The sequence below is a fragment of the Bradyrhizobium sp. CCBAU 53421 genome (genome assembly GCF_015291625.1).
GTDB lineage: Bacteria > Pseudomonadota > Alphaproteobacteria > Rhizobiales > Xanthobacteraceae > Bradyrhizobium.
On record NZ_CP030047.1, the window covers coordinates 8,816,214 to 8,929,682 of the forward strand.

Consider the following 113,469-nt stretch of genomic DNA (forward strand, 5'->3'; position numbering starts at 1 on the left):
GGCATCAGGAATGCGGCGCGATTGGCCTCATAGACCTTCTGCAAATCGTCTTCGCTCGGAAAGTTCGCCGGCGGCGTCGACACCGATTGCAGATAGAGCTCGACCACCGCGCCCTCGCGCGCCCGCTCGAGCTGCGCGGCGACGGCGGGTTGCTGATCCCACTTCTTCGCCACCGCCTCCTGCAGCACGAGGCGGTTGGCGAGCAACAGGCGGACCGCCTGGCTGAGCATGGCCGGATCCTTGGCCAGCGCGGCCTGCTCGCGCGGCGCGAGGGCTGCGACATAGCTGCGGAGATCATCGGCCGAGATGTTGGTGTCGCCGACGCGCGCGATGACGTTCTCGGGCGCGGTGACGGGCTTCGGCGCGGCTGCGACGGGAGCCGGCGCCGGCGTGGCGGCGGCTTGCGCCTGCGTCGCGGGCTGCGGCGCCGGCTTCCTGACCGGAGCCTGCACCGTCCGCGGCGCGGGAGCCTGCGCCTGGGCGGGCGCTTGTGCCGACGCATCGATCGGTGCAACGAAAGTTGCCAAGGCAGCGGTCATTCCGGCGGCGAGACCGATCGACCGGAGCGGCTTTGCGATGAGGGCGGTCGTCATGGGTTCACCTTCTGATCGAGGAATTTGTCCTGGCTTTCCTGCAGCTGATTCTGGATTTCGACCCGGCGCTGCTGGATCATCGGCTCGCGCGACACCACGATCTCGCCGATGGTCAGGTCCTTGTAGCGCTGCACCATCTCCTTGCCGGCCTTGATCAGCTGGGTGTTCTTGGCGACGCAGCTCTTGGTGCTTGCCTTGTACGCCGTCGCCTCACCTTCGAACTTGGCGCGCTCGGCGTCCTTGGTGCGGGCAACGGTGGCCGCCTCCTCATAGGCCGACTTCCACTTCTCCAGCGTCTCGTCGCGTTCGGCGAGCCGTTGATTGAACTCGTCGACGGCGTCGCGATGTTCCTTGTCGGCCTTCTTCAGCTGCGCTTTGAGGTCGTCGACCTCCTTCTTGGCCGCCGCTTTTTCGCGATCGGCGTCGGCGATCTTGGCCTGCATGGCCGTGCGCTGGTCTTCCAGCGCACGGGTCTGCGCCGTCGCGCTGCGTAGCGCTTCGCGCAGACGATCGGTCTCGGACTGGGCGGATGCGGTGCCGGAGCTCAATGCTCCGATCACCATCATCAGGACGAAGAGTGCGATGCGCATGATCAGAACTTCGCGTTGAGGTCGACTTGCAGGACGTCGACGGCATAGGGATTGCCGGCGATGCTGTTGGCGCTCATCCAGCGCAAGGTCGCCCAGACATTGTCGCCGAGACCGATGTTGCCGCCGACGAAATAGCCTTTGAGGTTGGTGCCGCCGAGACCGAAGTCGGAGTCTGCGAATGCATCGATGGTGGCATCCGATTCCAGGTATTTGTAGCCGGCGTGGACGTTCCAATCCCAGAGATGCTTGATCTCCCTGTCGCCGACGGTGACACGGCCGAGCCAGCCCTGATTGCCGCCGTTGAACGCGCCGGGCGTGGTGCCGCCATCCGGGCTCGGCCCGCGGTTGTTCACCGCCGCGGCGTTCATGAGGGAACGGCTGAACGCGGTGTTGTTGACGTATTCGCCATCGAGAACGATGTGGGTCGGATGGAAGTGTCCGAGATCGAGCTGTCCGCTGACCACCACCGGGCGATACTGGCTGACCAGTCCGAAATACTGGTACTTGAAGCTGGTGCCGCCATTGTTGCCCGTGCCAGGGGGATCGGGGATGATGTTACGCAGCGCGAAATAGCTGTTTCCCTTCTGCGCAAAGGACGGCCGGGTCAGATCGGTATCGCAAACGTCGGATGCAACCTCGACGATGCAGGGACTGGAGAGCTGGCCCTGCACATTGTCGAAGTCGTAGTAGGCGACGCCGAACCGGAACGCATATTCCGGACTGAAGCGCGCATTGAAACCGACCTGGCCTCCGAACAGCCACTTGTTGTGGCTCGCGAACTTGGTTGGCGGCGTCGTCAGGTTGATTCCGGCGTTGAAATCGGTGTTGTAGATCGGGAATGCGCCGGCCACCGCGAATGGCGTGAAGCCTTCCCACACCTCGTGCTTGGCCTGAACGGCAAAGCCGTCGAATCCAAGTTCGCGGTACCAGACCAGATCGGTCGGCGACCAGAACGGATTGTCGAAACGGCCCGCGGAGATTCTCAGGTCGTCGCCCCAGGTCTGCCAGTTGATGTAACCGCGATCCAGCCAGACGCCATATTTCGAGAAGTTGCCCCCGCTGCTACCAAGCGTCTGGTTGGTCGACACCGGCGAGTTGTTCTCGCCAGACGCAATGCGCAGGCCGGCCGTGAACCCGTATAGCAAGTCCGCTTCCATGCCGAGGCGGCCGCGGAACCGGAACTGGTTGCGGTCCTGCAGGGCATCATAAGTCGGCGCGGAATAAGGGTTCGAGATGGACGAAAGGTCGTAGGGCGAACCGGTATTGATGGCGTTGAAATTGATGGCGCCGGCCTGGTCGTTGCCGGTCGGGAAATAGTTGCCCTGATAGCGCACGCGCGCATCGCCGTAGAAGCGGATGCGCTGCGCCCATTCCGGGTAGGTTCCGGGCGACGCCCAGTTTTCTTTCTGCGCCTTGGCCATCACCTCCTGCTTAATCTCTTCCCGTAACTGTCTTTTGACGACTTCGGGAACGTAGGTGACGTGCCGCGTGCCGGGCGGCTGCGCCGCCGCAGCGGCGGCGGTTGCCGCCTTGGTGGCGTCGTCGGCCTTGGTCGTGGCGTCCTTGGCGGCCTGGCGGGAGACATAGGCCTCGTCCTCGGCCTGCTTGATCAGCGCCTGGGCCTGCTCCTCCTTGAGGACACCCTGCTGCACCAGAAGATTGACGAGGTTGACGGTGGCATTCGACGATGTCGGCTTGGCGCTCGACACCTTCGGCTTCTTGGCATCGGTCCGCTTCGCCGCGGCGGCGGGACCTTGCTCGGCGGCCTGGTCCGCGGTCTGGCCCACGGCCGGCGTTGCGCAGGCCAGCGCGCTCAGCGACACCGCAAGCGGCAACGCGCGCCATTCTGCGTGAGCTCGTTTCTTAAACATCAGTCCCCCAGTTCTCACTCGCACATTGAATTTCGAAGTTGGTCGTTCGTCAGTTGGTCTCGTCAGCTCGGCCGGCGTGCGGTGACCCGCGTGACCACCGGCATCGGCATGTCCTTGGGCGGCGGCTCGCGCAGCGTCAGGCTGCCGATCACCTCGTTGCGAAGCGCCGCATCAATCTCCGGATTGCCTGACGACGGCGTCAGGACGACGCGGGTGACGTGGCCGGAGCCATCCACCCACAGCCGCACCTGGATCTGCGCCGCCATGTTGCGGGTCTTCGAATTGGCGCGGATCGCCGCCTCGACCTGCGAGGTGATGATCGTGGTGTACCAACCCCAGCGGCTGCCACCGCCGCCGCCTCCGCCATACGGGTTGCCGCCGGGCTTGCCGCCGAGATTGAACAGATCGCCGGGTCCGGTCGGCTTGGCATCGAGCGACAGCGGGCCGGGCGGCTCGTCGTTCTTGGCATCCTTGGCCGGCTCGTCCTTCGGCTTGTCGACCGGCTTCTCTTCCTTGAACTCGGGCTCCGCCATCTTGGGCTGCTCGATCATCTTCTGCTCGGGCTGCGGCTGTGGCGGCGGAGGCGGAGGTGGCGGCGGCAGCGTCACATTGACGATGGTGAGATCGCGCACCTGTCGCGGCGGCGGCAGATCGTCGTGACCGAGGAAGAAGTAGACGATGCCGCCAAGGAACAGCGCGACGACCGCCACCACCGCGCCGTAACGCAGCAGCGCGCTGCGATCGCCCTTCCGGGCGGCCGTGTTGCGGGCAGCCGTCGGCGGCGCCGCAGCTGTTGCGGGCGCGACGGCGACATCGTGATCGTCGGCCGGCGGCGCGGCACGCGCGTTCTGGTCACGCATCGGCGCGTTCATGGCGCGGCCTCCACCGAGGTGCGGTCGAGCAACCGGTCGTTGACATATTGCGTGACGAAGCTCGCGAGCGCGTCGAAGTCGGTGGTCTTCAGGATGACCTCGGTGTCGGGGCCCGCTTCGATCGCAGCCTGAAAGGTGTCAATCTCGCTCAGATAATCCACATAGGCCGCGGCATCGATCGAAAGCCGGGTCCACTGACTTCGCGAGATCGTGAGCCGCAGCGGATTATGAGCGAGCTCGCGGCCCGCGACGTAGCGGCGCAGCACATCCGCGAGCTTGACCAGCAGCGCCTCGCCATGAACCGGAAATGCCAACACCTCGCCGCGCTGTTCCGCGCGCATGTCCGCGGCGACCGTTACCACACGTAACTCGGCGGCAATCTCGTTGCGGATCGGTACCCGAGAGGCGGGCTCGGTAGGCGTGACATCCACGGCACCGCAGCCATGATCGAATGACCGCATCATGCCGCTCAGCCACGACCGCAGCGTCCTGCGCTCGGTCAGCGGGAAAGGTGATGGCTGCGTGATCATGGCGTCGCCTCCCGGCCGGCTCACTTCACGAGCGGCTTGGTGGCGAGCCCGACCTGGCTCAGCCCGATGCGGCTGAGCAGATCGAACACGTCCATCACGCTCTGGTACTGCGCCTGCGCGTCGCCGCGCAGCACCACGGGAAACTCCGGCGTCAGCGCCTTCTGCTGAATCAGCCGCTGCTCGAGCTCGGGCAGCGTGACCGGTATGGTGTCGAGGAAGATCTTGCCGTCATTGGCGACCGTGATCGCCTTGGTGGTTTGGGTCGCAAGGCTCGGCGCCGCCGAGGCCTTCGGCAGATTGACCTTCTGGCCCTGCACGGTCGCCGTCGTCATGATGATGAAGATCACCAGCAGCACGTAGGCGAGATCGAGCATCGGCGTGATGTTGATGTCGTCATAGGGCTTGGAGTCGGCCTGGATCTGCATCGCAATTACTCCGCGGCGATGCGGTGTTCGATCGGGTCCGGCCGGTCGGCGGAATAGAATTCCGCCATCTTGGTCACGAACTCGTCGACGAAGACCTGAATGTCGTTGGTCAGGTCCTTGATCCGGGAGATCAAGTAGTTGTAGCCGAACAGCGCCGGGATCGCGACGCCGAGGCCGGCGACGGTCGCCACCAGCGCCGCGGCGATGCCGGGCGCGATCGCATTGACGTTGACGTCGCCGCTCGCCGCGATCGCAGCGAAGGTGATCATGACGCCGACCACGGTGCCGAGCAGGCCGAGGAACGGTCCACCGGAGATCGCGATGGTCAGCACCACCATCATGCGGTTGAGCCGCTGCATCTCCTTGACCACGCCGCTATCGAGCGCCGCACGGATCGCCGCGATCGAGACCGCCGACAGCACCGGCGCGCGCTGCGAGTTGTTGAAGCGATGGCGGATTTCCGCGGCGCCGATGTGATAGATGCGGTAGAGCGAGGACGAGCGCATCATCTTGGCGTCGGCCTCGGTGAGCCGTCCGCCCAGCGTCGAGACGTCGTCGGCATCGCCGCGATCCAGCATGGTGAGATCGGCGGCGATCTCGCGGAAGCCCTTCATGAACTGGGCGTTCGCCCTGGCCTGCTTGTTGAGATACGAGGCCTTGTCGATCATCACCACCCAGCTGATCGCGGCCATGATCAGCAGAATGCCGATCACCACCCAGCCGTCGAGCGTCACCGACTTCAGGATCACCGCGAAGTAGCCGGACAGCCAGCTTGCGGTCTCCTCGTCGACGCTGAAGGCCATCAGCTTGGCCTGGTCAGGGCCCTGCCCGATCGCCATCACCTTGATGAGACCGGCGGGGCGCGCGACCTTGCTGATCTGCAATTCGTCGATGTCGCCGACGAAGCCGGCCATAGCGGCAGCGGGCGCAGGTGCCGGCGTTGCCGCCGCATCCGGCGTCGCCGCGGGCGTGGCGCCACCGTCCGCAGCCGACGCATCAGGGGGCACTGATGGTGTCGCTGCGGACGGGGCCGTCGCAGGCGCGATCGGAGAGGCACTGGAGGTCGACGAGTCTCCTCCGATCAGGCCAACGGTATTGAGAGCCGGCAGGCTTGCACTGAGCGCGGCGTAGGATACGCCGTCGAGATACAGCGTGACCTGGCCGTTTCCGGCAACGACGGCGACATGGTGCCAGCTACCGGCCGCCAGCGGTGCTCCGGCGCCCGAGCGTTGTACGGAGCCTGCATTGCTGACTTCGACAAACGGACTGCCGTTGTCGATACCGACCACCAGCGCGTTGGCGCCGTCACGCCGGCTGAACAGCGCAGCGTTCGGCTGCAAGGCAGCCGGCTTGATCCAGGCCGACCAGGTCAGCGCGGCACCATCCGGCGACGCGAGCGACGGCGAGGCCGGCACGGTCACCGGCGCGCGGCCGTCGAGCCGCAAGCCGGTCCCGATCAGCGAGCCGTCCGCCGGCTGGCCGACGCTTTGGGCGTTGTTCGCCCATACCGAGGAATCGATCGCCGGCGTGCCACGCTCGTTGAAGTGATAAACCGTCAGCGTATCCGGATCGTAGGTTCCCTTGGGATCGCTGGTCGCGAGCGCTTTCTTGTTGCCGTAATAGAGCCAGATATCGGTCCGCGCGCCCGGCGCGAGGTTCGGCACCGCGACCCAGACCAGGCCCTCGCCCAGCAGTGAGTCGAACTTCTCGATGTGATGCTTCAGCGGCGTCTTGTCGTCACCGGCGACGAACCGCAGATCGCTGCCGTCGTCCTTCGCCGCGCTGAAGCGGAAATTCCCGACATGCAGTCGCACCAACACCGCGGCCGCCCCGATCGGATCGGTAACATTGGCACCTGATGCGCTGACGTCGACCGTGATCTTCTTGCGCAACGACCATTCGTCGTTCCACCACGCATTCGCCGGCGCGAGCGACGCCACCAGGGCGACGAGCCCGAACAACAATGCCGTCGCGGCGTTCGCGATGCCTCGGCGCAGCGCCGGCCGGCGCGTGCGCCGCTCGAGAGTAAGACCCATCCCCATCAGAATTCACCCCAGATTCGGAAATTCACGCGCGGACTGTTTGCGTGCGTGTATGCTTGAGTAACCCCCGGCACCGAAAACGCGACCATGCCGTTGAAGTAGTCGAACGTCTTGAACCGCGTGCCGACGCCGTAGCTCCATGCGACGAATGACGACTCCTGGCCGGGCAGCGGCTGCTGGATCGCCGTGTACCCGCCATCGAAGAATGTGAAGAAGCGCCAATCGTTGAAGGTGACGAAGCGCGGCTTGCCGTCGCCGGTTTCGCTCTTGAGCTCGCCTTGCAGCATGCTGCCGACATTGGGCGTGCGCAGCTCGAAATTGGCGACCGCGCCGTTGTCGCCGAGCACCTCGGATTCGAGGTAACCGCGAACGGTATCGAGACCGCCGAGGCTGAACTGCTCGCTCGAGACCAGCGGCCCGTCGGCAATCTGCCCCTGCACCTTGCCGTAGAGCTGGAAGCCTTCCGGCAGCTCCTGGGTATGCGAGACGTCGAGATTGAGGTGGGTAAAGCTCGGCGACGCCTTGAAGCGCTTCGCGTCGAACTCGTCCCACGGGCTGCTCAGCGTCCGGATGTTGTAGCTGACGCCGGCATTGAACTGCGTCGTGAACTTCTCGTCCTGGAACGTCGCCCCGTAGGTCGCAACGACGGGATAATAAGTGACAGGCGACGAGAACCCGTCGGTGCCGAGCTTCACGGTCTGGTCGAAATGCTTGTAGTCCATGCCGACCGACAGCGTGTGGAACAAGCCTTCGCGCGTCGGCAGCGTGATCACGGCGCGCTCGCCGATGATCGTGCCGGGACCGACCACGTTGGTGCCGCCGATAGTCGCGACATTGCTGTTCGACTTCACGCTGTAGAACAGCAGGCTGAGCCAATCGGCGTTGGGCACGCGCGCCATATACGAGCCGGAGAACACCTCGGCATCGCTCGGGCGCTCCGGCGCGACCTGATAGGTGAAGCTCAGAGAGTGGCCGAGTTGCCACAGATTGTCATAGTGTACGGTGGCGGAGACACGGCTCGCCGTGGTGGACGGCGATTGCCGGTTGTTGGCTTCGAGGCTGGCGTGGAACGGCGCCTTGTCCTCGACATTGAGATCGACGTCGACGGTGCCCGGCGCCACGCCGGCGCGCAGCGCCGGAGTGACGCGGCGATCCGGCCACTGGTTGAGCGACACGATGTCCTTGGTGACATCGGTGAAATTGGGAACGCTGCCCTCCTTCAGCGAAGGCGCGCTGTCCTTGATCCGGTCGAGATCGAAATAGCGCGAGTTCTTCACTCGCAGCCGCCCGACCTTCAGCTCGGTCACCTTGAGGGTGACCACGCCGCCCGTCACGTTCTGCTGCGGGACCGCGACGCTGACGGTCTGAAAACCCTTGTCGTGATACGCCTTCTCCAGCGCGGCCCGCGCCTTCTCGACGTCTTCCGAGGTCTTGTGCGGACCGAGGAAGGGATAGATCGCTTCCTCGATTTCGACCTGCGGCAACTTCTCGGCGCCCTGCACCGCGAAGTCGTCGATGTCGAAGCGCTGCAGCGGCGCCGACGGCTTTTGCGCCGGCGCATTGGCCTGCGCCGGCTGTTTGCCCGCTGCCGGCACTGCCGCCGCAGCGGCGGAATCTTTCGCCGCCTCCTTCGCCGCGCGCGCCGGAACGATGGCCGCCAGGGAGCCAACCACAGTGAGTGCCGCAGCCGACACGCGCAACCCGATCCGGCATCGCAGGCGACGCCCCAAAACCCGATGATCTCTTCGACTACGCACAGACGTCCCACTTAGTTCGCGCAGACGCGCGCCATCGCGACTGGAAGGCCGCGATGACGACGCCTTACTCAGAAGACGTCCGGGCGAACGCAAACCCGCAAAAGAATCTGCGGCGTCGCAAAAGAAATTTTTGGTTTGTGAGGAAATCGAGCGGCGCGGCGTCGATTCGTTCGAATGGAGCTCCGTTCCGATTGAATTGGAGCAAGGCTCTGGATCTTCTTGACGCGTTTTCTTTGCGCGAGCCGGTATCCACTTCAGGCGAACCGGTATCCACTTCGCTCGAAAACGCTTGAGGTCAGCTCATCAGCACGACACCGCCCGGCAGCGATGTGATCCGCGCGCCGAACAGCTGCTCGACCTGGGCGACGAAATTGTCGAGCTTGTCGACCTGAAATGTGCCGTTGACGAGCCGGCGTCTCAGTTCCGCGTTGGTAATGATGATCTTTCCGGCGCGATACCGGTTCACTTCGTCGACGACGCTCGCGAGCGGCCGGTCGCGGAAGATCAACAGTCCGGTCTGCCAGGCAGCGACCTGTTTGGCATCGACCGGATGCGATGCCTGCAGGCCCGCGGGCGAGTAGGTGACCTGCTCTGCCTTGCGAAGCTGCACGGAGCGGCCGTCCTGCTCGACGGTGACGATGCCGTCGAGGCACGTCACCGAAACCACGCCATCGAGACAGCGTGCGTTGAAATCGGCCTGCAGCGCGCTGATGCGCCCGTCGCGCGCCAGCATCACCAGCGGCGTCGATGACGACCTTCGGGCCACCACCGAGGCCTCGCCGGAAATCAACTCGATCCGCGTTTCGTTCGGCGTGGGCCGCAGCGCGACGCTGGTCTGGGTGTTCAATTCAACCGAAACATCCGGCGCCAGCATCACCTTGCGCTGTTCGCCCTTTCCGGTCCGGTAGTCGGCCGAGAGCTCCTCGATCGATGGCCACATGTCGAGTGGCGGGCGGAGCATCATATAGCCGGCCGCAGCCGCGATCGCGCCGCCGAGCACGATGCGGCGCGTCAAGAGGCGTGATGACCGGGGCGGCAACGCCACCACGGAGGCTGCCGTGGCCTGTTCATCGGCAAGTTCCTTTGCCGCGGCGCTGGCGCTGCGGAGCAGCCGCGCAGCCGCTCTGAAGGCATCCTCGTGGGCGGGACTTTGCGCGCGCCAGCGCTGCAACGCATCGACGTCGGCGCGTGTCGGCGCACCGGCTTTCAGCCGAACAACCCAGTCAAGCGCCTCATCCAGCAATGGATCGGGCCCGGAAGTGCGGGTCGGCTCGGTCACGACGGATCGCTCATCACCCTGCTCGTCAAACCTCAACCTCCCGATCGCGTCGGGCACATAGCGAAGGTCGCTATATAGACGATTCCGACGGCAGCCGGGCACCGCAATCGGCCGTTGCGCACAACGCAGGCAGAAACATCCGGCAATCCCAGCACGCGCGGTATCGCGCGTCGGGAAGTTGCGCGGCGACCGCATGCGGGGCCGATCAGGTCTGAACGTGCCTTGAAACAGCTCAACACTTCCAGCGAACCTTTCCCATGGACCCAAACGGTCCTTATGAGATCGCTCTCTACCCTATAGACGACGGAAAACCCGCTATCCCGCAGAACAGAGGTTGAAAATCCTGCAGCCTGTGCCCCCTGATTTCAGGTCAAGCGCCTGCAGTTGTTGGAAATAGTTCCCGCAACAAATTTCCTCGGCGCGCCGCGCGTGACGGCGTGCGTCACAGCCACGGCAAATTCGATCAAGAACGGGGACGAGGACCGCCGAGACGACGGATCAGCGTATAGTCGAGGCAATCGGCACAATGGCTCAGGGCCAACTTCAAATCGCTTTCCACTGTTCGCACGCTGACGCCGAGGCGGGTTGCCACATCGTTCGGCGTCCGTCCCTCGATCGTAACACTGTAAAGAACATCGCGCGACCGCTCTGGCAGTTCGGCCAGCGCGCGCTTGAAGGCATCAATATCGGATCGCGCCTCGACGATTCTCGCCGGGCTCGGTCCGTCGTCGCTGACGTCGAGCAATGAGTCGATTTCGGCGGCGCTGACGCGCAGATTCTGCGCCTTCTGGCGATCCCGGGCGATGTTGATCGCGATCCGGAAGATATAGTCGGCGGGGCTGCGGATCGGCACGGCGTCAGTGACCCGCTCCAGCCGCAGGAACGTCTCGTGCAGGGCTTCGTACGCGAAGTCCGACGATCCCAGACGACGGGTCAATTTCTTGACGAGGCCGTCGTAGTTGTCTGCCAGCTGGCCCCGCAGCCGCACTCGATTGATTTCAGCCACGTTCCGCGGCCTCCCAGACACCAGCCCGATATCCAGATTGCATTGTTCTTGAAACTGCCAATCTCGTAACGGCCGCGCACAACACATTTATGACGGCAACAAGTCGACACCGAACGACACGCAAGCTAGTGCATCGCGGTCACATCCAAACAATGAACTGGCGTCCGCGATGACGAAGCCGAACGGTCCCGCGCAACCGGATCAGGCCGGGTCGAAGACCAGCGTGATCTGAATATTGAGCCGGTCGGGCAGCGCCGACGGGATCGACGGCAGCGGCTGCGCCCGCCGGATCGCATCGACCGCAGCCTTGTCGAGCACGGCCTGTCCGGAGCTGGTCTTGATCCAGACCTCAAGCAGGGTGCCGTCCCGCTGCATCGAAAACAGCGTCTCGACCGCCCCGTGCAGCCGCCCGAGCCGCGCAGCGTTCGGATAGCGCTGGTAGCGCGCGACGTGACGAAGCAGCGCCTGCTGGAACTTCACCGCGACACTGTTCGGCGGCGCATCGGCAGGCGACGGCGTCGGACGCAGGCTCGGCACGGCCGGCTCCGCCGGCATCGGCTCGCGCGCCGGGGCCGCCGTCAGATTATCGAGCGGCGGATCGGAACTCTCCGGCGACACCTCGGTCCGGCTCGCAAGGGTCGCGGTTTGCGGCTCCGACACCGGCGCAACCGGAATCGGCGCGGGCGACGGGCTCGGCAGCAACCGGACCTGGACGATCGAGCTCTGCTCCGGGCTGGCCGGTCCAGCCGGCGGCTGCAGCCGGATCCAGTAGATTCCCCCGACGAACAACAGGGCCGCGATGGCCGGCACCAGGAGCAGACGCAGCACCTCGCCCGAGGTCCAGGCGCTCGGATCCTCGGGGTGAAACAGCCGGGTCATCGGACTCAGGCCCCGCGCGCCATCCGCTCCGCTGCTGTCGTTGGCCCTCATTGGAACGATTTCACCCGGATCGCGATCCGCACCGGCTGTGACGCATTCGCGGGCGTGGTCCGGCTGACGGTCAAGCCTTGCAACGCCGCGGTCACCGCCGCATCGCGGTTCTGATCGCCGGTCGAGCGCAACAACTGGGTTCGCTGGATCGTGCGCGAGGGATCGATCCACAGGTCGACGACGAGCTGATAGCTGCCGCCGCGCGATCCGATATTCTTCTGCAATGCCCTTTGCAGGTCGAGCTGCAGGCTCTCGCTGTAGTCGCGCAGCGCGCCGGTGTCGTTGCCGTCGCTGGTCGCCCGCACCTGCAGCGTGCCGAGCGACAGATCCGCGGTCGCAAGCGGGCTCGCCGGCGGATGGTCGGCGCGCACGGCACGCGACGCAAGCGTGATCGCATCCGGGCGAATGTACTGCACCTTCAGGTCGGTTCCCGTCAGAAGCAGATTCAATGCATCCTCGGGCGTGAGACTGCCCTCGACCGGCGTCGACTTCCGGCCCGTCGCAGAATTGCTCTCGTAGAGCACCTGAACTCCGGTTCGCTCGCCGTAGGCCTGCAGCGCGCTTGCAAGCTGCTGGGCCGGGATGTTGAATTCGATTGCAGCCGATGCCGCGACGGAGTCGCGCTGCTGCGCGGCGACCGCGCAGATGCTGCCGATCAGCAGTGCAGCCCAAATCGCAAACAGATACCGCGACGTCGCGGAGGCTCCCGGAGCGTCAGCGCCCGCGCGTGCACCATGTGATCCAACTGCCGTCATAACCTTGCTTCGGACCAAAGTGACCGCGGGTGAAATTCGGCCAGCATGTCTGTGCGGGTTGGCCTTCCGGCCAGCGAGCCTGCGTTCTTTATATCCGGAATGTGACGGCCGTCTAACCGGCAATATGATCGGCCGAGCTGCCGGGAATTTGTGCTGACCTTTCAGCGCGAAAAGTTCCCGAACCCCACCGATGCGGCGCGGCGATCGAGGCACGCGACGCCTCGCGGGCCAAAAAACGAGCGAGCGCTCTCTCAGAAAATTCGATCATCCCCCTTTTCCGACCGCCGGTTGGTGGGCTAGGAATTGAGCAAGGGCGCAAAGCCCGGCCCGGACCGGCAATCAAATGAAATGGTCCGGGGACATAGCCAGGGAGGCAACGTGGGTCTCGCGCGTCAGCGGCCGGGGACGAATGCGTTCGCGATGGACGTGCTTTGCGCACGCATCCTCGAACGCCACAGGGATTCCATCCGGGTCCAGAAGCCGCATCTCGCCGTTCCGAACCTCACGCGCATCATCGGCGCCACGCTCACGCTTTCCAACAAGCACGGCTTTCACGCCACCACGCTGCGCCAGCTCGCAGAAGCCTCCGGCCTCAGCATGGGCGGCCTTTATACCTATTTCGACAGCAAGCCGACGCTGCTGTCGATGATCCTCGGCGAGGTCGCCGAGACGGTGGCGGAGGTCCTCACCGCACCGCCCGCCGGCGTGAAGCAGGATGCCCGCAAGCATCTGCACTGGATCATCGCCACCCACATTCGCATGAGCGAGGCGATGCAGCCCTGGTTCGTGTTCTCCTTCATGGAGGCGAAATCGTTTCCGCCCGCGGAACGGCAGCGCGCCATCGAGATGGAGGTGATGACCGAGAAGATCATCGCCGACGTCCTGAAGCACGGCGTCGCCAGCGGGGTGTTCGCGATCGACCAGGTCACGCTGACGGCATCGCTGATCAAGCCGCTGCTGCAGGACTGGTACGTCAAGCGCGCCAAGTACCGCAGACGCGGCACCTCGATCGAGGCCTACATCAACGCCGTCGGCGCCTTCGTCGACGCCGCAGTCGCCGGCCGGACGCGGCCGAGCCGTGTCGCGACCGGCTCCCGCACCAGATCCAGGCCGACGGCGCAGCCATAGCAGCAGGAAGGACGAGGCAATGAAGCGATTGCGGTTCAACCAACAGGAGATCGTCTTCGCCGTATTCGCCGTGCTGTTCCTGGCGTTCTCGATTTTCCTGCGCGGCTTCCTGACGCCGGAGAACATGCTGACGCTGCTGCAGAACGTCGCGGTGCTCGGCATCCTCGGGCTTGCGATGGCGCTGGTCGTGATCGGCCGCGGCATCGACATCTCGCTGATCGCAGCGCTCGCGGTCCCGCCGGGGCTGGTGCTGCAGATGGTGCAGAACGGCCACTCGCTGCCGGCCTCGCTGCTGACGGCCGTGCTGCTCACGATCGCGTTCGGCCTGATCAATGGCTGGCTGATTGCCTATGCCGAGGTCCCTTCGCTGTTTGCGACGCTGGCGACCGGCCTGCTGCTCGCCGGCCTCGGCCAGGCCGCGCTGTTTCAGCTCGACGTCGTGCAGTGGAGCGACGGCATGAAGGGATTCGAGCGGCTCGGACAAGGCACCATCGCTGGCATTCCGACCTCGATCGTGATGTTCGCGATCGCCTGCGTGGTGGTCGCCTTCCTGCTGCGCCAGACGCGCTGGGGCGCCTATATCTACGCGATCGGCGACAATCCCTACGCGGCCCGCGTCACCGGCATCCCCTCGCGGCCGATCATCGTGCTGCAATATGTCGTCGCGGCCCTGATCGGCTGCTTCGCGGGCCTGGTGATGGCGGCCTCGGTCAACTCGATGCCGACCCGCATCTTCAACTCGACCCTGATCTACGACGTCATTCTGGTCGTCGTGCTCGGCGGCATCGGGCTGTCGGGGGGGCGCGGCGGCGTGCTCAACGTCGTCATCGGAACGCTGCTGATCGGCACCATGCTCAACGGCATGACCATCATGGACATCTCCTATGCCGGACAAAACCTCGTCAAGGGTGTCGTCCTGCTGCTCGCCGTCATCACGGATTCATTCCTGAATCCGCGCAACGAAGAAACGGCACAGCAGGGCGACATCTGAACCAAGTCACAGAACGATCAATCACGACCAAGGAGGAAGCAATGAAGTACGCTGTCAGGACTGCCAAGGTGATCGCCGCAGCGCTCGGGCTTGCGGCCATCGCCGCCCCGGCTCTGGCCCAGCAGGGCCTCGACGAGCCGTTCCAGAAGCCGTTCAAGGAGTCGCTCGCCGGCAAGACGGTGGCCTACGTTCCGGTCGCCATGAATTTCGACCTCACCGAAGGCTGGTACGCCGGCATGAAGAAGGAGCTCGAGCCCTTCGGCGTCAAGTTCGAGATCCGCGATCCCAACTGGAACACCAATGCCGGCGCGCAGGCGGTGACCTCGCTGATCTCGGAGAAGCCGGCCGTGATGGTGATCCACAATCCGGACGTGCAGACCTACGCCAAGCTGCTGCAGCGCGCCGAGAACGAGGGCATCTACGTCATCCAGATCAACATGGGGTCGGCCTATCGCTCCTCGGCCTTTGTCGGCGCCAACTGGATCGAGATCGGCGAGAAGGACACTGAGGCGGTCGTGAAGGCTTGCCAGGGCAAGTCGAACAAGATCGCCGTCGTGCAGGGCGCGCTCTCGGCCGCCGCCAGCGCCTACACGCTCAAGGGTGTCGAGAACGTGCTCGCCAAGCATCCGGAGATCAAGGTGGTCTCGAGCCAGGCCGCCGACTGGGACGCGGCAAAGGCCAAGGCGATCACCCAGACCGTGCTGAAGCAGAATCCCGATCTCTGCGGCATCGTCGGCTTCTGGGACGGCATGGACATCGGTACCGCGGCCGCGGTGAAGGAAGCCGGCCTGACCGGCAAGGTGTTCGTCGCAACCTCCGGCGGCGGCGAGCGCAAGGGCGCCTGCGAGCTCGTGAAGTCCGGCGCCTTCGACCTCAATTTGAGCTACGACGTGCCGACCCAGGCCGCGCAGATGGCCGGCACCATCAAATGGCTGTTGTCGTCGGGCGCCAAGGCCGGCTCGATCAAGGGTTCGGAATACACCACCCTGATTCCGATCACCAAGGAGAACGCGGACAGCCAGACCGCGTGCTGGAATCTCGGTGACCTGAAGAAATAATCCGGCCATTCCCGCTGAATGTCCCGGGCGCATCCCGCCCGGGACGTTCACCTCCCATAATCGAACGCCTTGCTGGAATGCCGATGCGCGACACCTTGACGAGCCTGCGTTACCGCTATTGGCCGGATCATCTCCTCGGCGAGATCCTGTCCAAGCGCTGGACCGAGACTGCAATTCCGGTGATCCTGCTGTTGATCGTCGGCTTCGCGCTGAGCCGCTCCATCGATCACTTCCTGTCGCCGGCGAGCCTTGCCGACACCGCGCGGCAAGCCGGCGAGATCGGCTTCATCGGGCTCGGCATGGCGCTGGTGGTCATCGTCGGCGGCATCGATCTGTCGGTCGGCTCGATCTTCGCGCTGACGGATTTCTGCGCGCTCTATCTGCTCGACGTGCTGAACTGGCCGGTGCCCGCGGTGGTGGCCGGCACCCTCGCCTGCGGCGCACTGCTCGGCGCCGTCAATGGCGTGCTGATCGGCTATCTTCGGCTGCGCGCCTTCATCACCACGCTGATCACCCTGATCATCTACCGCTCTGCATTCGATCTCCTGATCCAGCGCTACTCCAATTCGATCGCCGCGGCCTTTCCCGACATCCCGTCGTGGAATTTCATCGGCGGCGGCGATTTGTTCGGCATTCCGAGCGTGGCGCTGGTCTACATCGCGATCGCGATCTTCGGCCATATCTTCATGACCCGGCTGCGCCCGGGCTGGCACATCACCGCGATCGGCGGCTCGCGCCGTTCGGCCTACAATTCCGGCATTCCGGTTCGCCGCACCATCGCGCTGTGCTACGTCGCGAGCGGCGTGCTGACCAGCATCGCCGCGCTGTTCTTCGCGGCAAGGCTCGGCACCGTCGGCGGCGATATCGGCGTCGGCCTCGAGGTGATCGTGCTGACCGCGACCGTGCTCGGCGGCATCACACTCGGCGGCGGCAAGGGCTCGGTCGCCAAGTCGCTGGTCGGCGTTCTGATCGTGCTGCTGATCACCAACGGCCTGACCACGCTCAATGCGCGCGGCGGCATCAACCGCATGGCGCTCGCCGGCATCCTGCTGGTTGCCGCAATGGTCGACATCCGCTGGCAGAAGAACCGCACCCGCATCATCAGCAAGGTGTATGTCGCGCCGACCTATCACGCCTTGCCGCCGCCGCCAGCCACCGAGATCGGCCAGGGCGGCCCGTTCGAGCAGAACGACAAGCTGCGCGACGTCGAACTGATCGGTCTCGGCCGCATCGAGGCGCCGGAGGACGTGATCCTCGATCGCAACAACAATCTCTACGCCGGCTCGCGCCATGGCGACATCATGCGCTTCTTCGCGCCCGACTATCAGCGCATGGAGGTGTTCGCCCATATCGGCGGCCAGCCGCTCGGCATGGCGTTCGACCGGCGGGACAATCTCTATGTCTGCATCGGCGGCATGGGCCTCTACCGGATCACGCCCAACGGCACCGTGGAGAAGGCGACCGACGAGACCAATCGCAGCATGCATTCGGTGAACGACGACAGCCGCCTGCGGCTCGCCGACGACCTCGACATCACCGACGACGGCCTGATCTTCTTCTCCGAAGCCACCGTGCGCTACGAGATGGACGAATGGCCGATCGACGGCCTCGAGGCGCGCGGCAACGGCCGCATCATCTGCTACGACACCAAGACCGGCGCCACGCATACCGCGCTGCGCGGCCTCAAATTCCCCAACGGCATCTGCGTCGCCAGCGACGGCCAGTCGATCCTGTTCGCCGAAACCTTCGGCTGCTCGATCAAGCGGCTGTGGTTCGCCGGGCCGAAGAAGGGCCAAGTCGAGGTGGTGATGGACAATCTGCCGGGCTATCCGGACAACATCAACCTCGCCTCCGACGGCAATTACTGGCTGGCGCTGGTCGGCATGCGCAGCCCCTCGCTTGACCTTGCCTGGAAGATGCCGGGCTTCCGCCGCCGCATGGCCAAGCGCGTCCCGGTCGACGAATGGCTGTTCCCGAACATCAACACCGGATGCGTCGTCAAGTTCAACGAACAGGGCAAGATCCTCGAATCGTTCTGGGACCTGCGCGGCGAGAACCATCCGATGATCACCTCGATGCGCGAGCATCGCGGCTATCTCTATCTCGGCGGCATCATGAACAACCGGATCGGCCGCTACAAGCTGGAGAACGCCGACCCGAACTTCGTACAGTATGACAAGCGCTGGGGGAAAGCGTCGTGATCGCGGCCGTCAGGGAATTCGCCAACCGCTTTCTCGGCCGCGGCGAGGCCACCATCACCGTGCCGTCGTTCGACGGCGCGCTCAAGCCGAACCAGAAGCTGGAGGCGGCAACCACCGTGCTGGAATGCGAGGCGCCCGAGGACCTCGCAACCGACGGCCGCAACCTCTATGTCGCCGACGGAAGGCGCCTGCTGCGCCTCGACGGCAGCGCTGCGACCGAGCTGCGCAGCTTCGAGCAGCCGATCTCGGCGCTTTGCGCGCTCGCCGACGGCGGCATCGCGGTCGCGCTCCGCGGCCGCGAGGTGCGCCTTTACGCCAATGCTTCATCGGGCGAGCCTGGTGTGACGTTCAGCGACGCCGCCTTCAACGCGATCAACGCGCTGACGCCGGCGGACGACGGGACCTTGATCGCGACCGACGGCTCGGCAAGCTGCGACGTTGACGATTGGGCACGCGACCTGATGGAGCTCAACCGCAGCGGCCGCGTGTTCCGGCTCGATCCCAAGACAAGGTCAGTGAAACCGCTGGCTTCAAAGCTAGGCTACGCCTTCGGCGCCTGCGCGCGCGGCGACGGCGTGCTGGTCAGCGAGAGCTGGCGGCATCGTCTCGTGCTCGTGTCGGACGGCAGGCCTCCGCAGACCGTGCTCGGCCACCTGCCCGTCTATCCGTCGCGGCTGTCGAAGGCTGCGGGCGGCGGCTACTGGCTGACCGCGTTCACCGCACGCACCCAGCTGATCGAATTCGTGCTGCGCGAGCCGGCCTACCGGCGCCGCATGATGGCCGAGATCGATCCGGCCTACTGGGTGGCGCCGCGGCTGCGCTCGGGCTTCTCGTTCAAGGAGCCGATGCAGGGCGCGCACATCAAGACGATGGGCGTCATCAAGCCGTGGGCGCCGCCGCGCTCCTACGGCCTCGTGATCCGGCTCGGCGAAGACGGCAAGCCGCTGTATTCGCTGCACAGCCGGGTCGACGGCGTCAATCACGGCGTCGTCGCCGCACTCGAGCTGGGCGGCGACCTTGTGCTGATCGCCAAGGGACCGGGCCGCGTGCTGAAACTGCGCCTCGCCGGGCTCGCCGAGGAGACAGGCTCATGAGCGACACCGTGCTTTCGCTGCGCAAGGCCACCAAGCTCTACGCCGGCGTGCCCGCCATCGAGGGCGTCGACTTCGACCTTCGTCGCGGCGAGATCCATGCGCTGGTCGGCGAGAACGGCGCCGGCAAGTCGACGCTGACCAAGGTGATGGCCGGCGTCGTGACGTTGACGTCGGGCAGCATGACGGTCGACGGCTCCGACGTCGCGCCGCGCACGCCGCTCGAGGCCCGCCATCTCGGCATCGCCATGGTGTTCCAGGAGAACAGCCTGGTGCCGACCATGACCGTGGCGCAGAACCTGTTTCTCGGACAGGAGAAATTCTACAACCGGCTGCGCGGCATCTACATCGCCGCCCAGCAGTTCCTGCAGTCGCTCAATTTCGACGTGACGCCGACCGCGACCGTGAGCGGGCTCGGCGCGGCCAAGAAGCAGATGGTGGAGATCGCGCGCGCGGTCCTGCACAAGGCCAAGGTCATCATCTTCGACGAGCCGACCGCATCGCTGACCCCGGAAGAGAAGAAGTATTTCTTCGACCTGGTCCGCGATCTCAAGAAGCGCGGCGTCTCGATCGTCTTCATCTCGCACGCGCTGGAAGAGGCGCTGCTGCTCGCCGACCGCATCACCGTGCTGCGCGACGGCAAGCACGTCGTCACCGACGACGCGGCGAAATTCGACCGCGCGGCGATCGTGCAGGCGATGGTCGGACGCGACCTCTCCAACACGCTGTACGGCGCCAGGAAGACCAGCGTCCGCCCGGCCGGGGCTCGCGTGCTCACGGTGCAGAATCTGAAGATGGCGCCGATGGTGAAGAACAATTCGCTGTCGGTGTTTGCCGGGCAGATCACCGGCGTGTTCGGCCTGGTCGGCGCGGGCCGCACCGAGACCTTCAAGATCGTATCCGGCGTGTTGAAGCGCGACTTCTTTCATGGCGGCGAGATCCTGCTGCATGACAAGCCGGTGCGCTACCGGGTCCCGGCGCCGGCGGTGAAGGCCGGCATCGCCTATGTTACCGAGGATCGCAAGGTCGAGGGGTTCTTCGAGACCGCCTCGATCGCCCGCAACATCTATCTCGGCCTGCTCTCGAAGTTTCCCGGTGGCCGGATGCTGCTGTCGCGGCGCGAGACCAACACGGTCGGCAAGGGCTGGATCCAGCGCCTCAAGGTTCGCGCCATCGGCGACGAGGCCAAGGTGGTCGAACTGTCGGGCGGCAACCAGCAGAAGGTGGTGATCGCCAAGTCGCTGGTGCAGGAGCCCGACCTGATCATCTTCGACGAGCCGACCCGCGGCGTCGACGTCGGCGCCATCGTCGAGATCCACGAGCTGATCAACCAGCTCGCCGACGAGGGCAAGGCGGTGGTGGTGATCTCATCCTATCTGCCCGAGATCATGGCGCTCTCCGACCGCATCCTGGTCTCGCGCCAAGGCAAGGTGGTCGAGGAATTCTCCGCGGTCGAGGCGACCGAGGAGAAGATCATGTATGCGGCGATCCATTGATGCCGCAACAGACATGCGTCGTGGCCTGCCGGCCACGCCATGGAAGCCGTGTCTGCGGCGATCCCGGTTCGCCCGCTACTGCTTTGGACCGACGGTCCCGGTCGCCTTCAATCTCGCCGACCTCACCCAACCCGAGACGTCGTTGCCGCCCCGCGGATTGAGGTACATCACCGACGACCAGCCATCATCGGTTTGCGCGTAGGCGACGAGCTCGTCGTTCGGAATGACGAACACGCCGCTGATCGGGCAATGAAGATTCGGCGCCGAGTAGAATTGCAGCCGTCCCTTGCCCGTCACCACGTTGGCGAGCGGCGGCGACAGCATCGGAACGCGATTGGTGCCCTCCCGCGGCTCCTTGCAGCTCGACGGCGTCTGCGCGTGCACGGATGCGCCGAGCGCACCAAGCATCACGGCAGTGCAGACCAAGCAGGCGAGTACAGACCTGTCCGACATCACTTCATTCTCCCGACCGCATCGATGGCGATCACCCGGTATTTGTCGCAGGACATGCCGAGCAGGTTCTATGGATGCGACTGCAGGCTCAAACAACCTGCACCGGCGGCCGGCTCAGCGGACGCGGCCAATGGCAAACGCCGCAACGGCGCCACGATTGGCCGTCGGAACGATTCAGAAGATGTCCCGGTATTCATCTTTTATGCCATTGAGATATCGGCATGATTTGCCGGCTGCCACACCTGTTCCCTTGGGCCTGCCCGGAACTCTTCGGGAAGCGCAGCACACGGCCGGGTCGTGCCGCATGTTGATTGGTTGAATTCACGACGCCGGAGTCTTATGCGTGATGGCCATGAGCACCCTTGCCAACGCCGAACCGTCCCTCATGTCGTTGCCGCGCCACCGGGCGCGCCCCGGCAAGCCGGCACCATTCCTGCCGATGAACCGCGCCGAGATGGCGGCGCTCGGCTGGGACCAATGCGATATCGTGCTGGTGACGGGCGATGCCTATGTCGACCATCCGAGCTTCGGCATGGCGATCATTGGCAGGTTGTTGGAGGCTCAGGGCTTCAGGGTCGGCATCATCGCGCAGCCCGACTGGCAGTCGGCCGAACCGTTCAAGGCGCTGGGAAAGCCCCGCGTGTTCTTCGGTGTCACCGGCGGCAACATGGATTCGATGGTCAACCGGTATACGGCGGACCGGCGGCTGCGCCACGATGACGCCTACACGCCGGACGGCGAGGGCGGCCGCCGGCCGGACCGCTGCACCATCGTCTATGCGCAACGCTGCCGCGAAGCGTTCAAGGACGTGCCGATCGTGCTCGGCGGCATCGAGGCGTCGCTGCGCCGCATCGCGCATTACGACTATTGGTCCGACAAGGTGCGCCGCTCGGTGCTGGCGGACGCCAAGGCGGACCTTCTGCTCTACGGCAACGCGGAACGCGCCGTCGTCGAGGTGGCGCACCGGCTCGCCAATGGTGAAGCGCCGTGCGATCTCGACTCGATCAGAGGCGTCGCGCTGTTCCGCCGCGTGCCCGAGGATTACGCCGAGCTGCATGCCGACGACCTCGACTCCGCCGACGAGGGCGCAACGCGCCAGTCCGGCAACGTGGTGATCCGCCTGCCGGCCTGCGAGCAGGTCGAACAGGACCGCGAGGCCTATGCCCGCGCCTCGCGCGTACTGCATCGGGAGAGCAATCCCGGCAATGCACGACCGCTCGTGCAGCGTCACGGTGACCGCGACCTGTGGCTGAATCCGCCGCCGATCCCGCTGACGACGGCCGAGATGGACGCCGTCTATGACCTGCCCTACGCGCGCGCGCCGCATCCCTCCTACAAGGACGCCAAGATCCCGGCCTGGGAGATGATCCGGTTCTCGGTGACGATCATGCGCGGCTGCTTCGGCGGTTGCACCTTCTGCTCGATCACCGAGCACGAGGGCCGCATCATCCAGAACCGCTCGGAGGTCTCGATCCTGCGCGAGATCGAGCGCATCAGGGACAAGACGCCGGGCTTCACCGGCGTGATATCAGACATCGGCGGGCCGACCGCCAACATGTACCGGATGGCGTGCAAGGATCCGAAGATCGAGGCGGCGTGCCGGCGGCCGTCCTGCGTCTTCCCCGAGATCTGTCCGAACCTCAACACCTCGCATGACGACCTGATCCGGCTCTATCGCAAGGTGCGCGAGGTGAAGGGCGTCAAGAAGGTGATGGTGGCGTCCGGCGTGCGCTACGACCTCGCGGTGGAGAGCCCCGAATACATCAAGGAGCTCGTCACCCATCACGTCGGCGGGTATTTGAAGATCGCGCCCGAGCACACCGAGCGCGGCCCGCTCGACAAGATGATGAAGCCGGGCATCGGCGCCTACAACCGCTTCAAGAAGATGTTCGACGCCGCCGCCGAGCAGGCCGGCAAGAAATACTTCCTGATCCCGTATTTCATCGCCGCGCATCCCGGCACGACCGACGAGGACATGATGAACCTCGCGCTGTGGCTCAAGAAGAACCGCTACCGCGCCGATCAGGTGCAGACGTTCCTGCCCTCGCCGATGGCGACCGCCACGGCGATGTACCACACCGGCGTCAATCCGCTGCGCGGCGTGCGCCGCGGGGCGAGCGACAAGGTCGAGGCGATCAAGGGCCTCAGGCAACGCCGGCTGCACAAGGCGTTCCTGCGCTATCACGACCCGGATAACTGGCCGCTGCTGCGCGAGGCGCTGAAGCAGATGGGCCGTGCCGATCTGATCGGCTCTCGGCCCGATCAGCTGGTACCCGCGCAGCAACCGCCCGGCACCGGCAAGGCCGCTGGCACGCAACGCCCCCTGCGCGAGGGCGGCAGGACGCAGCGCTTCACGACCAAAGGCTTGCGGATGCGCAAGTGAGAGGCCATGGCTGGCCGGAAGTCGGATCCGGCCGAGCATGGCGACGCGGGACCTTCAGCCCGGTTCATTCTTCGACTGCCCCTGCCGAAGATGCCGGATCGGCCAGATCACACTATTGATGATGTCCACCCGTTCAGCCGGCACCAGTCCTGTCGCGGGATACTCGTCCGGCTTCGGCACCCATGCCGTGCCGAACAGAATGTCCAGGAGCGGGAAGAAGGCAGCAAAATTCTTGTCCCGATGCTCGGGATGGATCGAATGATGGATCCGGTGCCATTGCGGGTTGTTGATCCACGTCACGAACCGGCCGAGCGGGATGCGGATGTTGAGATGCGCACACGCATCGGGGACAAAGAAGATGAATGCCGCGGCAATCGCCATCTCCGGCGGGATCCGAAACAGGATCGCCAGAACAGGAAGAAAGGCGTCGGACAGCACCCTCTCCAGCCAGAAGTGCCGGGCGCCGGTGATGAACGTGATGCCATTTGCGCTGTGGTGGAACGAGTGCATCGCCCAAAGAAAGGGGATCGCGTGTTGCAGGCGATGGAATGTGTACTTGTAGAGATCGAGCGCCACCACGACGATCGCGAGCGAGACGAACCACCAGTAGCCTTCGGTCGGCAGCGCAATCCAGCCAACCCCGGCATAGCTCATGATCGCACCAGCACTGATCGCCGCGATCGGAGCAAGCATGTGCTCCAGCCCGACGCTCACGATAACGGCCAGCCAATCATCCCGAAATTCGGCGCGCGACACATCGGCAATGGGCCACCTCTTTTCGAGGATGCGACTGCCGTAGATGACCCCCAGAAATATCGCCGCCAGCAAAACGGCCTTTGAGATCTCACTCGACATGACGGACGACCCGCCGGTTCAAAAAGGACAGCCAGAAGGAATAAAAACAATGTGCCGGCCTATAGCCTGAAACGGCTTATTTTTTCTCAACGACCGGACGGGCGCAAGCAGGGTTTTTGCGGGCTGGAGGCAGCCGTCGCACGCCTCACATATGAGAAAGCCCGCGACGTTGTCGCGAGCCTTCTGAAAGAGATCGGCAATGCCGGTCAGTGCAGCGAGCGGTTCGTCCGGACAGAAGCCCGCGCCGTTGTGATCTTGCTTCGCGGTGTCAGGACATTGAGCTGATGCGGAGTAGCCGACGTCGCGGCGACCGGCGCCTGCTCGCGGACATTCGCAGCGCCGAGCACAGCAGCCTGCACCGGCGAGATCGGCAGGCCCGCGGCTTCGAAAGTCGGACGCTCCGCGGCTGATGCAGCGGTCGCATTGGCGATCACAAAGGTCGCGGCGATGATGGAGAGGGAAATCTTGGTCACTTGAAGGCTCCTCGATGGAATCGAGAAGCGGACCTAAGCCTATTTTGTTGCAAAGCAATAAAACCAATGCCGCATCGCACAAATAGTTGAACGCTGCGACCGCCCGGCAACGGAAGCCGCAAAGCGCTGCGGGCGATCTCGCCCGGCAGGCGTCGCGAAAATCCAATGAAAACAAAGATGAATGGCGCGCCCGGAACGATTCGAACGTCCGACCCTCAGATTCGTAGTCTGATGCTCTATCCAGCTGAGCTACGGGCGCATTTTCGCGGGTGGGCCTGAAGCCCGGATGGCTCCGGGAGCCCCGGAACGTCGCGAAAGAGCGCTCTAGCTACAGGCTCCCGGTCCCGTTGGCAAGGTCTGGAAGTGCCCAATTTCGGGGGCGGCTCAAGCGGTCCCGGAATGCCGGGAGGCCGGTTTACGCCCGCGCCCGCTCGCTGCGGATCGACAGCAGTTCCACCGGGCGGTCCGGGATCGAGATCCGGAAGGTGGCGCCGATGGTGCCCTCGACCAGATGGATATGGCCACCATGGGCGCGGATCAGCTCAGCGGCGATCGCCAGGCCCAGCCCGCTGCCGCCGGGGCGGCCGGAGGTCTGGAACGCCTCGAACAGATGCTCGCGCGCCTTGGCCGGCACGCCGGGGCCGGTATCGGAGACCTCGATGATCGCAACCGTCCCCTCGCGGCGGCCGGTGATGCGGATCTGCTGGGCACCGCCATCGCTGTCCTGCCGGCTTTCCAGGGCCTGCGTCGCATTGCGCACCAGATTGAGCAGCACGCGGAACAGCTGATCCGGATCGGCGTCGATGGTGAGGCCACGCTCGATCGCGCTGATCCAGGTGATCGAGACATCGGTCGCCAGCCCGGCCGATTCCCGCACCTCGGCCACCGCAGGCTCCACCATGATCACGCGGCGATCGGGCGCCGCCTCCTGGGCGCGGCCATAGGACAATGTCGACTGGCAGAAGGCGATGGCGCGCTCCAGCGAGCGCAGCAGTTTCGGCGCGAAGCGCTGCACCCGCGGGTCGGGCACGCTGGCGAGCTGATCCGACAGCAATTGCGAAGACGCCAGCAGATTGCGCAGGTCGTGGTTGATCTTGGAGACGGCAAGCCCGAGCGCGGCCAGCCGGCTCTTCTGATGCAGCATCGAGACGAGGTCGCGCTGCATGTCGGACAGCTCGCGCTCGGCAACGCCGATCTCGTCGCCGCGCTGGCTCGGCACGATGATTCGCGCCGAGCTCTCCGGATTCTCGTGGAAGCCGACCAGGCTTGCGGTCAGCCGCCGCATCGGGCGGACGAACAGATAATGCAGAGCCAGATAGACGAGGCCGGCGGTCAGGCCGGCGATCAGCAGCGCGACCACCAGGACGTTGCGCGAGAAGCGGTACATCGCCTGCCGGAGCGGCTTCTCGTCGATCACGACCTCGATGAACTGCGCCTGGCCCGGCGCGGGCCCGACCACGCGGATGGTCTGGTCACCATGTTCGAGCATGATCTCGAAGGCATCGACGATCGCCGACCACACCGTCATGGCCCGCATGTCGACGTCATGATCGATCGCGGCCGGCAAATCGGCGCTGGCAAGCAGGCGGCGCTGCTGTCCGAGCTTGATGGCGACGGCGCGGGCGCCGATGCTGGTCAGGATCTGCCGGGCCAGCGAATCCGGCACCAGGCCGGACGGGGCGGCATCGAGCACCAGCGCCGCGGTATTGGCGGCGGCCAGGCGGTCATTGAGCCGGTTCATCCGGAAGTTGGCGATCGCCGGCACGTAGATCAGGAGCCCGGCGATCATCACCAGGGGGATCGTCAGCAGCAAAAGCTTGCCGGACAGCCCGAGCCGGAGGGACGGCTTGGACCGCTGCTTCTGCGCGGTCGCCTGATCGTCAGTTAGAGCCACAAGATAAGGCCTTGTTGGGCTGAGGGGTCGGAAGATGCGGTCCGGCCCCAAGCCGGTCAAATTACGGATCGCTAATGTCGGCGGTTCCCCGAACGCCTCAAAGCGTACCCTTACCGTCAAATACCCCGCGAAATCAGATATATTCGCCCCAATTGCGACGTTTCAAAGAACCCTCTTTGCGACGCCCTGTGACATTGACGAAAACAGGGCGCTCCCTTATAAGCCGCGCCAACTGTCCGCGATGGCCCGGTTCTTGACCGGGGGCGGCTCTTTGGGGCCGTAAATGGCTCGTTTGAGCCCGCCAGCATCACCGGATTCCATCTCAATATAACGGCAAATTGCCCGGTCAGCGGAGAATTACCCGTGAAGCGGACTTATCAACCCAGCAAACTGGTGCGCAAGCGCCGTCACGGCTTCCGCGCCCGTCTCGCCACGGCCGGCGGCCGCAAGGTTCTCGCTGCGCGTCGTGCGCGTGGCCGCAAGCGCCTGAGCGCCTGAGCCCGGACGTCTCCTCTCCGGAGATACCCATTATGGATCGGCTGAGGCAGCGGGCGGATTTCCTCGCCGTTGCCAATGGCGCACGGGCGAATACCGCAGCTTTTGTGCTGCAAGGCCGCCGTCGCGACGATCAGGGCCCGATCCGCGTCGGCTATACCGTCACCAAGAAGAATGGCACCGCGACCGAGCGCAACCGCATCCGCCGCCGGCTTCGCGAAGTGATGAGACGGGTCGATGCCGTATTCATGCGCCCGCACCATGATTATGTGCTAGTCGGCCGTCGTGACGCGCTGACCCGCGACTTTGCGACCATGATTGACGACCTGCGGTCGGCGCTGCGTCGCCTCGACCGGCCTGCGCCCAAGACGGGCAACGACAAGGCGGGTAACAAGAGCGCGCCCAATCCGAATGGAATGACGAGACCCTGAGAGATGTCCGACAACCGCAACACGATCATCGCCGTCATTTTGTCGGGCCTCGTCCTGATCGCCTGGCAATATTTCTACAACGTGCCGCAGATGGAGAAGCAGCGCGAGGCGCAGCGCCAGGCCGAGCTGCTGAAGCCGTCGCCGCAGGCCACGCCGGGGGCTGCTCCCGGCGCAGTTCCGGGTGCTTCGACCACGCCCTCGCCGGCACCGGGCAAGCCTGCTGCTGACGCTCCGGTGGCAAGCCGCGAGACCGTGCTCGCAGCCGGCCCGCGCATCAAGATCGACACCCCGCGCGTCATCGGCAGCATCGCCCTGAAGGGCGCCCGGATCGACGATCTGTCGCTGGTCCAGTTCCGCGAGACGGTCGACCCCAAGTCGCCGGCTATCGTGCTGCTGTCGCCGTCGGGCACGGCCGAGCCGTATTATGCCGAGTTCCTGTGGCTGACCGCCAACGGCGCGTCGGTGAAGACGCCGGACGCCGAAACCGTCTGGCAGCAGGAGGGGTCGAACAGCCTGACGCCGAGCACCCCGGTGATTCTGAAATACGAGAACGGCCAGGGCCTGACCTTCCGCCGCACCATCTCGATCGACGATCGCTACCTCTTCAGCATCAAGGACGAGGTCATCAATCAAGGCAGCGCGCCGGTGACGCTGTACCCGTTCGGGCTGATCTCGCGCGGCGGCAAGCCGCCGGTCTCGGGCTACGCGATCCTGCACGAAGGCCTGATCGGCTATCTCGGCGAACAGGGTCTGCAGGAATACACCTACAAGAACATCGACGACAGCAAGATCCCGACCGGCGAGGACTCGCGTGGCGTCAAGTTTGACAACGTGACCAACGCCTGGCTGGGCATTACCGACAAATACTGGGCGACAGCCCTTCTGCCGGACACCAACGCCACACTGCAAACGGCCCGTCTTACCAACGACCAGGCTTCCGATCCGCGCGCCAAGCGCTATCGGGCCGACTACATGCTCGGCGCCCAGACCATCCCGATCGGCGGCACCGGCGTCGCCAATGCGCGGCTGTTCGCCGGCGCGAAGGAGGCGGCGACCGTCGGCCTCAACTTCCCGCTGGTCGGCTTCGGCGGCTACAACAAGCAGCTCGGCCTCAACCATTTCGATCTCTTGATCGACTGGGGCCATTTCTACTTCATCACCAAGCCGATGTTCCTGGCGCTCGACTGGTTCTATCGCCTGGTCGGCAATTTCGGCATCGCGATCCTGCTCGTGACCGTGATCGTGAAGCTCTTGTTCTTCCCGCTCGCCAACAAGTCCTACGCCTCGATGGCGAAGATGAAGTCGGTGCAGCCGCAGCTGCAGGCGCTGAAGGAACGCTATCCTGACGACCGCGTGAAGCAGCAGCAGGAGATGATGGAGATCTACAAGAAGGAGAAGATCAACCCGATCGCCGGTTGTCTTCCCGTCGCCTTGCAGATCCCGGTGTTCTTCTCGCTCTACAAGGTGCTGTTCATCACCATCGAGATGCGGCACGCGCCGTTCTTCGGTTGGATCAAGGACCTCTCCGCACCCGATCCGACCAATCTGTTCACGCTGTTCGGGCTGATCCCGTTCGATCCGATCGCGCTGCTCGGACCGCACTTCGGCGCCTACCTGGTGATGGGCATCTGGCCGATCATCATGGGCATCACGATGTGGGTGCAGATGAAGCTCAACCCGGCGCCGCCGGATCCGACCCAGAAGATCATCTTCGACTGGATGCCGCTGATCTTCACCTTCATGCTGGCCGGCTTCCCGGCGGGTCTCGTGATCTACTGGGCCTGGAACAACACGCTCTCGGTGCTGCAGCAGAGCTTCATCATGCGCAAGAACGGCGTGAAGGTGGAGTTATTCGACAATCTGAAGTCGACCTTCGCCAAGAAGCCGACATAGGCAGCACCGCCATTGCGAGCGAAGCGAAGCAATCCATGCCTCGGCACGAGGAGAGATGGATTGCTTCGTCGCTTCGCTCCTCGCAATGACGGAACGAGAGTGGGCCAGCGCACATGACCGCCGAACCCGATGCGGAGCTGATCGAGCAGGGGCGAAAGCTGTTCGCCGGCGACTGGCGCTTCATCTGGGCCTCGCCCTCGATCGAGACCCTGCCGCCGATGGCCGGCCTCGAGGTCGCCTTTGCCGGCCGCTCCAATGTCGGCAAATCGAGCCTGATCAACGCACTGACCGGCCGCAGCAATCTGGCGCGCACCTCGCACACGCCCGGCCGCACCCAGGAACTGATCTTCTTCGAGGGACCGGAAAAGGCCGGTTTCCGCCTGGTCGACATGCCGGGGTACGGCTACGCCTCGGCGCCCAAGACCAAGGTGGCGTCGTGGACCGCGCTGATCCACAAATTCCTGCTCGGGCGCGCGACGCTGGCGCGGGTCTATGTGCTGATCGACGCCCGCCACGGCATCAAGGACGTCGATCTCGACGTGCTGAAGACGCTGGACAAGTCCGCGGTCAGCTACCAGGTCGTGCTGACCAAGGCCGATCAGGTCAAGGCCGGCGAGCTCAAGACCGTCACCGCCGACACCATTGCGAAGCTCGCAAAACATCCGGCCGCATTCCCCGAAGTGCTGGTGACCTCGTCGCGCACCGGCGACGGCATGCCGGAGCTGCGTGCCGCCATGGTGCGCCTGATCGAGGAGCGGCGCTGATGAACCGCGCATCCCGGCTCCTGATCGGCGTTGCCGCCGTGATGGGCGCCTGCGGCGTGATATTGGCGGCGGCCGCAGCCCATCTGCCGGATGCTACGCGGCTGGCGGCGGCGTCCTCGATGCTCCTGTTCCATGCACCCGCCGCCATCGCGACCCTCGCGGTCGCGGACCGCGCGATCATCCATGCCAAGCTCGGCATCGCAGCGGCGGCGGGCTTCGTCATCGCGGCGTCATTGTTCGCGGGCGACCTCGTGCTGCGCCAATATGCCGGCCATGGCTTGTTTCCGATGGCCGCGCCGACAGGCGGAACGCTGCTGATCCTGAGCTGGCTGGTGCTGGCGGTCTCGGCCATGTGGCCGAAGCGATGATGACTGCCTTCCTTCTCCCCTTGTGGGAGAAGGTGGCGCGGACGTAGTCCGCGACGGATGAGGGGTCTCTATCCGCGGAGACAGACCCCTCACCCGTCTCAATCGCGCGTTGCGCGATTGATCCAGCCTCTCCCACAGGGGGAGAGGGCTGAAGACCGCTTTGCGCCCTGCCCGGCAATCAGATAGAACCGCGCCCGTCCCTCCGCTGACGTGAGACCAGCCCCATGACCGACCAGCACATCAGCCCGCTCGATCAGGCCCGCATCCTGTCCGAGGCGCTGCCGCACATGCAGGAATATGACGAGGAAACCATCGTCATCAAATATGGCGGCCATGCCATGGGCGCCGAGGACACCGCCAAGGCGTTCGCGCGCGACATCGTGCTACTCGAGCAGACCGCGATCAATCCGGTGGTTGTGCATGGCGGCGGGCCGCAGATCGCGACCATGCTGAAGCGCCTCGGCATCCAGTCGGAATTCGCCGCGGGCCTGCGCATCACCGATGCCGCGACCATCGAGATCGTCGAGATGGTGCTGGCCGGCTCGGTCAACAAGCAGATCGTCGGCTACATCAACGAGGCCGGCGGCAAGGCTGTCGGCCTCTCCGGCAAGGACGGCAACATGGTGAAGGCGTCGAAGACGACGCGCACCATGGTCGATCCCGATTCCAACATCGAGAAGGCGGTCGATCTCGGCTTCGTCGGCGACCCCGAGAAGGTCGACCTCACGCTGCTCAATCAGCTGATCGGCTATGAGCTGATCCCGGTGCTGGCGCCGCTGGCGACCTCGCAGGACGGCCAGACCCTGAACATCAACGCCGACACCTTTGCCGGCGCAATCGCGGGCGCACTGAAGGCCAAGCGCCTGCTGCTGCTGACCGACGTGCCCGGTGTGCTCGACAAGTCCAAGAAACTGATTCCGGACCTGTCGATCAAGGAAGCCCGCAAGCTGATCGCCGACGGCACGATCTCCGGCGGCATGATCCCGAAGGTCGAGACCTGCATCTACGCGCTCGAACAGGGCGTGCAGGGCGTCGTCATCATCGATGGCAAGACCCAGCACGCGGTGCTGCTCGAGCTCTTCACCAACCAGGGCACCGGCACGCTGATCCACAAGTAATGGCAGACGCGGGACACACGGCGAGGATCCCTCGCCGGTCGCCGGCGGCACGGCTCGCGATGTCGCTGCCGGCCGCGCTGATGTCGTTCCTGTTCTCGTCGGCGCCGGCGCATGCCGACCTCAAGCTCTGCAACCGCATGAGCTATGTGATCGAGGCCGCGATCGGCATCGACGACAAGGCCGCTACCGCAACGCGCGGCTGGTTCCGGATCGATCCGGCGACCTGCCGGGTCGTGGTGCAGGGCGCGCTCACCGCCGACCGCGTGCTGCTCAATGCGCGGGCGCTCGGCGTCTACGGCGCCTCGCCGATCCCGCAGAACGGCACCGACACGCTCTGCGTCGCGCAGGACAATTTCGTGATCGCCGCCGCGCGGCAATGCCGCTCCGGCCAGACGCCGGCGCAGTTCACCCAGATCACACCAACGCAGACCGACGACGGCAATCTCGTCGCCTATCTCGCCGAGGATAGCGAGTATGACGACGAGCAAGCGCGGCTCGCCGGCATCCAGCGCCTGCTGGTGATCGCGGGCTACGACGCGGCGCCGATCGACGGCGTCGACGGGCCGAAGACCCAGAGCGCGCTGTCGGCGTTCCTCAGGAGTCGCGGGCTCGGCAGCGACATCGTGCAGTCGCCGAACTTCTTCGCCACCATGGTCGATGCCGTGCAGAAGCCGTCGCCGACCGGGCTGACCTGGTGCAACGACACGCCGCACAAGGTGATGGCGGCGGTTGCGACCGATGACGGCAAGGCGGTGACCAGCCGCGGCTGGTATCGTATCGACCCCGGCAAATGCCTGCATCCCGACGTGTCGGGCACGCCGAAGCAGATCTATTCCTTCGCCGAAGCGGTCGACGGCGACAACCGCGCCATCCGGATCAAGGACAAGCCGCTGAACTGGGGCGGTGGGGTGCAGCTTTGTACCCGCGAAAGCAAGTTCGAGGTCAACGAGCAGGGCGACTGCGCCACCCGCGGCCTCACCGCGCTCGGCTTCACCACCGTCGACATGACCAGCGGCGGCAGGACGCTGCGCTTTGCGATGCCGTGATGAAGATAATTGCGCCACAAAGACCACTCCTGGCGGAAGCCAGGACCCATTACCACAAGACTTCGTTTGGCGAAGACTGGTAGTGACCGACCGTTGCGCGGTAATAGCACCGCGCTTCATTTGATGGATCACGCGGTATGGGTCCTGGCTTTCGCAAGGACGACGACGGAAAGATAACATGAAAACTCCCCGCAGCTTCGGCCATGTCGAGACCTGGGTGTTCGACCTCGACAACACGCTGTATCCGCATCACGTCAACCTGTGGCAGCAGGTCGATGCGCGGATCGGCGAGTTCGTCGGCAACTGGCTGAAGATCTCGCCCGAGGAAGCACGGCGGCTGCAGAAGGACTATTACCTGCGCTACGGCACCACGATGCGCGGCATGATGACCGAGCACGGCGTGCAGGCAGACGACTATCTCGCCTATGTGCACAAGATCGATCACTCGCCGCTGCAGCCGAATCCGGCGATGGGGGCTGCCATCGAGAAGCTGCCGGGACGCAAGCTGATCCTGACCAACGGCTCGGTCGACCATGTCGACGCGGTGCTCGACCGGCTCGGCATCGGCAATCATTTCGACGGCGTGTTCGATATCATCGCCGCCGATCTCGAGCCGAAACCGGCGCCGCAGACCTATCAGAAGTTCCTCCGGCTGCACGACGTCGATCCGGCCAAGGCTGCGATGTTCGAGGACCTCGCGCGCAATCTGGTGGTGCCGCATGAGCTCGGCATGACCACCGTGCTGGTGGTGCCCGACGGCAGCCAGGAGGTGGTGCGCGAGACCTGGGAGCTCGAAGGCCGCGACGCCGCTCATGTCGACCACGTTACGGACGATCTCACCGGGTTCTTGCAGCGGCTGAAGCCCTGATCTCTCCCACCGTCGTCCCGGCGAAGGCCGGGACGACGGTGGGGTCAGCCTTGACTCCGCGGCCCCAAATCCCGAAAAAGCCCTGCAAAATTCCCGTCATATCCCCGATACGCCCAAGGATTGTCCCGATGTCGCTGTCCGCCCTCGAAACCACCGTCAACACCGCGTTCGACGCCCGCGAAGGCATTTCGACCTCGACCAAGGGTGAGGTCCGCGAGGCCGTCGACCACGCGCTGGAGCTGCTCGACAAGGGCGAGGCCCGCGTCGCCGAGCGCGAGGCCAGCGGCAAGTGGAAGGTCAATCAGTGGCTCAAGAAGGCGGTGCTGCTGTCGTTCCGCCTCAACGACATGGGCCAGATCGCCGGCGGCCCGGGCAAGGCATCATGGTGGGACAAGGTGCCCTCGAAGTTCGAGGGCTGGGGCGAGAACCGCTTCCGCGACGCCGGCTTCCGCGCCGTGCCGGGCGCGATCGTGCGCCGCTCGGCCTTCATCGCCAAGAACGTCGTGCTGATGCCCTCCTTCGTCAACCTCGGCGCCTATGTCGATGAGGCCACCATGATCGACACCTGGTCGACGGTCGGCTCCTGCGCCCAGATCGGCAAGCGCGTGCACATCTCCGGCGGCGTCGGCATCGGCGGCGTGCTCGAGCCGCTACAGGCCGAGCCTGTCATCGTCGAGGACGATTGCTTCATCGGCGCGCGCTCGGAGGTCGCCGAGGGCGTGATCGTGCGCAGGGGCGCGGTGCTGTCGATGGGCGTGTTCCTCGGCGCCTCGACCAAGATCGTCGACCGCGAGACCGGCGAGATCTTCGTCGGCGAGGTCCCGGAATATGCCGTCGTGGTGCCCGGCACGCTGCCGGCCAAGCCGCTGAAGAACGGCCAACCGGGCCCTGCCACCGCCTGCGCCGTGATCGTCAAGCGCGTCGACGAGCGCACCCGCGCCAAGACCAGCATCAACGAGCTGCTGCGGGACTGATCGGTCTTCCGCAGCAACAATCTACCACCGTCACCCTGAGGAGGCCGCGGAGCGGCCGTCTCGAAGGGTCGACGGCCCGGCTGGTGGCCGTGCATCCTTCGAGACGCGCTACGCGCTCCTCAGGATGACGGGTTCGAAACTGTTCGAACCAATTCCGATCCGACGCCGACATAACTCCGGGCTGCGAAGAATTGCCGCGGCCCGGAGTTTTTTTCATGGACTGGGCCAATTACCTGTTCGGCTTCAAGGGCCGCGTCAACCGGGCCAGATTCTGGCTCGCAACGCTGATCATCGTGTGCTGGATGATGTTCCTGGCCTTGCTGGTGGTCTCTTTCGGCCTTGGCGGCAAGGGCCGATCGTTCGGCTTCAATATCGACGACATCTTCCGGGCGTTCGACCCGGACAGCTACAAGTCGCTCACCCTCGCCGGCTTGCCGGCCCTGCTGGTCAAGGCCAGCGGAACGGTGCTGTTCGTCTGGGTCTATGTCGCGGTATCGATCAAGCGCCTGCACGACCGCGACAAGAGCGGCTGGTGGATGATCACCTACTTCGCGATCCCGGGCCTCATGAGCCAATTCTCGGACCGCCTTCCCGATGATTCCTATTGGGTGATGGCCGCGGGCGCGATCGTGTTCGTGCTCTACATCTGGGGCTTCATCGAGCTGGCGTTTCTGCGCGGCACCTCCTACCCCAATCGCTACGGTCCCAATCCGCTCGGAAAAACCCATGTGAGCCGAGGCGGCGGCCGCGGCGGCGGGTCGCGCTCCACACAGGGCTGGGATCAGCAGAGCGAGCTCGATATCGTGCCGCACAAAGCTGGTCCACCCGCGGTGTGACGTGTTATGCGAGGCGCATGAGTGATGCCGTCTCGATTACCCGCGATCTGGTTCGCTGCCCCTCCGTCACCCCGGCCGATGCCGGCGCGCTTGGCGTTCTCGAAAATTTGCTGAAAACCGCAGGCTTCGACGTCCACCGCGTGACGTTCTCGGAGCCCGGCACCGCCGATATCGACAACCTCTATGCCCGCATCGGCGCTTCGGCGCCGCATATCACCTTTGCCGGCCACACCGACGTGGTGCCGCCCGGCGATGAAGCGGCGTGGATGCTCGGCGCCTTCTCCGGCGAGGTGAAGGACGGCTATCTCTACGGCCGCGGCGCCGTCGACATGAAGGGCGGCATCGCCTGCAGCGTCGCCGCGGTGCTGCAATATCTGCAGGAGCACGACGGCAAACCAAAAGGCTCGATCTCCTTCCTGATCACCGGCGACGAGGAAGACGTCTCGATCAACGGCACCGTCAAGCTACTCAAGTGGTGCGCCGAGCGCGGCGAAAAGTTCGACCATTGCGTGCTCGGCGAGCCGTCAAATGTCGAAGTGCTCGGCGACATGATCAAGATCGGCCGGCGCGGCTCGCAATCCGGCACCCTGGTTGTCGACGGCGTACAGGGCCACGTCGCCTATCCGCACCGCGCCTCGAACCCGGTGCCTGATATCTCGCGACTGATCGTGGCGCTGAGCGACGAGCCGCTCGATCACGGCAGCGCGCAATTCCAGGCCAGCAACCTCGAATTCACCACGGTCGATGTCGGCAACACCGCAAGCAATGTGATCCCCGGCCAGGCGCGGGCGAAGTTCAACATCCGCTACAACGACAACCACAGCCAGGAGAGCCTGCGGCAGCTGGTCGACGAGCGGCTGGCGAAGGCCTGTGGCAACCGCATCCGCGCCCACATCGACTGGCAGCCGTCGAACTCGAACGTGTTCGTGACCCAGCCCGGGCCGTTCACCGACCTCGCGGTTGCCGCGATCGAGGAGATCACCGGCCGCAAGCCCGAGCTATCCACCTCCGGCGGCACCTCGGATGCGCGCTTCATCTCGAGCTACTGCCCGGTGATCGAATTCGGCCTGGTCGGCCAGACCATGCACCAGGTCGACGAGCGCACGCCGGTGGCGGATCTCGAGAAGCTGACGAAGATCTATCGCGGCGTGCTGGACCGGTATTTTGCTTAAGGCCAGCCGCCCGGCCGAACCAAAACATCGAAAACAACCCCATGCACAGTAGAGGTTGGGGTCGTTAGTCATCGACCCACACCAGATACAGTCTGTAGGATGGGTGGAGCGAAGCGACCCATCGCTTCGTGGTCAGATGTGGTGAGATGATGGGTTTCGCTTCGCTCTACCCATCCCGCGAGATCGCTCACACCGCCTAATAATCCACCCGCATCAGATAGAGACCGTCCGGCGGCGCGACGGGGCCGCAGGCGGCGCGGTTGCGGGCGGCAAGCGCGGCGAAAAGATCGTCCGCGCTCCAGCGGCCCTCGCCGACCCAGACCAGCGAGCCGACCATCGAGCGCACCTGGCTGTGCAGGAACGAGCGCGCCGAGGTCACGATGTTGATGGCATTGCCGTCGCGCGTGACGTCGAGCTGGTCGAGCGTCTTCTCCGGCGATTTGGCCTGGCACTCGGTATCGCGGAAGGTGGTGAAATCGTGCTTTCCGAGCAGCCGCTGCGCCGCGGCGTGCATCGCCTCGGCATCGAGCGCGCGCGGCACGCGCCAGACATGGCCGATGTCGAGCGCGAGGTTCGCGCGGGTGTTGGTGATGCGATAGAGATAGTGCCGCTTGATCGCCGAGAACCGCGCCTCGAAATCGTCGGGCACGATATCGGCCGCATGCACGGCGATCGGATCGGGTCGCAGATGCGCGTTCAGCCCGTCGCGAAAGCGGCCGGGCGGAAAATGCTTGGCGATGTCGCAATGCGCGACCTGGCCGCGCGCATGCACGCCGGCATCGGTACGCCCTGCGCCATGGACGCGCACGTCCTCGCCGCAGATCGCCTTGACCGCGGCCTCCAGCGCGCCCTGCACGGTCGGCGCGGTGTCCTGGATCTGCCAGCCGGAGAACGGCGTGCCGTCATATTCGATGGTGAGCTTGTAGCGGGGCATCAGAGGAGCCGCGCGGGCGGCTTCAAGGGCGTGCCGCGCAGGAAATCCGCTGCCTTCATCGGCGCCTTGCCGGCGCGCTGCAGTTCGAGAATCCGGACCGCGCCATCGCCGCAGGCGATCGCGAGATTATCGTCGAGCACGTCGCCCGGCTCGCCCGAGCCCTTCGCCAGCTCGCAGCGCAGGATCTTGAGCCGCACCGGCTCGCCTTCGCCTGTGAGCTCGCACCAGGCGCCGGGGAACGGCGACAGCCCGTGAATGTGGCGCAGCACCGCGTGCGCCGGCTGCGTCCAGTCGATCCGTGCCTCGGCCTTCTCGATCTTGGCGGCATAGGTGACGCCGTCCTCGCTCTGCTTCTTAAGCTGCAAGCCGCCGCGCCCGAGCGCCGCCATCGCGCGCACCATCAGATCGGCGCCGAGCGGCGCCAGCGCGTCGTGCAGATCGGATGCCGTCATGCTGTCGGTGATCGGCAGCCGCTCGGCCATCGCGACGTCGCCGGTGTCGAGGCCGACGTCCATCTTCATCACCATCACGCCGCTCTCGGCGTCGCCGGCCATGATGGCGCGGTTGATCGGCGCGGCGCCGCGCCAGCGCGGCAGCAGCGAAGCATGCAGGTTGAAGCAGCCGAGCTTCGGCGCGTCGAGGATTGCCTGCGGCAGGATCATGCCGTAGGCGACGACGACGGCGGCATCAGCTTCATGCGCGCGAAATTCCTCGAGCGCTTCGTCTGTCTTCAACGTCTTCGGCGTCAGCACGGGAATGCCGAGCCGCCGCGCCTCCTGCTCGACCGGCGTCGGCTGCAATTGCAGGCCGCGCCGCCCGCCCGGCTTCGGCGCGCGGGTATAGACGGCCACGACCTCGTGGCCATGGGCCACCAGCTCCAGCAGCGTCGGCACCGCGAAATCGGGCGTGCCCATGAAGATCAGACGAAGAGGCATGCGATCGATTTCTTCCGAGAGTGAGCGGCGCTACTCCGCCGCGCGCTTGGCGGCCTTCTCGAATTTCTTGAAGACGCGGTCGCGCTTCAGCTTCGACAGATAGTCGACGAACAGCACGCCGTTGAGATGATCGATCTCGTGCTGGATGCAGGTGGCATAGAGCCCCTCGGCATCCTCCTCATGCAGCTTGCCGTCGAGGTCGGTGAAGCGCAGGCGCACCCGCGCCGGGCGCTCGACCTCCTCGTAATATTCGGGGATCGACAGGCAGCCCTCTTCGTAGACCGACAGCTCTTCCGAATGCGAGATGATCTCCGGATTGATGAACACCCGCGGCTGCGGCGTGGTCTCGCCGTTCTCGTCGCGCTTGGCGAGGTCCATGGTGATCAGCCGCAGCGGCTGCGCGACCTGGATCGCGGCAAGGCCGATGCCGGGCGCGTCATACATGGTCTCGAGCATGTCGTCGGCGAGCTTGCGGATCTCCGGCGTCACCTTCTCGATCGGTTTCGACACCAGCCGCAACTGCTTGTCCGGCAGGATGATGATTTCTCTTAAAGCCATGGCGGCGATTTAAGCTGCGGGCCTGATGCGGTCAATGCGCTCAGGAACCCCTCCAGACAACCTTAACCACGTTTCTTCGCGGCGCATTAGCCGAGAAAATTAGGGAAGCCTTTACCATAAGTGTTCCCCCTTCGTTCGCCTCCAGCCGCGAATCGGGTACAAGGACTGGCATGAACGAGATTCTGCTCACGATTGGCGACCTCCCGGTCCGCGTCTCCGACGCGATGATCGGCCTTGGCGCGCTGGCGCTGATCCTGCTGCTGGCCATCGCTGTGGTGATCGCCCGCGCCAGCCGGCGCGGCGCGGAACTCGCGATGGCCCAGGCCATCCGGGCCGACGAGCTGGAGGAGCGGCTCGCCGACATGCTGCGGGCCCAGAGCGAATCCTCCGGGCGGGTCGATGCCAAGGTTGATGCCTTCGCGCAGGCGCTGGCCGGCCGCCAGGCCGAGATGGCCCGCGCCGTCAACGAGCGGCTGGATTCGGTGACCCACCGGGTCGGCCAGTCGATGGAACAATCGACCCGCAACACGATGGATTCGCTGCGCGTGCTGCACGAGCGGCTCGGCATCATCGACCACGCCCACAAGAACCTCAACGAGCTCACCACCCAGGTGACGACCCTGCGCGACGTGCTCGCCAACAAGCAATCGCGCGGCGCGTTCGGCCAGGCGCGGATGGAGGCGATCGTCCAGGACGGCATGCCGAAGGGCTCGTTCGAGTTCCAGTACACGCTGACGTCGGGCAAGCGGCCGGACTGCGTGGTGTTCCTGCCCGACCAGCGCCCGCTGTGCATCGACGCGAAATTCCCGCTGGAGGCAATGACCGCGCTGCACGACGCGCGCAGCGACGAGGAACGCAAATTCGCCAGCCAGCGGCTGCGCGCCGACGTGCTGAAGCATGTCAACGACATCGCGGAGAAGTACCTGATCCCGGGCGAGACCCAGGACACTGCGCTGATGTTCGTGCCGTCGGAATCGGTCTATGCCGAGATCCATGACGGCTTCGACGACGTGATCCAGAAGGCCTATCGCGCCCGCGTCGTGCTGGTATCGCCCTCGCTCTTGATGCTGGCGATCCAGGTGATGCAGCAGATCCTGAAGGACGCCCGGATCCGCGACGCCGCCGACCAGATCCGCAACGAGGTGATGCATCTCGGCGACGACCTCACCCGCCTGCGCGATCGCGTGCTCAAGCTGCAGACCCATTTCGGCCAAGTCAACGAGGACGTCAGGCAGATCCTGATCTCCGCCGACAAGATCGAAAAGCGCGCCGGCCGCATCGAGGAACTCGACTTCAGCAAGGCCGAGACCCCGATCGAGGTCCCGCGTTTCGTCAAGCCCAGCACGTCCGAGCTGTTCCCCGCGCCGCGCAAGCTGCAGGCGGGGGAGTAGGAGTTGGTTTGCCGGAGGTGAATAGATAGGCCTCTGGAATACTGGATCGCCCGGTCGAGCCGGGCGATGACAGTTTTTTTGGGGCCGAATCCGTTGCCGCATGCCCGTCCCTACCGCGCCCCATGCGTGCTGCAGACGGGCGAGTGAGTGTTATGATCGCGGCTAGCGCCATATAATCAGCTGTCATCGCCCGGCTTGACCGGGCGATCCAGTATCCCAGAGGCGGCAGTTGGGAGCACGCAGCTACTACGTCTACATCCTCGCCAGTCGCACCGGCGGCACGCTCTACATCGGTGTGACAAATGACCTCATTCGTCGTGTCGGCGAACACAAGCTGAAACTCATCGACAGTTTCACTGAGAAATATGATGTCGTGAAGCTGGTCTATTTCGAACAGTTCGATGATCCCGAGAACGCGATCAGGCGCGAGAAGCGGCTGAAGAAATGGCCCCGCGCGTGGAAAATCTCCCTAATCGAGAAAGACAATCCGGACTGGATCGATCTTTACCCGGAGATTGCGGGTGGCGGCGGATAGGCCTCTGGGATACTGGATCGCCCGGTCGAGCCGGGCGATGACAGTCTTTTTGGGGTCGAATCTGATAACAACTCACCATGACCGCACCTGAAGCCTTGTCAGACGCGTCCGCCAAGCCACCCGCTCCCCCGCCCGCCAGCTCCTGGCGCGACAGCTTCGCGGTGTACTTGCAGCCGCGAGTACTGATCGTGCTGCTGCTCGGCTTCTCCTCGGGCCTGCCGCTGGCGCTGTCGGGTTCGACACTGCAGGTGTGGATGAAGGAGGCCGGGGTCGATCTCGGCACCATCGGGCTGCTGGCGCTGATCGGCACGCCCTATACGCTGAAGTTCCTGTGGGCGCCGCTGGTCGATGCGCTACATGTGCCGCTGTTCACGCAGATGTTCGGGCGCCGCCGTGGCTGGCTGCTGCTCTCGCAACTGCTGCTGATCGCGGCGATCCTGGTGCTGGCGCTGGCCGATCCGGCGCGCTCGCCATGGTTTGCCGCGTTCGCCGCGCTGCTGGTCGCAACCGCCTCGTCGACGCAGGACATCGTGGTCGATGCCTTCCGCGTCGAAAGCCTGCCTGAAAGCGAGCAGGCCGCCGGCATGGCGTCGTACGTCGCGGCCTATCGCGTCGGCATGCTGGTCTCGACCGCCGGCGCGCTGTTCATCGTCAGCGGCTTCGAGTCCGCTGGCCTGGTGCGCCCGTCGGCCTGGATGTGGGGCTATGTGGTGATGGCCGCGCTGGTCGTGATCGGCATCGTCACGGCACTTGCTGCGACTGAGCCGGCCCAATCGAAAGGCGCGGAGGCGGCCACGCATGCGCAGACCGCAGCCGAACGCGTGTTTCATGCGGCGCTCGGCGCATTCTCCGAGTTCCTCAGCCGCAAGGACGCCTTCGCGGCGCTCGCCTTCGTGGTGCTGTTCAAGTTCACCGATGCGTTTTCCGGCACGATGACCGCGCCGTTCGTGATCGACATCGGCTTTTCCAAGGTCGATTACGCCGCGATCGTGAAGGGCGTCGGCCTTGCCGCAACCCTGATCGGCGGATTTGCCGGCGGCTTCGTGGCGCGGCGCTATTCGCTGGCGACCAGCCTGTGGATCGGCGGCGTGCTGCAGGCGGTCGCCAATCTCTCGTTCTCCTGGCTCGCGCATGTCGGCGTCGATCAATGGGCGCTGGCGCTGGCGATCACCGCGGAGAATTTCACCAGCGCGATCGGCACCGTGATCTTCGTCGCCTACCTCTCGGCGCTGTGCCGCAATCCGCTGCACACCGCGACCCAGTACGCGCTGCTGACCGCGCTCGCCGCGGTCGGCCGCACCTATCTGTCATCGGGCGCGGGCTATGTCGCCAAGGCGGTCGGCTGGCAGATGTTCTTCGTGATCTGCGTGCTGGTCGCGATCCCGAGCCTGATCCTGCTCGCCTGGCTGCAGCGGCGCGGGCATTTTGACGAGCTGGGGCCGGTGCGGGTTTGACCCTCCGCTGTCATCACCCGGCTCGACCGGGTGATCCAGTATTCCAGAGGCGTTCGCAGTTCAGTGGAGAGGCCGCGGCGTACTGGATCGCCCGGTCAAGCCGGGCGATGACGCCGCAATTGGGGCGGCGACTTCGCCACCACGCTCCACTTCTACTTCGCCACCACGCTCCACTTGGTGACGATGGCTTCGCTCATCTCGCCGGCGTCCTTGGCGCAGGCGATCTCGTCGACCTTCACCGAGATGGCCTTGCCGGAGAGGCTCTTGAGCTGCGCCGCCTGGGCGTCGTTGGTCGGAACGAGCTGGAAGGTTTCCGGCCCGGTTTCGAGGTTGCAGAGTCCGTTCGGCGGCGGCAGGCGGCGCGGCTCGCTGGTGATCTGGTAGGTCGCGACGCGCTTGCCGCGATTCTTGGCGTCGCGCACCTTCATGACGCCGAGTTCCCCCGACAGCACGTCGCCGGCCCGGATCATCTTGCCGGGCTTCTGCGGTGCGTCGCTCTGCTGTGCGAGCGCGCACGGCGCAGCAAAGGCTGCCGCCAGAAACGCAAAGCCCAAGCGGACGCCGAATCGGTGTGTCGTCATTTGCGGTGGTTCCGTATTTGATTCGTCAGAGCGTGGATGACCGTCCCCGAATCGTCGTCCACCCTATCATTTTGTCTCAGTGCGATCTTTTCGACTTGTGTCCGAGCGCCTGGCGAACATCGCCGGATCGGGCTGTCGAGCGCGCTAGAACAGCGTCCGCTGCCGCATGGCTGCGGATAGCGTACCTTCATCGAGGTAATCAAGCTCGCCGCCAACAGGCACGCCATGCGCCAGCCGCGTCACCCGTACATTGGCCTCCGACAGCAGGTCGGTGATGTAATGCGCGGTGGTCTGGCCATCGACGGTGGCGTTCAACGCGAGGATGATCTCGCTGACCTCCGCCGCATGCGCACGCGCCACCAGCTGATCGATGGTGAGATCCTGCGGACCGACGCCGTCGAGCGGCGACAGCGTGGCGCCGAGCACGTGATAGCGGCCATTGGTCGCATTGGCGCGCTCCAGCGCCCAGAGATCGGCGACGTCGGCGACCACGACGATGATCGAGGGATCGCGGCGCGGATCGGTGCAGACCGTGCAGGGGTTTTGTGTATCGATGTTTCCGCAGGTCTTGCAGACCTGGATTTTCTCGATAGCCACCTGCAGCGCCGCGGTCAGCGGCGTCATCAGGGCTTCGCGCTTCTTGATCAGATGCAGCGCCGCGCGCCGCGCCGAACGCGGACCAAGCCCGGGCAGCCGCGCCAGCAACTGGATCAGGCGTTCAATCTCGGGGCCGGCGACGCTTGCAGCCATTAGAGCATGATCCGGAAAAGTGTGAAGCGGTTTTCCGAAGAGACCATGCTCAAACAAAGAGCTGAAGCACGATGATCATTCATCTTAATCTCGTTAGTCTCGACGCGCTTTAAGTCGGACCAAATCCCGGCGGCAGGCCGAGCCCGCCGGTGAGCGCCATCATCTTCTCCTGCATCGCCGCCTCGGCCTTGCGGCGGGCATCGCCATGCGCGGTGACGAGCAGGTCCTCGAGCACCTCGCGTTCTTCCGGCTTCATCAGCGACGGATCGATCTTGATGCCCTTCACTTCCATCTTCGCGGTCATGCGCACCGCGACCAGGCCGCCGCCGGAAATGCCTTCGACCTCGACATTGCCGAGTTGCTCCTGCATTTCCTGCATCTTGGATTGCAGCTGCGCTGCCTGCTTCATCATGCCAAGAAAATCAGCCATGCGTGCGTTCCTATCGCCAAATATCAATCGTCGTCGCTGTCGGAAGTTTCAATCGGATCTTCGCCGGTCGCATCCGCCACCGGAACCTCGGCGGCAAGGCGGCGGACCTCGACCACCTTGGTGCCGGGAAAGCGCGCCAGCACCTCCTGCACACGCGGATCGGCCTCGGCGGCGCGCTGGTGCTCGCTGCGCGCCAATTCGTTCTGGGAACGCACGGTCGGTTGGCCGGCCTCGTTGGAGATGATCACGGTCCAGCGCCGACCGGTCCACAGTTCGAGCTTGCGCGACAGATCGGTGATGAGCGCGCGCTGCGCCTTCGGCTCGAGTGCGATCTCGAGCTGGCCGTCCTCGATGCGCACCAGCCGCACATCGGCCTCCAGCGCGCTCTTGGTCATGATGTCGCGCTTCTCGCCGGCAAGCGCGATCAATTGCGGAAAGCTTGATATCCGCAGCGCCGGCGCGGCATTGGCGACCGGCGCCGCCATCTGCGGCCGCGCGGCGAGATCGGCGCGCGGCGCCGCCTGCGGCGCGCGCACCGGCACTGAGGGCATGGCCGACATCGACGAGGCCGGCGCGCCGCGTGACGGGGACGAGGCGGCGGAGCCTGACGTCGCGAGGGCCGCGCCGCGGCCGTTCTGCTCGATCATCCGGATCGCCTCGTCCGGCGTCGGCAGGTCGGCGACGTAGGCGATCCGCACCAGCACCATTTCGGCGGCCGCGGCCGGGCGCGTCGCGGTCTGCACCTCGGCGATGCCCTTGAGCAGCATCTGCCACATCCGCGACAGCACCCGCGTCGACAGTTTTGCGGCGAACTCGCGCGCCCGCACCCGCTCGGTCTCGCCGAACGCGACATTGTCGGCGGTGCCCGGCACGAACTTCACGCGGGTGACGAAATTGACGAACTCGGCCAGGTCGGACAGCACCACCACCGGATCGGCGCCGACATCGTACTGCGCGCGGAATTCGGCGAAGGCTGAGGCGATATCGCCGCGCGCCAGCGAATCAAAGAGATCGATCACGCGGGTGCGGTCGGCGAGGCCGAGCATCTGCCTGACCGCGTCGGCCTTCACATTGCCCGCGGCATGGGCGATCGCCTGATCGAACAGCGACAGCGAATCGCGCACCGAGCCCTCTGCCGCGCGCGCGATGATGCCGAGCGCCTCGGGCTCGACCTCGACGCCTTCCTTGGCCGCGATATTGCCGAGATGCTGCATCAGCACGTCGGCCTCGACGCGGCGCAGGTCGAAGCGCTGGCAGCGCGACAGCACCGTGATCGGAACCTTGCGGATTTCGGTGGTGGCGAACACGAACTTGGCGTGCTCCGGCGGCTCCTCCAGCGTCTTCAGGAAGGCGTTGAACGCCGCCGTCGACAGCATGTGGACTTCGTCGATGATGTAGACCTTGTAGCGCGCGCTCGCCGGCGCATAGCGCACGCTGTCATTGATCTGCCGGACATCGTCGACGCCGGTGTGGGACGCGGCGTCCATCTCCAGCACGTCCATGTGCCGGCTTTCCATGATCGCCTGGCAGTGCACGCCGAGGTCGGGCATGTGGATGGTCGGCCCCTTCACCGAGCCGTCCGGCTTCGCGTAATTCAAGGCGCGGGCGAGGATGCGCGCAGTGGTGGTCTTGCCGACCCCGCGGACGCCGGTCAGGATCCAGGCCTGCGGAATCCGCCCGGTCTCGAACGCGTTCGAAACCGTGCGCACCATGGCCTCCTGGCCGATCAGATCCTCGAAGCTGGAGGGGCGGTATTTGCGGGCGAGAACGCGGTAGGGCTTGGCGGTCTCAGGCGCGCCGCCGAGATCGAATCCGCCGTCAAGGCTTGCTTTGGCTGCGCCGTCGGACGGTTGGGAGGGGTCGCCAGCGTCATTCATGCGTCGATCCGCAACTTGGGTGTCTCTTCAGCCGGCGTGCGGATAGGAGCCGAAATCGAGCGCCGGGCGCGGAGACCGCCGTTCCAGCGCGATTCGCTCGGAAAAACAGGTAGGAGACTGACGAGCGACCCGATCCGGACCTCGTTAGGGCTGCTTCCTTCCGGACCTGACCCGGTTGGCGAGTGGCTCGTCCACCGCCAATCTCCCGGTCCCTATTTGGGGCCAAAACCGCCGGAAAGCAAGCGGCCTGACCCGGCTTTGTAAGGCTGGCTTTGTGGGGCTTGTCTGGGAACACGGAAAGGCATTATTTGCCCGTCATGCCCGCCTCCAATTGGTCGCTGCATTCGCAGCTCAAGAAAGACACCATCGACATCGGCGACCTGCCGCTGTGCAAGGTGCTCGTCATCAAGGATGCGCACTATCCCTGGCTGCTGCTGGTGCCGCGGCGCGACGGCGCGGTCGAGATCATCGACCTCGACGAGGTTGCGCAGGCGCAGCTGATGACCGAGATCACCCGCGTCTCGCGGGCCCTGAAAGAGGTCACCAAGTGCGACAAGCTGAATGTCGCAGCCCTTGGCAACCTCGTCCCGCAGCTCCACGTCCACGTCATCGCGCGCCGCACCAGCGACGCTGCATGGCCGCGTCCCGTTTGGGGCGTGATGCCGCCGCTGGCGCATGACGCCGAGGAAGTGCAGAATTTCATCAGCGCGCTTCGCCGCAAGATCTGGTTGGGTTGAATTTCAATGTCTGCATCCGATTCTTTTCCGCTTGGCCAACCGGCCTTCGTCACCCATGTGCTGGACCGCGCCGCGCATCTGCGCGGCAATGACGAGAAGCTGTTCGCGCTGGAGGGCCATCGCGAGGCGCGAGCCTATGTGATCTATCGCGACTCGCTGGTGGTGAAGCAGGAAGATGGCGGGGCGCGTGCCCTGCTCTCGCTGGAGGAAGCCCGCGGCTTTGGCGCCAATCCCGGCACGATCTTCTTAGGCCTGCGCGATGCCGCGCCGATCTTCGGCATGGGGATCGCGCCGCAGGCGGCCGAGAAGCTGGTCGGGCGCGCCGACGTCGCGATCACCGAATTGCGCGGCATGGCGATGCAGGGCGTGGTACCGCCGGAGCAGCTCTCCGCGATCGCGATGGCGAAATCGATGGTGACCTGGCATCAGCGCCACGGCTTCTGCGCCAATTGCGGCACCCGCACGGCGATGAGGGAGGGCGGCTGGAAGCGCGAATGCCCAAGCTGCAAGGCCGAGCATTTTCCGCGCACCGATCCGGTCGTGATCATGCTGGTCACCTCGGGCGACAAGGTGCTGCTCGGCCGGCAGAAGCAGTTCATGCCCGGGATGTATTCCTGCCTCGCCGGCTTCGTCGAGGCCGCCGAGACCATCGAGGACGCGGTGCGGCGCGAGATTTTCGAGGAGTCCGGCATCCGCTGCACCGACGTCAATTATTACATGACGCAGCCTTGGCCCTATCCGTCGTCGCTGATGATCGGCTGCACCGCGCGCGCAACCAACGAGGACATCGTGGTCGACCGCACCGAGCTGGAGGATGCGCGCTGGTTCGACCATGCGGAGGCAACGCTGATGCTGAAGCGCCAGCATCCCGACGGCCTCGCCGGCCCGCATCCGTTCGCGATTGCCCATCATTTGCTCGGCCGCTGGGTGCACCACCGAAATCCGTTGGACCAATAGCGGGAACCGGACATCGTTCTGCCGATTAAATCCGGGACTGGTTGAAGCAGTTGACGGAACCATTGCGACGGATCCCCGCATGAATTTTCAAGACGGTGCCCCGAAAGTCCCGCCCCGCATCCTCTGCATCGGCCTGCCGGTGCGCGACCTGACCTTCCGCGTCAATGTTCCGGCGCGCGGCTCCAAGGAGAACGCGACCCATTTCGACGAGATCTGCGGCGGCAACGCGCTGAACGCCGCCATCGGTATCGTCCGGCTCGGCGGCCGCGCCTCGATCTGCGGACCGATGGGCGATTCGCGGGAGACCTCGAGCCGCTACATCTTCGACAAGCTGGCCCAGGAAGGCATCGAGACCAACCACCTCATCCACATGCCGGACCTGGTCACCCCGATTTCGGCGATCATGATCGACGACACCGGCGAGCGCACCATCGTCACCTTCCGCGATCCCGAGCTCTGGAAGGTCAAGCTGCCGCCGACCGAGCTGCTGCTGGAGGATTGCGCGGCGATCCTGACCGAGAGCCGTTGCGCGCCGTTCTGCACCGAGCTGTGCGCCGAAGCGGTCAAGCGCGGCATTCCCGTGGTGGTCGACGTCGACCGCGCGATGTCGATGCGGGAAGGGCTGCTCACCGCCTCCTCCCATCTGGTGTTTTCCAGCGAGCCGTTGCAGCAGACCGCCGACGTCACCGACGACGGTCAGGCGCTGCAGAAGCTCGCCAGGCTCACCCCTTCCTTCCTGGCCGGCACGCGCGGCCCTCAGGGCACGATCTGGCTCAACGAGAAGGGCGGGCTCGAGGAGACGCCGGCCTTCCCGGTCCATACCGTCGACACGCTGGGCGCCGGCGACGTCTTCCACGGGGCGTTTGCGCTGGCCATCACCGAGAAGCAGGAGCTGCGGCAGGCGCTTCGCTTTGCCTCGGCCGCTGCGGCGCTGAAATGCACCCGCTTCGGGGGCGCTTATGCCGCACCGCAACGTACTGAAGTTGAAGCGTTTTTGGGCGAACACGCCGACGCCCGGCCAGCCTGACCGGCCACGATCCGCTTGATTTGGAAGATTTTTCTCTATATGAGGGAGTTTGAACCTTCATGTGGAACTTTCTTCTATGACCGATGTCGCCATTCAGCTTCATGACAACAACCGCCGCCTCGACGCGATCGATCGCAAGATCCTGACCGTGCTGCAGGAGGACGCCTCGCTCTCCGTCGCCGAAATCGGCGACCGGGTCGGGCTGTCGTCGACGCCGTGCTGGAAGCGGATCCAGCGGCTCGAGGCCGACGGCGTGATCCTGCGCCGCGTGGCGCTGGTCGATCAGAACAAGATCGGGCTCGGGATCTCGGTGTTCGTCTCGGTCGAGAGCGCCGACCACTCGGAAGCCTGGCTGCGCAAATTCGCCGACGCCGTCAGCGCCATGCCCGAAGTGATGGAGTTCTACCGGATGGCCGGCGACGTCGACTACATGCTGCGCGTCGTGGTCGCGGACATGCAGGCCTATGACGTCTTCTACAAAAAGCTGATCAGTGCCGTGCCGCTGAAGAACGTCACCTCGCGCTTTGCGATGGAGAAGATCAAGTCGGTGACCGCGCTGCCGGTGCCCGCGGTGTAAGCCACCTTCTCAACTGTCATCGCCCGGCCTGTGCGCAATTGCGCACATGGACCGGGCGATCCAGTACGCCGCGGCCTCTCGCCTCGATCACGACTGCCTCTGGAATACTGGATCACCCGGTCGAGCCGTGTGACGACAGTCGTGTATGTAGAAAGCCCGCGCTCAGATCTTCTGATTATATTCGCCGACCTCGGGATGCGTGCGCAGCACGGAATCCATCGCTTCGAACATGTCGCGCATGCGCTGCTCGCTGACCGGACTTTCCACCACGACCACGAGCTCCGGCTTGTTCGAGGACGCGCGCACCAGGCCCCAGCTGCCGTCCGCGACCGTGACGCGGACGCCGTTGACGGTGACGAGATCGCGGATGGCCTGGCCCGCGACCTGCGCGCCCTGCTGCTGCAGCGCCTCGAAGTGCTTCACCACGGCGTCGACCACGCCGTACTTCGCCTCGTCGGCACAGTGCGGCGACATGGTCGGCGACGACCAGGTCTTCGGCAGCGCGTCCTTCAGGTCGGCCATCGACTTGCCGGGCGCGCGGTCGAGCATCTCGCAGATCGCGATCGCCGACACCAGGCCGTCGTCATAGCCACGGCCGAACGGCTTGTTGAAGAAGAAGTGGCCGGACTTCTCGAAACCGGCCAGCGCGCCCAATTCGTTGGTGCGGCGCTTCATGTAGGAATGCCCGGTCTTCCAGTAGACCGTCTTCGCGCCCTGCTTCTGCAACACGGGATCAGTCACGAACAGGCCGGTCGACTTCACGTCGACGACGAACTGCGCGTTGGCGTTGATCGCCGACATGTCGCGCGCCAGCATGACGCCGACCTTGTCGGCGAAGATCTCCTCGCCGGTGTTGTCGACCACGCCGCAGCGGTCGCCGTCACCGTCGAAGCCGAGGCCGACATCGGCCTTGTGCGCCAGCACGGCATCGCGGATCGCGTGCAGCATCTCCATGTCTTCCGGATTCGGATTGTATTTCGGGAAGGTGTGATCGAGCTCGGTGTCGAGCGGGATCACCTCGCAGCCGATCGCCTCCAGCACCTGCGGCGCGAACGCGCCCGCGGTGCCGTTGCCGCAGGCCGCCACCACCTTGAGCTTGCGCTTGAGCTTCGGCCGGCTGGTGAGGTCGGCGATGTAGCGCGCCGGATAGTTCTCATGAAACTGATAGGAGCCGCCGGCCTTGTTGTTGAACGCGGCGCCAAGCACGATCTCCTTCAGCCGCGTCATCTCGTCGGGGCCGAAGGTGAGCGGACGGTTGGCGCCCATCTTGACGCCGGTCCAGCCATTGTCGTTGTGCGAGGCGGTGACCATCGCGACACAGGGCACGTCGAGATCGAACTGCGCGAAATAGGCCATCGGCGTCACCGCGAGCCCGATGTCATGCACCTTGCAGCCCGCCGCCATCAGGCCCGAGATCAGCGCGTATTTGATCGAGGCGGAATAGCCGCGGAAGTCGTGACCGGTGACGATCTCCTGCTTGACGCCGAGCTCCGCGATCAGCGCGCCGAGCCCCATGCCCAGCGCCTGCACGCCCATCAAATTGATTTCCTTGTTGAACAGCCAGCGCGCGTCGTATTCGCGAAACCCGGTCGGCTTCACCATCGGCTCGGATTCGAAGGCATAGGTGTTCGGGACCAGCGCGGATTTCGACTTGGGAAACATGGGTCGGCCTTATGGTCGCATGCAGAGAGACATCGCCGCAGCCTTTAGCGAATGCGCAGGCCGGGCGAAAGGTGGGACTGCGGCTGGTGGCCGACAATTACGGCGGAAATGGCGGCGATATCGCGTCGCCGCGGATAGCCCGAAGCGGCTGGATTTATTGCTCCAGCAACAATTTGCCGTTGGCGTATTCGAAGCGCTTCAGCTTCGACAGGAAAGACAGGCCGAGCAGGTTTTCGGACAGCGCCTCGTCCGGCAGCACCATCGCATCGACGTCGCGCACGGTGAGGCCGCCGATCTCGATCATGGCGATGCGGGCGCGCGCCGCCTTGATGGTGCCGTTGGCGGTGGTGACGCGCGAGGTGTAGTCGCCGGGCACCGGGCGCAGGCCGAACCGCGCGGCCGAGGTTTCGTTGAGGGCCACCACGGAGGCGCCGGTGTCGACCATGAAGTTGATGCGCTGGCCATCGATCCGGCCGTCGGCCGCGAAGTGACCGCGCGGGTCGGGCGCGATGCTGAGGGTGCGGGCGCTGGCCTGCGCCACCGTGACGGCGGGAGCCATGGTCTGCTTTGCGGTGGTGGCGGCGGCGGGCGCCATCTTGCTGGCCATCTGGGCCATGAACGTGCCCAGCCCGATCAGGATGGCCGCGAAAATCATCAGGTTACGCATGACACCATACTCGGAAAACCGAACACGCAATTTCACCACGCCGGGCGCCCTGCCGCGAGCGAGGGCGGCAGCGCGAGCCTGCCATTTTGGCGAAAAGGATGAGCGAAGAGTTAATGCGAGGCGGCAGAGGCGGCCGAATGTCATCGGCCGCCTGCCCAGGCACGAATTTATTGGCCCTCAAGCAGTTCTGGCGACCGGGCTCGGCATCGCAACCCGCAGCGCGTAATAGACCGCGCCCGCGATCGCGACACCGAAGAACCAGCCATAGACCGCCCACCAGGACGGCAGGATCGAGGTGAAGTTCGGCAGCACCGACGAGAACAGGGCACCGATCGCGGCTGCGATCAGCGCGCTGACGTTCCAGCCGTTCTGGAAGCGATATTCGCCGTCCTCCTGGTACAGCGCCGGCACGTTCACGCGACCTTTGGCGATCAGATAGTAGTCGACCATCATGATCCCGAAGATCGGCCCCATGGTCGCGCCAATCAGCCCGACGAACGAGGCGGCGCTGCCCTCCCAGGGCGCGAACGGATACAGCGCGAGCGCAATCAGCGCCGCGATGTAGCCGCCCTTCTTGAAGTCGATATGCCGGGGAAACACGTTGGAGAAATCGAACGCCGGCGAGACGAAATTGGCGACCACGTTGATGCCGAGCGTCGCCACCGCGAAGGTGACCGCGGCGAGCAGGGCCAGGAACCAGCTGTCGAACTTCGCCGAGATCTGGTCGGGATGCAGCAGCACCTCGTGATAGACGTTGAAGGCCGCGATCGTGGTGACGCCGGCGACCAGCGAGAACAGGATCAGGTTGACCGGCAGGCCCCAGATATTGCCCTTGCGCAACGCCCGAGCGTCAGGCGCGTAACGCGAGAAGTCGCAGAAGTTGAGATAGAGCGCGGCGAAATAGGTGATCCAGGTCGCGGCGACGGCGCACAGCGCCGGGAAAGAGCCGGGCTCGCCGGGCACGCCGGCCTCCTTGGTCTTCTCCAGCAGCACATCCTGCGGGATCGGCGCGGTGAGCGAGATGCCGCCGGCCGCGATGCAGAGATAGATCGCGAGGATCAGCATCATCAGCCACACCGCCGGCCCGGCCCAGTCCTGGAAGCGGCGCACCGTTTCCATGCCGCGCTGGATGATCAGGAGCTGCAGCGCCCAGATCACGACGAAGCAGATCACCTCGAGGGTGGAATGGCCGAGCAGATGGCTGGACTGGTGGAACACCTTGAAACTGTCTATGCGCGTCAGCAGCGCGACGATCGCGCCCGAGGCCGCCGCGGTCTGCGCGCCGTACCAGAAGCAGGCGACGATGGCGCGCACCAGCGCAGGAATATTGGCGCCCCAGATCCCGAACGAGGCCCGCGCCAGCACCGGATAGGGCACGCCGGTCCTCACCCCGGCATTGCCGATCAGGCTCATCAGCACGAAGATCACCAGCGAGCCGGCGCCGATCGCGATGATGAAGTTGACGAAGCTGCCGCAGAGCAGGAACAGGCTGGCGGCGAGATAATAGCCCCAGAGGCTATGCACGTCCGAGGTCCAGACGTTGAAGATGCTGAAGGCGCCCCAGTTGCGTTCCCTGGCCGGCGCCAAATCTTCATTGTACAGCGACGGCGATGCGTTCTTGATCTCCACGGTGGCCTCCCCAAAACTGCGAGCCCGTGATCCCATCCCAGCGCGCAAATCTAACCACCGTTTGCCGGCGCTCGCCAGCGCAACCGGTCGGCATGATCGGGAAAAGGGGGACCGGCGCCATTGTCGCCGCACAACACACCGTCATCGCCCGGCTCGACCGGGCGATCCAGTATTCCAGCGGCGCTTGTGTTCGAGCCGAGAGGCCGCGGCGTACTGGATCACCCGGTCCCGTCTACGCCAAGGCTTCGACGAGGCCACGATCATTGGCGCGCCGAAGCTTCAGCGCAGGCGGCAAGCCGGGTGATGACAGTCGAGAGTGCTGCAATAGCGGTGGTCCAGTCTAGCTAGCGCAACAACGCGAAACGTTGATGCGGCGCGACAAATCGTTGCCTCGGAGGTTCACGTCCCGCGCGGTTTCACGCGCCTGGTCGGCATCGCGCTGGCAGGATCTTCCGGCCAGGGGTGGCGCGGGTAGCGGCCGCGCAGATCGGAACGCACCGCAGCGTAACTGCCGCGCCAGAAGCCGGGCAGATCGCGCGTCACCTGCACCGGGCGCTGCGCCGGCGACAGCAGTTCCAGCACCAGCGGCACCGCGCCCCTGGCGATCGAAGGATGGGTGTTGAGCCCGAACAGCTCCTGCAGCCGCACCGCGATGGTCGGGCCCTGCTCGGCTTCGTAATCGATCGCAAGCTGCGTTCCGGTCGGCGCCTCGAAATGCGTCGGCGCCTCGCGATCGAGCCGTGCGCGCAAGTCCCACGGCAGCAGCGCCATCAGCGCATCCGACAGGTCGCCGGCGGACAGATCCTTCAGCGCGGTCTTGTCGTAGAGCGCTCCCACCAGCCAGTCCTCGGCCCGCGCGGCAAGTGCTGAGTCCGACAGATCGGGCCAGCTCTCTCCCTCGGCCTTGCGCAGGAACGTGACGCGGTCGCGCCATTGCTTCGAATGCTTCGACCACGGCAACCGGTCGAGACCTGCCGCGATCAGGCCGTCGGCGAAAACGCGCGCGGTCTCGGCCGATGGCTTGAGCGGCATCGGCGCTTCCGACAGCGTGATCGCGTGCAGTGAACGACGGCGGCGCGCGCGCAGCGCCATCGCGCCGCGGTCGAACGTCACCTCTTCGACGTTCTCGATCTGATCGGCGAAGCGCTGCTCGATCTCGTCCTGGGTGACCGGCGCTGCCAAGAGGATGCGGCCGCTCGCGGCGGTGCCGGTCAGTTCGGCGACCGCGATGTAAGGCAGCCGCGCCAGCGCCGCGGTCTGCTCGACGGCTGCGCCGCGGCCATTGGCCAGTACGAAGCTGCCATTGCCGCGGTTCTTCGCAACGCGATCCGGAAATGCGAAGGCCAGCATGACGCCGGTGGAGAGATCCTTCTGCTCGCTCGGCGTTACCTTCACTTGCGAGGTCACTTGCGAGGCCCAGCGCGCGGCCATGCTGCGCGCGCTCGATGCGCGCTGCGAACGGTCACGGCGGAACTGATCGAGCCTGTGGTCGAGATCGACGCTGTCGCCGCCGAGCCCGCGCTCGGTCAGCACAGCGGCAATCTCGGCCGCCTCCTCGCCCATGCCAAAACGGGCGGAATCCACGATCATGCGCGCCAGCCGCGGCGGCAACGCCAGCGCGCGCAGGCTCTTGCCCTCCTCGGTGATGCGGCCATCGCCGTCGAGCGCGCCGAGCTCTGACAGCAGCGATCTTGCTTCCTTCAGCGCCGGCCCGGGCGGCGGGTCGAGGAAGGCAAGCCCAGCGGGATCGCTGACGCCCCATTGCGCGAGGTCGAGCACCAGCGAGGACAGGTCGGCGGAGAGGATCTCGGGCGCGGTGTAGGCCGGGAGCGAGGCGGTCTGCGGCTCGTCCCAGAGGCGGTAGCAGACGCCCGGCTCGATGCGGCCGGCACGGCCGCGGCGCTGATCGACCGCGGCGCGCGAGGCCCGCACGGTCTCGAGCCGGGTCAGCGCGATATCCGGCTCGTAGCGCGGCACCCGCGCGAGGCCGGAATCGACCACGATGCGCACGCCCTCGATGGTCAGCGAGGTCTCGGCGATCGAGGTCGCCAGCACCACCTTGCGCGTTCCCTTCGGCGCCGACGCGATGGCGCGATCCTGCACGCTGGCATCGAGCGCGCCGAACAGCGGCACGATCTCGACCGAGGCATCGTGCACGCGCTCGGCGAGAAACGTCTGGGTGCGGCGGATCTCGGCCGCGCCCGGCAGAAAGGCCAGCACCGAGCCGGCATCGGCGCGCAGCGCGGTCGCGATCGTCTCCGCCATCTGCCGCTCAATCGGCGCGTCGACCTTGCGGCCGACATAGCGGGTCTCGACCGGAAAGGCGCGCCCCTCGCTCTCGACCACAGGCGCATCGCCGAGCAGTCTTGCGACGCGCGCGCCGTCGAGCGTTGCCGACATCACGAGGATGCGAAGATCCTCGCGCAGGCCGGTTTGCGCGTCGCGCGCAAGCGCCAGCCCGAGATCGGCATCGAGCGAGCGCTCGTGGAATTCGTCGAACAGCACCGCGGCAACGCCGTTGAGTTCGGGATCGTCGAGGATCTGGCGCGAGAAGATGCCTTCGGTGACGACCTCGATCCGCGTCGCGCGCGACACCTTCGAGCCAAAGCGCACCCGATAGCCGACGGTCTCGCCGGGCCGCTCGCCGAGCGTCTTCGCCATCCGCTCGGCGCTGGCGCGCGCGGCGATGCGGCGCGGCTCCAGCACGATGATCTTCTTGCCCCTGGCCCAGGGCGCATCGAGCAACGCCAGCGGTACGCGCGTGGTCTTGCCGGCGCCCGGCGGCGCGACCAGCACCGCGGCATTGTGGCGATCGAGCGTGCGGTCGAGCTCATCGAGCACGGCGTCGATCGGCAGCGGGCTATCGAATTGGTGCGGCAAGGAGTCTCATCGCGGCAGCGGCACTCGTCCGAGCTGCGTCCTGTGGTTAACGAACCCCGGATTCTCTTGGGATTCTCTTGGGATTTCCGGGGGCCTCTTAGACCATTCGCCGGTTACAGGGAACCGGGGAAGGTCCGGCTTCGGTGGCACATCCCTTGTATTGATAAAGGAGAAAGCAACCGATCGGGCCGATGATGGACCCGATTACCCCGGAACGGGACAAGGATGACCACAAACGGCACACAGGCCGCGACAGATCGTTCCCTTGATCGATCCCTTGATCGATCACTCGGGAACGCGGGCGCGCGCGTCGATTGGGTCGACTATGCCAAGGGCATCTGCATCATCATGGTGGTGATGATGCATTCGGTGCTGGGCGTCGAGAAGGCCGCCGAGCAGACCGGCTTCATGCATTACGTCGTGATGTTCGCCAAACCGTTCCGGATGCCGGACTTCTTCCTGATCTCGGGGCTGTTCCTGTCTGTCGTGATCGATCGCGACTGGCGCACCTATCTCGACCGCAAGGTGATGCACTTCGCCTATTTCTACGTGCTGTGGGTGACGATCCAGTTCGGTTTCAAGGCGCCGTCGCTGGCCGCCGAGGCGGGTTGGGCCGAGGTTGGGCTGCAATACCTCATAGCCTTCGTCCAGCCGTTCGGCACGCTGTGGTTCATCTATCTCTTGCCGATCTTCTTCGTCGTCACCAAGCTGACGCGCAATGTCCATCCGCTCGCGATCTGGCTGATCGCAGCAGCATTGGAATCGGCGCACGTCGCGACCGGCTGGTACGTGATCGACGAGTTCAGCGCCCGCTTCGTCTACTTCTACACCGGCTATGTCCTGGCCGATTACGTGTTCGCGCTGTCGGACCGTGCGCGGGCGCAGCCTGCGGTTGCCCTGCTCGGGCTTGGGCTGTGGGCGCTCGTCAATGGCGGCCTGGTTGCGCTCGATATCAGTGAATGGCCGGTCGTCTCGCTCGCACTCGGCTTCGCCGGAGCCTGCGCGATCATCGTGACCGGCACGCTGCTCGCGCGCGCGCACTGGCTCGGCTTCCTGCGCTTCTGCGGCGAGCACTCGATCGTGATCTATCTCGCCTTCTTCCTGCCGATGGCCGCGACGCGAACCCTCCTGCTGCGCTTCGATGTCATCCCCGATATCGGCCTGGTCTCGCTGATCGTGACCGCGGTCGGCGTCGCCGGCTCTCTCGTGATCTGGCGGCTGGCGCTGGCAGCCCGGGCCAATTTCCTGTTCGAGCGGCCCGACGCATTCTGGATTGCCCCGAAAAAAGCCGCGCCCGCTCTGCAGGCCGCCGAATAGTGCCAAAAGTCATGACCCGGATTCGTTCCACCAGCGGCGAACCCGGCCGTTCGAATTTTCCGCGCTTTGAAATGACTGGCTTTTTGGTCCCTAATGTTTCGTCGCCCGGGCCGCGACGAAACAATTCTCCCGGTCACGAAACCATTTTCCGCTTTTCGCGCAGACATCCGGAAACGGGCGCTAACTAACGTTTCTCCCAACGAACCGCCGCCCAACGGCGAACTGGGAGCCTGTCATGCCGAACGTCATCGCCATCAACTCAGCAGCCAAGAATCACATCGACGCTGCACGCGCGACCTCGGATGAAACGCTGCTCGCGCATATCGCCAAGAACAACCGCACCTCGATGCACACGCTCTATGCCCGTCACAACGTCCGGGTCTACCGCTTCGTGCTCCGCATGGTGCGTGACACCACCATGGCCGAGGACCTGGTCAGCCAGGTGTTCCTGGACGTCTGGCGCACCGCGGCCCAGTTCGAGGGCCGCTCGCAGGTCTCGACCTGGCTGCTGTCGATCGCGCGCTTCAAGGCGCTCACCGCGCTGCGCCAGCGCCGGCACGAGGACATCGACCAGGAGGACGTACTGGAGATCGCCGACGGCGCCGACACGCCGGAAACCTCGCTCGATCGCGCCACCACCAGCGAGATCCTGCGCGCCTGCGTCGCCAAGCTGTCGCCGGCCCACCGCGAGATCATCAATCTGGTCTACTACCATGAGAAGTCGGTCGAGGAGGCCGGGCAGATCATCGGTATCCCGCAGAGCACGGTGAAGACCCGCATGTTCTATGCCCGCAAGCAGCTCGCCGACCTCCTGAGGGTCGCCGGCGTGGACAGCGTCGCGGCTTAAAGTAACACAATATCAGTGACTTATGATGAGATCAGGCAACCCCAGGCAATTGTCCACGAAGCCAAAAAAGTTCGGCGACGAAACAATTGAAACAATCGACGACATCACCCGGAAAAACGCGATCTCTATACCCATATCCAACGACGCAACCCCAACCCGAGTTCACTGACCCAGTTTCGATACCTCCCTAGTTCTAACCTCCCAAGTAAGCCTCCAACGACCCGGCCGGGATGCCCCCCAGCCGGGTCGCTCTGTTTTCGGCGCGGCAACTTGCGGCCTCAAAATGACTGTCGTCGCCCGGCTTGACCGGGCGATGACACCGATTGGGTGGCGCGAGCGCACCAATTCAAAGCGCAACACCTACCCCGCTTGCACTCAATCGGATGCGTGCGCCGCGGAGCGGATGACATCGGCCTCACGCCGACGTGACGTCCGCGGCACCCGGATGGCTGTAACGGCCACCGCCGTCCTCGCGAAGAACATCAGGTGTACCCGGCACGGCCTTCTGGCGCGCCGGGACCTCCGATGGACGGACGACGATGCTCAGCCTTGCCCTTGCCCTGCTTGCCGGTGTCGCCACCGTCGCCGCCCCTTGCACCCTGCCGATGCTGCCGATCCTGCTCGGGGTATCGATAGGCCAGACCGGCAAGGCGCGGCCCGCGATGATCGCGCTCGGCTTCGTGATGTCATTCTCTGCGGTGGCATTGCTGCTGAGCGCGATCACGCGCGCCTTCGATTTCGACCCGAACCTGCTGCGGACCGGCGCGGCCGTGCTGCTCGCGGGCTTCGGCCTGCTGATGCTCTGGCCGGCGCCGTTCGAATGGCTGGCGATCCGGCTGACCGGCACCGCCGGCAGCCTCGGTCAGGCTGCGCCGTCGCCGAGCCTGTTCGGCGGCTTCGTGCTCGGCTCCACGCTCGGCTTGGTCTGGACGCCCTGCGCCGGTCCGGTGCTCGGCTCGATCCTGACCATCGTCGCGACCTCGAAGGACACGGCTTGGGCGAGCCTGCAGCTCGTGACCTATGCGATCGGCGCCGCGATCCCGATGCTTGCCATCGCCTATGGCGGGCAGGCCGTCACCACCCGCGTGCGCAGCATGGCGCGGATCGCGCCGCGCCTGCAGCAGGGCTTCGGCGTCGTGATCATCGCCTTCGCCGCGCTGTCCTACCTGCAATACGACACGCTGATCGTGGCGTGGCTGACCCAGTTCTACCCCAACGGCCAGATCGGCCTGTGAAGTCCAAAGGAGATTTCGATGTCCCTGCGCTTGATTGCTGTTTCCGCTGTGGTTGCGGCCCTTGGCCTCGGCGGCGCCGTCATCCCAGGCCTCTGCACCGAATCCGACGCTCCGGCGCAGCCGGTGCCGCGGGCGGTCGCGATGACCACCGAGCAGAGCCAGGCCGCGCCGGAATTCGCCGGCATCAGCAACTGGTTCAATTCGCAGCCGCTGAAGCTCGCCGACCTGCGCGGCAAGGTCGTGCTGGTGGATTTCTGGACCTATGGCTGCGTCAACTGCGTCAACACGCTGCCGCACGTCACCCAGCTTTATTCGAAGTACCGGGATCGCGGCCTCGTCGTGATCGGGGTCCATACGCCGGAATTCCCGTTCGAGCATTCGGCCTCCAACGTGCAGGCGGCGCTGAAGCGGCACGGCATCCTCTATCCGGTGGCGCAGGACAATAATTCGCAGACCTGGAACGCCTACGGCAACCAGTATTGGCCGGCGCAATACATCATCGACCGGAACGGCAAGATCGTGTTCCAGCATGCCGGCGAGGGCCAGTACGACGAGATCGACCGCACCGTCGCCCGGCTGCTCAACGCCAATAGCTGACTGGACAATTTGTCCGCGAATTGGACAATCCGCCGTCATTCCCGGCATGCTAGGCTCCATGCCGGGAATGCGCGATCCCGAAGCTGATCGCGCCGGAAATCGACGACGGACGGTGCGTGATGTTCGAAGGCTGGGATGCGGTCGTACTCGCCCGCGCGCAATTCGCTTTCACGATGTCGTTCCACATCGTGTTTCCCGCATTCTCGATCGGGCTTGCGAGCTATCTCGCGGTGCTGGAAGCGCTGTGGCTGGCCACCGGGCGCGAGGTCTACATCAACCTGTTCAATTACTGGCTGAAGATCTTCGCGGTCGCGTTCGGCATGGGCGTGGTCTCGGGCATCGTGATGTCCTACCAGTTCGGCACCAACTGGTCGTCCTTTGCCGACAAGACCGGGCCGGTGATTGGCCCGATGATGGCCTATGAGGTCTTGACCGCATTCTTCCTCGAGGCCGGCTTTCTCGGCGTGATGCTGTTCGGGCTGGAACGCGTCGGGCCCAGGCTGCACTTCGTCGCGACGCTGATGGTCGCGATCGGCACGCTGATCTCGGCGTTCTGGATCCTGTCAGCCAATTCCTGGATGCAGACCCCGGCCGGCCAGGCGGTCAATGCCGACGGCCAGTTCGTCGCCGCCGACTGGCTCAAGGTGATCTTCAATCCGTCCTTCCCCTATCGTCTCGTGCACATGGTGCTGGCTGCCTACCTCACCACCTCGCTGGTGGTCGGCGCGGTCGGCGCCTGGCACCTGCTGCGCGACCAGCATCTGGCGGGCCCGCGCGTGATGTTCTCGATGGCGATGTGGATGGCGACCCTGGTGGCGCCGGTCCAGATCCTCGCCGGCGACCAGCACGGCCTCAACACGCTGGAGCACCAGCCGGCCAAGGTGATGGCGATGGAAGGCCATTACCAGAGCCACAAGGACGGCGCGCCGCTGATCCTGTTCGGCTGGCCCGACCAGCGCGAAGCGAAGGTGAAATACGCGATCGAGGTGCCGAAACTATCGTCGCTGATCCTGAAGCATTCGCTCGACGCGCCGCTTGCCGGCCTCGACACCGTGCCGCGTGAAAACTGGCCGCCGGTGCCGATCACCTTCTGGTCGTTCCGTATCATGGTCGGGCTCGGCTTCCTGATCCTGGGGCTCGGCTTGTTCAGCCTTTTGATGCGCTGGCGCGGCATGATGTACCGGTCACCGCTGCTGCATCGCTTCGCGGTCCTGATGGGCCCGGCCGGCTTCATCGCGGTGCTGGCGGGGTGGATCACCACCGAGACCGGGCGGCAACCGTTCACGGTCTACGGGCTGCTGCGCACCACCGATTCAGTGTCGCCGCTAGCAGCGCCCGCGGTGGGATCGTCGCTGATCGCCTTCATCGTCGTCTATTTCGCCGTGTTCACGGCAGGCGTGATCTACATCCTGCGGCTGATGGCGCAGCCGCCGCATCCCGGCGAGCAGGGCCCGACGAAAGACCTTCCCGCCCGTGCCGCCGGCATCACGCCGGCCGCGGGGGCTGTCACGGAGGGCGCGCGATGATCGATCTCGCCACGATCTGGGCCTTCATCATCGCCTTCGCCGTGTTCGTCTATGTCGTGATGGACGGCTTCGACCTCGGCCTCGGCATCCTGTTTCCGCTGTTCCCGCAAAAGGCCGATCGCGACGTCATCATGAACACGGTGGCGCCGGTGTGGGACGGCAACGAGACCTGGCTGGTGCTCGGCGGCGGCGGCATGATGGCGGCGTTTCCGCTGGCCTATGCGGTGCTGATGCCGGCGCTCTACACGCCCATGATCGCGATGCTGCTCGGGCTGGTGTTCCGCGGCGTCGCCTTCGAATTCCGCTGGCGCACCCAGAAGGCTCGCAACAAATGGGACCTCGCCTTCGCCGGCGGCTCGCTGGTCGCGACGCTGGCGCAAGGGATTGCGCTCGGCGCCATCCTGCAGGGCATCCATGTCGAGGGACGCCACTATGCCGGCGGCTGGTGGGATTGGCTGACGCCGTTCAGCGTCCTGACCGGCATCGCGCTGGTGATCGGCTATGCGCTGCTGGGCGCGACCTGGCTGGTGATGAAGACCGAAGGCGAGCTGCGCGAGCGCGCCTATCATCTGAGCTGGGTGTTGCTGGTGGCGATGCTGTGCGCAATCGGCGCCGTCAGCATCGCAACGCCGTTCCTGGCCGTGCAGTACACCCAGCGCTGGTTCGCCTGGCCCAACATCATCCTCACCGCGCCGGTCCCGATCGCGGTCGCCGCCGTCACCGCGCTCTTGCTGCGCGCGCTCGGCAACAGGAACGACCACCAGCCGTTCTTCCTGGTGCTCGCCCTGTTCGGCCTGTCCTATGCCGGGCTCGGCATCAGCATGTATCCGTATATCGTGCCGCAGAGCATCACGATCTGGCAGGCGGCAGCGCCCGCCAACAGCCAGATCTTCATGCTGATCGGAGTCTCGATCCTGGTGCCGTTGATCCTCGGCTACACCGCCTGGGCTTATTGGGTGTTCCGCGGCAAGGTGCGCCCCGGCCACGGATATCACTGATGCAACCCCATCCGAATCAGCGGCCGCTCGGCCAGCGCCTGCTGTGGTTTGCGGCACTCTGGCTCGGCGGCGTCGGCACGGTAGCGGTCATATCGTTTGCGCTGCGACTCTGGATCGCGCCGAAATAAGGCGAATGGCGCGGCGCGCCGCGGGTCCCATGACAAAAAACAGAAGCATTACAGTGATATAGTGTGACGCCCGCCCTAAACTTGCCATCAAGCTGCCGCTGAGATTTGATGCCCAAGTTAAAAGAGGCACATGGTCTGATCGCCAAACCGCTCACACTTTGGCGGACCATGCGCATTTGGGTGGAGCAACCATTTGGCCGCGCGCCAACAAGGAGAGCTTTGCATGACGAAACTTCGTCACCTGGTCTGGATGTTGATCGCCACGGGCGCGCTCGTGCTGTCGACGTCGCAAGGCTTTGCCCAGAGCCGCCCCGACGCCGACGAGCCGGGCCTGATCGCCGACGACAGCTACGAGCTCGACCCGGAATGGCAGAAGCAGGTCGTGTACTACCGGACCAATGAGGCGCCGGGCACCATCATCGTCTCCACCGCCGAACGCCATCTCTACCTCGTGCAAGGCAACGGCCGCGCGCTGCGCTACGGCATCGGCGTCGGCCGTGACGGCTTCCAGTGGCAGGGGCTGGTGACCATCACCCGCAAGGCCGAGTGGCCGGATTGGACCCCGCCGCCGGAAATGATCGCCCGCCAGCCCTATCTGCCGCGCTTCATGGCGGGCGGCCCGGGCAATCCGCTCGGCGCCCGCGCGATGTATCTTGGCACCACGGTTTACCGCATCCACGGCACCAACCGGCCCGACACCATCGGCACCGCGATCTCGTCCGGCTGCTTCCGCCTGGTCAATGCCGACGTCGCCGATCTCTACAACCGCGTTCCCGTCGGCACCAAGGTGATCATCCGCCAGAAGCCCGAACTGTAATCCCGACCCACCCGCCTTCGACATCCGACCTGATTTTCCCCGATCATTCGCGAGAGAGAACCCATGCGTACATTTCGAGGCGGCCTGACGATCGGGCTCGCGATCGCCGCACTGGTTGCGGCCGCCGCCATCACCTATGAGCGTTACGACACCCGCACGCTGAAGCGCACCGTCCGTCGCGGCGACGTGCTGTGCGGCGTCAACAAGGGCCTGCCGGGCTTCTCGATCCCGGACGACAAGGGCAACTGGACCGGCTTCGACGTCGACTTCTGCCGCGCGGTGGCCTCGGCGATCTTCGACGATCCGACGAAGGCGAAGTTCGTGCCGCTCGACGCCAGCGAACGCTTCAAGGAGCTGCAGAACCGCAAGGTCGACATCCTGTCGCGCAACTCCACCTGGAGCATGTCGCGCGAGACCAATTACGACCTCTACTTCCCGGCGGTCGCCTATTATGACGGCCAGGGCTTCATGATCCCGCGCTCGCGCAACATCGATTCTGCGCTCGACCTCAACGGCAGCAAGGTCTGCGTGCAGGCCAACACCACGACGCAGCTCAACCTCGCCGACTATTTCCGTGCCAACAACATGAAGTACACGGAGATGAAGTTCGACAAGCTGGAGGATGTCGTGAAGGCCTATGACAGCGGCCAGTGCGACACGCTGACCTCGGACGCCTCGCAGCTCTACGCGCTGCGGCTCAACCTGTCGAAGCCGAACGACCACACGATCCTCGCCGACATCATCTCCAAGGAGCCACTGGCGCCGGTGGTGCGCTTGCGCGACGACGACTGGATGATGATCGTGAAGTGGACGCTCTACGCCATGATCAACGCCGAAGAGCTCGGCATCACCTCGAAGAACATCGACGAGGCGCTGAAGTCGAAGAAGCCGGAAGTGATGCGGCTGGTCGGCACCGAGGGCGCCTATGGCGAGGATCTCGGCCTCACCAAGGACTGGGCGGTGCGCATCATCCGCCATGTCGGCAATTACGGCGAGGTCTACGACCGCAACGTCGGCGCCGATTCCAAGCTGAAGATTCCGCGCGGCATGAACCAGCTCTGGAGCGCCGGCGGCGTCCAGTACGCGCCGCCGATCCGCTGATCGACAGCGCGGGTTAGACCACCGCTGTCGCAGCACTCTCGACTGTCATCACCCGGCTTGAACCGGGTGATGACAGTTAAAGATGAGGACGCAGCTTCGCATTCTCGCGCAACGCGCGCGCAAGGGACGGACACTCGCGGCACACACCGCTGTCGTCCCTGCCTGGTGCGCAATTGCGCCTCGGGGAGTGACAGATCGCTACTGCGCGCCCTGCGCTTCAGCGTCGACCTGCACATCGTGGCCGAAGCGATCCTTGCCGCTGAGCCGGGCCTTGCCGCTCTCGAACGAGAGCAGCCATTTGCGGTCGGTGTCGCCGCCGACCAGGCGCATGTCGATCGCAAACGTCCGGCCGTCCTGCCATGTCCCTTTCAGCGCCATCACGCCGAGCGGCGTCGGTTGGCCGAGGCGGTAGGTGCCGTCGAGCCCGATCGGTCCCGCCAATTCCGTCACCGGCATCGCCGTCTCCAGCTCATAGTGCGGGGACGGATCGGTCAGATGCAGCGTCAGCGCCCGCAGATTGAGGCCGTTGGCCGGAAAGCGCCAGGTCTTGCCCGAGATGGCGACGGCGGTCTCGGGCACGGCACCGACCGCCGACGGCTTTTCCGCCGCGCTATCGCGCAGCGCCGCGGCAAGCTGATTGCCGCCGGCGGAGTTCACCGGCAGCGCTGTGTCGGACTTGACCGCGCCGGAAATGTCGTCGGCCATCTTGCCGAACGAGCAATAGTCGCGCGCGGTCACGACCGTGACGATGTCGAGCGCGGGGAAGATCATGATCAGCTGACAGCGGTCGCCGACCGCCATGAAGGCCTGCTGCTTCGGCATCACCCAGAAGAAATTGGCGTAGCGCAGGGACGGATCGAACGAGGCGTGCATGTCCGCCGTCGCATGGCTGATGCGATCGACCCAGCCGCGCGGCAGCAGCTGTTGCCCCTCCCATTCGCCGTCATGCAGATAGAGCAGCCCGATCTTTGCGGCGTCGCGCGGCGCGAGCAGAAGCCCGCCGCCGCCCTGCGTCAGCCCCGGCCCGATGCTGTGCCAGTAGGGCGCGGCAATCCCGAGCGGGCGAAACAGTTTCGTCACCGCATAGTCGCGCGCGCTCACGCCGGTGAGCTTGTTGATGATCGCGGCCAGCAGCTGCGGATTGCCGGTGTTGTAGTAGAACGCCTCGCCCGGCGCCTTCGCCATCGGACGGTCCAGGATGAACTGGATCGCATCGGGACTGCGTCCCCATTCGATCAGCGAGTCCGGCCTGCCGCCCTCGACGCCCTCCGTCCAGGCCATCCCCGAGGTCATGTCGAGCATGGTCTGGATCGTGATCGCGCGCTTGCGGTCATCGAGATTAGCGATGGTGCGGTCGCCAAAGAAATCCACCATGCGATGGTCGAGGCTGTCGAGCACCTTGTCCTTGAGCAGCATTGCGACCAGCGTGCCGGTCACGGCCTTGGTGACGGAATTGAAGAGATGCGGGATCTCCGGCGTGTACGGCGCGTAGTAAGCATCGAGCACGATCCGGCCATGACGCGCGATCAGCAGGCTATCGAAACTGTGAGCAGCGCCATGATTGACGAGCCGCGCCAGCGCGGCGGAATCCATCCCCTGCTCTTCCGGCGTCGTGGTCTGCCACTGCCGGGTCGGCCACACCGGATCGGCGGCGCCTTCCGCGCGGGCTGCGCCCGTCCAGAGCAGCGCGGCAACCGACAGCCCGCTCAGGATCGACATGACCAGCCGTCTGAGATGCATGCGCGCCTCGTCGGATGCGATGTGTGAGGCTGGCACAATCCGCGAGCAGTTGCATGCCTGTCAATATTATTGCGTGCTCTCCACGAACGTCACCGGCGTCCCCTTGGCGACACCGGCCGCGACATGCTGCGCATCCCAATTGGTCAGCCGAATGCAGCCGTGCGACGCGGCCTTGGAGACCTTGCCGGGATCGGGCGTGCCGTGGATGCCGTAACCTTCCGCCGAGAGATTGATCCAGACCGAGCCGACCGGGTTGTTGGGGCCGGGCTTGATCGTGAACGGTTTCGTTGATTTGACACCCTTGAATTTGTATTTGGGATTGTAGCGATAGGTCGGGTTCTTGTTGACCGCGGTCACCTTCAGCGTGCCGCTCGGCGTCGGTTTCTCCGTGCTGCCGACCGTTGCGGGATAGAAGGCGGTGAGCTTTCCAGCGGTATCGAACGTGCTGAGCGTCTGCCGCGTCTTGTCGACTTCGACGCGAGCAACCGGCGTTGACGCGCCAGTGTCGAGAACGTTGGCAACCGCGATGCTGGCACCGGCCTTGTCGAATTTCTGCCCTGGATTGAGCGCCTGAAGCAACGCCTCGCTCATGTGGAATTTTTCGGCCAGCGCCTCGCGCGCGCTGGTGTAGTTCAGCGCGGGCAGGTCCTGCATACGCTCCATCTTCGCGGGGACCTTCGCCAGGAACGGACCTTTCACGTCGGCATCGGCAATGGTGTAGTTGACGACCGCGGGTCCTTCGCTGGCAGCAGCGAGCCTGCTCCAGAGCTCCGCTGTCACGGCCTTGTCGAACGACAATCCATTCGCTGCGGCGAACGCCGTGAGCGCCTTCTGCGCGTTCTCGCCGAGCTTGCCGTCGATCTCGCCGGGAGAGAAATGCGCGCGATCGAGCAGAATCTCGAGCTTGGCAATGGAGGCGCTGATTTGCGGGCGACCCGGCAATTTTCCTGTTGGCGCCGCCGCGTCGTTGATCCCAGCGGCATCGAGACCCGCCGCCACCGTCGGGGCAGCGGAGACAAGCAAAAGGACAAAGGCAAAACGCACAACCAAAAAATGTCGGAACATCGCGCATCCCAACGTGGCTACATTCCGTAAAGTTGCGGAAGGCGTCGAAGTTCCAATGCAAACAGCGGCGCCCGCCTCCGAGGCCGCCTCCCAGCAGGCCGCAAGGTCCGCCGCCAGCCGCACGCGCAAGCGGCTCGCACTCCTGCTCAGATCAGGCTCGACCGGAGCAGCGCGGCTCGGCAAGGCACGCCCGGCTATCGTCACAGGCAAGGCAAAGACCACCAGGGGCCGCGCCGTTCGCGTGGCCTCGCGCGCGCGTTCGTCGAGCTGAGGCCGCGTCACGACGCGTGCACCGCCGCAAGCGCGGGCCGACTACATTTCGGTTCAATAAACCGGACGCGCTGGTGTATGTTGCTGGCCGTTTTCAGATCGGTTTGCTTGCAATTCATTTCCGGTGAGTGCTGTCATGACAGTCGTTGATGGCTTGGGTTACCTGGCGTCGGCTCTTGTGTTGTTGACGTTCTGCATGAACACGATGTTGAGCCTGCGCGCCGTCGCGATATTCAGCAACCTGGCATTCATCAGCTATGGATTGGGCGACCGGATCTACCCGGTGCTCATCCTGCACATTATTCTGCTTCCGTTGAACATCGTGTTGCTGTTCCAGATGGTTCGGCTGCTGCGGAAGGCCAATCGCGCCGCCGCAACGGACCTTTCCCCGAACTGGCTGCAGCCGTTCATGCGGCCGAAGCACATCAAGGCAGGAGAAACCATCTTCAGGAAAGGCGACGACGCCGATCTGCTGTACATGGTCGCATCGGGCGAGGTCAGGTTTCCCGAGATCGATCGAAGCGTATCGGCGGGCGAATTATTCGGAGAGATCGGATTGTTTTCGCTTGAGCGGCGCCGCACGCAGACGGCGTTGGCAGCAACCGACGTGGATCTGCTGTGGATCAGCGACGGCGCTCTGAGGAAACTGTGCGAACGCAATCCAGGACTGTCGCTGTATTTCCTGCGACTGACGGCGACCCGGATGACCGAGAACGCAGCCCGCTCGATCGGAGTTGTCGCGGCCGCGCGCTGATGACGGCCGTTCGCGCATAGGCCGCGCCGGGAATTCGTGCCGGCGCTACGGCGCGGACGACGCCGCAAGGCTCGGCAGCGGCGCGAACTGCATTTCTGCAACGGCCGAGCCGGCGTAGGCACTGGCGATCAGGATCATGACTCGAATGGCGACGAACATGGTTGCCTCCTCAGTCTTTTTCTTGGGTCCCTTGATGCCAGAGACTCCTTGCAGGCTGGTGAGGAAAGCTGGTTGCCGCAACCTTGAAAGCATTGGTAAGCGAGCCGTTTACGCAAGCTCCCGTTCATGAGTTGGGAACCGTATCGGCCGATCGACCGGCGCGCTAAACGCGCGGTTCACCGTCGCCGGGCATTGTTCGCCTCAATCAAGAAGGCGCAATCACAATGCCGATTTTCAGGACGATCCTTGTTGTCGTATCGATTTTTCTTGCCGGTTTGTACGCTTACGATGCATGCCGCAGCGACGGCTTGCTGATGGCGGCTCCGGTAAGCGACGTCTTTGCGCGGCGCTGGCCGGAACCCGATGCGTTTCATCCGGCAGCGGCAGCTGCTCCCGCCGCCACGGCCACCGCGACGCCGGCAGCCCGCGTTAGGGAAACGTTTGCGATGTTCATCCCCAGGGACACGCGGCGTCATTTGATGCAGCGCAGCCTTTAAAGCGTTTTCGAGCGAAGTGGGCACCGGTTCGCGTGAAGAAAACGCGTCGAAACAAGAATCGACCGCGCTGGTTCAGCCCAGCGATACGCCGGCCTTGGCGCGGCTGATGCCGAGTGTCACGATCCGATGCAGCAGGTCCGGGTAACCCAGTCCGTCATGCCCGGCGGCGGTCGCGAACTCCTGGCTCTTCGCGATCTCGGGATTGGGATTGGCTTCGATGAAATATGGAACGCCGGTGGTGGACAGGCGGAAGTCGATGCGCGCGTAGCCATCGAGTCCCAGGGTCCGGTAAATGCGCTTCGCCAGCCGTTGAATATGGGTGGATAGCTCCGGCGTCAGATCCTCGGCCGGTCCGTCCGCGATGCCGATACGCTCCTGATAGCTGGTATCGTGCTTGACCTTTTCGGTGGCGATCTGGCGCGCAGCCGGGCCGCCCATGCTGCCGAACTTCAATTCCCACACCGGCAGGACGCGCAGCCGGTTGTTGCCTATCACGCCGACATAGAGCTCGCGTCCCTCGATGAACTGCTCGGCGATCGCCGCCGTTCCGATCCGCTCATGGATGAAGGCGACGCGCTCCGCGAGCTTCTCGTCGGTATCGACGATCGACGCCTGCGAAATGCCGAGCGATCCATCGCTGCTGAGGCTCTTGACGATCAGCGGCAGCGCCAGCCGCGGCGGCCGCTTGACCTTGCGGCGCATCGGGAACACGGCGAAGGCCGGCACCGGGATCCGGCGGTGATGCACCAGCGTCTTGGACAGATCCTTGCCGCGCGCCAGGATCAGGCCGCGCGGGTTGCACCCGGTATAGGGGATCTTCATCAGCTCGAGATAGCTCGCGATGTGCTGGTCGTACACGACGTCGTAGTGAAACTCCTCCAGCAGCGTGAACACCACGTGCGGCTTGAAGCCCTCGATCTCGTCGCGCACCGGCTTGATTTCCTCCTGCACGCCGAGCGGACGAACCTCGTGACCTGCGGCGCGCAGGGTGCTCACCACGTCGTATTCGGTTTTCCACTCGTTGATTTCCCGCGCGGAGTATCCGTCGCTGGAGTCCGGCGGCACACAGTCCGGGTGCATCAGCACCAGAATGCGAAAGCGTTTCATAGCGCGATCCATTTGCGGCGCGACGGGCCGAACAGCGCGTGCATGGTCTTGGCCGTCAGCAGGATGGTGAAGTTGGTCACCAGCTTCTGCTCGGGGCCGACGGCACGCAGATTGAGCTCGCGGCAGCGCGAGATCATGTCGTCGAGCACGGCATCGAGCGTCAACTGGTTCTCGCCGGTCCACCGCGCGACCAGCTGCCTGACCTGGGCACGGTGCCGCCTGATGAAGGACGCGGCCGGCGGATGCCGGTGATGCCGCGGATCGGCGGAGAACAGCTTGGACAGATCGCGGTCGTAGGTCTTCGGCGGCGTGAAGGCGTAGAACGCCTGCTTCTTCCTGTAGTGCTCGCCGAGCGTCTGCTTGAGCGTATGCAGCGGATCGACCCGCTCGCGCGTCGCGAGTTGCGGCCGCTCGCCGGCAATCTCGCCCATCAGCTCGTCGACATATTCGAGCTTCTTCAGCGCGGGCCAGCCGGCATAGCGCGTCCGCCAGTTCGAGCGCGGCCGCAGCCACACCGCGAAGGTCTCGGCGAAATCCTCGTCCGGATGGCTTTGCGCGTACCACAGCCTGAGATGCTGGACATAATTGCGACTGGCCGGATTGGGCCGGTAGTAGCGCGGGTAGTGTTGCGATGACGGGCCGAACAGCTGCTGCCAGCGCCGGCGGCGTTGCAGCTGGTAGCCGTGCTGCACGGCGTGGCCCGCCTCGTGACGGAGAATGGCCATGCACTCGGACCACGAGGCGCCCTCGACGTCGAGCATCATCTTCTTCTCGAGCTTCATCAGGCGGGGATGGGCGAGATAGAAGGGAATGGCGATGCCGGGCACATCGGCCGGACTGAACCATTCGCTCGAGATCCAGGTGTGCGGCCGCAGCCGGATGCCGCGCTCTTCGAGCTCTTCGTAGAGCGTGCGGACACAATCCGCGAGCCAGGTCCCTTCGACCGCAACCCTCAGACTGCTGAGGCGTTGCTCGAGCAACTGCGCATCCGTGAGCTTCTCCCAGGCATATTTGCGACGCGGCATAGGCTTCCAAAAATCAAAAACAAACCGGAATCGGGATGGTGTCATAGGTTGCCGCCGGCAACAACCGCCGGGCCTTTGCGGCAGGCCCTGGTCCGCACCGCTTGGCGCCAACCCCGCCCCGTGCGCCCGCCATGGGTCGGCAGGACGCCGAGCGCCCGGACCATGGGTCGAGGTCGCCGACGGGGGCCTTCGCACTTTCTGCTATGATCGGCCGTTTTTCAGGCAAGGCGATTTGAGGGGGCGAGAATGGTTGATCGGCGGCGGCTGCTGTTTCACGGCATGGCCTTGTTCCTGATCGGGCTGTTGACCGGCCTGCTGGAGCAGCACTTCAGCAATGTGCGGATGGCGCTCGCGGCGCATCTCGAAGGCGTGATGAACGGCACGTTCCTGCTCGCGGCCGGCGCGATCTGGAGCGAGGTCAGGCTGCCGCCCCGCGCGAGCGTCGCAGCCTACTGGGCGCTGCTGTGCGGGACCTACGGCAACTGGGCCGTGACGACGCTCGCCGCCATTCTTGGAACCGGGGCACTTTCTCCGGTGACGGCAGCCGGGCTTAACGCCGCGGCGTGGCAGGAAACGTTGGTGACCGCCGCGTTCGTCTCGGTCGGCCTTGCGATCATCGCAGCATCGATCCTGCTGCTGTGGGGACTGCGCGGCAAGGCTGCGCCGGTTGCGCCTAAGGCTTGAGCCAGCGCTGCACGGCAGCCGCGGTGTCGGCCGGGTTGGTGTCGAAGCGCTGTTCAGCAACCATCGTGATTCTGTGCGGCGCGCGCCGCGACCGCGGCGCGCCGCTTGAGGAACTCACGCTCGCGCGCATTGCCGGCCAGTGCGGCGGCAGCCTCGAACGCGGCACGCGCCTCCGCGAAGCGGCTCAGCCGATGCAAGAGATCGCCACGCACGCTCGGCAGCAGGTGATAGGCTTTCAGCGCCGGCTCGTCGGCGAGGCCGTCGACGATTGCGAGCGCCGCCAGCGGCCCTTCGGCCATCCCGATCGCGACCGCGCGGTTGAGCGCGATGACAGGCGAATCCAGCAGCGCGGCGAGATCGCCGTACAGCGCGGCGATGCGGCGCCAGTCGGTCGCGTCCGGCGTGTCGGCCTCGGCATGGCAGGCGGCGATCGCGGCCTGCAGCACATAGAAGCCGCCGGCGCCGCCGAGCTCGCGGGCGCGGGCCAGCGCGAGCTGGCCGCGGCGGATCTGCAGGCGATCCCACAGCGCGCGGTTCTGGTCCATCAGCAGGATCGGCTCGCCGGCCGCATCGGTGCGCGCCGCCATCCGCGATGCGTTGAACTCCATCAGCGCCAGCAGGCCGTGCGCCTCCGGCTCCGATGGTGCGATCGAGGTCAGCACACGGCCGATGCGCAGCGCCTCGTTGCAGAGCTGCGGCCGCAGCCATTCGTCGCCGCTCGCCGCAGTATAGCCCTCGTTGAAGATCAGATAGGCGACCTCGAGCACGGAGGCGAGCCGCTCGGACAAATCCTCGCCGCGCGGCGTCTCGTAGACAAGGCCGGATTCCGACAGCGTGCGCTTGGCGCGCACGATGCGCTGGGCGATGGTCGCCTCCGCCTGCAGGAAGGCGCGCGCGATCTCCTCGGTGGTGAGGCCGCAGATCATGCGAAGCGCCAGCGCGGCGCGGGCCTCGCGCGACAGCAGCGGATGGCAGGCGGTGAAGATCAGCCGCAGCAATTCGTCGCCGATATCGTCGTCGAGCGCGGAATCGAAATCGGGCATGGTCTCCTGCTCCCGCACCAGATCATGCGCCAGCATGCCGTGCTTCTCGGCCAGCATGCGGCTCCGCCTGATATGATCGAGCGCGCGCCGCTTGGCGGTCGCCATTAGCCAGGCGCCCGGTTTCTCCGGCACGCCGCTGAGCGGCCAGTGCTCGAGCGCCGCGATCAGCGCCTCCTGGGTCAGATCCTCGGCGAGCGGCACGTCGCGCAGCATCCGCGACAGACTGGTGATCAGCCGTGGCTGCTCGATGCGCCACACCGCAAGGATCGTCGCCTGGATGTCGGCGGCCGTCATTGCCGCCGACCTGGATTGCCGCCCGGACGCGCCCTGTTCACGCGAACCGGAGACCGCCTCGCGTGAACGCGCCCTGTCCGCTGCGCATCAAGCGATGGCGGACACGTCGACCTGGCAGGCGCCGTCGACGCCCGGGGAGGCAAAGGGGCGCACCTCGCAGGTGCCGTCCCAACCCGGCATATGCTCCTTGTGCAGCTGCATGAACTCGACCGCGGCCGCGACCGCCTCTTCCTTGTTGCGGAGCTCGAAGATCGCGTAGCCGCCGATCATCTCCTTGGTCTCGACGAACGGCCCGTCGATGACGTTGAGCTTGCCGTCGGTGATGCGGACCTGGGCCCCCATCGCGACCGGCAACAGCCCGCCGGTGTCGATCATGCGGCCGGCCTTGATCTCCCGCTCGGCGAGCTTGCCCATCGCCTCCATCAGGGCCGGCGTCGGCGGGCGCGGGGGCTGGGTGGAGGTGACGATATACATGAACCGCATCGGAAAACTCCTGTTGGGCGAGAAGCGACGATAATCGCCGCAAACCGGCTCGCTATAGGGGACGACGATCCGAGGCATGCCGGATCGACAAGGAAAAGGGAAATATTTTGGGGGCGAAAGACAACATCTGGGCCAAGGCCCCTTCTCCTTCCCCCTGAAAGGGGGAAGGTCGGGATGGGGGTCGGCCGCAGGCAAAGCTGCAAGCGGAGAGAGCAGATCCCCACCCGCTTTGCGCTACAAGCAAAGCGACCTCCCCTTTCAAGGGGAGGTTCAGATGCGCGTTGTCCCCTACTGCTCCCGCAGCATGATCAGCGGGTCGGCGCTGTCGGGGACGCGGCGCCACTGGGCGTTGTCGTCGGCCTCGAACTGCCAGGTCTCGCCCTTGGGCGACATCAGGATCATCTGGCCGTGATCCAGCCGCCACAGCGTCGGGTTGAACGCCGCGATCGCGGGGTCGCACTTGCCCTTCAGGAACACCTGGAAATTGTCGTTGCCGGCCTCGGTATTGGTCAGCACCAGTGCGCAGATCGCCTGGCCGTTGCCGCGCACCATCGACCAGTCGCCGATCATCTGGTCCATCGACTTGGCGAGCGAGCGGGCGGCTGCGAGATTTTGCAGGATGTAGACGCCCTCGTTGGTGCGCATGCCCTCGAAGATGCCGGTCTCGACCTCGGTGAAATCGATCACCGCCTCGCCTGCCGCGTTGTGCAACCGCACGATGTCGCCGAGGCCCTTGATGCTCCAGCCGGTGATGTCCTTGGTGAAGGGCAGCGCGGCGGCGCAGGCCGGCTCGAGCTCGAGCTTGAAGCCTTGCGGCGTCGCATCGCTCTTCAGCGTCACGACGCAGGTCTTGCTGCGCTCGGTAGTGGCGAGTTCCCACTGCCCGATCATGTCCTTCTTCAACGTCGAGACGTCCTGCGCGGCTGCCGGACCGCACGCGGCCAGCAACAGACACAGCACGACGTTGAAGCGGGACAGGATCATCAGCGGCCCTTCACCGGGGTTTCGGCAACCGGCGTCAGCGGCGGCTTGCCGGCGAACCAGTTCGTGATGTTGTCGACCACAAGCTGGTCCATCGCATTACGCGTCACCACCGAGGCCGAACCGATATGCGGCAGCAGCACGACGTTCTGCATCGCCTTCAACTCGTCCGGCACGTTCGGCTCGGCCGCGAACACGTCGAGACCGGCGGCGAGGATGGTGCCGGATTTCAGCGCCGCGACCAGCGCCGGCTCGTCGACCACCGAGCCGCGCGCGACGTTGATCAGCACGCCGCGCGGGCCGAGCGCCTTCAGCACGTCGGCATTGATCATCTTCGCCGTCGAGGCGCCGCCCGGCACGATGACGATCAAGGTATCGACCGCCTTCGCCATCTCGATCAGATCGGGATAGTGCTTGTAGGAGACGTCCTTGGACGGATTGCGCGAATGATAGGACACCGGCACGCGCGAGGCCTCCAGCCGCCGCCCGATCGCCTGGCCGATCCGGCCCATGCCGACGATGCCGATCTTGCGATCGCGCAGCGAGCCGACGCTGAGCGGATAATTCTGGGTCTGCCACAGGCCGGAGCGCACATAGCGGTCCGCCTTGACGAACTCGCGCAGCGTCGCGATCAACAGCCCCATCGCGACGTCGGCGACCTCCTCGGTCAGCACGTCAGGCGTGTTGGTGACCACGATATTGTGATCCCGCGCATAGGCGGAATCGACGTGATCGTAGCCGACGCCGAAGCTGCCGACGATCTCGAGCTTCGGAAACATCGCCATCGCGGTCTTGTCGGTCGCCATCGTGTGATAGGTGACGGCGATGCCGCGGATCTTGGCCATCGTGTCGGGCGTCAGGCGCTCGAGGTCGCCGCGGCTCTCGGCCCGGTGCAGCACGTATTGATCGGAAAAGCCGTTTTCGAGGATGGGCCGGATCGGCCCATAGATCAGGAGATCGATCTTTTCGGAAGAAATCGGGGCCATCAACTGTCCTTTCCTAACGCGCTTTCATGCCAACGCCGCAACAGAAGGTGCGAAACTAGCGCCAGCACCCCATAGATGACAATCCCGGCCAGCGATAGCAGCAGAAGTGCTGCAAACATGCGGGGAATATTCAGCCGGTAGCCTGATTCAGCGATCCGGAAGGCAAGGCCCGAGCCGGCGCCGGCGCTGCCCGCCGCGATCTCCGCGACCACGGCGCCGATCAGCGACAGCCCGCCGGCAATGCGCAGGCCGCCGAGGATATAGGGCAGCGCTGCGGGCAGCTTCAGGAACAGCAGCGTCTGCAGCTTGGATGCGCCATAAAGTTGAAACAATCCGGCGAGGTTGCGATCGACCGAGCTGAGGCCGAGCGTGGTGTTCGACAGCACTGGAAAGAACGCCACGATCCAGGCGCAGACGATCACGGCGGTCTGCTGTTGCAGATAGATCAGCAGCAGCGGCGCAATCGCGATCACGGGTGTGACCTGCAGCACCACGGCATAGGGGAACAGCGAATATTCCAGCCATTTCGACTGGTTGAACAGCAGCGCCAGCACGACGCCGCCGACCGCGGCGGCGATGAAGCCTTCGAGCGTGGTCAAGAGCGTGACGCCGAGCGATTGCGACAGCACCGGCCAGTCCGCAACCAGCGTCTTCAGCACCAGGAGCGGGCTCGGCAGCACATAGGGCTGGATGCCATAGGCGCGAACGATGGCTTCCCAGAGCACGAGGCCCGCGGCAAGCACCACGACCGGAAGCAGGAAACGAACGAGGTCCTGCGGAGACTTCATGCGCCCGCCTGCCCTGCATAGGACGGCGCCAGCGCGCCCGAGACCTCGCGGCAGAACGCGGCGTACTCGGCCGAGGTGCGGAACTCCTCGCCGCGCGGCTCGGGCGAGGCGATGCGAAACTCGGCGCCGATCCGTCCCGGCCGCGCCGTCATCACGATCACGCGCTGCGAGAGATAAACCGACTCGAACACCGAGTGCGTCACGAAGATGACGGTCTTGTGCAGATTGCGCCACAGCGACAGCAGGTCGTTGTTGAGACGAAAGCGCGTGATCTCGTCGAGCGCGGCAAACGGCTCGTCCATCAAGAGGATATCGGGATCGGTGACCAGCGCGCGCGCCAGCGACACCCGCATCTTCATGCCGCCGGACAATTCGCGTGGATAGGCGGTCGCGAACTCGGCCAGCCCGACTTGATCGAGCGCCGCATCGATGCGCGCATCGGCGTCCGACGCCGGCGCGCGGGCGAGCTTCAGCGGCAGGCGGACATTGTCACGCACCGTCGCCCACGGCATCAGGGTCGGCTCCTGGAACACGAAGCCGATCGGATGGCTGCCGCGCCGCCCGGCGCCGTGCTGCGCGAGCTCGACCGTGCCGTTGCTCGGCGTGGCGAGGCCGGCAATGAGGCGCAGCGCGGTGGATTTGCCGCAGCCGGAAGGGCCGAGCAGCGAGACGAACTCGCCGCGCCTGACGTCGAGGTCGAGCGGCCCGAGCGCCGTCACGCCGCTGTCATAGGTCTTGCTGACGCCGCGCAGACGCACGGCCGATCCGGCATCAGGTCCAGACAACGCAGACTCCGCCATCGCGCGTCGGCACCCGTCAGTTCTTCGGCCGGAGCTCGGCGCCGACTGCCTTGTTGACGAAGCGCAGCGTGTAGCCCTGGCGATAGTCGATGGTGCTCTTGACCACCCCGGCACGCACCATCTTGTCGAAGAAGCTCGCCATCCGCTCATCGGTCATGGCACCGATGCCGTTCTTGATGGAATCGCCGGAATCGACGATGCCGTGCTCGCGCATCTTGGCAACGCAGTAGGCCAGCAGCTCGTCGTTCATTTCAGGATTGAGCTTCTTGATCATCGCATTGCCGGCCGAGTTGTCGCCGTAGACGTAAGTGTACCAGCCGACGATGGAGGCATCGACGAAGCGTTGCACCAGGTCAGGCTTCTTGTCGACGAGGTCGCGGCGGGTCTCGATCAGGGTCGAATAGGAGTTGAAACCGTAATCGGCAATCAGGAGAACATTCGGCTTGAAGCCGGCGGCTTTCTCCACCGCAAAGGGCTCCGAGGTGACATAGCCCTGCATCGCGGTCTGCTTGTTCACGATGAAGGGCTGCGGGTTGAAGGTGTAGGGCTTCACCTTGTTCTCGTCGAAGCCGTATTCGGACTTCAGCCACTGGAAATAGCTGGTGATGCCTTCCTTCGAGATCAAAAGCGTCAGCGGCTTCAGATCCTCGATCTTGCCGACCTTGACCTCGGGATGGGTCAGGAAGACCTGCGGGTCCTTCTGGAACATCGCCGCGACCGCGACCAGCGGCACGTTGTTGGTGACGGCGTCGAAGGTCTGCAGCGAGTTCGCGCTCATGAAGAAGTCGAGCTTGCCCGCGATCAGCAGCATGCGGTTGTTCTCGTTGGGACCGCCGGGCACGATTGACACGTCGAGCCCGTATTTCTTGTAGGTGCCGTCGGCGAGCGCCTGGAAGAACCCGCCATGCTCGCCCTCGGCGACCCAATTGGTGCCGAACGAGACCTTGTCCAAAGTCTTGTCCGGGCTCTGCGCCCGTGCCGGGAGCAGGCTTACGGAAACGCCGAGGGTGGCGGCCAGAATGGCTGTGGTTAACGCTCGCGGCAAAAAGGCCGGGATCATGGTTGGACTCCGTCGATCATTATGGCCCATGATGGAAGGCGGGATGACGTGGACCGCGCCCGGAGACGCGAACGCCCCACTGATGTTAGACAAACTAGCCTGCAAATCCACCCCATGAAACGCTTGTATTGAAACGACCGGCTCGATGACTTCTCAGCTTCCGCCCCGTGACTGGACCGCCATCCACTGGCCCGACCTCGCCAAGTCTAAGGCCGAGGGTGCGGCCGCGCGGTGGATCGCGGTGCTGCCGCTGGCCGCGACCGAGCAGCACGGGCCGCATCTGCCGCTTGGAACCGACGTCATGATCGGCGAGGCGTATCTGGCGCGGGTGCACGAGCTGCTGCCGGCGGCCATCCCGGCGACGTTCCTGCCCTTGCAGCCGGTCGGCATCTCCACCGAGCACATCGATTTTCCGGGCACGCTGACCCTGCCGACCAAGGTGGCGCTGAACAGCTGGATGGCGCTCGGCACGAGCGTGGCGCGCGCCGGCGTCAGGAAGCTCGTGATGGTGACGAGCCATGGCGGCAATTCCGCCGCGATGCAGCTCGTGGCGCAGGACCTGCGCGCGCAGCACAAGATGCTGGTGGTAACCACGAGCTGGTCGCGCTTCGGCACGCCGGACGGGCTGTTCGATGCCGACGAATTGCGCCACGGCATCCATGGCGGCGCGGTCGAGACCTCGATCATGCTGGCGAAATATCCGCAACACGTGCGCAAGGACGCGATCGCCGACTTCAAGCCCGCAAGCGTGCAGATCGAGAAGGACCATCGCTTTCTTTCGACCCAGCGGCCGGCGCCATTCGCCTGGCAGGCGCAGGACCTCAATCCGAGCGGCGCGATCGGCGATGCGACCAAGGCCTCGGCCGAGAAGGGCGAAAAGCTGCTCGAGCACGGCGCGCGCGCATTCTGCGAGCTGCTGGCCGATGTCGACAGGTTCGATCCGGGCGTCTTTCAGGGTTAACTGACCCGGAATTCCGTCGCCTTGTGAGAGGCCGACGAAACAATTCACGAAACCATATTTCCCGACCAGCCTTCGAACCGGAACCGAAGAGCCTCCGTCCAACGGGCATGCGGACCATACCGGCGCCGCGCTCAAACAGGATGGAGTATCCCATGTCGATCAAGACCAAGTTTGCCGCCCTCGCCCTCACCGCGCTCGCCGTGACCGGCACCATCGCGTCCACGACGTCGCAGGCCAATGCCAAGCCGTATGGCTGGGGCTGGGGCGTCGGTGCGGGCCTCGTCGGCGCCGCCATCGTCGGCAGCGCGATCGCGGCCAGTGACGGCTATTACGACGCCGGCTATCGGCGCTGCGTCTGGGTGCGCCAGTTCGACGCCTACGGCAACTACATCGGCCGTGTGCGTTCCTGCTACTGATCGACGGGTTTTCATAGTGTTTTCGAGCGAAGTGGGCACCGGTTCGCGTGAAGAAAGCACGTCAACCAAGAATCTAGAGCCGAGTAGGCTCTAGGGCTGCGGATCCTGCGTTCGGCACGGGTCCTCATCCACCCCGTGTCGCGCACGACCCGTCCGGTGATCCCCCCGGGCGGGTCAACCCGCGTCGGCCGCCGCATCCGCGCTCGGTTACAGATACTTTGCGATCAGCCGGAAGTCGCGCAGCACGTTGCGGCCCTTCGGACCCGATGCCTTCAGCGTCTCCTCCAGGCTATGGCCGATATGATCGTGGATCAGCGCCTTCTTGGCGCTCTCGATCGCGCTCTCCACCGCCTGCAATTGCTGGGCGATCTGCGCACAGGGCCGGCCCTGCTCGATCATCTCGACAATGGTCTCGAGATGGCCGTTGGCGCGCTTCAGGCGCCGCGCGATCGCAGCGTGCGGATGGTCGTCGGACATGCGGTTCTCCTATCCTCCCGGGAGGATAGCCATGATCCTCCCTGGGGGATAGCAGAATCGGCTTGACAGGCCATTGCAGCGGGCGTAGTGCCCGATGGTCGGAACATGCGTTCCGCAGCGGGGTTTGCTCCCGGACACCAACCCGACCACGAGCCAGCACAGAAGGCACATGGGCAGTAGCAACTCAGGCGACAGTAGACCGGCAACGGGACACTTGACGCCGCAACACAGCAAGACTGATCGCGCAGTTCTCGCCTGCGTGGATGGGTGGTCACGCCTCACGTAACCGCCTGCTCCTCACCGGCCTGCCGCGCGACAGCGGAAGTGGAGGTGAGCGATGTTCGAAAAGCTCGCAAAATTCCGATCGTTCGAGCCGCAGCAGATCCCGCCGCGGGCGGCCGCCTATTCCAATGACAACCTGCCGGGTTTTCGCCGCCCGGCGGATCGCCGGCGTCCAACCCCGGCCTGTCATTGGGTCCTGATCGACGGCCGGCTGGAATGCCGGTGGACCACCGACGACACCAGCGGTGATCTCGATCAGCAGCACGCGGGCCGTCATCTGGGCGGCCCGCACACCGCCGCACGCCGTGCCGCGGCGAAGCCGCGGCTGTGCGCCTGAACTTTTTCGCATGATCTCGCTCGGAAAGCCGCCGCGCACTTTTCCGGATCATGCGCCAGGAGGCCGATATGGACGAAGGACCTAGTCGTCCCGTTGCGCGCCATCGCGGCGCGGCAGCGGGATTCTCGAACTGCATGACATCTGGAAATGCCGCTGCTCACGGCAGTGGAGACGTGCGCGCCTGATCGCGCCGCGTCCCCCTCGCCGTGCCCGAAGGGCGGCGAGAGGGACGCGATATGACTGACACCAACACCACCCAAACCGCCATTCTCGACAGCGCGCATGCCGGCGACATCCATGGCGCGCTCGGCAGCATCGCGCGCGACGACACCGCGCCGCGCGCGACCTTGCTGGCCCGGCTGAAGACGCTGCTGGCGATCGTCGGCCCCGGCCTGATCGTGATGGTCGGCGACAACGACGCCGGCGCGTTCGGCACCTACACCCAGGCCGGCCAGAATTACGGCACCACGCTCTTGTGGACGCTGCTGCTCTTGATCCCGGTGCTCTACGTCAACCAGGAGATGGTGGTGCGGCTCGGCGCCGTCACCGGCGTCGGACATGCGCGGCTGATCTTCGAGCGCTTCGGCAGGTTCTGGGGAGCCTTCAGCGTGATCGACCTCCTGGTGCTGAACGCGCTGACCATCGTTACCGAATTCATCGGCATCACCTTCGCGCTGCATTTTCTCGGCGTCTCACAGTTCTGGGGCGTGCTGGCCTCGGCTGTGATCGTGATGCTGGCGGTCTCGACCGGAGACTTCCGCCGCTTCGAACGCTTCGGCATCGTGCTGGTCGCCGGCAGCCTGCTGCTGGTGCCCGTGATCCTGATGGTGCACCCGCCGGTCGGGCAGATCGCGGCGGATTTCTTCGTGCCCAGGATGCCGCAGGACGCCAGGCTCAGCGAGGTAATGCTCTTGATCGTCGCCATCGTCGGCACCACGGTGGCGCCGTGGCAATTGTTCTTCCAGCAGAGCTACATCGTCGACAAGCGGATCACGCCGCGCTTCATCCGCTATGAGCGGATGGACCTGTGCATCGGCATCGTGCTGGTCGTGGTCGGCGCCCTGGCGATGATCTCGTTCTGCGCCGAAGTGTTCGCCGGCAAACCCGAATTCGGCAATTACACCGACGCGCTGGGGACCGCGGTCGGGCTCGAGAAATATGCCGGCCGGCTGCCGGCGGTGCTGTTCGCCCTCGCGCTGCTGGATGCGTGCATCATCGGCGCGGCCGCGGTCTCCCTCTCGACGGCCTATGCGATCGGTGACGTGTTCGCGGTCAAGCACTCGCTGCACCGCAAGCCGTGGGATGCGAAGGGCTTCTACGGCATCTATTGCGGCCTGATCGTGCTCGCCGCCGTCCTGGTGCTGACGCCGGGCACGCCGCTCGGGCTGCTCACCAACGCGGTGCAGACGCTGGCCGGCGTGCTGCTGCCGAGCGCAACCGTGTTCCTGCTCTTGCTGTGCAACGACCGTCACATCCTCGGGCCGTGGGTCAACTCGACCAGGCTGAACCTGTTTACCGGCGCGGTGGTCGCGGCACTGGTGATGCTGTCGGTGATCCTGACCGCCGCAGTGCTGTTCCCGGATCTCGGCGAAGCCTGGATCATCGGCATCCTCATCGGCGGCAGCCTGCTCGCGCTCGCGGTCACCGCGGCCGTCAAGCTGTACGAGGTGTTGTCGTACGGTCGCGCGTCCTCCCGCATCAAGCACAAGCCGCCGCTGTTCGACCGCGACACCTGGCGGATGCCGCCACTCGATCGGCTGCCGCCAGTCCGCCTCAGCCCTTTGAGCCGGACCTGGATGATCGTGCTGCGCGGGTATCTCGTCGTCGCCGCCGGGCTCGTGCTGCTGCGGATCGTCCAGCTCGCCACGGTGGGGGCGTGACCGCGCCTGGTCGCGGCCGACGTTGGAGCGCGATCGTGTTGTTCAGGCTGGCAAGCGCCATCCTGCGCGGTGCAACCGCGCTCTATCAGCGCCGTGTGATTTCAGGCGCCGGCCTGCGGACGGCGCTGTCGATGGCGCGATGCGTCGAACGGGCCGGCGCGAGGGTCGTGCTCGGCAGGGCATCGCAGCCGGCATTCATCACAACAAGGGACGAAGACGATGGTGGCCTCGATTGAATGGTCGGGTCTCGACCGATTTGCCACAGATGCGCGGTTGATCGCAGCCGATGAGACCCGCGGCCTCGTGGCGTTACGCGACTGTCATAGTGGCGTGCAAATCGAAGAGGTATCCGGCGCGCCTCAGTTGCTATTGCGAATTACTTGCAACAAGCCACAGAGGATGCTAGGTGCTGATCTGGCTTTGGATGGGACGACGCGGATCGGACCGGGGACGGCGGGCGATGACTTCAAATCTCGGGTGGCAAGCGGCCGCCAAATCTGCAATGCCGGGCGGACCCGCCAACCGCTCGCGGAAAGCCGCGTCATGACCTGCGTCCGCCTCTTCCGGGTTCGGATCGCCGCCGGCGCAGCGCTCGGCGCGGCGGCATTCGGCACGCCGGCGGCCGCGGCCGATCTGCCGCTCAAGTCTCCCGCCGCCAAGGCGGTCTACAGCTGGACCGGCTTCTATGTCGGCGGCCATGTCGGCTATGGCGACGGCAAGCTGGGTCCGGGCACCAACCCGATCCTTGAACAGGGCGTGTTCTTTCCGCCCACGATCACCGGCGGCATCGGCGGCTTCCAGGCCGGATACAACAAGGAATTCGCCAACCGCTTCGTGCTCGGCGTCGAGGCGGATGCGACCTTCACCGGCCCGACCGACCTGCCGCGGCGCGTGCTGGGGCCGTTCAATTCGTCGATCGACTATGTCGGTACGGTGCGCGGCCGCGCCGGTTACAGCTTCGGCGCCTGGATGCCCTATGTGACCGGCGGCTTCGCCTGGGGACACACCGAGGTCAGGGTCAACGATGCCGGCGGCACCGTGATCTCGCAGCCCGGCCAGTACCAGACCGGCTGGACCGTCGGCGCCGGTGCCGAGTTCGCGGTGAGCGGCAATTGGACCGCCAAGGTCGAATACGACTACATCGACTTGTCGCGGCGCACGCTCGGTCTCAACGATTTCAGCATGCCCGGCGTTGCCATCGACCCGCGCATTCACCTGCTGAAATTCGGCCTCAACTACCAGCTCGGCGACTCGCCCTGGTCGGCGACCCCGACGCGCACCGCGCTGCCGGAATCGAACGACTGGAGCGTGCATGGACAGACCACGCTGCTCGGTCAGGGCTACCCGTCGTTCCGCGCGCCCTATACCGGCACCAACAGCCTGCCGGGCCCGGGGCAAGTGCAACAGACCTGGACCACGACGGCGTTTCTCGGTGTGCGGCTCTGGGAAGGCGGCGAGTTCTATTTCAATCCGGAGACGGCGCAGGGCTTCGGCCTCAACGGCACGCTCGGCCTTGCCGGCTTCTCGAACGGCGAGGCGCAGAAGGCCGGCGCCGAATTCCCGAAGATCCGGCCGCAGCGCTATTACTTCAAGCAGACCTTCGGCTTCGGCGGCGAGCAGGAAGACGTGCCCGACGGCCCCAACCAGATTGCAGGCAAGCGCGACATCGACCGCCTCACGATCGTGGTCGGCCGCTTTGCGGTGGGCGATTTCTTCGACGGCAATTCCTACGCCAAGGACCCGCGCGCCGACTTCATGAACTGGGCGATGTGGGCCTCCGCGGCCTACGACTTCCCGGCCGATCTGCCCGGCTACACCCGCGGCGCCGTGGTCGAGCTCAACCGCAAGGACTGGGCGGTGCGCGCCGGCGTGTTCCAGGTGCCGAACTCTCCGAACAGCGACGTGCTGATCTCCAACGGCGCCAATGGCGGCGCGGTGGTCGAATTCGAAGGCCGCTATTCGATCTTCGATCAGCCCGGCAAGCTGCGCGTCGGCGTGTTCGGCAATCGTGGCAACACCGGCAATTATCGCCAGGCGCTCGCGATCGAGGACGCCAATCCCGGGCTCGACATCAACGACGTGATGGCCGGCATCCGCAAGGACAACACCAAATACGGCTTCTATCTGAACGGCGAGCAGCAGATCGCAACCGATGTCGGCCTGTTCGGCCGCCTGAGCTGGAACGACGGCCGGAACGAGATCCTGTCGTTCACCGATGTCGATCGCAGCGTCTCCGGTGGCGTATCGATCAAGGGCAGCAGATGGGGCCGGGCGAACGACACGATCGGCATCGGCGGCGCGATCAACGGGCTATCGTCAGCGCATCGCGACTACCTCGCGGCCGGCGGCCTCGGCCTTCTGATCGGCGACGGTGCGCTGAACTACAGTCCGGAGCGGATCTTCGAAACCTACTACGCCTATCAGGTGAACAAGAGCCTGACGCTCACCGCGGACTATCAGTTCATCACCAACCCCGCCTACAACGCCGACCGCGGCCCGGTGCACATCTTCTCCGGTCGCATCCACGGCGAGTTTTGAGGCTCGCGTGGCCCGGATGGAGCGCAGCGAAATCCGGGGACACTGCATCCGCGCACGAAGAATCCCGGATTGCGCTTCGCTGCATCCGGGCTACGAAGTCTCACCGTCATTGCGAGCGCAGCGAAGCAATCCATCGCTCCGCGCACGCCGAAGCATGGATTGCTTCGTCGCTTCGCTCCTCGCAATGACGGCTGAATTGGTTGAGACAGCAAACGCCCTCTCCCCACTTAGATATATGTAGACCCCCCGGGCTTGCCGCAAGCCCGGGGTCATCCCGTAGAACGCGCGCCCAATCGAACGGAGGAGTGCGGGATGCGGGAACATGCTGTGGTGATTGCCGGTGGAGGGCCGACTGGACTGATGCTGGCGTGCGAGCTGGCGCTGGCCGGTGTCGATGTTGCTGTTGTCGAGCGACGCGCGAGCCCCGACCTGATCGGCGCGCGGGCGGGCGGTCTGCATGCACGGACCATCGAGGTGTTCGACCAGCGCGGCATCGGCGATCGCTTCGTCGCGCTCGGCACGCGCCATCCGGCGGTGCTGTTCCACTCGCATCTGGTGCCGCTCGAGATCAGCGACTTCCCGACCCGGCGCAATTTCACGCTGGGGCTGCGGCAGAACCATATCGAGCGCGTGCTCGGCGAATGGGCCGAAGAGCTGGCGGTGCCGATCGAGCGCGGGCGCGAGGTGACCGGCTTCACGCAGGACGATGATGGCGTCGACGTCGCGCTGTCGGATGGCCAAATGCTCCGCGCACAATATCTCGTCGGCTGCGACGGCGGCCGCAGCCTCGTGCGCAAGGCAGCCGGCATCGAATTCGCCGGATGGGATTTGACCAAGAGCTGGCTGATCGCCGAGGCCGAGATGTCGGACGAACCGGAATGGGGCTTTCGCCAGGACGACGCCGGCATCTATGCGATCGGCAGGGTGGAAGACGGTGACCGGGTGCGGCTCGTGTTGACCGAGCGGCAGCTCGTCACCGACCGGGAGCCGACGCTGCGCGACGTCAGCGAGCGGCTTGCCGCGGTCTACGGCACCGATTTCGGCATCCACAGCCCGGTCTGGATCTCGCGCTTCACCGACATGACCCGGCAGGCGGTGACCTATCGCAAGCAGCGCGTGCTGCTGGCCGGCGATGCCGCCCATGTGCATCCACCGATGGGCGGACAGGGCCTCAATATCGGCGTGCAGGACGCCGTGAATCTGGGCTGGAAGCTCGCCCAGGTGATCAAGCAGACGTCGCCGGACACCCTGCTCGACACCTATCAGGCCGAACGGCATAAGGTGGCGGCCCGCGTGCTGCGCAACACCATGGCGCATGTCGCGCTCAGCCGGACCGACGCGCGCAGCAAGGCGCTGCACGAGATCGTCACCGACCTGCTCCGCATGGACGAGCCGCGCCGGAAATTCGCCGCGATGATGTCCGGCCTCGACCTGCACTACGATCTCGGCTGTGGCCATCCTTTGCTCGGACGCCGCATGCCCGATCTCGACCTGGTGACGAGTAGCGGCCCGCTGCAGGTCTTCGCGCTGCTGCACCAGGCACGGCCGGTGCTGCTCAATTTTGGCGTGCCCGGCAGCATCGACATCACGGGATGGGCTGACCGGGTTCAGCTGGTCGATGCCGATTACGCCGGCGCGTGGGAGCTTCCCGCGCTCGGGACGGTGCCGGCGCCCAGCGCGGTGCTGATCCGGCCCGACGGCTATGTGGCGTGGGTTGGAGACCGGGGGCAGATCGGACTTGCCGAGGCGCTGACCAGATGGTTCGGCGCGCCTACTGCGTGACGAGATAGGGCCGCAGTGTTAGCAGCATCGGGACCGCGTCCCCTCTTGCGGGGAAGGTGAACCGAAACCGCGGCGTCCTACCCCGCGGGCTGGAACGAATCCGCGCGCGCCATCGCCCAGGCATCGCGGAAGCGGGGATCCTGGGTGCCTTCGAGCAGCTCGCCCGGGCGCAGCGTCGGATAGAGCTGGGCGAAGGTGCGGACGTCGGTGGTCGAGGTCCGCTGCGAGAAGTGGATCGGGCGCAGCTCCTTGGTGTGCTCGAGACCGGCGGCGGCGAGCAGCTCGGTCAGCGCGTGCAGGGTCGAGTGGTGGTAGTTGTACACGCGCTCGATCTTGTCCGGCACGTAGAGCGCGCGGTTGCGGATCGGGTCCTGCGAGGTGACGCCGGTCGGGCAGCGATCGGTGTGGCAGCTCAGCGACTGGATGCAGCCGAGCGAGAACATGAAGCCGCGCGCCGAATTGCACCAGTCGGCCCCGATCGCCATCGCGCGCGCCATGTCGAAGGCGGTCGCGATCTTGCCCGAGGCGCCGATCTTGATGCGGTCGCGCGCGCCGATGCCGATCAGCGCGTTGTGGACGAAGTTGACGCCTTCGCGCATCGGCATGCCGAGATGATCCATGAACTCGAGCGGCGCAGCGCCGGTGCCGCCTTCATTGCCGTCGACCACGATGAAGTCGGGATAGAGCCCGCTCTCATGCATCGCCTTGCAGATCGCAAGGAATTCCCAGGGGTGGCCGATGCACATCTTGAAGCCGGCCGGCTTGCCGCCGGACAGCTTGCGCATCTGCGCCACGAATTCCATCATCTGCAGCGGCGTCGAGAACGCCTTGTGATAGGCCGGCGAGATGCAGTCCTCGCCCATCGGCACGCCGCGGATCTTGGAAATCTCCTCGGAGACCTTAGCCGCCGGCAGCACGCCGCCATGGCCGGGCTTGGCGCCCTGGCTGATCTTGAGCTCGACCATCTTGATCTGGTCGTCGCCCGCGACGCTGGCGAACAGCTCCGGATTGAAGGTGCCGTCGCGGTTGCGGCAGCCGAAATAACCGGAGCCGACCTCCCAGATGATGTCGCCGCCCATCTCGCGGTGATAAGGGCTGACGCCGCCCTCGCCGGTGTCATGGGCGAAGCCGCCCTTCCTGGCGCCGGCATTCAGCGCCCGCACCGCGTTCGGGCTGAGCGCGCCGAAGCTCATCGCCGAGATGTTGAAGACCGAGGCCGAATACGGCTTGGTGCAGTCGGGGCCGCCGATCGTGATGCGGAATTTCTCGTCGGCACGTGGCTTCGGCGCCACCGAGTGATGCATCCACTCATAGCCCTCGCGGTAGACGTCCTCCTGGGTGCCGAACGGCCGCTTGTCGAGCACCATCTTGGCGCGCTGATAGACCACCGCGCGGGTGTCGCGGGAGAACGGCATGCCGTCCTTCTCGCTCTCGAAGAAATACTGCCGCATCTCGGGGCGGATTTCCTCGAGCAGGAAGCGGACATGCGCCGAGATCGGGTAGTTGCGCAGCACCGCGTGGTTCTTCTGCGTAAAGTCGCGGATGCCGAGCAGTGTCAGCGCGCCGAAGATCGCCAGCGGGATCAGGATGATCTTGAAGACCTTGTGGTCGAAAATGCCGACCAGCAGCAAGAGCACGGTGACGACGGCGCAGATCGTCAGCACGATGAAGCGCGGCGAGAACGGAAGCAGCAGCGTGTCCATCAAGTCCCTCTGGTCTGCCTTGAAAACCCTGTCGGCGGTGAGCCTATCCAACTCGCGGAACAAGTGCACTACGGTTATACGGCGGAGCAGTCACAGATGTGACAACCGCCCGGATGGGCGGGTGCGGGCCGCCGGGCAAATTGAACGGGGCCGCCTTTTGCAGTGCAACGAAGGGCAGCGAGGGCGCACTGCCAAAATATCGAAAACAACCCCATGCACAGTAGCCGGCGGCTGCCGGCGTTCGACACGGCAACTTGACACGTCGGGCAACTCAGCGGCATTATTCCATTATTCCGAAATCGTAGAGACGCCTCTCGCGCTGTCATCGCCCGCGAAAGCGGGTGATCCAGTATTCCAGAGGCCGCAGTGCTTGAGCCGAGGGGCCGCGGCGTACTGGATCGCCCGGTCCATGTGCGCAATTGCGCACAGGCCGGGCGATGACAGCGAGGACGAGGACATAGCCTCACAGACTCTCAGGATGACGGGTGGTTGCTCAGCTTGCTCGGTGTCATCACCCGCGCAGGCGAGGGCTTTGCAGAAGTCTGCCGGGATGATTCTCTTTGGTGAAGGATTCGCCGGAGGAACGGATGGCGGAGCGGCAGATTGGTCAATTGAGCTTTACCGACGGGCTGGTGAATGACGCGGCTCGAGCCAACGCGCCTTTGCAGCGAGTATCGGAACTGGTCGACTGGAGCGCGATTGAAGCGCTGCTGAGCGGCTTGCGTAGCGGGTCGATGGGAGCGCCCGCTTACCCGTCGCTGGCGCTGTTTAAGGCGCTGTTGCTGCAGCAATGGTATGGGTTGTCCGATCCGGGCCTTGAGGAGGCGCTGGTGGACCGCCTGTCGTTCCGGCGCTTCCTGGGCCTGTCGCTGAGTGAGCCGGTACCGGATCATTCCACGCTGTGGCGTTTCCGCGAACAGCTGGCCAGGAGCGGGCTGGCGGAGCGCGCTTTTGCCCTGATTACGGCGCAGATCGAGAAGTCCGGCTTCGTCTTGAAGCGCGGCACATTGATTGACGCTTCGCTGATCCGCTCGGCGGTTAATCCGCCCGAACCACCGGATCCCGATTTGCCCCCGGATGCGGACGGGCGCCCCGCCAGCAAGCTGGTCAAAAGCCCTCACGATCCTGACGCCGCCTGGACCAGGAAGGACGGCAAATATGCCTTCGGCTACAAGATGCACGTGGCGATGGACCAAGGCAGTCGCATCATCCGGCGCCTTGCCTTTACGCCAGCCAATGTCAACGACACCGTGCCCGCCGACGAGCTGATCTGCGGCGACGAGGCAACAGTCTACGCTGACAAAGCCTACGATACCATCGCGCGACGTGGGCGGCTGAAGCAGATGGATATTCGCGACGGCATTATGCGCAGACACAACCGCTGGCTTCGCTTGGGGCCTTGGGCGGTGCGTCGTAACGCGGTCATCTCGCATCGACGCGCGCCGATCGAACCGTTGTTCGCATTGCTCAAGCGCGTCTACGGCCTTGCGCGTGCCCGCTATCGGGGCCTGATACGCAATGCCGCAGCTTTCCAGCTCGCCGCGACCGCGATCAATCTCCAGCGATGGGCCAGGACGCCACCCCACATCGCCTAACCAAACGAGGCACCCAGCCATCATGGCTGGCCCGTCCAGCCGCTAACCGGCCCAAACAACAGCCGTCCGGCCCCGTCGAGCTGTTCGACTTTCGCAAAGCCCTCGCGCAGGCGGGTGATCCAGTATTCCAGAGGCCGCAGTGCTTGAGCCGAGGGGCCGCAGCGTACTGGATCGCCCGGCCCATGTGCGCAATTGCGCACAGGCCGGGCGATGACAGCGGTGGTGAGCCTAATGGTCGTGCGGCCGCAATTCGTGGGGGATGTGGCCCGGCTTCAGGCCGTCGCCGTCGAGCCAGGCGTTGGTGGTGTCGAGCGCGCGGGCGATGTGGTCCGAGGTCCGTGAGAAATCGTAGGGCGAGCCGACCAGCGGGCAGAGCGGCGGCACCACGAAATACTCGACATCGGGACCGATATTCTCGAGCTCGTTGACGAGCTGGCGCGCGATCAGGAGCGTCAGCGCATGCAGCGCATTGGCGAGCGCGCCGATGGGCGGCGCCTGGTTGGCACAGGCATGCCCGGTCGGCAGCACGATCAACCGTTTTGCCCCATGCTTTACGGCGACGCGGACCGGCGTGTTGCTGGAGATCGCGCCATCGGCGAGGTAGTGATCGCGGTAATGCACCGGCGTGAACGCGCCGGGGATCGCGGTCGATGCGACGATCGCCTCGGCGGTGGAGCCTTCCGACAGCACCAGGCTGTCGCCGCTGATGATGTCGGTCGTGACGATGTGGATCGGGGTCTGCGCGTCTTCGAGATTGCGGAACGGGATGTAATCGTCGATCAGCTTGCGGACGCCGTCATGCGGGATCAGGAAGTCGCGCCGCCACAGGAAGCTCACCAGCGTCCGCCAGGTCACCGGAAACACGTCCTGCCGGTTGAGGCCACGCCAGATCTCGGCCAGCCGCGCCACGCCCGAGACCGTCGGGTCGCCGGCATAGAAGGCACCGTTCAAGGCGCCGACGCTGGAGCCGACCACCATGTCGGCAGCGACGCCATGCGCGGCCAGCGCCTGCAGCATCCCGACCTGGATCGCGCCAAAGCTGCCGCCGCCGGCGAACACAAAGGCGGTCTTCGGTGCATCCGGATCGGTGATGGACAAGGTGCGGCTCCCTGGGTCGCCGCGTTCGGGAAGGGGCTGCGCGGCGTTGGGGGATTTATAGCAAGTGAAGAATGGACGGCGCCACCAACACTGTCGTCGTCCCGGCGAAGGCCGCGACCCATAACCACAAATGCGAAAGGCCGGAGCCCGATGGGGCCCCAGCCTTCGTCAAACTGATGACGGTGGTAATGGGTCCCGGCCTTCGCCGGGACGACAACTAGCGCTCGACGAACGCCTTCTCGATCACGAAGTGACCGGGGGTGTTGCCGCTGCCTTCCTTGAAGCCGCGGGTCTCGAACAGCTGCTTCAGCTCGTCGAGCATCGCCGGGCTGCCGCACATCATGATGCGGTCGGTCTCGATGTCGAGCGGGCCCTGATGCAGATCGGTGAACAGCTGGTTGGAGGTGATCAGGTCGGTGATGCGGCCGCGGTTGCGGAACGGCTCGCGCGTCACGGTCGGGTAATACGAGAGCTTCTCGGACAGCAGCGGCCCGAACAGCTCGTCGTCGCGCAGCTTGGCGACCAGCTCCTCGCCATAGGCGAGCTCGGAGACCTGGCGGCAGCCATGCACCAGCAGGATCTGATCGTAGCGATCATAGACCTCGGGGTCCTTGATCAGGCTCGCGAACGGCGCAAGGCCGGTGCCGGTCGACAGCAGCATCAGCCGCTTGCCGGGGATCAGATTGTCGGTGATCAGCGTGCCGGTCGCCTTGCGGCCGACCAGGATGGTGTCGCCCTCGCGGATCTTCTGCAGCTTGGAGGTGAGCGGGCCGTCCTGCACCTTGATCGAGAAGAACTCGAGCTCTTCCTCGTGATTGGCGCTCGCCATCGAATAGGCGCGCAGCAGCGGCCGGCCGTCGACCTCGAGGCCGATCATGGCAAACTGGCCATTCTGGAAGCGGAAACCGGAATCGCGGGTGGCTCGGAAGCTGAAAAGCGTATCGGTCCAGTGCTGAACGGAAAGAACTTTCTCTCGATAGAACGCGCTCATGGGTTTTCGTTTTCTCGATTGACCAGATTTAGAATGGTTTGAACTTTATTGACGCATGACCTGATCGGAAAACCGGTACCCACTTTTCCGGGTCATGCTTGGACTGCCCGCGACGGCGCAAAAGCGGCCGAAATCATTGAAGATCTCGCGTGTCCATCGCGCCAATGCATGAGATAGTCAAGATCAACTGGCGTGCAATTGCGATCTCAGAATGGCAGTCGTTCGATTTCGCGCAGAGGTTCAACCGCGACATCGTTAACACGTGATGCTGTATGTAATTTACTTGCTGAGATCGGCGCTGATCTGGCAATTAATTGCTACGAAAACCGCGGTGAAGGGAAAATGATCTCGTGGTCCTGATCAGCCAGCGAATCTTCCTGGAAACCATCAAAAAATATTGTTTGGCGCACTCCATTGCCGTCGAGGTGCGGTCCGGCGGCTGGCTGGTCATCATGACCAGGGGCGACGCGCGGCGACTTGCGATCGGCTACGACATCGGGCTGAACAGCGCGGTCGCGCATCAGGTCGCCAACGACAAATCGGCCTGCGCCGAAGTGCTGGCATCGGCAGGCGTATCAGCCATTCCGCACACGCTGTTTCTCGGCACCAAGCTCAGCAAGCACATCCCGGGATCGGACTCGCGCGAGGCGATGCAGCGTCTGCTCGACACGCATCCGCGCGGGCTCGTCGTCAAGCCCAATGAGGGAACATCGGGCGAGCTCGTCTTCCGCGTCACGACGCGCGCGCAATTGGAAGCGGCGGTCGCGCGCATCCTCGCCGCGCATCCGAGCCTTGCGATCTCGCCTTACGCCGAGATCAAGGACGAGGTTCGATTCATAGTGCTCGACGACCGTGCGCTGCTCGCCTACGTCAAATTGCGCCCATCGGTTGTCGGCGATGGCATCCATTCGCTGCGTGAACTCGCGCATAAAGCTGCACCTGCTGACCAGCTTAAAACCATCACCGACGACTTCTCGCCTGCCGTGCTCGACGCCATTCCGCCGAAAGGTGAATTACGCAATATCAACTGGCGACATAATCTTGATTCCGGCGCCGAGCCAGTGCTGCTCAATCCCAAGGAAATGCCGCACTTCGGCAGCGCGCTCGCGATCAAGGCCGCACAGGCTCTTCGCATCCGCTTCGCCTCTATCGATGTGGTGCAGGTCGACGGCGGCTGGCATATCCTCGAGGTCAACTCTGGGGTAAAGATGGAAGCGCTCGGCAAGCACGCCCCCGACCTCGTCGAAATGATTTACTCTACCGCGCTCGACAAAGTATTCGCGTAGGCAGCGCGCCACGCGACTCACTGGAGCGCCCGATCATTCTCGTGGGTGCTCTTTCTCATAAGCGGCGACGATCAATTCCGATTGCTCGATCTGTGCCGTGAGACGGTCGATCTCGGCTCGCGTCTCCGGAAACACGTCAGCTCCGGCCGTGTTTCCGGATTGCAAATCCGCGAGCAGCTCGCGGTTCTTCGTGATCTGCTCGCGGTGCCATTCGATTTCCGGGTCGTCTCGCATCGGCCAATGTCTCAATCGGCTGAGAGTTACGGCGTGAGCTCGCGCAGCAGGGCTGGTGGATAAACCGGCTTGGCAAAGAATTTGACGCCGTCCGGCAGATCGCTGGGCGGCGGCAGGCCCGAGATCACGAGCACGCGCACGCGCGGGTCGCAATCGAGCGCCAATTGCGCGAGCTCGATGCCGTTCATTTTGCCTGTGAGCTTGACGTCGGTGACCAGCAGCGTCGGGTGACGCATCTTGACGGCCAACGCTGCCGTCTCGGCGTCCTCGCACTGGATGACGTCGAAGCGACCTTGTTCGAGCAGCAGCGCGATCATGTCGCGCTGGATCATGTCGTCTTCGACCACGATTGCAGTTTGGTGAATCGGCTTTGCGTAACCCATGGCAACCTCCAGACGATCGACCACAGCTCCCAACCAAAGTTAATGTTCAAGGACGGTTATGGTTCTGGTTCCAGACTGGATGACCGACGGGTTCCGGCGGCTTTGCAAGTTCCGGCCGGAACAACTTTCGAGGTTTCAGCGTCATTGATGAGCGGCGAGCCGGATGGTTCGCCCCTGAGGAAAGGAAGTCGCGCCAGGAGGCAAAGCTCATGAAGAACGCTGTACGGTCGGATCAGGAATCTTGTGAACCCTACGGGGCTGACGTGGCGGCTGGCGCACCAGGCCGCCCATCCTCTCGACGACTGGTCGACGATCGGTTCGCCGATGCCAACGTCATGCGGCATCGGACGATGGAGCAGGATACGATTGATCCCTCCGGCGTTCGCCTGCCGCACGACATCATTTCCGAGATGGAAGCAGCCCTCAAGCAGCAGGTCGACCGGCTTGTCGCGAAGCGACATTAGCCGGCGAAGCGACGAGCTCGCGGACTTCAACAGCCCAGTATCGCCTGCCGATGATGCTCCTGAGATCGCGGCGCGTGGAAACTCGAAGCAAGATCCCCGCCGGATCGATGGAGACTTGATGGGAGCGATCCTTGGACGCGCGATCTTCCAGGTCATGGTTGTCCTGGCTGCGGTCGGAATCGTCGCCCTCGCCTGCGTGGCGGTCCACGGTGGCTATGCGCGCGCGGCGGCGCAGCTTGCGGCAAAATTCACTCCGCCATTTTGATCCATTCAGCGGCTTGCTCCTCCCGCCCAAGGGAGTACGCTGACGCGTATTAATCGATCCGGATCCAGATTATGCGCAAACTCCTTTTGAGCCTCCTCGCCGCCACTGCGTTCGCCGCCGCCTTCAATCCTCCCCCCGCCAACGCCGTGTTCTGGCGCGGCGTCACGGCCCCGACGAATATCGATATCCACGGATACCCGATCATCAAGGAGCCGCCGCCGAGCCCATGCCAGTTGATCCATGTGAACGGATACTGGGTGCGGCAGTGCCTGGATCTGTCGCATCGCTATTGGCGGTGAACGACGGCGTGCCGCTTCCGACCTCCCCCGCTCGGCAGGCCTATCGCATATGAAGCACGGGAGTCCATCCGCGGGCACACTTCGCCTCTCCCGCTTGCGGGGGAGGCCGACACGCATCGCAAGATGCGTGGCGGGTGGGGGTGTTTCCACAGTGGGATACCCGGTGCGGAGACACCCCCACCCCGCCCTCCCCCGCAAGCGGGAGAGGGAGCCCAACGCCACTGCCTACATCACGCGAAGCTAGTTCGATCCGCTCGGCGAATCGTCGAGCGCCTTGAAGGCCTCTTCGAGTTGCGGTGACAGCGCGACGTTGAGCTTCTCGCCGGTCGGCAGGCGGGCGACGAACCACTTGTTGTAGAGCGGGACGATGTCGCGGTTCGAAGCGAGCTTGCGGAAGGCGCGCTCGACCACGTCCTTCATCTGCGGTTCGCCCTTGCGGTACATGATGCCGTAAGGGTCGTAGGATAGATAATCGCCGGTGACGCGGAACTTGTCCTGCGACTTGTGCCGCGCGATCAGGCCGTAGAGCAGGATGTCGTCGGTCGCGAACGCATCCGCCTTGCCGTCCACCAGCATCTGGTAGGACTGCTCATGGTCGCCGGCGGTGACGATGTTGAGGCCGAGCTGTTGCTTGGCGTCGACGTTGTGCATCGCCTGCTCGTTGGTGGTGCCCTTGGTCACCACCACCGTCTTGCCCTTCAGGTCGGCGACCTGGTTGACGGCGGAGGCCTTCGGCACCATCAGCTTGGTGCCGGCCACGAACATCAGCGGCGAGAATGCGACCAGCTTGCCGCGCTCGGAGTTCGCCGTGGTCGATCCGCATTCGAGATCGATCTTCTTGTCGACGATCGCCGGGATGCGGTCGTCGGAGGTCACCTTGACATAGTCGATCTTGAGGTTGGCGTCGTCGACCTCGGCCCCGATCTCGTCGACGATCGCATCGCACAGCTCGAGGCTGTAGCCGATCGGCCGGTTGGAGTGGTCGAGGAACGAGAACGGCGGCGAGCTCTCGCGATAGCCGATCCGCACCGCGTGCGTGGCCTTGATGTTGGCGAGCGTGGGACTGAGCCCCTCGCCCGCCGGCTGTGCGGAGGCAGGTCCTGAGAGCAGGCTTGCCGCCAGCAGACATGCTGACAGCAGGCATGCCGACAGCAGCGGCGCCTCAGCCCGTACCGGCCTCCAGCGGGCGCGATGCATGCATCCCTCCCGTCAATGGCCGGCCATCACGGCGCCGGGCACCGCATCCTGCGGCACCGCGTCGTCGGGCCCGAGCTCGTGCTCGGCCTTCAGCTCGCCTTCCCACTTCGCGACCACGGCGGTGGCCAGCGAGTTGCCGATCACGTTGGTGGCGCTGCGGCCCATGTCGAGGAAGGTGTCGATGCCCATGATCATCAACAGGCCGGCCTCGGGGATGCCGAACTGCGACAGCGTCGAGGCGATCACCACCAGCGACGCGCGCGGCACGCCGGCGACGCCCTTCGAGGTGATCATCAAGGTGGCCAGCATCGCGAGCTGCGTGCCGAGCGACATCTCGATGTGGTAGGTCTGCGCGATGAAGATGCTCGCGAAGGTGCAGTACATCATCGTGCCGTCGAGGTTGAAGGAATAGCCGAGCGGCAGCACGAAGGCCGAGATCCGCGAGGAGGCGCCGAACCTGTTCAGCCCCTCCAGCGTCTTCGGGTAGGCCGCCTCCGACGAGGCGGTCGAGAACGCGATCATCAGCGGCTCGCGGATCAGCCGCAGCAGATGGCTGTAACGCGGCCCGATCACGACGAAGCCGACCGCGACCAGGATGCCCCACAGGATCAGCAGCGACAGATAGAAGCCGCCCATGAAGACGATCAGCTTCCAGAGCACGCCGAGGCCGTTCTTCGAGACGGTCGCCATGATCGCGGCCCACACCGCGATCGGCGCGAACAGCATAACGTAGCCGGTGACCTTGAGCATGATGTGCGCGAGGTCGTCGATCAGACTCATGATCGGCTTCGACCGCTCAGGCATGGCGCCGAGCGCCACCGCGAAGAACACCGCGAATACCACGATCTGCAGGATCTCGTTCTGCGCCATCGCATCGGCGATCGAGGTCGGGATCAGGTGGGTCAGGAATTTCTCGATCGAGAAGGCCGAGACCGGCAGGCCGGTGGACTGCGCCTTGTCGGGCAGCGTGCCGGGGAAATTGGCGCCGGGCTGCAACAGATTGACCATCACGAGGCCGAGCAGCAGCGAGACGAAGGAAGCGGAGACGAACCAGCCCATGGTCTTGGCGAAGATGCGCCCGAGCTTGGCGCCGCTTCCCATATGGGCGATGCCGCCGACGAGGGTGGCGAACACGAGCGGCGCGATGATCATCTTGATCAGGCGCAGGAACAGCATCGCGATCAGGTTGACGTCGGCGGCGATCTCGGCACGGCTGTCAGGCAGATAGTTGAAGACGATCGTCCCCATCGCGATGCCAAGGACCATCGCAAGCAGGATGTACTGCGTAAACCTGTTCGACATTCTCTTACCCCCGTAAGTTCCCGGCGAGCGGCAAGTGTGGCAGATTTACGCAGCGACGCAACACGCTTCGCGTCCGGCGGGACTTTGCCGAAACGTTCCCGTTGTGGAATGCCAGCGCGCGGACTAGCGTTCATGCAGCGCACAATCTGTGCAATGAGCTGCGCACACGGCAGCCAATTGCATCCGAAACGACCAACGCGAGGGGAGACATCCATGAACGACACCGTCAATCGCCAGATCCTGCTTGTCGAAAAGCCGACCGGCAAGCTCGGTCCCGAGCATTTTCGCCTGACCAAGGGCACGGTCCCCGCGCCGAAGGACGGCGAGGCGCTGGTGCGGACGCGCTACATCTCGCTCGACGCCGCCAACCGCGCCTGGATGCACGGCGCCACCTACCGCGCTGCGGTGGAAGCCAACACCGTGATGGCCGGCGGCAGCATCGCCGAAGTGGTGTCGTCGAACGACCCGAGCCTGAAGCCGGGCGATATCGTGTTCGGCGACACCGGCTGGCAGGACTACGCCGCCGTGCCTGCCAAGCACCTCGCCAGGATGCCGAAGCTCGAGCCGATGACGCATCTGCTCAGCGTCTACGGCATCGCCGGCCTGACCGCCTATTTCGGCCTGCTCCATGTCGGCAAGCCCAAGGAGGGCGAGACCGTGGTGGTGTCGGCGGCCGCCGGCTCGGTCGGCTCGATCGTCGGCCAGATCGCCAGGATCAAGGGCTGCCGGGTGGTCGGCATCGCCGGCGGCAAGGACAAATGCCACTGGCTGACCGCGGAGCTCGGCTTCGACGCCGCCGTCGACTACAAGGACGGCGCCACCTACAAGGCGCTGCGCGCGGCGGCGCCCAAGGGCATCGACGTCTATTTCGACAATGTCGGCGGCGACATTCTGGAGGCCTGCCTCTCCCAGATGAACAACCGCGGCCGGATCGCCTGCTGCGGCGCGATCTCGCAATATGACGGCGTGCCCTCCGCGCATGGCCCGCGCGGCGTGCCCGGCCTGATCGTGGTGAAGCGGCTCGTCATGCAGGGCTTCATCGTGATGGACTACATGGACCAGCGCGATGCCGCGCTCGCCGATTTGCAGTCCTGGGTCTCCTCCGGCAAGCTCAAGGTGCAGGAGGACGTCATCGACGGCATCGAGAACACCCCGCAGGCGCTGATCGGGCTCCTGGCCGGCGAGAACCGCGGCAAGCGCATGGTGAAGGTGTGATCTGCGTAGGGTGGGTTAGCGCAGCGTAACCCACCGACTTCGCGCCGCGGAAAAGATGGCGGGTTTACGCCTACGGCTAACCCGCCCTGCGCTGTTGATCCCGTCATCCTGAGGTGCGAGCGCAGCGAGCCTCGAAGGATGCACGGCCCCGATGCGGCCGCGCGGATGCAGCCGGGCCGTCGGCCCTTCGAGACGGCCGCTGCGCGGCCTCCTCAGGGTGACGGAGATAGATTTTGGATGGTGAAACTGTAGCGGAGATAATCTCTGAACCCGTCATCCTGAGGAGCGCGTAGCGCGTCTCGAAGGATGCACGGCCCGGCTGGTGGCCGTCGACCCTTCGAGGCTCGCTCCGCTCGCACCTCAGGGTGACGGATCAGATATTGCGTGCGCGGGCTTAATGCACCGTGCCTGACGCCTGCGGCGCGGCTTGCGGGGCGGCCGTCTTGCCTTTCTTCGCCTTGCGCCAATTCTCGAAACTCTGCACCACGACGAAGAACGCCGGCACGAACAGCACCGCGAGGCAGGTCGAGGCGATCATGCCTGAAAATACGGTGATGCCGATCGACTTGCGGGCGTTGGCGCCGGCGCCGGTCGCCAGCACCAGCGGCAGCACGCCGAGGATGAAGGCGAACGACGTCATCAGGATCGGCCGGAACCGGGCGCGCGCCGCGTCGATCGCCGACTCCAGCACCGGCTTGCCGTCGCGCACGTGATGTTCGATTGCGACCTCGACGATCAGGATCGCGTTCTTGGCCGACAGCGCGATCAACAGGATGGTGCCGATCTGGGTGTAGAGGTTGTTCTCGATATGCAGGCTCAGCAGCACCAAGGTCGGGCCGAGCAGCGAGAGCGGCACGGCCAGGATCACCGAGATCGGCGCATACCAGCTCTCATATTGCCCGGCGAGCACGAGATAGACCAGGAGCAGCGCCAGCGCGAATACGTAGTAGATCTGGCCGCCGACTTCCTTCTCCTGGTACGACATCGCCGTCCACTCGAAGCCCGAGCCTGCCGGCAGCGTCTTGGTCGCGATCTCCTCCATCAGCGACATCGACTGGCCGGACGAATAGCCCTGCGCCGGCAGTCCGATCACGGTGGCGGACGGATAGAGGTTGTAGAGGCTGATCAGCGACGGCCCGACCGAGGGCGTGATCTTGGCCACCGTGCCGAGCGGGATCATGTCGCCATTGCTGTTGCGCACCATCATGTTCTCGATGTCGCGCAGGCTCAGGCGGTATTGCGCCTCGGCCTGGGTGTAGACCTGGAAGGTGCGGCCGAACTTGGTGAACTGGTTGACGTAGCTGGCGCCGAGATAGGACGACAGCGCCGCGAAGATCTGATCGGTGGTGACGTGCAGGGTCTGCGTCTTGACCCGATCGACCTCGACGTCGAATTGCGGCACCATCGAGCGGAACGAGGACTGCACCCGCTGCAGCGCGCTCTGGGTCTGCGCGTTGGCGACGATCGCCCCGGTGACCGCCTGCAGCTTGCCGTAATCGGCATTGCCGTCGCGCAGCTCGACCTGCATGGCAAAACCGGCGGCGTTGCCGATGCCCTGGATCGGCGGCGGCGGGATCACCAGGATGCGCGCCTCCGGGATCACGGCGAGCCTGTCGTTGAGCCCATAGACCAGCGAACGCAGATCCTCGCCCGGCCCGCGCGCGCTCCAGTCCTTCAGGATCAGGTAGGCGACGCCGGCATTGGCGAGGCTCGAGGAATTGTCGAGCGCCGAGATGCCGGCGATCGAGACCACCTGATCGACGCCCGGCGTCTTGCCGGCAATCTCGGTGACCTTGTCGAGCACGTGCTGGGTGCGGTCGAGCGCTGCGCCATCCGGCAGCTGCACCGCCGCAAGCAGATAGCCCTGGTCCTCGATCGGGATGAAGCCGGTCGGCACCCGGGACAGGCCGTAGCCGGCGAGGGCGATGATAACAAGCGCGATGGCGACCGAGGTCTTGGCATGGCCGGCGATGCCGCCGACCACGCGCGTATAGCCGCGCTCGAGCCGGTCATAGACCGCATTGAAGCCGCGATAGAAGAAGTTGCGCCGTTCGGGCGGCGCCGGCGGACGCAGCCATAGCGCACACTGCGTCGGCTTCAACGTCGCGGCATTGACCGCGCTGAGCAGCGCGGTGGCGGCGATGACCAGCGCGAATTGCGCGTACATCCGGCCGGTCAGCCCGGGCAGGAAGGCCGCCGGCAGGAACACCGAGATCAAGACCAGCGTGATGCCGACGATCGGCGCGAACAGCTCGTCCATCGCCTTGATCGCGGCGTCATGGCCCGACATGCCGCGCTCGATATTGTGCGCGGCGCCCTCGACCACGACGATGGCGTCGTCGACCACGATGCCGATCGCCAGCACGATCGCAAACAGCGTCGAGAGATTGATGGTGAAGCCGAGCGCCGCCATGGCCGCGAACGCGCCGATGATCGTGACCGGCACGGTGGTGGCCGGCACCAGCATCGCCCGCCAGTCCTGCAGGAAGACCAGGATCACGACCAGCACCAGCAGGCCGGCCTCGATCAGCGTCTTGTAGACCTCCTCGATCGAGGCGTTGACGAACTTGGTGGTGTCGAACGGCGTGTCATATTTGATGTCCTGCGGAAATTGCCTGGCGAGTTCCGCCATCTTCTTCTCGACGGCCTTCTCGACCTGCAGCGCGTTGGCGCCGGGCGACTGGAACACGCCGATGCCGGTCGCGGGCTTCTGGTTCAGCGAGAAGATCTGGCTGTAGGTCTGCGCGCCGAGTTCGACCCAGCCGACGTCGCGAACGCGGGTGACGTCGCCGACATTGCCGGTCTTGACGATGATGTCCTCGAACTGGCTCTTGTCGTCGAGCCGGCCGTTGACGTTCAGCGTGTACTGGAACGCCTGCCCGGGCGGCGTCGGCGGCGCACCGACCTGACCGGCAGTGACCTGCTGGCTCTGCTGCTGGATCGCCTGGATGACGTCCTGCGGCACCAGCCCGCGCACCTGCAGCTTGTTCGGATCGAGCCAAACCCGCATCGAATATTGCCCGGCGCCGAACACGGTGACGTTGCCGACACCGGGCAGCCGCGACAGCTCGTCCCTGATATTGATGGTGGCGTAGTTCGACAGGAACAGGCTGTCATACGTCTTGTTCGGCGAGGTCAGCGTCACGAACAGCAGGATCGAGGTCGACTTCTTCTGGACCGTGACGCCCTGGTTCTGCACCGCGGTCGGCAGCTGCGACAACGCCGAGGAGACGCGGTTCTGCACCAGCACCTGTGCGAAGTTGAGATCGGTGCCGATCTTGAAGGTCACCGTCAGCGTGTAGGTGCCATCGGCGCCGCTGTAGGACTGCATGTACAGCATGTCCTCGACGCCGTTGACCTGCTGCTCGATCGGCAGCGCCACGGTGTCGACCACCGTCTTGGCCGAAGCGCCGGGATAGCGCGTCGTCACCTGCACCGTCGGCGGCACCACATCGGGATATTGTGCGACCGCGAGATTGTACAGCGCGACGCCGCCGAGCAGGATCATCAGGATCGCGATGACGTTGGAGAGAACCGGCCGCTCGATGAAGAATTTCGAGATCATGGCGCGCGTCCTATTTGGCCGCTGCCGGCGCCGCGTCGGCCTTCTGCACCTGCGGATCGACCTTCTGCCCGGGGATCGCGCGCAACAGCCCGGCGGTCACGACGCGATCATCCGCCTTCAGCCCGCTCTCGATGACGCGCAGGCCACCGTCGAGCGGGCCGGTGGTCACCTTGCGCTGCTCGACCACATTGTCGGCGTTGACGACCAGCACATAGCGGCCGGCCTGGTCGCTGCCGATCGCGACATCGGGCACCAGCAGCGCATTCTCCTGCTTGGTGAAGGGCACGCGAACGCGGACATAGAACCCCGGCAGCAGCACGCGATCCGGATTGGGGATCAAGCCACGAACCGGAAGCGTTCCGGTCGACTGATTGACGGTTGGCGCGACGTAATCGAGCTTGCCCTTGTGCGGATAACCGGTCTCGGTCTGCAGGCCGACCTCGACCGGCAACTGCCTGATATCGTTGACCGTCATGCCGAGGCGCCGCGCTTCGTCGCGGACCCGCTGCACGTCCTGCTCACTGACGTTGAAATTCACATAGATCGGGTCGAACTGCACGATGCTGGCAAGCTGGGTCGGCGAAGCCGCGCCGACCAGTTCGCCGACCGAGACCAGATGGTTGCTGACGATGCCGTCGAACGGCGCGGCGACATTGGTGTAGCCGTAATTGACCGCGGCGATCTTGGTGTTGACCTGGGCCTGCTGCAGATTGGCTTGGGCGTTGTCCCGCGTCGAGGTCGAGGTATCCAGCGTCGCCTGCGAGACCGCCTGACGCTGCACCAGATCCGCTTGCCGCTTGAAGTCCGCCTCGGCCTGCTTCAGCGTCGCCTGCGCGCCGACCTCCGCGGCCTGCGCCTGCTCCAGCTTCAGCTTGTAGGTTTCCGGCTCAATCGTGAACAGGGTGGTCCCCTCCTTCACGAAGGAGCCGTCCTGATAGTTGATCGCCTGCAGAAAGCCCTGCACGCGCGCGACCAGATCGACGGTCTTGATCGGCGCGGTGTTTCCGGTGGCATCCAGATAGCGTGTGATGGCGCGCTGCACCGGCGGCGCAACCTCGACCTTGGGCGGCGGCGGTGCAACAAAACTGTTTTGCTCGCAGGCACTTAAACTGACAAAGGCGGATGCGGCGAACGCGATGCGCGCAAGCGGCGCATTTCGCAGCCGCACAAAATCGCTCTGACCGAAATGTGCCGACGCGCGCGCATGCCTCATTTCCGGGCCCCGATCAAAATGACCTAATTCAAAGACGTCGCGGCGAGCAAAAAAATCCGCCTGCCTCATCCATAGCAACAATCCGCTTGCGGCGGAACTCGAAAGCGAAAATGATGCCGCTCGCGAAGGTTGTTACAGCAAGATTTTTCAGAACGCAGTTCAGTTGAGCCGGCAGCTTGCGGCGCAACGAGAGGATTTATTCAGATGATCAACGCGTTGACACGAGCAACGAAGCTTTCCGCATGGCTTGCGCTTGCGGCGTTCATCAGCACGGCGCCGGCCTTGTCGCAGGCGCCGACCCAGGCGCAGCGCGACGCCATCAAGTCGCAATGCCGCAATGACTACATCGCGCACTGCTCCAGCGTTCCGCCGGGCGGCGAAGCGTCACTGCAATGCCTGCAGAAGAACATGGCAAGCCTCGGCCCCGGCTGCGCCAGCGCCGTGAAGGCCGTGGAAGCTCCAAGCGCCGCGCCCGCAGCAGCCAAGACCGACGCGGCGCCCGCGGCAACGGCGGCCAAGCCGGCGGAGGCGGCGGCGCCGAAGGCCGCGGCAGCAAAGCCGAGCAACGCGCAGATCTCCGCGATCCGCAGCGCCTGCCGCTCCGATTATCCCAAGGTGTGCGCGGGCGTGCCGACCGGCGGCGCGCCGGCGCTGCAGTGCCTGGAGAAGAACAAGGAGAAGCTTTCGCCGGCCTGCGAGAAGGCTGTGGCGGCGGCAGGCGGCGGCGGCGCCGCGCCGGCAGCGGGTGCCGCGACAACGGCAGCACCGGCCGCAGCGCCAGCGGTGATCGTGTTGCGGCCGCTGCGCCCGCGCGAAGAGCTGTTCGTGCTGCGCTCGGCCTGCGGCGGCGACGTCCGCTCGATCTGCGGCGGCGTCCAGCCCGGCGGCGGGCGGATCGTGCAGTGCCTGGCGACCAATGCCGGCTCGCTCTCGCCGGCGTGCCGCGAGGTGCTGGCGCCGTTCGCAGCGCGGTAATCCTGTTTGTCACACGACTGACCGGAAAAGGGAGCGATCGATGCTGCGTATTGTCCTGACCGCCGCTCTGCTTTGCGGCTCAACCGCCGTCTACGCCCAGGAGCTGACGTCGGCGCAACGCGACGCCTGCATGGGCGACTACCAGAAGTTCTGCAAAAGCGTGACGCCCGGCGGCGGGCGCATCATCGCCTGCCTTGCCAAGGAGAGCGACAAGCTGACGGCGGCCTGCAAGAAGGTGCTGGCGGAAGCTGAGAAGAAATAGCCGCGCAGGCGGCGAGACCACATGTGCCCGGCGCTTTGCCCGGGCACGGAGCCGCAGCACCTTGTTGTCACAAACAGGCCAACCAACCTCACCCCGGGAGAGGGAATATGATGCGCTCATTATTGCTGATCGCTGCGGCCCTGCTGTCCTTTGCCGCGACCATGACCTTCGAGTCCTCCGATGCCAACGCCGTGGTGTGCGGGCGCGGTCCCTATCGTGCCGGATGCGCCAGCACGCGCGGCGCGGTCGTCGTCCGCAAGCCCGTCGTCGCCGGCTGCCGCTGGGTGTGGGTCGGCGGAGTCAAGGTCCGCCGCTGCTACTGAGCCGTTCGCGGCCACGCTCGTAGCCACCGGGCGCATTTTCCCTCTGGCGTTCCCGCCAGAGGGCGATTAGTCTGGACCCAAATTGTAAGTACACTGTCAATCTGGGAGGCAGACGTTGCGGATCGCCGTGATTGGCGGAGGGCCCGGCGGGCTCTATTTCGCCTATCTCTGGAAGAAGCGTCATCCCGACGCCGAGATCGATCTGTTCGAGCAGAACGCCGCCGGCGCCACCTGGGGCTTCGGCGTGGTGTTCTCCGAGCAGGCGCTGGACTTCCTGCGCGCCGACGACCCCGAGACGGTCGACGCCATCACGCCGCGGATGGAGAGCTGGAAGAACATCACCCTCAACCTGCGCGGCGAGAGCGTCGAGATCGACGGCGTCGGGTTCTCCTCGATCGGACGGCTGGCGCTGCTGACGATCCTGCAGGAGCGGGTGCGCAGCACGGGCATCACGCCGCGCTTCGACACTATGGTGCAATCGGTCGACGAGCTCGGAGGTTACGACCTGATCGTCGCCGCCGACGGGCTGAACTCGATGGTCCGCCGCGGCCATGAGGCCGCGTTCGGCGCCTCGGTCACGCATTCGACCAACAAGTTCGCCTGGTACGGCACCACCAAACCGTTCGCGACGCTGTCGCAGACCTTCGTGGCGACCGAATTGGGCTGCTTCAACGCCCATCATTATCGCTACGCGAAGGACATGAGCACCTTCCTGGTCGAGTGCGACGCGGCGACCTGGGAAGCCTACGGCTTCGCCGACAAGAGCATCGAGCAATCGCAGGCGATCTGCGAGGACGTGTTCGCCGCGACGCTGGACGGCCACAGGCTGATCTCGAACAAATCGGTGTGGCGCAATTTCCCGTGGATCTGGAACGAGCGCTGGTCGCACGGCAACATAGTGCTGATCGGCGACGCCTTGCATTCGGCGCATTTCTCGATCGGCTCGGGCACGCGGCTCGCGATCGAGGATGCGATCGCGCTGACCAAGGCGCTGGAAGCCGAAGGCGACATCGCCGCCGCGCTGGCCCGCTACGAGAGCGAGCGCAAGCCGATCGTGAAGAAGCTCGTCACCGCGGCGCGGACCAGCGCCGACTGGTACGAGCATTTCCCTGCGCACATGAAAGGCGATCTGATGGATTTCGCCTACAGCTACATCACCCGCTCCGGCCGGATCGACGATGCGCGGCTGCGCGCAATGTCGCCGGCCTTCATGGCCCGCTATGAGGCCGCAAAGGGACGCTCATGACCGGGATCGCCGACCAGGTTCCGCTGGACAATCCCGGTTCGCGCGAGATCGGCTTCACGATCCCCGAACGCTACAATGCGAGCCGCATCCTGTTCGACAATCTCGGCAACGGCAATGCCGAACGGCTGGCGCTGATCGGCCCCGCCGGCACGCGGACCTATCGCGAGCTGTGCACTGAGGCCGCACGCTGGGGCCACGCCTTCCAGTCGCTTGGGCTCAAGCGCGGCGACCGCGTGCTGCTGTTCCTCGACGACACGCCGGCCTATCCCGCCGCATTCTTCGGCGCGGTGCGCGCCGGCTTCGTGCCGCTGCTCATCAACACGCTGACGACGCCGGAGCTGCTGCAGTTCTATCTGTCCGATGCCGGCGCGCAGGTCGCGGTCACCGATGCGGAGTTCTGTTCACGCTTCAACGCGGAGGCCTGCAAGGACACGCCGCTGCGTACGCTGGTCGTGGTCAATGGCACAGCCGGCGATCATGCCGTCGCGGAGACGCGCAACGCCGGCGACTGGCTGCAAGCGTTTCCGACCGAGCTCGACGCGGCCGACACGCACCGCAACGAGATGGCGTTCTGGATGTATTCGTCGGGCTCGACCGGCCGTCCCAAGGGCATCGTGCATCTGCAGCACGACATGGCCTATAGCGAGCGCGCCTTTGCCCGCAACGTGCTGAAGCTTCAGCCCGGCGACATCTGCTTCTCGGTACCGAAGATTTTCTTCGCCTATGGTTTCGGCAATTCGATCACATTCCCCTTCTCGGTCGGTGCCGCGACGCTGCTGCTGCCGGGCCAGCCGAAGCCGGCCGCGATCTTCGCGGCGATCGGGCAGTATCGGCCGACCGTGTTCTTCGGCCTGCCGACGCTCTACATCACCCTGACCAAGGCCGAAGGCGCCGAGCAGGCCGATTTCGCCTCGCTGCGGATGGCGGTCTCGGCCGCCGAGGTGCTGTCGGCCGACGTGTTCAACGGCTGGAAGCGGCTCACCGGGCTCGAGATCATCGAAGGGCTCGGCTCGACCGAGGTGCTGCACGTCTATCTCAGCAACCGCACGGAGCAGAAGAAGCTCGGCGCCGCGGGCCTGCGCGTGCCCGGCTACGAGATCATGCTGCGCGACAGCGACGGCCGCGAGGTCGGCGACAATGAGGAAGGCATTTTGTGGGTGCGCGGCGATTCCGCGACGCCGCTGTATTGGAACCGGCCGGACAAGACCGCCGAGACCGTGCGCGAGGACGGCTGGATCTACACCGGCGACCGCTTCATCCGCGACGGCGACGGCTTCCACTTCTTCCGCGGCCGCGCCGACGACCTGATCAAGATCTCCGGCCAGTGGGTCTATCCGCTGGAAGTCGAGCTGTGCCTCGCCGATCACCCCGACGTCCGCGAATGCGCCGTCTACGCCGCCGAATTGCCGGACCGCCGCATGACGCTGCGGGCGGTGGTTGTCATGAACAAGGCCGGCTTCGACGCCGATGAGGCGACGCGGCGGCTGCAGGATTACGTGAAGACGAAGCTGCTGCCGTACAAATATCCGCGCGAGGTGAAGTTCATCGATGAGCTGCCGAAGACCGGCACGGGGAAGATCGACCGCCAGGCCGTGATGCGGATGTGAGGGTGCCGGTCGATCGACGCAGCTCCCGCAAATTTGGTGTCGTCCCGGCGAAGGCCGCACTTGCCGCTACGATCATCTCGCCCGGGGCTTACCCCTCTCCCCAACCCTCCCCCGCAAGGGGGGAGGGAGCCTAACCAGCGTGTTCACCTCACTTAGGTGCGTTCGCGATCTTCAAATGCTCGCCAACACGGGCGTAAGGGAAGCACCGGCGGAGGGGTTCCCTCCCCCCTTGCGGGGGAGGGTTAGGGAGAGGGGTGTCGCACGGCGTGCTCTCTCGATGTGCGTTTTGCGCGCCGGCAGCTACGCTTTCAGCCCCGTCCCACCATACAGCCACGCGATATCGTCGCACCACTCGGCTTGCGACTTCGCGCTCATGATTGCGTTGCGGATGCGGGCGTGCTCGCCTGAGGGATGGTAGACGTGCTCGCCGATCGCGCGGGACATCAGTTGCACGCGCGCGGTGCGCGGGAAGCGTTGCGCGCGGTAGGCATCGAGCGCGGCCGCGTGATCGTCGTGATTGGCCAGCATGTGCGACAGACAGACCGCGTCCTCCATCGCCTGGCAGGCACCTTGCGCGAAATATTGCAGCATCGGATGCGCGGCGTCGCCGAGCAGCACCACGCGGCCGTCGATCCAGCGCTCGGTGGGATCGCGGTCGCACAGCACCCAGAGCTTCCAGTTGGTGCCGTGGCGGATGATGTTCTGCGCCCGCTCGTGGACGTGGGTAAAGCCCTTCATCACCTCTTGCTCGGAGACCGGCTTGCCCGCGACCGGCTCCGGCGCATCGTTGTGATAGGTGACGACGAGGTTGAACACCTTCCAGCCCGACAGCGGGTAATGCACGATGTGGCATTTCGGCCCGGCCCACAGCGTCGCTGCATTCCAGCGCAGATCCTCCGGCATCTGCTCGGTCGGGATCACCGAGCGATAGGTGGTGTGGCCGGAGACGCGCGGCGGGCCATCCGCCGTCACCTGCTTGCGGATGTTGGACCACAGCCCGTCGGCTCCGATCAGCAGGCGCCCGGTGATGTGCTCGCCATTGGCGAGCCTTGCGGTCACCGACGAACCGTCCTGCTCGTAGCCGACAACTTCGCTGGACACGCGCAGCTCGATCAGCTCGTGATTCTGGCAGGCGCGCAGGAACACGCCGTGCAGGTCGCCGCGATGCACGACCGCATAGGGGTTGCCGAACCGCGTGCGGAAGGCGTCGCCGAGATCGATATGGGTGATCTCATCGGCGGTCAGCGCATCCATCAACCGCAGCTGGTCGATATAAACCGCCATGTTGCGTGCGGCCTCGCCGACGCCGAGATAGTCGAAGGCGTGGAAAGCGTTCGGCCCAAGCTGGATGCCGGCGCCGATCTCGCCGAGCGCCGAGGCCTTCTCCAGCAGGATGGAGCGAATGCCCTTCTGCGCGAGGCCGAGCGCGACGGCGAGACCGCCGATGCCGCCGCCCGCGATCAGGACCGGCTTGCCCTCCGCCATCAGCCCGATCTCCCGAGATGTTCGAGCGCGTCCTCGGCGCGCAGCGGCACCCGCGAGGCCTCGTTGTTGAGGTCGACAAGTTGGGTCAAGAGCGAGAGAAGCGTCTTGCGGTCGGCCGGCTTCAGCGGCTGCAGCATCCGAGCCTGCGCCTTGTCGACCGAGGGCATGATGTCGCTCAGCACCGCGGCGCCGGCCTTGGTGAGGTAGAGCAGCTTGACGCGCTTGTCCTCGGGCGCCGGCTTGCGCACGATGAATTCCTTGGTCTGCAGCCGCTCGATCACATTGCCGAGCGTGGAGCGGTCGAACGCGATCACCGCCGAAAGCCTTGTGGCGTCGATGCCGGGATGGGTCGAGATCGTGACCAGCGCGGCGTATTGCACCGGCGTCAGGTCGAACGCCTTGCACTCCTCGATGAACAGCGCAACAGCGATCTGCTGCATCCGCCGGAACAGATAGCCGGGCGCGGTGTAAACCGCATCCATGGTGACGGGCGTGGGCTTGCTATTCGGCATCGGGCTGCTTGTCCGGAGCGGCGTCGGCGAACGCCGTGACTTGTTTTGCCGCCGCTTCGGCCTTGAGCAGGCGCGGGTAGGCCGATACGTCGACGCCGAAGCGCCGCGCGTTGGCGAGTTGCGGCACGAGGCAGAGATCGGCGAGCGTCGGCGCATCGCCGAAGCAGAACGGCCCCGCCTCCGCGGCGATCAGGGTCTCGCAGGCCGCGAGGCCCTCGCGGTTGGCCCAGGCCGCCCACTCCGTCACCTGCTCCTCGGGCAGGCCGAGCTTGCGCAGCCGCGCCAGCACCTTCAGATTCTGCACCGGGTGGGTGTCGCAGGCGATCGCCTGCGCGAACGCCCGCACCTTGGCACGCCGCATCGGATCCTTCGGCAGCAGCGGCGGATTTGGATTGGTCTCGTCGAGCCATTCGATGATCGCGAGCGACTGGGTGAGGATCGCGCCCGCGTCGCTCTCGAGCGTCGGCACCAGTCCCTGCGGATTGATCGCGAGATAGGCCGGCGCGCATTGCTCACCCTTGCGCAGATGATGCGGCAGATGCTCCGATGTCAGCCCCTTCAGGTTGAGGGCGATCCGGACCCGGTAGGACGCGCTGCTCCGGAAATAGCCATGCAGCTTCATCGGAACCTCCCTTGCATTATTCTGGTTTTGACGCGTTTTCTTCACGTGAACCGGCATCCACTTCGCTCGAAAACGCTATGGCTCGCTTCATTGACGCTAGCCATATTGTAAGTATACTGTCAATAAATCGAACCGACAAGAATGATGGGAGGCTTGCCATGGAAGCCGTGCAGAAGACCCCCGAGCGCGAGGCGTTCTACAGGAAGATCGACGGCCAGAACCTCTCGGCGCTGTGGAACGTGATGAACGATCTGATCACGCCGGAGCCGAAAAGCGCCTGTCGCCCGCATCTTTGGAAGTTCGACCAGATCCGCGATTACATGAACGAAGCCGGCAGACTGATCACGGCCAAGGAAGCCGAGCGGCGCGTGCTGGTGCTGGAAAATCCCGGCCTGCGCGGCCAGTCCAAGATCACGACCTCGCTGTTCGCCGGCGTGCAGATGGTGGTGCCGGGCGACATCGCCCCCGCCCATCGCCACGCCCAGTCGGCGCTGCGCTTCGTGCTCGAGGGCAAGGGCGCCTTCACCGCGGTCGACGGCGAACGCACCGCGATGTCGCCGGGCGATTTCGTCATCACGCCGTCGATGACCTGGCACGACCATTCCAACGAAACCAATGAGCCGATGTTCTGGCTCGACGGGCTCGACATCCCGATGGTGCAGTTCTTCGACTGCTCGTTTGCCGAGGGCGCCAAGGAAGATCAGCAGTCGATCTCCAAGCCATCAGGCGCCAGCTTCGCGCGCTACGGCCACAATCTGCTGCCGATCGACCAGAAGCGGACCTCCAAGACCTCGCCGATCTTCAACTATCCCTATGAATACACCCGCGAGGCGCTGGAGAAGGCCAAGGTCAGCGACGAGTGGGATGCCTGCCACGGGCTCAAGCTGAAATTCTCCAACCCGGAGACCGGCGATTTTGCGATGCCGACCATCGGCACCTTCATCCAGCTGCTGCCGAAAGGCTATACGACCGCGCGCTACCGGTCGACCGACGCCACCGTGTTCGCCGCGATCGAGGGCCGTGGCCGCACCCGGGTCGGCGACCAGACCTTCGAATGGGGCCCGCGCGATTTGTTCGTGGTGCCGAGCTGGCACTGGGTCACCCACGAGGCCGATGCGGATTCCGTGCTGTTCTCGTTCTCCGACCGCCCGGTGCAGCAGAAGCTCGACCTGTTCCGCGAGGATCGGGGGAACGCGTAACAGGCGCGGCAAAGCGTAATGCTGTCGTCCCGGCCTTCGCCGGGACGACACTTTGGGCGTGGCGCGCAGCGTGCCCTTCACCGCCAGTGCAGCAGCCTCACCTCGAGCAGGTTGATCAGCTTGCCGACCACAAGCCCGAACAGCGACAGGATCACGACGCCGGCGAGCAGCTGATCGGTCTGCATCAGATTGCCGGCCTGCAGCACGAAGGCGCCGATGCCGTATTGCGCGCCGATCATCTCGGCGCTGACGACGAGCAGCAGCGCTACCGACGAAGTGATGCGGAAGCCGGCGAGGATCGAGGGCAGCGCGCCCGGCCAGATCACGCGGCGCACGATGGCGTGGAACGGCACGTTGAAGCTCTGCGCCATCCGGATCAGATTGCGCGGCACCGCATCGACGCCGCTATAGACCGAGATCGCAGTCGAGAAGAATACCCCGAGCGCAATGGTCGCGATCTTCGGCTCCTCGCCGATCCCGAGCCACAGGATGAGCAGCGGCAGCAGCGCGATCTTCGGAATCGGGAATAGCGCCGAGATGAAGGTGATGCCGACGCCGCGCGCCATGGTCGACAGCCCGATCGCGAAGCCGACGATGACACCGGCGACGGTGCCGATGATCCAGCCGGAGCCGATCCGCATGATCGACCAGGAGAGGTGCTGCCACAGCGCCCCCGATGTCGCGAGCCTGTAGATCGCAACCGCGATCGCCGACGGCGCCGGCAGGAACAGCGGATTGACCCACCCTGCACTGCCCGCGAGCTGCCAGACCGCGATGACCAGCGCGAGCGCGATCCAGCCGGCAGAGCGACTGCCGCCGGGCGTGAAGCCGGCGCCGCGAAACGCGACCGGCCGCGTCGCTTCCACCGATTGGTCCTTGGTCTCCTGCGGAGAGCGCTCAAGCATGCTGGACCTCGCGCTCGGCATCGATCGCTTCCTTGCGGATCAGCGACCACAACTCACCCTGCAGCGCGGCCATGGGCGCACGTGCGTCCGCCATGCCGCGCTGGGCGCGCGTCATCGGGATGGTCACGATTTCCCGGATACGGCCGGGACGGCGCGACAGCACCACGACGCGGTCGGCAAGCCGCACGGCTTCCTCGAGGTTATGCGTGACATAGACCGCGCCCATCGCGCCGTCGGCAAGCAGGCCGACGAAATCCTCCATCAGCAGCTCGCGGGTCTGCGAATCCAGCGCCGACAGCGGCTCGTCCATCAACAGGATCGCCGGGCGA

At 65.1% G+C, this 113,469-nt stretch carries 111 protein-coding genes, 1 tRNA gene and 1 other RNA gene (2 of these 113 running past the window's edge); 58 read left to right on the forward strand and 55 right to left on the reverse strand.

Features of this window, described 5'->3' with window-relative positions; all coding sequences use genetic code 11:
- From XH92_RS40780 to XH92_RS40815, 8 genes are all read right to left on the reverse strand, one after another.
- A protein-coding gene (locus XH92_RS40780) for a peptidylprolyl isomerase (RefSeq protein WP_246788093.1) crosses the window boundary here: on the reverse strand, positions 1-593 show its 5' portion. 478 nt of this gene lie to the left of the window's left edge; the window shows 593 of its 1,071 coding nt (coding positions 1-593); it begins with the start codon at positions 591-593; its stop codon lies beyond the left edge, outside the window.
- Entirely contained in the window at positions 590-1,183 is a 594-nt protein-coding gene (locus XH92_RS40785; RefSeq protein WP_194457062.1) for a hypothetical protein, read from the reverse strand. The genes XH92_RS40780 and XH92_RS40785 overlap by 4 nt, the downstream gene beginning before the upstream one ends.
- Positions 1,184-1,185: 2 nt before the next feature.
- The gene (locus tag XH92_RS40790) at positions 1,186-3,054 is read right to left on the reverse strand and encodes a putative porin (protein ID WP_194457063.1); all 1,869 of its coding nucleotides are present in this window, start codon (positions 3,052-3,054) and stop codon (positions 1,186-1,188) included.
- A gap of 62 nt (positions 3,055-3,116) precedes the next feature.
- Positions 3,117-3,926, reverse strand: a complete 810-nt coding sequence (locus XH92_RS40795; protein ID WP_246788095.1) for a TonB C-terminal domain-containing protein — start codon at positions 3,924-3,926, stop codon at positions 3,117-3,119.
- Positions 3,923-4,456 (reverse strand): hypothetical protein, encoded by a 534-nt coding sequence (locus XH92_RS43540; protein ID WP_246788097.1) that lies wholly within the window; start codon positions 4,454-4,456, stop codon positions 3,923-3,925. Before XH92_RS43540 ends, XH92_RS40795 begins: the two co-directional genes overlap by 4 nt.
- Before the next feature lie 20 nt (positions 4,457-4,476).
- Positions 4,477-4,881: a biopolymer transporter ExbD gene (locus tag XH92_RS40805; RefSeq protein WP_021079532.1), complete on the reverse strand. Its 405-nt coding sequence runs from the start codon at positions 4,879-4,881 to the stop codon at positions 4,477-4,479.
- Positions 4,882-4,886: 5 nt separating this feature from the next.
- Positions 4,887-6,923, reverse strand: a complete 2,037-nt coding sequence (locus XH92_RS40810) for a DUF2341 domain-containing protein (protein ID WP_246788099.1) — start codon at positions 6,921-6,923, stop codon at positions 4,887-4,889.
- Entirely contained in the window at positions 6,923-8,623 is a 1,701-nt protein-coding gene (locus XH92_RS40815) for a ShlB/FhaC/HecB family hemolysin secretion/activation protein (protein WP_371817902.1), read from the reverse strand. Before XH92_RS40815 ends, XH92_RS40810 begins: the two co-directional genes overlap by 1 nt.
- A 110-nt stretch (positions 8,624-8,733) precedes the next feature.
- Between XH92_RS40815 and XH92_RS40820 the strand changes: the two genes are divergently transcribed.
- Entirely contained in the window at positions 8,734-8,973 is a 240-nt protein-coding gene (locus tag XH92_RS40820) for a hypothetical protein (protein ID WP_194457064.1), read from the forward strand.
- Positions 8,974-8,975: 2 nt separating this feature from the next.
- On the opposite strand, the gene XH92_RS40825 is transcribed toward XH92_RS40820, so the two are convergent.
- From XH92_RS40825 to XH92_RS40840, 4 genes are all read right to left on the reverse strand, one after another.
- Positions 8,976-9,959, reverse strand: coding sequence for a FecR domain-containing protein (locus XH92_RS40825; RefSeq protein WP_246788103.1), 984 nt, complete (start codon positions 9,957-9,959; stop codon positions 8,976-8,978).
- A 463-nt stretch (positions 9,960-10,422) separates the two neighbouring features.
- Positions 10,423-10,965, reverse strand: coding sequence for an RNA polymerase sigma factor (locus tag XH92_RS40830; RefSeq protein ID WP_194457066.1), 543 nt, complete (start codon positions 10,963-10,965; stop codon positions 10,423-10,425).
- A 201-nt stretch (positions 10,966-11,166) separates the two neighbouring features.
- Complete coding sequence (locus XH92_RS40835; protein WP_194457067.1) at positions 11,167-11,844, reverse strand: energy transducer TonB; 678 nt, start codon at positions 11,842-11,844, stop codon at positions 11,167-11,169.
- Positions 11,845-11,891: 47 nt separating this feature from the next.
- A complete protein-coding gene (locus tag XH92_RS40840) occupies positions 11,892-12,650 on the reverse strand; it encodes an STN domain-containing protein (RefSeq protein WP_194457068.1) in 759 nt (252 codons plus the stop codon).
- Positions 12,651-13,070: 420 nt separating this feature from the next.
- Between XH92_RS40840 and XH92_RS40845 the strand changes: the two genes are divergently transcribed.
- The 6 genes from XH92_RS40845 to XH92_RS40870 all read left to right on the forward strand — a co-directional run bounded on the left by XH92_RS40845 (position 13,071) and on the right by XH92_RS40870 (position 20,615).
- Complete coding sequence (locus tag XH92_RS40845) at positions 13,071-13,778, forward strand: TetR/AcrR family transcriptional regulator (RefSeq protein WP_194461679.1); 708 nt, start codon at positions 13,071-13,073, stop codon at positions 13,776-13,778.
- 19 nt (positions 13,779-13,797) lie between these two features.
- Positions 13,798-14,769 (forward strand): ABC transporter permease, encoded by a 972-nt coding sequence (locus XH92_RS40850; protein WP_194457069.1) that lies wholly within the window; start codon positions 13,798-13,800, stop codon positions 14,767-14,769.
- A gap of 41 nt (positions 14,770-14,810) precedes the next feature.
- Positions 14,811-15,827 (forward strand): sugar ABC transporter substrate-binding protein, encoded by a 1,017-nt coding sequence (locus XH92_RS40855; protein ID WP_194457070.1) that lies wholly within the window; start codon positions 14,811-14,813, stop codon positions 15,825-15,827.
- Between the two features lie 77 nt (positions 15,828-15,904).
- Complete coding sequence (locus tag XH92_RS40860) at positions 15,905-18,028, forward strand: SMP-30/gluconolactonase/LRE family protein (RefSeq protein ID WP_194457071.1); 2,124 nt, start codon at positions 15,905-15,907, stop codon at positions 18,026-18,028.
- The gene (locus XH92_RS40865) at positions 18,025-19,122 is read left to right on the forward strand and encodes a hypothetical protein (RefSeq protein ID WP_194457072.1); all 1,098 of its coding nucleotides are present in this window, start codon (positions 18,025-18,027) and stop codon (positions 19,120-19,122) included. Before XH92_RS40860 ends, XH92_RS40865 begins: the two co-directional genes overlap by 4 nt.
- Positions 19,119-20,615, forward strand: a complete 1,497-nt coding sequence (locus XH92_RS40870) for a sugar ABC transporter ATP-binding protein (protein ID WP_194457073.1) — start codon at positions 19,119-19,121, stop codon at positions 20,613-20,615. The genes XH92_RS40865 and XH92_RS40870 overlap by 4 nt, the downstream gene beginning before the upstream one ends.
- A 75-nt stretch (positions 20,616-20,690) precedes the next feature.
- Here the strand turns inward: XH92_RS40870 and XH92_RS40875 are convergent, their stop codons facing one another.
- Complete coding sequence (locus XH92_RS40875; protein WP_194457074.1) at positions 20,691-21,068, reverse strand: hypothetical protein; 378 nt, start codon at positions 21,066-21,068, stop codon at positions 20,691-20,693.
- A gap of 352 nt (positions 21,069-21,420) precedes the next feature.
- On the opposite strand from XH92_RS40875, the gene XH92_RS40880 reads away from it, so the two are divergent.
- Entirely contained in the window at positions 21,421-23,451 is a 2,031-nt protein-coding gene (locus XH92_RS40880; RefSeq protein WP_371817903.1) for a YgiQ family radical SAM protein, read from the forward strand.
- A 54-nt stretch (positions 23,452-23,505) separates the two neighbouring features.
- Here the strand turns inward: XH92_RS40880 and XH92_RS40885 are convergent, their stop codons facing one another.
- The 4 genes from XH92_RS40885 to XH92_RS40900 all read right to left on the reverse strand — a co-directional run bounded on the left by XH92_RS40885 (position 23,506) and on the right by XH92_RS40900 (position 26,673).
- Positions 23,506-24,306 (reverse strand): sterol desaturase family protein, encoded by an 801-nt coding sequence (locus XH92_RS40885; RefSeq protein ID WP_194457076.1) that lies wholly within the window; start codon positions 24,304-24,306, stop codon positions 23,506-23,508.
- A gap of 206 nt (positions 24,307-24,512) precedes the next feature.
- Positions 24,513-24,779 carry a hypothetical protein gene (locus XH92_RS40890; protein WP_194457077.1) on the reverse strand — a complete coding sequence of 89 codons (267 nt, stop codon included), beginning with the start codon at positions 24,777-24,779 and terminating at the stop codon, positions 24,513-24,515.
- Between the two features lie 182 nt (positions 24,780-24,961).
- Positions 24,962-25,038, reverse strand: a tRNA-Arg gene (locus tag XH92_RS40895).
- Positions 25,039-25,194: 156 nt separating this feature from the next.
- Positions 25,195-26,673, reverse strand: coding sequence for a sensor histidine kinase (locus XH92_RS40900; RefSeq protein ID WP_194457078.1), 1,479 nt, complete (start codon positions 26,671-26,673; stop codon positions 25,195-25,197).
- 363 nt (positions 26,674-27,036) lie between these two features.
- Between XH92_RS40900 and rpmH the strand changes: the two genes are divergently transcribed.
- The 11 genes from rpmH (at position 27,037) to dapE (ending at position 36,638) form a co-directional block, all read left to right on the forward strand.
- Positions 27,037-27,171, forward strand: a complete 135-nt coding sequence (rpmH, locus tag XH92_RS40905) for a 50S ribosomal protein L34 (protein ID WP_008542748.1) — start codon at positions 27,037-27,039, stop codon at positions 27,169-27,171.
- A 32-nt stretch (positions 27,172-27,203) separates the two neighbouring features.
- Complete coding sequence (rnpA, locus tag XH92_RS40910; RefSeq protein ID WP_106324423.1) at positions 27,204-27,599, forward strand: ribonuclease P protein component; 396 nt, start codon at positions 27,204-27,206, stop codon at positions 27,597-27,599.
- Positions 27,600-27,602: 3 nt separating this feature from the next.
- On the forward strand, positions 27,603-29,492 hold the full coding sequence (yidC, locus tag XH92_RS40915; protein WP_194457079.1) for a membrane protein insertase YidC: 1,890 nt from the start codon (positions 27,603-27,605) through the stop codon (positions 29,490-29,492).
- 113 nt (positions 29,493-29,605) lie between these two features.
- Positions 29,606-30,256, forward strand: coding sequence for a ribosome biogenesis GTP-binding protein YihA/YsxC (gene yihA / locus XH92_RS40920; RefSeq protein ID WP_194457080.1), 651 nt, complete (start codon positions 29,606-29,608; stop codon positions 30,254-30,256).
- Positions 30,256-30,624: a DUF423 domain-containing protein gene (locus XH92_RS40925; protein WP_194457081.1), complete on the forward strand. Its 369-nt coding sequence runs from the start codon at positions 30,256-30,258 to the stop codon at positions 30,622-30,624. The genes yihA and XH92_RS40925 overlap by 1 nt, the downstream gene beginning before the upstream one ends.
- A 224-nt stretch (positions 30,625-30,848) precedes the next feature.
- Entirely contained in the window at positions 30,849-31,742 is an 894-nt protein-coding gene (gene argB, locus XH92_RS40930) for an acetylglutamate kinase (protein ID WP_029083632.1), read from the forward strand.
- Between the two features lie 59 nt (positions 31,743-31,801).
- Positions 31,802-32,788: a DUF1036 domain-containing protein gene (locus XH92_RS40935; RefSeq protein WP_194457082.1), complete on the forward strand. Its 987-nt coding sequence runs from the start codon at positions 31,802-31,804 to the stop codon at positions 32,786-32,788.
- Between the two features lie 178 nt (positions 32,789-32,966).
- Entirely contained in the window at positions 32,967-33,656 is a 690-nt protein-coding gene (locus XH92_RS40940) for a pyrimidine 5'-nucleotidase (protein ID WP_194457083.1), read from the forward strand.
- 128 nt (positions 33,657-33,784) lie between these two features.
- A complete protein-coding gene (dapD, locus tag XH92_RS40945; protein WP_194457084.1) occupies positions 33,785-34,630 on the forward strand; it encodes a 2,3,4,5-tetrahydropyridine-2,6-dicarboxylate N-succinyltransferase in 846 nt (281 codons plus the stop codon).
- Positions 34,631-34,845: 215 nt separating this feature from the next.
- Entirely contained in the window at positions 34,846-35,466 is a 621-nt protein-coding gene (locus tag XH92_RS40950; protein ID WP_194457085.1) for a DUF805 domain-containing protein, read from the forward strand.
- 17 nt (positions 35,467-35,483) lie between these two features.
- Positions 35,484-36,638 carry a succinyl-diaminopimelate desuccinylase gene (gene dapE, locus XH92_RS40955; RefSeq protein WP_194457086.1) on the forward strand — a complete coding sequence of 385 codons (1,155 nt, stop codon included), beginning with the start codon at positions 35,484-35,486 and terminating at the stop codon, positions 36,636-36,638.
- Between the two features lie 196 nt (positions 36,639-36,834).
- Here the strand turns inward: dapE and truA are convergent, their stop codons facing one another.
- Genes truA through def form a run of 3 tightly spaced genes read right to left on the reverse strand, consistent with a single transcriptional unit; the run spans position 36,835 to position 39,065 of the window.
- Positions 36,835-37,572 (reverse strand): tRNA pseudouridine(38-40) synthase TruA, encoded by a 738-nt coding sequence (truA, locus tag XH92_RS40960; protein WP_194457087.1) that lies wholly within the window; start codon positions 37,570-37,572, stop codon positions 36,835-36,837.
- Positions 37,572-38,507 (reverse strand): methionyl-tRNA formyltransferase, encoded by a 936-nt coding sequence (gene fmt, locus XH92_RS40965; RefSeq protein WP_194457088.1) that lies wholly within the window; start codon positions 38,505-38,507, stop codon positions 37,572-37,574. Before fmt ends, truA begins: the two co-directional genes overlap by 1 nt.
- 30 nt (positions 38,508-38,537) lie before the next feature.
- Positions 38,538-39,065 (reverse strand): peptide deformylase, encoded by a 528-nt coding sequence (gene def / locus XH92_RS40970; RefSeq protein ID WP_076864526.1) that lies wholly within the window; start codon positions 39,063-39,065, stop codon positions 38,538-38,540.
- Between the two features lie 170 nt (positions 39,066-39,235).
- Here def and XH92_RS40975 point away from each other — a divergent pair, with 170 nt between their 5' ends.
- The 3 genes from XH92_RS40975 to XH92_RS40985 all read left to right on the forward strand — a co-directional run bounded on the left by XH92_RS40975 (position 39,236) and on the right by XH92_RS40985 (position 42,445).
- Positions 39,236-40,456, forward strand: a complete 1,221-nt coding sequence (locus tag XH92_RS40975; RefSeq protein ID WP_194457089.1) for a DNA recombination protein RmuC — start codon at positions 39,236-39,238, stop codon at positions 40,454-40,456.
- A 229-nt stretch (positions 40,457-40,685) separates the two neighbouring features.
- On the forward strand, positions 40,686-40,991 hold the full coding sequence (locus tag XH92_RS40980) for a GIY-YIG nuclease family protein (RefSeq protein WP_194457090.1): 306 nt from the start codon (positions 40,686-40,688) through the stop codon (positions 40,989-40,991).
- 77 nt (positions 40,992-41,068) lie between these two features.
- Positions 41,069-42,445 carry an MFS transporter gene (locus tag XH92_RS40985; RefSeq protein ID WP_194457091.1) on the forward strand — a complete coding sequence of 459 codons (1,377 nt, stop codon included), beginning with the start codon at positions 41,069-41,071 and terminating at the stop codon, positions 42,443-42,445.
- Positions 42,446-42,597: 152 nt separating this feature from the next.
- Here XH92_RS40985 and XH92_RS40990 read toward each other — a convergent pair whose 3' ends face one another.
- The 5 genes from XH92_RS40990 to ffs form a co-directional block, all read right to left on the reverse strand.
- Complete coding sequence (locus XH92_RS40990) at positions 42,598-43,026, reverse strand: hypothetical protein (RefSeq protein WP_194457092.1); 429 nt, start codon at positions 43,024-43,026, stop codon at positions 42,598-42,600.
- Between the two features lie 144 nt (positions 43,027-43,170).
- Entirely contained in the window at positions 43,171-43,776 is a 606-nt protein-coding gene (recR, locus tag XH92_RS40995; protein ID WP_194457093.1) for a recombination mediator RecR, read from the reverse strand.
- A 109-nt stretch (positions 43,777-43,885) separates the two neighbouring features.
- Complete coding sequence (locus XH92_RS41000; RefSeq protein ID WP_076864531.1) at positions 43,886-44,206, reverse strand: YbaB/EbfC family nucleoid-associated protein; 321 nt, start codon at positions 44,204-44,206, stop codon at positions 43,886-43,888.
- Between the two features lie 23 nt (positions 44,207-44,229).
- Positions 44,230-46,083, reverse strand: a complete 1,854-nt coding sequence (locus tag XH92_RS41005; RefSeq protein WP_194457094.1) for a DNA polymerase III subunit gamma/tau — start codon at positions 46,081-46,083, stop codon at positions 44,230-44,232.
- 109 nt (positions 46,084-46,192) lie between these two features.
- Positions 46,193-46,289, reverse strand: an RNA gene (ffs, locus tag XH92_RS41010) — signal recognition particle sRNA small type.
- A 111-nt stretch (positions 46,290-46,400) separates the two neighbouring features.
- Here ffs and XH92_RS41015 point away from each other — a divergent pair.
- From XH92_RS41015 to XH92_RS41030, 4 genes are all read left to right on the forward strand, one after another.
- Positions 46,401-46,820 carry an HIT domain-containing protein gene (locus XH92_RS41015; protein ID WP_028344138.1) on the forward strand — a complete coding sequence of 140 codons (420 nt, stop codon included), beginning with the start codon at positions 46,401-46,403 and terminating at the stop codon, positions 46,818-46,820.
- Positions 46,821-46,826: 6 nt separating this feature from the next.
- Positions 46,827-47,777 (forward strand): NAD(+) diphosphatase, encoded by a 951-nt coding sequence (gene nudC, locus XH92_RS41020; protein ID WP_194457095.1) that lies wholly within the window; start codon positions 46,827-46,829, stop codon positions 47,775-47,777.
- A gap of 79 nt (positions 47,778-47,856) precedes the next feature.
- Positions 47,857-48,804 (forward strand): sugar kinase, encoded by a 948-nt coding sequence (locus XH92_RS41025; RefSeq protein ID WP_194457096.1) that lies wholly within the window; start codon positions 47,857-47,859, stop codon positions 48,802-48,804.
- Between the two features lie 76 nt (positions 48,805-48,880).
- On the forward strand, positions 48,881-49,381 hold the full coding sequence (locus tag XH92_RS41030; RefSeq protein WP_194457097.1) for an Lrp/AsnC family transcriptional regulator: 501 nt from the start codon (positions 48,881-48,883) through the stop codon (positions 49,379-49,381).
- A 162-nt stretch (positions 49,382-49,543) separates the two neighbouring features.
- Here the strand turns inward: XH92_RS41030 and XH92_RS41035 are convergent, their stop codons facing one another.
- From XH92_RS41035 to hrpB, 4 genes are all read right to left on the reverse strand, one after another.
- Complete coding sequence (locus XH92_RS41035) at positions 49,544-51,043, reverse strand: phosphomannomutase/phosphoglucomutase (RefSeq protein WP_194457098.1); 1,500 nt, start codon at positions 51,041-51,043, stop codon at positions 49,544-49,546.
- Between the two features lie 154 nt (positions 51,044-51,197).
- Entirely contained in the window at positions 51,198-51,710 is a 513-nt protein-coding gene (locus XH92_RS41040) for a TIGR02281 family clan AA aspartic protease (protein ID WP_246788106.1), read from the reverse strand.
- Positions 51,711-51,887: 177 nt separating this feature from the next.
- Positions 51,888-53,375: an NCS1 family nucleobase:cation symporter-1 gene (locus XH92_RS41045; RefSeq protein ID WP_194457099.1), complete on the reverse strand. Its 1,488-nt coding sequence runs from the start codon at positions 53,373-53,375 to the stop codon at positions 51,888-51,890.
- Between the two features lie 363 nt (positions 53,376-53,738).
- Positions 53,739-56,219: an ATP-dependent helicase HrpB gene (hrpB, locus tag XH92_RS41050; protein ID WP_194457100.1), complete on the reverse strand. Its 2,481-nt coding sequence runs from the start codon at positions 56,217-56,219 to the stop codon at positions 53,739-53,741.
- A gap of 225 nt (positions 56,220-56,444) precedes the next feature.
- On the opposite strand from hrpB, the gene XH92_RS41055 reads away from it, so the two are divergent.
- From XH92_RS41055 to XH92_RS41095, 9 genes are all read left to right on the forward strand, one after another.
- Positions 56,445-57,536 carry an acyltransferase family protein gene (locus tag XH92_RS41055; protein ID WP_194457101.1) on the forward strand — a complete coding sequence of 364 codons (1,092 nt, stop codon included), beginning with the start codon at positions 56,445-56,447 and terminating at the stop codon, positions 57,534-57,536.
- Between the two features lie 235 nt (positions 57,537-57,771).
- A complete protein-coding gene (locus tag XH92_RS41060) occupies positions 57,772-58,383 on the forward strand; it encodes a sigma-70 family RNA polymerase sigma factor (RefSeq protein ID WP_194457102.1) in 612 nt (203 codons plus the stop codon).
- Positions 58,384-58,922: 539 nt separating this feature from the next.
- On the forward strand, positions 58,923-59,618 hold the full coding sequence (locus tag XH92_RS41065; RefSeq protein WP_194457103.1) for a cytochrome c biogenesis CcdA family protein: 696 nt from the start codon (positions 58,923-58,925) through the stop codon (positions 59,616-59,618).
- An 18-nt stretch (positions 59,619-59,636) separates the two neighbouring features.
- Entirely contained in the window at positions 59,637-60,215 is a 579-nt protein-coding gene (locus tag XH92_RS41070; RefSeq protein ID WP_194457104.1) for a thioredoxin family protein, read from the forward strand.
- Between the two features lie 119 nt (positions 60,216-60,334).
- On the forward strand, positions 60,335-61,741 hold the full coding sequence (locus XH92_RS41075; protein ID WP_194457105.1) for a cytochrome ubiquinol oxidase subunit I: 1,407 nt from the start codon (positions 60,335-60,337) through the stop codon (positions 61,739-61,741).
- Complete coding sequence (gene cydB, locus XH92_RS41080) at positions 61,738-62,739, forward strand: cytochrome d ubiquinol oxidase subunit II (RefSeq protein WP_194457106.1); 1,002 nt, start codon at positions 61,738-61,740, stop codon at positions 62,737-62,739. The genes XH92_RS41075 and cydB overlap by 4 nt, the downstream gene beginning before the upstream one ends.
- On the forward strand, positions 62,739-62,867 hold the full coding sequence (locus tag XH92_RS41085) for a DUF2474 domain-containing protein (protein WP_194457107.1): 129 nt from the start codon (positions 62,739-62,741) through the stop codon (positions 62,865-62,867). The genes cydB and XH92_RS41085 overlap by 1 nt, the downstream gene beginning before the upstream one ends.
- Before the next feature lie 223 nt (positions 62,868-63,090).
- A complete protein-coding gene (locus XH92_RS41090) occupies positions 63,091-63,684 on the forward strand; it encodes a L,D-transpeptidase (protein WP_194457108.1) in 594 nt (197 codons plus the stop codon).
- A gap of 63 nt (positions 63,685-63,747) precedes the next feature.
- Positions 63,748-64,785, forward strand: a complete 1,038-nt coding sequence (locus XH92_RS41095) for an amino acid ABC transporter substrate-binding protein (protein WP_194457109.1) — start codon at positions 63,748-63,750, stop codon at positions 64,783-64,785.
- Positions 64,786-64,983: 198 nt separating this feature from the next.
- Here XH92_RS41095 and XH92_RS41100 read toward each other — a convergent pair whose 3' ends face one another.
- A complete protein-coding gene (locus XH92_RS41100) occupies positions 64,984-66,525 on the reverse strand; it encodes a serine hydrolase (RefSeq protein ID WP_194457110.1) in 1,542 nt (513 codons plus the stop codon).
- 66 nt (positions 66,526-66,591) lie between these two features.
- Entirely contained in the window at positions 66,592-67,590 is a 999-nt protein-coding gene (locus XH92_RS41105) for a L,D-transpeptidase family protein (RefSeq protein ID WP_194457111.1), read from the reverse strand.
- A 55-nt stretch (positions 67,591-67,645) separates the two neighbouring features.
- On the opposite strand from XH92_RS41105, the gene XH92_RS41110 reads away from it, so the two are divergent.
- From XH92_RS41110 to XH92_RS41120, 3 genes are all read left to right on the forward strand, one after another.
- Positions 67,646-67,861: a hypothetical protein gene (locus XH92_RS41110; RefSeq protein WP_194457112.1), complete on the forward strand. Its 216-nt coding sequence runs from the start codon at positions 67,646-67,648 to the stop codon at positions 67,859-67,861.
- Between the two features lie 135 nt (positions 67,862-67,996).
- Positions 67,997-68,614 carry a Crp/Fnr family transcriptional regulator gene (locus XH92_RS41115; protein ID WP_194457113.1) on the forward strand — a complete coding sequence of 206 codons (618 nt, stop codon included), beginning with the start codon at positions 67,997-67,999 and terminating at the stop codon, positions 68,612-68,614.
- Between the two features lie 383 nt (positions 68,615-68,997).
- Positions 68,998-69,270: a hypothetical protein gene (locus XH92_RS41120; RefSeq protein ID WP_194457114.1), complete on the forward strand. Its 273-nt coding sequence runs from the start codon at positions 68,998-69,000 to the stop codon at positions 69,268-69,270.
- 72 nt (positions 69,271-69,342) lie between these two features.
- On the opposite strand, the gene XH92_RS41125 is transcribed toward XH92_RS41120, so the two are convergent.
- Both XH92_RS41125 and XH92_RS41130 read right to left on the reverse strand, forming a co-directional pair.
- A complete protein-coding gene (locus tag XH92_RS41125; RefSeq protein WP_194457115.1) occupies positions 69,343-70,377 on the reverse strand; it encodes an ATP-grasp domain-containing protein in 1,035 nt (344 codons plus the stop codon).
- Positions 70,374-71,402 carry a putative zinc-binding metallopeptidase gene (locus XH92_RS41130; protein WP_194457116.1) on the reverse strand — a complete coding sequence of 343 codons (1,029 nt, stop codon included), beginning with the start codon at positions 71,400-71,402 and terminating at the stop codon, positions 70,374-70,376. Before XH92_RS41130 ends, XH92_RS41125 begins: the two co-directional genes overlap by 4 nt.
- Before the next feature lie 246 nt (positions 71,403-71,648).
- Between XH92_RS41130 and XH92_RS41135 the strand changes: the two genes are divergently transcribed.
- On the forward strand, positions 71,649-72,086 hold the full coding sequence (locus XH92_RS41135; RefSeq protein ID WP_194457117.1) for a hydrogenase: 438 nt from the start codon (positions 71,649-71,651) through the stop codon (positions 72,084-72,086).
- A 53-nt stretch (positions 72,087-72,139) separates the two neighbouring features.
- Here the strand turns inward: XH92_RS41135 and XH92_RS41140 are convergent, their stop codons facing one another.
- From XH92_RS41140 to XH92_RS41170, 7 genes are all read right to left on the reverse strand, one after another.
- On the reverse strand, positions 72,140-73,423 hold the full coding sequence (locus XH92_RS41140; protein ID WP_194457118.1) for an RNA polymerase sigma factor: 1,284 nt from the start codon (positions 73,421-73,423) through the stop codon (positions 72,140-72,142).
- A gap of 87 nt (positions 73,424-73,510) precedes the next feature.
- Positions 73,511-73,906 carry a YciI family protein gene (locus tag XH92_RS41145; RefSeq protein WP_194457119.1) on the reverse strand — a complete coding sequence of 132 codons (396 nt, stop codon included), beginning with the start codon at positions 73,904-73,906 and terminating at the stop codon, positions 73,511-73,513.
- A 288-nt stretch (positions 73,907-74,194) separates the two neighbouring features.
- Positions 74,195-74,890, reverse strand: coding sequence for an AprI/Inh family metalloprotease inhibitor (locus XH92_RS41150; RefSeq protein WP_194457120.1), 696 nt, complete (start codon positions 74,888-74,890; stop codon positions 74,195-74,197).
- Positions 74,890-75,873 (reverse strand): 2-hydroxyacid dehydrogenase, encoded by a 984-nt coding sequence (locus XH92_RS41155; RefSeq protein WP_194457121.1) that lies wholly within the window; start codon positions 75,871-75,873, stop codon positions 74,890-74,892. Before XH92_RS41155 ends, XH92_RS41150 begins: the two co-directional genes overlap by 1 nt.
- Positions 75,873-76,661 carry an ABC transporter permease gene (locus XH92_RS41160; RefSeq protein ID WP_194457122.1) on the reverse strand — a complete coding sequence of 263 codons (789 nt, stop codon included), beginning with the start codon at positions 76,659-76,661 and terminating at the stop codon, positions 75,873-75,875. Before XH92_RS41160 ends, XH92_RS41155 begins: the two co-directional genes overlap by 1 nt.
- On the reverse strand, positions 76,658-77,461 hold the full coding sequence (locus XH92_RS41165) for an ABC transporter ATP-binding protein (protein WP_194457123.1): 804 nt from the start codon (positions 77,459-77,461) through the stop codon (positions 76,658-76,660). The genes XH92_RS41160 and XH92_RS41165 overlap by 4 nt, the downstream gene beginning before the upstream one ends.
- Positions 77,462-77,477: 16 nt before the next feature.
- Positions 77,478-78,521, reverse strand: a complete 1,044-nt coding sequence (locus XH92_RS41170) for an ABC transporter substrate-binding protein (protein ID WP_194457124.1) — start codon at positions 78,519-78,521, stop codon at positions 77,478-77,480.
- A gap of 145 nt (positions 78,522-78,666) precedes the next feature.
- Between XH92_RS41170 and XH92_RS41175 the strand changes: the two genes are divergently transcribed.
- Both XH92_RS41175 and XH92_RS41180 read left to right on the forward strand, forming a co-directional pair.
- Positions 78,667-79,482 carry a creatininase family protein gene (locus XH92_RS41175; RefSeq protein ID WP_194457125.1) on the forward strand — a complete coding sequence of 272 codons (816 nt, stop codon included), beginning with the start codon at positions 78,667-78,669 and terminating at the stop codon, positions 79,480-79,482.
- Positions 79,483-79,634: 152 nt separating this feature from the next.
- A complete protein-coding gene (locus XH92_RS41180; protein WP_194457126.1) occupies positions 79,635-79,898 on the forward strand; it encodes a hypothetical protein in 264 nt (87 codons plus the stop codon).
- A 207-nt stretch (positions 79,899-80,105) separates the two neighbouring features.
- Here the strand turns inward: XH92_RS41180 and XH92_RS41185 are convergent, their stop codons facing one another.
- Positions 80,106-80,375 (reverse strand): metal-sensing transcriptional repressor, encoded by a 270-nt coding sequence (locus tag XH92_RS41185; RefSeq protein WP_050403822.1) that lies wholly within the window; start codon positions 80,373-80,375, stop codon positions 80,106-80,108.
- Positions 80,376-80,712: 337 nt separating this feature from the next.
- On the opposite strand from XH92_RS41185, the gene XH92_RS41190 reads away from it, so the two are divergent.
- The 5 genes from XH92_RS41190 to XH92_RS41210 all read left to right on the forward strand — a co-directional run bounded on the left by XH92_RS41190 (position 80,713) and on the right by XH92_RS41210 (position 87,194).
- Positions 80,713-80,994, forward strand: coding sequence for a hypothetical protein (locus XH92_RS41190; RefSeq protein WP_194457127.1), 282 nt, complete (start codon positions 80,713-80,715; stop codon positions 80,992-80,994).
- A gap of 236 nt (positions 80,995-81,230) precedes the next feature.
- Positions 81,231-82,874 carry an NRAMP family divalent metal transporter gene (locus XH92_RS41195; RefSeq protein WP_194457128.1) on the forward strand — a complete coding sequence of 548 codons (1,644 nt, stop codon included), beginning with the start codon at positions 81,231-81,233 and terminating at the stop codon, positions 82,872-82,874.
- Positions 82,875-82,909: 35 nt separating this feature from the next.
- A complete protein-coding gene (locus XH92_RS41200) occupies positions 82,910-83,110 on the forward strand; it encodes a hypothetical protein (protein WP_194457129.1) in 201 nt (66 codons plus the stop codon).
- Positions 83,111-83,417: 307 nt separating this feature from the next.
- Entirely contained in the window at positions 83,418-85,412 is a 1,995-nt protein-coding gene (locus tag XH92_RS41205) for a carbohydrate porin (RefSeq protein ID WP_194457130.1), read from the forward strand.
- Between the two features lie 312 nt (positions 85,413-85,724).
- Complete coding sequence (locus XH92_RS41210) at positions 85,725-87,194, forward strand: FAD-dependent monooxygenase (RefSeq protein ID WP_194457131.1); 1,470 nt, start codon at positions 85,725-85,727, stop codon at positions 87,192-87,194.
- Positions 87,195-87,271: 77 nt separating this feature from the next.
- Here the strand turns inward: XH92_RS41210 and XH92_RS41215 are convergent, their stop codons facing one another.
- On the reverse strand, positions 87,272-88,897 hold the full coding sequence (locus tag XH92_RS41215; protein ID WP_194457132.1) for an FMN-binding glutamate synthase family protein: 1,626 nt from the start codon (positions 88,895-88,897) through the stop codon (positions 87,272-87,274).
- 587 nt (positions 88,898-89,484) lie between these two features.
- Here XH92_RS41215 and XH92_RS41220 point away from each other — a divergent pair.
- Positions 89,485-90,492 (forward strand): IS5 family transposase, encoded by a 1,008-nt coding sequence (locus tag XH92_RS41220; RefSeq protein WP_194455643.1) that lies wholly within the window; start codon positions 89,485-89,487, stop codon positions 90,490-90,492.
- 228 nt (positions 90,493-90,720) lie between these two features.
- On the opposite strand, the gene XH92_RS41225 is transcribed toward XH92_RS41220, so the two are convergent.
- Together XH92_RS41225 and XH92_RS41230 are read right to left on the reverse strand one after the other, a co-directional pair.
- Positions 90,721-91,590: a patatin-like phospholipase family protein gene (locus tag XH92_RS41225; RefSeq protein ID WP_194457133.1), complete on the reverse strand. Its 870-nt coding sequence runs from the start codon at positions 91,588-91,590 to the stop codon at positions 90,721-90,723.
- Positions 91,591-91,807: 217 nt separating this feature from the next.
- A complete protein-coding gene (locus tag XH92_RS41230; RefSeq protein ID WP_092119813.1) occupies positions 91,808-92,581 on the reverse strand; it encodes a ferredoxin--NADP reductase in 774 nt (257 codons plus the stop codon).
- Between the two features lie 350 nt (positions 92,582-92,931).
- On the opposite strand from XH92_RS41230, the gene XH92_RS41235 reads away from it, so the two are divergent.
- Entirely contained in the window at positions 92,932-93,867 is a 936-nt protein-coding gene (locus XH92_RS41235; RefSeq protein WP_194457134.1) for a RimK family alpha-L-glutamate ligase, read from the forward strand.
- Between the two features lie 33 nt (positions 93,868-93,900).
- Here XH92_RS41235 and XH92_RS41240 read toward each other — a convergent pair whose 3' ends face one another.
- Together XH92_RS41240 and XH92_RS41245 are read right to left on the reverse strand one after the other, a co-directional pair.
- Complete coding sequence (locus XH92_RS41240; RefSeq protein ID WP_194457135.1) at positions 93,901-94,101, reverse strand: hypothetical protein; 201 nt, start codon at positions 94,099-94,101, stop codon at positions 93,901-93,903.
- Positions 94,102-94,127: 26 nt separating this feature from the next.
- Positions 94,128-94,433, reverse strand: coding sequence for a response regulator (locus XH92_RS41245; RefSeq protein ID WP_246788111.1), 306 nt, complete (start codon positions 94,431-94,433; stop codon positions 94,128-94,130).
- Positions 94,434-94,693: 260 nt separating this feature from the next.
- Here XH92_RS41245 and XH92_RS41250 point away from each other — a divergent pair, with 260 nt between their 5' ends.
- The 3 genes from XH92_RS41250 (at position 94,694) to XH92_RS41260 (ending at position 95,512) form a co-directional block, all read left to right on the forward strand.
- Positions 94,694-94,948, forward strand: a complete 255-nt coding sequence (locus XH92_RS41250; protein WP_194457137.1) for a hypothetical protein — start codon at positions 94,694-94,696, stop codon at positions 94,946-94,948.
- 118 nt (positions 94,949-95,066) lie between these two features.
- The gene (locus tag XH92_RS41255; RefSeq protein WP_194457138.1) at positions 95,067-95,213 is read left to right on the forward strand and encodes a hypothetical protein; all 147 of its coding nucleotides are present in this window, start codon (positions 95,067-95,069) and stop codon (positions 95,211-95,213) included.
- Between the two features lie 71 nt (positions 95,214-95,284).
- On the forward strand, positions 95,285-95,512 hold the full coding sequence (locus XH92_RS41260; RefSeq protein ID WP_194457139.1) for a hypothetical protein: 228 nt from the start codon (positions 95,285-95,287) through the stop codon (positions 95,510-95,512).
- Between the two features lie 240 nt (positions 95,513-95,752).
- Here XH92_RS41260 and XH92_RS41265 read toward each other — a convergent pair whose 3' ends face one another.
- Both XH92_RS41265 and XH92_RS41270 read right to left on the reverse strand, forming a co-directional pair.
- Positions 95,753-96,709 (reverse strand): amino acid ABC transporter substrate-binding protein, encoded by a 957-nt coding sequence (locus XH92_RS41265; RefSeq protein ID WP_194457140.1) that lies wholly within the window; start codon positions 96,707-96,709, stop codon positions 95,753-95,755.
- Between the two features lie 12 nt (positions 96,710-96,721).
- Positions 96,722-98,011 carry a dicarboxylate/amino acid:cation symporter gene (locus XH92_RS41270; RefSeq protein ID WP_194457141.1) on the reverse strand — a complete coding sequence of 430 codons (1,290 nt, stop codon included), beginning with the start codon at positions 98,009-98,011 and terminating at the stop codon, positions 96,722-96,724.
- A 213-nt stretch (positions 98,012-98,224) separates the two neighbouring features.
- Between XH92_RS41270 and XH92_RS41275 the strand changes: the two genes are divergently transcribed.
- On the forward strand, positions 98,225-99,226 hold the full coding sequence (locus XH92_RS41275) for an NADP-dependent oxidoreductase (RefSeq protein ID WP_194457142.1): 1,002 nt from the start codon (positions 98,225-98,227) through the stop codon (positions 99,224-99,226).
- Positions 99,227-99,620: 394 nt separating this feature from the next.
- Here XH92_RS41275 and XH92_RS41280 read toward each other — a convergent pair whose 3' ends face one another.
- On the reverse strand, positions 99,621-102,791 hold the full coding sequence (locus XH92_RS41280) for an efflux RND transporter permease subunit (protein WP_194457143.1): 3,171 nt from the start codon (positions 102,789-102,791) through the stop codon (positions 99,621-99,623).
- A gap of 10 nt (positions 102,792-102,801) precedes the next feature.
- The gene (locus XH92_RS41285) at positions 102,802-104,073 is read right to left on the reverse strand and encodes an efflux RND transporter periplasmic adaptor subunit (RefSeq protein WP_371817904.1); all 1,272 of its coding nucleotides are present in this window, start codon (positions 104,071-104,073) and stop codon (positions 102,802-102,804) included.
- A gap of 135 nt (positions 104,074-104,208) precedes the next feature.
- Here XH92_RS41285 and XH92_RS41290 point away from each other — a divergent pair, with 135 nt between their 5' ends.
- The 5 genes from XH92_RS41290 (at position 104,209) to XH92_RS41310 (ending at position 108,417) form a co-directional block, all read left to right on the forward strand.
- A complete protein-coding gene (locus XH92_RS41290) occupies positions 104,209-104,979 on the forward strand; it encodes a cysteine rich repeat-containing protein (RefSeq protein ID WP_194457144.1) in 771 nt (256 codons plus the stop codon).
- Positions 104,980-105,019: 40 nt separating this feature from the next.
- Positions 105,020-105,241: a cysteine rich repeat-containing protein gene (locus XH92_RS41295; RefSeq protein ID WP_194457145.1), complete on the forward strand. Its 222-nt coding sequence runs from the start codon at positions 105,020-105,022 to the stop codon at positions 105,239-105,241.
- Positions 105,242-105,351: 110 nt separating this feature from the next.
- Positions 105,352-105,564, forward strand: a complete 213-nt coding sequence (locus XH92_RS41300) for a hypothetical protein (RefSeq protein WP_097671005.1) — start codon at positions 105,352-105,354, stop codon at positions 105,562-105,564.
- Positions 105,565-105,679: 115 nt separating this feature from the next.
- On the forward strand, positions 105,680-106,810 hold the full coding sequence (locus tag XH92_RS41305; protein WP_194457146.1) for an FAD-dependent monooxygenase: 1,131 nt from the start codon (positions 105,680-105,682) through the stop codon (positions 106,808-106,810).
- Complete coding sequence (locus XH92_RS41310; RefSeq protein ID WP_194457147.1) at positions 106,807-108,417, forward strand: benzoate-CoA ligase family protein; 1,611 nt, start codon at positions 106,807-106,809, stop codon at positions 108,415-108,417. Before XH92_RS41305 ends, XH92_RS41310 begins: the two co-directional genes overlap by 4 nt.
- Before the next feature lie 300 nt (positions 108,418-108,717).
- Here the strand turns inward: XH92_RS41310 and XH92_RS41315 are convergent, their stop codons facing one another.
- The 3 genes from XH92_RS41315 to maiA are packed head-to-tail and all read right to left on the reverse strand — an operon-like array spanning position 108,718 to position 111,036.
- Positions 108,718-109,902, reverse strand: a complete 1,185-nt coding sequence (locus XH92_RS41315; protein ID WP_194457148.1) for a 3-hydroxybenzoate 6-monooxygenase — start codon at positions 109,900-109,902, stop codon at positions 108,718-108,720.
- Positions 109,902-110,414: a MarR family winged helix-turn-helix transcriptional regulator gene (locus XH92_RS41320; RefSeq protein WP_194457149.1), complete on the reverse strand. Its 513-nt coding sequence runs from the start codon at positions 110,412-110,414 to the stop codon at positions 109,902-109,904. Before XH92_RS41320 ends, XH92_RS41315 begins: the two co-directional genes overlap by 1 nt.
- Positions 110,404-111,036, reverse strand: a complete 633-nt coding sequence (maiA, locus tag XH92_RS41325; protein WP_194457150.1) for a maleylacetoacetate isomerase — start codon at positions 111,034-111,036, stop codon at positions 110,404-110,406. Before maiA ends, XH92_RS41320 begins: the two co-directional genes overlap by 11 nt.
- 158 nt (positions 111,037-111,194) lie before the next feature.
- Here maiA and gtdA point away from each other — a divergent pair, with 158 nt between their 5' ends.
- Positions 111,195-112,235, forward strand: coding sequence for a gentisate 1,2-dioxygenase (gene gtdA / locus XH92_RS41330; RefSeq protein WP_194457151.1), 1,041 nt, complete (start codon positions 111,195-111,197; stop codon positions 112,233-112,235).
- 77 nt (positions 112,236-112,312) lie between these two features.
- Here the strand turns inward: gtdA and XH92_RS41335 are convergent, their stop codons facing one another.
- Together XH92_RS41335 and XH92_RS41340 are read right to left on the reverse strand one after the other, a co-directional pair.
- On the reverse strand, positions 112,313-113,140 hold the full coding sequence (locus tag XH92_RS41335) for an ABC transporter permease (protein ID WP_194457152.1): 828 nt from the start codon (positions 113,138-113,140) through the stop codon (positions 112,313-112,315).
- Positions 113,133-113,469, reverse strand: the 3' portion of a protein-coding gene (locus XH92_RS41340) for an ABC transporter ATP-binding protein (RefSeq protein ID WP_194457153.1). Its footprint extends 437 nt past the window's final position; only the last 337 of its 774 coding nucleotides appear in the window; its start codon lies off the right edge, out of view; the stop codon is at positions 113,133-113,135. Before XH92_RS41340 ends, XH92_RS41335 begins: the two co-directional genes overlap by 8 nt.

Coding starts and splice junctions, on each gene's coding strand:
- XH92_RS40785 (WP_194457062.1), bottom strand. CDS start 1,183: ATGCGCATCGCACTCTTCGTCCTGATGATGGTGATCGGAGCATTGAGC.
- XH92_RS40790 (WP_194457063.1), bottom strand. CDS start 3,054: ATGTTTAAGAAACGAGCTCACGCAGAATGGCGCGCGTTGCCGCTTGCG.
- XH92_RS40795 (WP_246788095.1), bottom strand. CDS start 3,926: ATGAACGCGCCGATGCGTGACCAGAACGCGCGTGCCGCGCCGCCGGCC.
- XH92_RS43540 (WP_246788097.1), bottom strand. CDS start 4,456: ATGATCACGCAGCCATCACCTTTCCCGCTGACCGAGCGCAGGACGCTG.
- XH92_RS40805 (WP_021079532.1), bottom strand. CDS start 4,881: ATGCAGATCCAGGCCGACTCCAAGCCCTATGACGACATCAACATCACG.
- XH92_RS40810 (WP_246788099.1), bottom strand. CDS start 6,923: ATGGGGATGGGTCTTACTCTCGAGCGGCGCACGCGCCGGCCGGCGCTG.
- XH92_RS40820 (WP_194457064.1), top strand. CDS start 8,734: ATGACGACGCCTTACTCAGAAGACGTCCGGGCGAACGCAAACCCGCAA.
- XH92_RS40835 (WP_194457067.1), bottom strand. CDS start 11,844: ATGACCCGGCTGTTTCACCCCGAGGATCCGAGCGCCTGGACCTCGGGC.
- XH92_RS40840 (WP_194457068.1), bottom strand. CDS start 12,650: ATGACGGCAGTTGGATCACATGGTGCACGCGCGGGCGCTGACGCTCCG.
- XH92_RS40845 (WP_194461679.1), top strand. CDS start 13,071: ATGGACGTGCTTTGCGCACGCATCCTCGAACGCCACAGGGATTCCATC.
- XH92_RS40850 (WP_194457069.1), top strand. CDS start 13,798: ATGAAGCGATTGCGGTTCAACCAACAGGAGATCGTCTTCGCCGTATTC.
- XH92_RS40855 (WP_194457070.1), top strand. CDS start 14,811: ATGAAGTACGCTGTCAGGACTGCCAAGGTGATCGCCGCAGCGCTCGGG.
- XH92_RS40860 (WP_194457071.1), top strand. CDS start 15,905: ATGCCGATGCGCGACACCTTGACGAGCCTGCGTTACCGCTATTGGCCG.
- XH92_RS40870 (WP_194457073.1), top strand. CDS start 19,119: ATGAGCGACACCGTGCTTTCGCTGCGCAAGGCCACCAAGCTCTACGCC.
- XH92_RS40875 (WP_194457074.1), bottom strand. CDS start 21,068: ATGTCGGACAGGTCTGTACTCGCCTGCTTGGTCTGCACTGCCGTGATG.
- XH92_RS40880 (WP_371817903.1), top strand. CDS start 21,421: ATGAGCACCCTTGCCAACGCCGAACCGTCCCTCATGTCGTTGCCGCGC.
- XH92_RS40885 (WP_194457076.1), bottom strand. CDS start 24,306: ATGTCGAGTGAGATCTCAAAGGCCGTTTTGCTGGCGGCGATATTTCTG.
- rnpA (WP_106324423.1), top strand. CDS start 27,204: ATGGATCGGCTGAGGCAGCGGGCGGATTTCCTCGCCGTTGCCAATGGC.
- yidC (WP_194457079.1), top strand. CDS start 27,603: ATGTCCGACAACCGCAACACGATCATCGCCGTCATTTTGTCGGGCCTC.
- yihA (WP_194457080.1), top strand. CDS start 29,606: ATGACCGCCGAACCCGATGCGGAGCTGATCGAGCAGGGGCGAAAGCTG.
- XH92_RS40925 (WP_194457081.1), top strand. CDS start 30,256: ATGAACCGCGCATCCCGGCTCCTGATCGGCGTTGCCGCCGTGATGGGC.
- argB (WP_029083632.1), top strand. CDS start 30,849: ATGACCGACCAGCACATCAGCCCGCTCGATCAGGCCCGCATCCTGTCC.
- XH92_RS40935 (WP_194457082.1), top strand. CDS start 31,802: ATGTCGCTGCCGGCCGCGCTGATGTCGTTCCTGTTCTCGTCGGCGCCG.
- XH92_RS40940 (WP_194457083.1), top strand. CDS start 32,967: ATGAAAACTCCCCGCAGCTTCGGCCATGTCGAGACCTGGGTGTTCGAC.
- dapD (WP_194457084.1), top strand. CDS start 33,785: ATGTCGCTGTCCGCCCTCGAAACCACCGTCAACACCGCGTTCGACGCC.
- XH92_RS40950 (WP_194457085.1), top strand. CDS start 34,846: ATGGACTGGGCCAATTACCTGTTCGGCTTCAAGGGCCGCGTCAACCGG.
- dapE (WP_194457086.1), top strand. CDS start 35,484: ATGAGTGATGCCGTCTCGATTACCCGCGATCTGGTTCGCTGCCCCTCC.
- truA (WP_194457087.1), bottom strand. CDS start 37,572: ATGCCCCGCTACAAGCTCACCATCGAATATGACGGCACGCCGTTCTCC.
- fmt (WP_194457088.1), bottom strand. CDS start 38,507: ATGCCTCTTCGTCTGATCTTCATGGGCACGCCCGATTTCGCGGTGCCG.
- def (WP_076864526.1), bottom strand. CDS start 39,065: ATGGCTTTAAGAGAAATCATCATCCTGCCGGACAAGCAGTTGCGGCTG.
- XH92_RS40975 (WP_194457089.1), top strand. CDS start 39,236: ATGAACGAGATTCTGCTCACGATTGGCGACCTCCCGGTCCGCGTCTCC.
- XH92_RS40985 (WP_194457091.1), top strand. CDS start 41,069: ATGACCGCACCTGAAGCCTTGTCAGACGCGTCCGCCAAGCCACCCGCT.
- XH92_RS40990 (WP_194457092.1), bottom strand. CDS start 43,026: ATGACGACACACCGATTCGGCGTCCGCTTGGGCTTTGCGTTTCTGGCG.
- recR (WP_194457093.1), bottom strand. CDS start 43,776: ATGGCTGCAAGCGTCGCCGGCCCCGAGATTGAACGCCTGATCCAGTTG.
- XH92_RS41000 (WP_076864531.1), bottom strand. CDS start 44,206: ATGGCTGATTTTCTTGGCATGATGAAGCAGGCAGCGCAGCTGCAATCC.
- XH92_RS41005 (WP_194457094.1), bottom strand. CDS start 46,083: ATGAATGACGCTGGCGACCCCTCCCAACCGTCCGACGGCGCAGCCAAA.
- XH92_RS41015 (WP_028344138.1), top strand. CDS start 46,401: ATGCCCGCCTCCAATTGGTCGCTGCATTCGCAGCTCAAGAAAGACACC.
- nudC (WP_194457095.1), top strand. CDS start 46,827: ATGTCTGCATCCGATTCTTTTCCGCTTGGCCAACCGGCCTTCGTCACC.
- XH92_RS41025 (WP_194457096.1), top strand. CDS start 47,857: ATGAATTTTCAAGACGGTGCCCCGAAAGTCCCGCCCCGCATCCTCTGC.
- XH92_RS41030 (WP_194457097.1), top strand. CDS start 48,881: ATGACCGATGTCGCCATTCAGCTTCATGACAACAACCGCCGCCTCGAC.
- XH92_RS41035 (WP_194457098.1), bottom strand. CDS start 51,043: ATGTTTCCCAAGTCGAAATCCGCGCTGGTCCCGAACACCTATGCCTTC.
- XH92_RS41040 (WP_246788106.1), bottom strand. CDS start 51,710: ATGCGTAACCTGATGATTTTCGCGGCCATCCTGATCGGGCTGGGCACG.
- XH92_RS41045 (WP_194457099.1), bottom strand. CDS start 53,375: ATGGGATCACGGGCTCGCAGTTTTGGGGAGGCCACCGTGGAGATCAAG.
- XH92_RS41055 (WP_194457101.1), top strand. CDS start 56,445: ATGACCACAAACGGCACACAGGCCGCGACAGATCGTTCCCTTGATCGA.
- XH92_RS41060 (WP_194457102.1), top strand. CDS start 57,772: ATGCCGAACGTCATCGCCATCAACTCAGCAGCCAAGAATCACATCGAC.
- XH92_RS41065 (WP_194457103.1), top strand. CDS start 58,923: ATGCTCAGCCTTGCCCTTGCCCTGCTTGCCGGTGTCGCCACCGTCGCC.
- XH92_RS41070 (WP_194457104.1), top strand. CDS start 59,637: ATGTCCCTGCGCTTGATTGCTGTTTCCGCTGTGGTTGCGGCCCTTGGC.
- XH92_RS41075 (WP_194457105.1), top strand. CDS start 60,335: ATGTTCGAAGGCTGGGATGCGGTCGTACTCGCCCGCGCGCAATTCGCT.
- cydB (WP_194457106.1), top strand. CDS start 61,738: ATGATCGATCTCGCCACGATCTGGGCCTTCATCATCGCCTTCGCCGTG.
- XH92_RS41085 (WP_194457107.1), top strand. CDS start 62,739: ATGCAACCCCATCCGAATCAGCGGCCGCTCGGCCAGCGCCTGCTGTGG.
- XH92_RS41090 (WP_194457108.1), top strand. CDS start 63,091: ATGACGAAACTTCGTCACCTGGTCTGGATGTTGATCGCCACGGGCGCG.
- XH92_RS41095 (WP_194457109.1), top strand. CDS start 63,748: ATGCGTACATTTCGAGGCGGCCTGACGATCGGGCTCGCGATCGCCGCA.
- XH92_RS41100 (WP_194457110.1), bottom strand. CDS start 66,525: ATGCATCTCAGACGGCTGGTCATGTCGATCCTGAGCGGGCTGTCGGTT.
- XH92_RS41105 (WP_194457111.1), bottom strand. CDS start 67,590: ATGTTCCGACATTTTTTGGTTGTGCGTTTTGCCTTTGTCCTTTTGCTT.
- XH92_RS41110 (WP_194457112.1), top strand. CDS start 67,646: ATGCAAACAGCGGCGCCCGCCTCCGAGGCCGCCTCCCAGCAGGCCGCA.
- XH92_RS41115 (WP_194457113.1), top strand. CDS start 67,997: ATGACAGTCGTTGATGGCTTGGGTTACCTGGCGTCGGCTCTTGTGTTG.
- XH92_RS41120 (WP_194457114.1), top strand. CDS start 68,998: ATGCCGATTTTCAGGACGATCCTTGTTGTCGTATCGATTTTTCTTGCC.
- XH92_RS41125 (WP_194457115.1), bottom strand. CDS start 70,377: ATGAAACGCTTTCGCATTCTGGTGCTGATGCACCCGGACTGTGTGCCG.
- XH92_RS41130 (WP_194457116.1), bottom strand. CDS start 71,402: ATGCCGCGTCGCAAATATGCCTGGGAGAAGCTCACGGATGCGCAGTTG.
- XH92_RS41135 (WP_194457117.1), top strand. CDS start 71,649: ATGGTTGATCGGCGGCGGCTGCTGTTTCACGGCATGGCCTTGTTCCTG.
- XH92_RS41140 (WP_194457118.1), bottom strand. CDS start 73,423: ATGACGGCCGCCGACATCCAGGCGACGATCCTTGCGGTGTGGCGCATC.
- XH92_RS41145 (WP_194457119.1), bottom strand. CDS start 73,906: ATGCGGTTCATGTATATCGTCACCTCCACCCAGCCCCCGCGCCCGCCG.
- XH92_RS41150 (WP_194457120.1), bottom strand. CDS start 74,890: ATGATCCTGTCCCGCTTCAACGTCGTGCTGTGTCTGTTGCTGGCCGCG.
- XH92_RS41155 (WP_194457121.1), bottom strand. CDS start 75,873: ATGGCCCCGATTTCTTCCGAAAAGATCGATCTCCTGATCTATGGGCCG.
- XH92_RS41160 (WP_194457122.1), bottom strand. CDS start 76,661: ATGAAGTCTCCGCAGGACCTCGTTCGTTTCCTGCTTCCGGTCGTGGTG.
- XH92_RS41165 (WP_194457123.1), bottom strand. CDS start 77,461: ATGGCGGAGTCTGCGTTGTCTGGACCTGATGCCGGATCGGCCGTGCGT.
- XH92_RS41170 (WP_194457124.1), bottom strand. CDS start 78,521: ATGATCCCGGCCTTTTTGCCGCGAGCGTTAACCACAGCCATTCTGGCC.
- XH92_RS41175 (WP_194457125.1), top strand. CDS start 78,667: ATGACTTCTCAGCTTCCGCCCCGTGACTGGACCGCCATCCACTGGCCC.
- XH92_RS41180 (WP_194457126.1), top strand. CDS start 79,635: ATGTCGATCAAGACCAAGTTTGCCGCCCTCGCCCTCACCGCGCTCGCC.
- XH92_RS41185 (WP_050403822.1), bottom strand. CDS start 80,375: ATGTCCGACGACCATCCGCACGCTGCGATCGCGCGGCGCCTGAAGCGC.
- XH92_RS41190 (WP_194457127.1), top strand. CDS start 80,713: ATGTTCGAAAAGCTCGCAAAATTCCGATCGTTCGAGCCGCAGCAGATC.
- XH92_RS41195 (WP_194457128.1), top strand. CDS start 81,231: ATGACTGACACCAACACCACCCAAACCGCCATTCTCGACAGCGCGCAT.
- XH92_RS41205 (WP_194457130.1), top strand. CDS start 83,418: ATGACCTGCGTCCGCCTCTTCCGGGTTCGGATCGCCGCCGGCGCAGCG.
- XH92_RS41210 (WP_194457131.1), top strand. CDS start 85,725: ATGCGGGAACATGCTGTGGTGATTGCCGGTGGAGGGCCGACTGGACTG.
- XH92_RS41215 (WP_194457132.1), bottom strand. CDS start 88,897: ATGGACACGCTGCTGCTTCCGTTCTCGCCGCGCTTCATCGTGCTGACG.
- XH92_RS41220 (WP_194455643.1), top strand. CDS start 89,485: ATGGCGGAGCGGCAGATTGGTCAATTGAGCTTTACCGACGGGCTGGTG.
- XH92_RS41230 (WP_092119813.1), bottom strand. CDS start 92,581: ATGAGCGCGTTCTATCGAGAGAAAGTTCTTTCCGTTCAGCACTGGACC.
- XH92_RS41240 (WP_194457135.1), bottom strand. CDS start 94,101: ATGCGAGACGACCCGGAAATCGAATGGCACCGCGAGCAGATCACGAAG.
- XH92_RS41245 (WP_246788111.1), bottom strand. CDS start 94,433: ATGATCCAGCGCGACATGATCGCGCTGCTGCTCGAACAAGGTCGCTTC.
- XH92_RS41250 (WP_194457137.1), top strand. CDS start 94,694: ATGAAGAACGCTGTACGGTCGGATCAGGAATCTTGTGAACCCTACGGG.
- XH92_RS41255 (WP_194457138.1), top strand. CDS start 95,067: ATGGGAGCGATCCTTGGACGCGCGATCTTCCAGGTCATGGTTGTCCTG.
- XH92_RS41260 (WP_194457139.1), top strand. CDS start 95,285: ATGCGCAAACTCCTTTTGAGCCTCCTCGCCGCCACTGCGTTCGCCGCC.
- XH92_RS41265 (WP_194457140.1), bottom strand. CDS start 96,709: ATGCATCGCGCCCGCTGGAGGCCGGTACGGGCTGAGGCGCCGCTGCTG.
- XH92_RS41270 (WP_194457141.1), bottom strand. CDS start 98,011: ATGTCGAACAGGTTTACGCAGTACATCCTGCTTGCGATGGTCCTTGGC.
- XH92_RS41275 (WP_194457142.1), top strand. CDS start 98,225: ATGAACGACACCGTCAATCGCCAGATCCTGCTTGTCGAAAAGCCGACC.
- XH92_RS41280 (WP_194457143.1), bottom strand. CDS start 102,791: ATGATCTCGAAATTCTTCATCGAGCGGCCGGTTCTCTCCAACGTCATC.
- XH92_RS41285 (WP_371817904.1), bottom strand. CDS start 104,073: ATGAGGCAGGCGGATTTTTTTGCTCGCCGCGACGTCTTTGAATTAGGT.
- XH92_RS41290 (WP_194457144.1), top strand. CDS start 104,209: ATGATCAACGCGTTGACACGAGCAACGAAGCTTTCCGCATGGCTTGCG.
- XH92_RS41295 (WP_194457145.1), top strand. CDS start 105,020: ATGCTGCGTATTGTCCTGACCGCCGCTCTGCTTTGCGGCTCAACCGCC.
- XH92_RS41300 (WP_097671005.1), top strand. CDS start 105,352: ATGCGCTCATTATTGCTGATCGCTGCGGCCCTGCTGTCCTTTGCCGCG.
- XH92_RS41310 (WP_194457147.1), top strand. CDS start 106,807: ATGACCGGGATCGCCGACCAGGTTCCGCTGGACAATCCCGGTTCGCGC.
- XH92_RS41315 (WP_194457148.1), bottom strand. CDS start 109,902: ATGGCGGAGGGCAAGCCGGTCCTGATCGCGGGCGGCGGCATCGGCGGT.
- XH92_RS41320 (WP_194457149.1), bottom strand. CDS start 110,414: ATGCCGAATAGCAAGCCCACGCCCGTCACCATGGATGCGGTTTACACC.
- maiA (WP_194457150.1), bottom strand. CDS start 111,036: ATGAAGCTGCATGGCTATTTCCGGAGCAGCGCGTCCTACCGGGTCCGG.
- gtdA (WP_194457151.1), top strand. CDS start 111,195: ATGGAAGCCGTGCAGAAGACCCCCGAGCGCGAGGCGTTCTACAGGAAG.
- XH92_RS41335 (WP_194457152.1), bottom strand. CDS start 113,140: ATGCTTGAGCGCTCTCCGCAGGAGACCAAGGACCAATCGGTGGAAGCG.